The organism is Massilia sp. Root335, from assembly GCF_001425685.1.
GTDB lineage: Bacteria > Pseudomonadota > Gammaproteobacteria > Burkholderiales > Burkholderiaceae_D > Telluria > Telluria luteola.
In genome coordinates, this window is record NZ_LMCY01000012.1 from 102,457 (window position 1) to 198,222 (window position 95,766).

74 protein-coding genes and 3 pseudogenes are annotated in these 95,766 nt (G+C 65.4%); 23 read left to right on the top strand and 54 right to left on the bottom strand.

The window, feature by feature from the left end; translation table 11 throughout:
* The 4 genes from ASC93_RS09425 to ASC93_RS09440 form a co-directional block, all read right to left on the bottom strand.
* The coding region (locus ASC93_RS09425; protein ID WP_157201833.1) for a filamentous hemagglutinin N-terminal domain-containing protein at positions 1-1,194 on the bottom strand (1,194 nt) is incomplete at its 3' end.
* Between the two features lie 10 nt (positions 1,195-1,204).
* A complete protein-coding gene (locus ASC93_RS09430) occupies positions 1,205-2,779 on the bottom strand; it encodes a ShlB/FhaC/HecB family hemolysin secretion/activation protein (RefSeq protein ID WP_056440568.1) in 1,575 nt (524 codons plus the stop codon).
* Between the two features lie 208 nt (positions 2,780-2,987).
* Complete coding sequence (locus ASC93_RS09435) at positions 2,988-5,216, bottom strand: CHASE2 domain-containing protein (protein ID WP_229412662.1); 2,229 nt, start codon at positions 5,214-5,216, stop codon at positions 2,988-2,990.
* The gene (locus ASC93_RS09440) at positions 5,213-6,844 is read right to left on the bottom strand and encodes an HD family phosphohydrolase (RefSeq protein WP_056440427.1); all 1,632 of its coding nucleotides are present in this window, start codon (positions 6,842-6,844) and stop codon (positions 5,213-5,215) included. The genes ASC93_RS09435 and ASC93_RS09440 overlap by 4 nt, the downstream gene beginning before the upstream one ends.
* Positions 6,845-7,081: 237 nt before the next feature.
* On the opposite strand from ASC93_RS09440, the gene ASC93_RS09445 reads away from it, so the two are divergent.
* From ASC93_RS09445 to ASC93_RS09455, 3 genes are read left to right on the top strand one after another with little or no spacing between them, the layout of a single operon-like run.
* Positions 7,082-7,987, top strand: coding sequence for an MBL fold metallo-hydrolase (locus ASC93_RS09445; RefSeq protein WP_056440429.1), 906 nt, complete (start codon positions 7,082-7,084; stop codon positions 7,985-7,987).
* On the top strand, positions 7,984-10,365 hold the full coding sequence (locus ASC93_RS09450) for a GspE/PulE family protein (RefSeq protein ID WP_056440431.1): 2,382 nt from the start codon (positions 7,984-7,986) through the stop codon (positions 10,363-10,365). The genes ASC93_RS09445 and ASC93_RS09450 overlap by 4 nt, the downstream gene beginning before the upstream one ends.
* Before the next feature lie 35 nt (positions 10,366-10,400).
* Positions 10,401-10,643, top strand: coding sequence for a hypothetical protein (locus tag ASC93_RS09455; RefSeq protein WP_056440433.1), 243 nt, complete (start codon positions 10,401-10,403; stop codon positions 10,641-10,643).
* 171 nt (positions 10,644-10,814) lie between these two features.
* Here the strand turns inward: ASC93_RS09455 and pulA are convergent, their stop codons facing one another.
* From pulA to rpsF, 8 genes are all read right to left on the bottom strand, one after another.
* Positions 10,815-13,922 carry a pullulanase-type alpha-1,6-glucosidase gene (gene pulA / locus ASC93_RS09460; protein WP_229412663.1) on the bottom strand — a complete coding sequence of 1,036 codons (3,108 nt, stop codon included), beginning with the start codon at positions 13,920-13,922 and terminating at the stop codon, positions 10,815-10,817.
* A 269-nt stretch (positions 13,923-14,191) separates the two neighbouring features.
* The gene (locus ASC93_RS09465; RefSeq protein WP_056440439.1) at positions 14,192-15,202 is read right to left on the bottom strand and encodes an inorganic phosphate transporter; all 1,011 of its coding nucleotides are present in this window, start codon (positions 15,200-15,202) and stop codon (positions 14,192-14,194) included.
* A gap of 22 nt (positions 15,203-15,224) precedes the next feature.
* The gene (locus ASC93_RS09470; protein ID WP_056440441.1) at positions 15,225-15,851 is read right to left on the bottom strand and encodes a DUF47 domain-containing protein; all 627 of its coding nucleotides are present in this window, start codon (positions 15,849-15,851) and stop codon (positions 15,225-15,227) included.
* A 211-nt stretch (positions 15,852-16,062) separates the two neighbouring features.
* A complete protein-coding gene (locus ASC93_RS09475; protein ID WP_056440572.1) occupies positions 16,063-17,448 on the bottom strand; it encodes a replicative DNA helicase in 1,386 nt (461 codons plus the stop codon).
* 108 nt (positions 17,449-17,556) lie between these two features.
* Positions 17,557-18,009, bottom strand: a complete 453-nt coding sequence (gene rplI, locus ASC93_RS09480) for a 50S ribosomal protein L9 (protein ID WP_056136742.1) — start codon at positions 18,007-18,009, stop codon at positions 17,557-17,559.
* 46 nt (positions 18,010-18,055) lie between these two features.
* Positions 18,056-18,346, bottom strand: coding sequence for a 30S ribosomal protein S18 (gene rpsR / locus ASC93_RS09485; protein ID WP_020656854.1), 291 nt, complete (start codon positions 18,344-18,346; stop codon positions 18,056-18,058).
* 44 nt (positions 18,347-18,390) lie between these two features.
* Positions 18,391-18,684 carry a primosomal replication protein N gene (gene priB / locus ASC93_RS09490; RefSeq protein WP_056440443.1) on the bottom strand — a complete coding sequence of 98 codons (294 nt, stop codon included), beginning with the start codon at positions 18,682-18,684 and terminating at the stop codon, positions 18,391-18,393.
* A 26-nt stretch (positions 18,685-18,710) separates the two neighbouring features.
* Entirely contained in the window at positions 18,711-19,097 is a 387-nt protein-coding gene (gene rpsF, locus ASC93_RS09495) for a 30S ribosomal protein S6 (RefSeq protein ID WP_056440445.1), read from the bottom strand.
* A gap of 311 nt (positions 19,098-19,408) precedes the next feature.
* Between rpsF and lexA the strand changes: the two genes are divergently transcribed.
* Together lexA and ASC93_RS09505 are read left to right on the top strand one after the other, a co-directional pair.
* Positions 19,409-20,065: a transcriptional repressor LexA gene (gene lexA / locus ASC93_RS09500; protein ID WP_056440446.1), complete on the top strand. Its 657-nt coding sequence runs from the start codon at positions 19,409-19,411 to the stop codon at positions 20,063-20,065.
* Positions 20,066-20,210: 145 nt separating this feature from the next.
* Complete coding sequence (locus ASC93_RS09505; RefSeq protein WP_056440449.1) at positions 20,211-22,274, top strand: M13 family metallopeptidase; 2,064 nt, start codon at positions 20,211-20,213, stop codon at positions 22,272-22,274.
* 42 nt (positions 22,275-22,316) lie between these two features.
* Here ASC93_RS09505 and ASC93_RS09510 read toward each other — a convergent pair whose 3' ends face one another.
* From ASC93_RS09510 to ASC93_RS09540, 7 genes are all read right to left on the bottom strand, one after another.
* On the bottom strand, positions 22,317-23,126 hold the full coding sequence (locus ASC93_RS09510) for a tetratricopeptide repeat protein (RefSeq protein WP_082547893.1): 810 nt from the start codon (positions 23,124-23,126) through the stop codon (positions 22,317-22,319).
* A 118-nt stretch (positions 23,127-23,244) separates the two neighbouring features.
* Positions 23,245-24,486 (bottom strand): cystathionine gamma-synthase family protein, encoded by a 1,242-nt coding sequence (locus ASC93_RS09515; protein WP_056440451.1) that lies wholly within the window; start codon positions 24,484-24,486, stop codon positions 23,245-23,247.
* A 53-nt stretch (positions 24,487-24,539) separates the two neighbouring features.
* Positions 24,540-26,063: an amidophosphoribosyltransferase gene (gene purF / locus ASC93_RS09520; protein ID WP_056440453.1), complete on the bottom strand. Its 1,524-nt coding sequence runs from the start codon at positions 26,061-26,063 to the stop codon at positions 24,540-24,542.
* 29 nt (positions 26,064-26,092) lie between these two features.
* Positions 26,093-26,581: a CvpA family protein gene (locus tag ASC93_RS09525; protein WP_056440455.1), complete on the bottom strand. Its 489-nt coding sequence runs from the start codon at positions 26,579-26,581 to the stop codon at positions 26,093-26,095.
* A 44-nt stretch (positions 26,582-26,625) separates the two neighbouring features.
* A complete protein-coding gene (locus ASC93_RS09530) occupies positions 26,626-27,618 on the bottom strand; it encodes an SPOR domain-containing protein (RefSeq protein ID WP_056440457.1) in 993 nt (330 codons plus the stop codon).
* A gap of 11 nt (positions 27,619-27,629) precedes the next feature.
* Positions 27,630-28,928, bottom strand: a complete 1,299-nt coding sequence (gene folC, locus ASC93_RS09535) for a bifunctional tetrahydrofolate synthase/dihydrofolate synthase (protein WP_056440459.1) — start codon at positions 28,926-28,928, stop codon at positions 27,630-27,632.
* 192 nt (positions 28,929-29,120) lie between these two features.
* Positions 29,121-29,402: a hypothetical protein gene (locus ASC93_RS09540; RefSeq protein WP_056440461.1), complete on the bottom strand. Its 282-nt coding sequence runs from the start codon at positions 29,400-29,402 to the stop codon at positions 29,121-29,123.
* Positions 29,403-29,414: 12 nt separating this feature from the next.
* Here ASC93_RS09540 and ASC93_RS30570 point away from each other — a divergent pair, with 12 nt between their 5' ends.
* The 3 genes from ASC93_RS30570 to ASC93_RS09550 are packed head-to-tail and all read left to right on the top strand — an operon-like array spanning position 29,415 to position 30,555.
* Positions 29,415-29,648, top strand: coding sequence for a hypothetical protein (locus ASC93_RS30570; protein ID WP_157201822.1), 234 nt, complete (start codon positions 29,415-29,417; stop codon positions 29,646-29,648).
* Positions 29,649-29,662: 14 nt separating this feature from the next.
* Positions 29,663-30,124 carry a BPSL0067 family protein gene (locus ASC93_RS09545; RefSeq protein WP_157201823.1) on the top strand — a complete coding sequence of 154 codons (462 nt, stop codon included), beginning with the start codon at positions 29,663-29,665 and terminating at the stop codon, positions 30,122-30,124.
* Entirely contained in the window at positions 30,121-30,555 is a 435-nt protein-coding gene (locus ASC93_RS09550; protein ID WP_056440466.1) for an STY0301 family protein, read from the top strand. Before ASC93_RS09545 ends, ASC93_RS09550 begins: the two co-directional genes overlap by 4 nt.
* Before the next feature lie 99 nt (positions 30,556-30,654).
* On the opposite strand, the gene trpA is transcribed toward ASC93_RS09550, so the two are convergent.
* The 12 genes from trpA to ASC93_RS09605 all read right to left on the bottom strand — a co-directional run bounded on the left by trpA (position 30,655) and on the right by ASC93_RS09605 (position 45,357).
* Entirely contained in the window at positions 30,655-31,455 is an 801-nt protein-coding gene (gene trpA, locus ASC93_RS09555; protein ID WP_056440468.1) for a tryptophan synthase subunit alpha, read from the bottom strand.
* A gap of 41 nt (positions 31,456-31,496) precedes the next feature.
* The gene (gene trpB / locus ASC93_RS09560; RefSeq protein ID WP_056440469.1) at positions 31,497-32,753 is read right to left on the bottom strand and encodes a tryptophan synthase subunit beta; all 1,257 of its coding nucleotides are present in this window, start codon (positions 32,751-32,753) and stop codon (positions 31,497-31,499) included.
* Positions 32,734-33,429: a phosphoribosylanthranilate isomerase gene (locus tag ASC93_RS09565; RefSeq protein ID WP_056440471.1), complete on the bottom strand. Its 696-nt coding sequence runs from the start codon at positions 33,427-33,429 to the stop codon at positions 32,734-32,736. The genes trpB and ASC93_RS09565 overlap by 20 nt, the downstream gene beginning before the upstream one ends.
* A 157-nt stretch (positions 33,430-33,586) precedes the next feature.
* Positions 33,587-34,387: a tRNA pseudouridine(38-40) synthase TruA gene (gene truA, locus ASC93_RS09570; protein ID WP_056440473.1), complete on the bottom strand. Its 801-nt coding sequence runs from the start codon at positions 34,385-34,387 to the stop codon at positions 33,587-33,589.
* An 11-nt stretch (positions 34,388-34,398) separates the two neighbouring features.
* Positions 34,399-37,470 carry a FimV/HubP family polar landmark protein gene (locus tag ASC93_RS09575; protein ID WP_082547894.1) on the bottom strand — a complete coding sequence of 1,024 codons (3,072 nt, stop codon included), beginning with the start codon at positions 37,468-37,470 and terminating at the stop codon, positions 34,399-34,401.
* A gap of 347 nt (positions 37,471-37,817) precedes the next feature.
* Entirely contained in the window at positions 37,818-38,942 is a 1,125-nt protein-coding gene (gene asd / locus ASC93_RS09580) for an aspartate-semialdehyde dehydrogenase (protein WP_056440475.1), read from the bottom strand.
* A gap of 47 nt (positions 38,943-38,989) precedes the next feature.
* Positions 38,990-40,060, bottom strand: coding sequence for a 3-isopropylmalate dehydrogenase (gene leuB, locus ASC93_RS09585; protein ID WP_056440477.1), 1,071 nt, complete (start codon positions 40,058-40,060; stop codon positions 38,990-38,992).
* 15 nt (positions 40,061-40,075) lie between these two features.
* Positions 40,076-40,723 (bottom strand): 3-isopropylmalate dehydratase small subunit, encoded by a 648-nt coding sequence (gene leuD, locus ASC93_RS09590; RefSeq protein ID WP_056440480.1) that lies wholly within the window; start codon positions 40,721-40,723, stop codon positions 40,076-40,078.
* Between the two features lie 11 nt (positions 40,724-40,734).
* A complete protein-coding gene (locus tag ASC93_RS29600) occupies positions 40,735-40,857 on the bottom strand; it encodes a lipoprotein (protein WP_082547895.1) in 123 nt (40 codons plus the stop codon).
* A gap of 90 nt (positions 40,858-40,947) precedes the next feature.
* Positions 40,948-42,348: a 3-isopropylmalate dehydratase large subunit gene (leuC, locus tag ASC93_RS09595; protein WP_056440483.1), complete on the bottom strand. Its 1,401-nt coding sequence runs from the start codon at positions 42,346-42,348 to the stop codon at positions 40,948-40,950.
* A 238-nt stretch (positions 42,349-42,586) separates the two neighbouring features.
* Positions 42,587-44,488, bottom strand: a complete 1,902-nt coding sequence (locus ASC93_RS09600; protein WP_056440485.1) for a chemotaxis protein CheA — start codon at positions 44,486-44,488, stop codon at positions 42,587-42,589.
* On the bottom strand, positions 44,488-45,357 hold the full coding sequence (locus tag ASC93_RS09605) for a protein phosphatase CheZ (RefSeq protein ID WP_056440487.1): 870 nt from the start codon (positions 45,355-45,357) through the stop codon (positions 44,488-44,490). Before ASC93_RS09605 ends, ASC93_RS09600 begins: the two co-directional genes overlap by 1 nt.
* Positions 45,358-45,726: 369 nt before the next feature.
* On the opposite strand from ASC93_RS09605, the gene ASC93_RS09610 reads away from it, so the two are divergent.
* The 3 genes from ASC93_RS09610 (at position 45,727) to ASC93_RS09620 (ending at position 48,180) form a co-directional block, all read left to right on the top strand.
* Entirely contained in the window at positions 45,727-46,191 is a 465-nt protein-coding gene (locus ASC93_RS09610; RefSeq protein ID WP_056440489.1) for a universal stress protein, read from the top strand.
* A 128-nt stretch (positions 46,192-46,319) separates the two neighbouring features.
* The gene (locus ASC93_RS09615) at positions 46,320-46,964 is read left to right on the top strand and encodes a response regulator transcription factor (RefSeq protein ID WP_036232923.1); all 645 of its coding nucleotides are present in this window, start codon (positions 46,320-46,322) and stop codon (positions 46,962-46,964) included.
* Between the two features lie 421 nt (positions 46,965-47,385).
* Complete coding sequence (locus tag ASC93_RS09620) at positions 47,386-48,180, top strand: Crp/Fnr family transcriptional regulator (protein WP_056440490.1); 795 nt, start codon at positions 47,386-47,388, stop codon at positions 48,178-48,180.
* Positions 48,181-48,276: 96 nt separating this feature from the next.
* On the opposite strand, the gene ASC93_RS09625 is transcribed toward ASC93_RS09620, so the two are convergent.
* The 6 genes from ASC93_RS09625 to ASC93_RS09650 form a co-directional block, all read right to left on the bottom strand.
* Positions 48,277-49,380, bottom strand: a complete 1,104-nt coding sequence (locus ASC93_RS09625) for a glycine zipper 2TM domain-containing protein (RefSeq protein WP_082547896.1) — start codon at positions 49,378-49,380, stop codon at positions 48,277-48,279.
* Between the two features lie 68 nt (positions 49,381-49,448).
* Complete coding sequence (pdeM, locus tag ASC93_RS09630) at positions 49,449-50,108, bottom strand: ligase-associated DNA damage response endonuclease PdeM (RefSeq protein ID WP_056440494.1); 660 nt, start codon at positions 50,106-50,108, stop codon at positions 49,449-49,451.
* Positions 50,105-52,627 carry a ligase-associated DNA damage response DEXH box helicase gene (locus ASC93_RS09635; protein ID WP_056440496.1) on the bottom strand — a complete coding sequence of 841 codons (2,523 nt, stop codon included), beginning with the start codon at positions 52,625-52,627 and terminating at the stop codon, positions 50,105-50,107. The genes pdeM and ASC93_RS09635 overlap by 4 nt, the downstream gene beginning before the upstream one ends.
* Positions 52,624-54,255, bottom strand: a complete 1,632-nt coding sequence (locus tag ASC93_RS09640; RefSeq protein ID WP_056440499.1) for an ATP-dependent DNA ligase — start codon at positions 54,253-54,255, stop codon at positions 52,624-52,626. Before ASC93_RS09640 ends, ASC93_RS09635 begins: the two co-directional genes overlap by 4 nt.
* Positions 54,248-55,297 carry a ligase-associated DNA damage response exonuclease gene (locus ASC93_RS09645; RefSeq protein WP_056440501.1) on the bottom strand — a complete coding sequence of 350 codons (1,050 nt, stop codon included), beginning with the start codon at positions 55,295-55,297 and terminating at the stop codon, positions 54,248-54,250. Before ASC93_RS09645 ends, ASC93_RS09640 begins: the two co-directional genes overlap by 8 nt.
* Positions 55,298-55,316: 19 nt before the next feature.
* Positions 55,317-57,029, bottom strand: coding sequence for an ATP-dependent DNA helicase RecQ (locus ASC93_RS09650; RefSeq protein WP_056440503.1), 1,713 nt, complete (start codon positions 57,027-57,029; stop codon positions 55,317-55,319).
* Between the two features lie 556 nt (positions 57,030-57,585).
* On the opposite strand from ASC93_RS09650, the gene ASC93_RS09655 reads away from it, so the two are divergent.
* Positions 57,586-57,987, top strand: coding sequence for a response regulator (locus ASC93_RS09655; RefSeq protein ID WP_056440505.1), 402 nt, complete (start codon positions 57,586-57,588; stop codon positions 57,985-57,987).
* A 614-nt stretch (positions 57,988-58,601) separates the two neighbouring features.
* The gene (locus tag ASC93_RS09660) at positions 58,602-59,840 is read left to right on the top strand and encodes a glycoside hydrolase family 30 beta sandwich domain-containing protein (protein ID WP_056440576.1); all 1,239 of its coding nucleotides are present in this window, start codon (positions 58,602-58,604) and stop codon (positions 59,838-59,840) included.
* Positions 59,841-60,143: 303 nt separating this feature from the next.
* On the opposite strand, the gene ASC93_RS09665 is transcribed toward ASC93_RS09660, so the two are convergent.
* From ASC93_RS09665 to ASC93_RS29605, 11 genes and pseudogenes are all read right to left on the bottom strand, one after another.
* Positions 60,144-60,992, bottom strand: coding sequence for an alpha/beta fold hydrolase (locus ASC93_RS09665; protein ID WP_056440507.1), 849 nt, complete (start codon positions 60,990-60,992; stop codon positions 60,144-60,146).
* 60 nt (positions 60,993-61,052) lie between these two features.
* Positions 61,053-62,630 (bottom strand): alkyl hydroperoxide reductase subunit F, encoded by a 1,578-nt coding sequence (gene ahpF, locus ASC93_RS09670; RefSeq protein WP_056440509.1) that lies wholly within the window; start codon positions 62,628-62,630, stop codon positions 61,053-61,055.
* A gap of 247 nt (positions 62,631-62,877) precedes the next feature.
* Positions 62,878-63,441 (bottom strand): alkyl hydroperoxide reductase subunit C, encoded by a 564-nt coding sequence (gene ahpC, locus ASC93_RS09675; protein ID WP_056440511.1) that lies wholly within the window; start codon positions 63,439-63,441, stop codon positions 62,878-62,880.
* Between the two features lie 146 nt (positions 63,442-63,587).
* Positions 63,588-64,808 (bottom strand): hybrid sensor histidine kinase/response regulator, encoded by a 1,221-nt coding sequence (locus ASC93_RS09680; protein ID WP_056440513.1) that lies wholly within the window; start codon positions 64,806-64,808, stop codon positions 63,588-63,590.
* Positions 64,805-65,419, bottom strand: coding sequence for a chemotaxis protein CheB (locus tag ASC93_RS09685; protein WP_056440514.1), 615 nt, complete (start codon positions 65,417-65,419; stop codon positions 64,805-64,807). The genes ASC93_RS09680 and ASC93_RS09685 overlap by 4 nt, the downstream gene beginning before the upstream one ends.
* Positions 65,416-66,246: a protein-glutamate O-methyltransferase CheR gene (locus ASC93_RS09690; protein WP_056440578.1), complete on the bottom strand. Its 831-nt coding sequence runs from the start codon at positions 66,244-66,246 to the stop codon at positions 65,416-65,418. Before ASC93_RS09690 ends, ASC93_RS09685 begins: the two co-directional genes overlap by 4 nt.
* A gap of 8 nt (positions 66,247-66,254) precedes the next feature.
* Positions 66,255-69,716 carry a response regulator gene (locus ASC93_RS09695; protein ID WP_056440516.1) on the bottom strand — a complete coding sequence of 1,154 codons (3,462 nt, stop codon included), beginning with the start codon at positions 69,714-69,716 and terminating at the stop codon, positions 66,255-66,257.
* 160 nt (positions 69,717-69,876) lie between these two features.
* Positions 69,877-72,435, bottom strand: coding sequence for an excinuclease ABC subunit UvrA (locus ASC93_RS09700; RefSeq protein WP_056440518.1), 2,559 nt, complete (start codon positions 72,433-72,435; stop codon positions 69,877-69,879).
* Between the two features lie 75 nt (positions 72,436-72,510).
* Positions 72,511-73,590, bottom strand: a complete 1,080-nt coding sequence (locus tag ASC93_RS09705; RefSeq protein ID WP_056440521.1) for an SDR family oxidoreductase — start codon at positions 73,588-73,590, stop codon at positions 72,511-72,513.
* A 42-nt stretch (positions 73,591-73,632) separates the two neighbouring features.
* On the bottom strand, positions 73,633-74,910 hold the full coding sequence (locus ASC93_RS09710; protein WP_082547897.1) for a nucleotide disphospho-sugar-binding domain-containing protein: 1,278 nt from the start codon (positions 74,908-74,910) through the stop codon (positions 73,633-73,635).
* 381 nt (positions 74,911-75,291) lie between these two features.
* Positions 75,292-75,964, bottom strand: a pseudogene (locus ASC93_RS29605) (integrase core domain-containing protein); the annotation flags it as partial.
* A gap of 328 nt (positions 75,965-76,292) precedes the next feature.
* On the opposite strand from ASC93_RS29605, the gene ASC93_RS29610 reads away from it, so the two are divergent.
* Positions 76,293-77,042: a CPBP family intramembrane glutamic endopeptidase gene (locus ASC93_RS29610; RefSeq protein WP_082547898.1), complete on the top strand. Its 750-nt coding sequence runs from the start codon at positions 76,293-76,295 to the stop codon at positions 77,040-77,042.
* Positions 77,043-77,196: 154 nt separating this feature from the next.
* Here ASC93_RS29610 and ASC93_RS32505 read toward each other — a convergent pair whose 3' ends face one another.
* The 3 genes from ASC93_RS32505 to ASC93_RS09735 form a co-directional block, all read right to left on the bottom strand.
* Complete coding sequence (locus ASC93_RS32505; protein WP_056440527.1) at positions 77,197-77,517, bottom strand: IS5 family transposase; 321 nt, start codon at positions 77,515-77,517, stop codon at positions 77,197-77,199.
* Positions 77,518-77,664: 147 nt separating this feature from the next.
* The gene (locus tag ASC93_RS09730; RefSeq protein WP_056440530.1) at positions 77,665-78,129 is read right to left on the bottom strand and encodes a DUF1854 domain-containing protein; all 465 of its coding nucleotides are present in this window, start codon (positions 78,127-78,129) and stop codon (positions 77,665-77,667) included.
* A 3-nt stretch (positions 78,130-78,132) separates the two neighbouring features.
* On the bottom strand, positions 78,133-80,418 hold the full coding sequence (locus ASC93_RS09735) for an ABC transporter ATP-binding protein (protein ID WP_082547899.1): 2,286 nt from the start codon (positions 80,416-80,418) through the stop codon (positions 78,133-78,135).
* Between the two features lie 339 nt (positions 80,419-80,757).
* Here ASC93_RS09735 and cphA (ASC93_RS09740) point away from each other — a divergent pair, with 339 nt between their 5' ends.
* From cphA (ASC93_RS09740) to ASC93_RS32515, 9 genes and pseudogenes are all read left to right on the top strand, one after another.
* Positions 80,758-82,941 (top strand): cyanophycin synthetase, encoded by a 2,184-nt coding sequence (cphA, locus tag ASC93_RS09740; RefSeq protein ID WP_056440532.1) that lies wholly within the window; start codon positions 80,758-80,760, stop codon positions 82,939-82,941.
* Positions 82,942-83,022: 81 nt separating this feature from the next.
* Positions 83,023-85,593 carry a cyanophycin synthetase gene (gene cphA, locus ASC93_RS09745; protein ID WP_056440535.1) on the top strand — a complete coding sequence of 857 codons (2,571 nt, stop codon included), beginning with the start codon at positions 83,023-83,025 and terminating at the stop codon, positions 85,591-85,593.
* Positions 85,594-85,781: 188 nt separating this feature from the next.
* Positions 85,782-86,144 (top strand): hypothetical protein, encoded by a 363-nt coding sequence (locus ASC93_RS09750; protein ID WP_157201824.1) that lies wholly within the window; start codon positions 85,782-85,784, stop codon positions 86,142-86,144.
* Between the two features lie 73 nt (positions 86,145-86,217).
* Complete coding sequence (locus tag ASC93_RS09755; protein WP_157201825.1) at positions 86,218-86,430, top strand: hypothetical protein; 213 nt, start codon at positions 86,218-86,220, stop codon at positions 86,428-86,430.
* A gap of 8 nt (positions 86,431-86,438) precedes the next feature.
* Entirely contained in the window at positions 86,439-86,591 is a 153-nt protein-coding gene (locus tag ASC93_RS30575; protein ID WP_157201826.1) for a hypothetical protein, read from the top strand.
* 639 nt (positions 86,592-87,230) lie between these two features.
* Positions 87,231-88,787 (top strand): glycoside hydrolase 43 family protein, encoded by a 1,557-nt coding sequence (locus ASC93_RS09760; protein ID WP_056440541.1) that lies wholly within the window; start codon positions 87,231-87,233, stop codon positions 88,785-88,787.
* Positions 88,788-88,895: 108 nt separating this feature from the next.
* The gene (locus ASC93_RS32775; protein ID WP_200958293.1) at positions 88,896-89,057 is read left to right on the top strand and encodes a beta-L-arabinofuranosidase domain-containing protein; all 162 of its coding nucleotides are present in this window, start codon (positions 88,896-88,898) and stop codon (positions 89,055-89,057) included.
* Positions 89,058-89,203: 146 nt separating this feature from the next.
* Positions 89,204-89,383: pseudogene (locus tag ASC93_RS32780) on the top strand (beta-L-arabinofuranosidase domain-containing protein); the annotation flags it as partial.
* Positions 89,384-89,477: 94 nt separating this feature from the next.
* Positions 89,478-89,873: pseudogene (locus ASC93_RS32515) on the top strand (beta-L-arabinofuranosidase domain-containing protein); the annotation flags it as partial.
* A gap of 330 nt (positions 89,874-90,203) precedes the next feature.
* On the opposite strand, the gene ASC93_RS09775 reads toward ASC93_RS32515, so the two are convergent.
* From ASC93_RS09775 to ASC93_RS31985, 3 genes are all read right to left on the bottom strand, one after another.
* Positions 90,204-93,353 (bottom strand): TonB-dependent receptor, encoded by a 3,150-nt coding sequence (locus ASC93_RS09775; RefSeq protein WP_082547900.1) that lies wholly within the window; start codon positions 93,351-93,353, stop codon positions 90,204-90,206.
* 60 nt (positions 93,354-93,413) lie between these two features.
* The gene (locus tag ASC93_RS09780) at positions 93,414-94,673 is read right to left on the bottom strand and encodes a hypothetical protein (RefSeq protein WP_056440549.1); all 1,260 of its coding nucleotides are present in this window, start codon (positions 94,671-94,673) and stop codon (positions 93,414-93,416) included.
* A gap of 760 nt (positions 94,674-95,433) precedes the next feature.
* On the bottom strand, positions 95,434-95,766 hold a 333-nt coding region (locus ASC93_RS31985), incomplete at its 5' end, for a helix-turn-helix transcriptional regulator (RefSeq protein WP_229412664.1).

Consider the following 95,766-nt stretch of genomic DNA (forward strand, 5'->3'; position numbering starts at 1 on the left):
GTCCAGCAGCCAGGTGCCATTCTTGCCGTTCGCGCCGGATGCATTCACCGCGATGCCGTCGACGTCCAGCAGGTGGCCCGACGTTTCGACCGCGCCACCGGCCGCGCTGCCCCGTGCGGAGACGGTGCCGTGCGCGTTCGTCGCGCCGTCGGACCACAGCACGACCTTGCCGCCGTTGCCGGCACTGCCGTCGGCGCGGATGACGGCGCCCGCCGCGACGCTGGTCCGCTGCGCGCGCATGATGCCGCCGCCGCCCTGCCAGTCGCCGCCGACGAGCACCGTGCCGCCGTTGCGGCCGCTGGTGTCGACGGTGGCGCCGGACCCGATGTCCACCTGCTCGCCCAGCACCTGGACGGTGCCGCCGTCCACGTTCGCGCTGCCGGCGGCGCGCGTGACGCTGCCCGCCTCCAGCGCGACGGCGCGGCTGGCCTTCAGCACGACGCGGCCGTTCGCGCCCATCACGGCGCTGTCCGCGTTGACGACGCCGCGCTGGTTGACGAGGGCGCCGTAGATGCCGATGCGGCCGCCCCGGGCGATCACCTGGCCCAGGTTGACGGCTTGGCCGCCGGGTGCGGAGAGCTCGACGCGCAGGTCCGGATCGCTCGAATCCACCAGTTGCACGCTGTGGCCGGCCGCGAGGATCACGTCGCCGTTGGGCGCGCTGACGATGCCCGTGTTCTCGACGTCCGGCGCGATCAGGAACACCTGGCCGCCGGACGGCGTCGCGATGGTGCCCTCGTTGCGCACCGCGCCCGCCGCCGGTCCGGCCGCAAAGCGCTTGCGCCCGGCCAGGAAGTCGGCGTCGCTGATGTTCAGTGTGGACGCCACGAGGCCGTTCACGTCCACGCGCGCCCCCTGCCCGAACAGGATGCCGTTCGGGTTGATCAGGAAGACCTTGCCGTTGGATTGCAGCGCGCCGAGGATCTTCGTCGGGTCCTGGCCCAGCACGCGGTTCAGCACCGCGCTGTCGCCGTTCTGCTGGATGAAACGCGTGATCTCGCCCGCCTGAACGTTGAAACTCTGCCAGTTGATGATGGTGCCGGGCGTGTTCGTGATCGAGAACACGTTGCCCTGCTGGTTGAAGCTGGCCTGGCCCGCCGCCACTTGCGGCAGCGTCGGCGCGGCGGACGCGCCCCCGCAGTAGGCCGCCGCCAGCAGCAGCGCGCCGAACCGTCGTTTGAACGATGAAGTCATAAGGAAGTCCTCAATACGCCAGCGCCACGCGGACGTGGAGCTTGTTCCTGCTGGTCGCGGCCACCTGGCCGACGTGCATGCCGTGGCCATAGTCGAGCTGCACGCTGGCCGCGTTCCCCGCCGAGAAGCGCAGGCCGATGCCCGTGCTGGAAATCGCGGCGCGGTGCAGTTCGCCCGCCAGCGCGTGGTTGCGCTCGCCCCAGGCCGTGTCGTAGAAGCCCAGCACGCGGCACTGCCAGCCCGCGCGGCCGCACAGGTCCGGCGTGTACAGTTCGACATTGGAGACGATGCCCGTGTCCGTGGCGAGGTCGCGTTCGCCGAAGCCGCGCACGGTCGTCGCGCCGCCGGCGCCGAACTGCTCGCCCGGCACGAGCGCGTCGTTCGTCCACTGGCCGTTCAGCAGCACGCGCGTCTGCCAGTCGCCCTGGATGATGTTGGTAAACGCGGCCGCGAAGCGCACCATGCGGTAGCCGGCCTTGGCGCCGCTGCGCACGGCCGCGAAGTCGGCGGCGCTCCCGCGCGGGCCGCCCGCCACGTTCTGCAGCAGCGCCACCGAAAAGTCGGTCTGGCCGGCCGGCGCCGCGCGGCTGCCGGCATAGGCGATGCTCAAGGGGCGCACGGTGACGTCGTTGCCGAAGTCCTGGGTGCCGAAGACGACGTTGTTCCGGTACGCCTTGACGTCGATGCCGTACACGATCCGGCTTTCCAGCTCGCCGCGCTTGGCCAGCACGTGGTTGTAGCGGGCGCCGTAGATCGAGCCCTTGCCGCTCACCGCGAGGTCGAACAGCCCGGCGTTGACGGCGCCCGAGTCGACGTTCGAATAGCTCGCGTACAGGTCGACGGCATCGCCCAGCGCGTACAGCGGCACGTGGTAGCCGGCGGCCCACACGGCCACGCGGTCCGGGCGCTCGGCCGTCGTCGTGTACTGCAGGGTGCCCACGTGGTCGCGGCCCCACAGGTCGGCATGCTGCAGCAGCACGCCCGCATGGGTCTTGCCGGTGGATGCCGTGCCCGTGTTGTCGGCGTTGAACACGACCTTCCACGGGCGCTCGTCCGCGACGTCGACCCTGGCGTCGACCGCATCCTCGGCGCCGGCGGCCGCGTCGGCGAGGGTCAGCTTGACCTTCTTGGCCGGGTTCTCGTTGATGAGCCGGAGGTTGCGCGACACGTCCGTGAGGTTGGGCGTCGCGCCCGGCACCAGGGTGGGCAGGCTCGCGCGCACGTTCGCTTCCGAAAACCAGCGGTTGCCCGTCACCTCGACCTGGCGCACCGTCGTCTGGATGACGTTCAGGCGCACGACGCCGCCATTCAGTTCCTGTTCCGGCAGCTGGACGGTGACGACGTTGTAGCCGTGCGCGTGGTACACGGCCTCCAGCGCTTCCAGCGCGCGCTGGACGTCGCCGAAATCGCGTCCCTTGCCCGTGTACGGCGCCACCGCGGCCTGCACGTCGGCGGCCGGCAGCAGCGTGTTGCCGCTTACCTCGAAGCGGCTGATCTCGAACCGGATCGGGTCAATCGCCCAGGCCGCGCCGACGGCGGCGGCCAGCAGCGAGCCCGCGACCATGCGTGCCAAGCGTAGTTTCATGTTCTGGATGACCATATCGTTGTTGTTCTGGCCCATGCATCCCCGGGCCTGCGCCTGCGCGCGAATGAAGGGAACCCGATGGTGCTCCCCGGTTCCTTGGGAGTGTAATCAGGTTTCCCTTGCTTGAGAGAAAAATTGTTAAGGATTCGGGATCTTCCCCTCGGCATGGGGGGAATCGCGGACGCGGCGTTGTGCCGCCGATACACCGTCACTTCGTATCGAATGTCGTCACCCCGTCCCACCCGTCGCCCGGCGGCGCCGCGCGCCAGCGCGCGATGCGCTCGAGGTACAGGGCATACAGCGCCCGTCCGCGATGCGCCGCATGCAGCGCCGCGATGGCCGCTTCGGCCGCATCCCAGTCCTGCGCACGCACGCGGGCCAACGCCGCGTCCCATGCGGCCAGCTCGTCCAGCACGGCGGGACCGACGTCGGCCGGCTTGCCGAGCGGTTCGAAGATCGCCACCGGCTCGTTCTTGCCCTTCACGCGCACGAGGTCCAGTTCGCGGTAGACGAATTCCGGCGCGCCCAGGCGCGTCGCCGCACCCACGGCGATGCCGACGCCGTAGACCTTCGTGATGCCTTCCAGGCGCGAGCCGAGATTCACGGCATCGCCCATCACCGTGTAGGCGCGGCGGATCGCGGACCCCATGTCGCCCACGTGCATCAGGCCGGAATTGATGCCGATGCCGATTGCAAGCCGCGGCCAGCCGCGCCGCTGGAACTCGTCGTTCAGGCGCGCCGCGCTGGCCTGCATCAGCAGCGAGGTGGCGACGGCGCGGCTGGCGTGGTCGGCGAAGGCGACGGGCGCGCCCCAGAAGGCCATCACGGCGTCGCCGATGTATTTGTCGAGCGTGCCCTGGTGGCTGCCGCGGATGTCCTCGGACATCGCCGTCAGGTAGAGGTTGATGTATTCGCGCAGCGCCTTGGGCGACAGGCCTTCCGAGATCGTCGTGAAGCCGCGCACGTCGACGAACATGACGGACAGCTCGCGGCTCTCGCCTTCCATCGTATAGGCTTCCGGGTTCTCCGCCATCTGCGCGACGAGTTCCGGCGCCACGTATTCGCCGAAGCGCGAGACGAGCGCGCGGCCCTTGCGGAACTCGAAGAACCAGCCCCAGGCCAGGTTCAGCACGAACAGCAGCGCGATCAGGAGCAGGCAGATGAACATGTCCGTCGTCCAGTCGAGCGCACGGTAGGCATACCAGTTGAGGCCCACGACGGCCGCGAAGGCGCTGCCGGACGCCAGCACGGCGGCCAGCGGCGCGAGGGCCGGCAGCAGCAGCGACAAGACCAGGCCGGCGACGATCACCTGCGCCAGCTCGATGCCCGTCGCGTAATCGGGATGCGTCTTGTACTGCTGGTCGAGGATCGACTTGATGACGTTGGCGTGCACTTCGACGCCCGGGAATTCCTTGTTGACGGGCGTGGCGCGCAAGTCCTGCAGGCCGGGCGCCGTCGTCCCGACCAGCACGATCGCGCCCTTCAATACGCCGGGGGCCACGCGTCCCGCCAGTACGTCGGCCGCCGACACGTAGCGGTACGCCCCGCCCTGCGGGCCGCCCGCGCCGCGGAACTGCACGGACGTGAGCAGACCTTCGCCGACGGGGATGCGGCGTTCGCCGTCCGGCACGGCCAGGCGAATCGCGTCGGCGCCGCCGCTGTCCGCGTCGTACGCGCCGAAATCCGGCGCGATCGCACCGGCATGCAGGTACACGGCGGCCGTGGCCAGCGCCAGCGACGGGTAGTAGCCGTCGCCGATGCGCTGCAGCAGCGAACTGGAACGCACCATGCCGTCGTCGTCCGGGATCACCGTGAAGCTGCCGGCGCCGCGCGCCGCCGCCTGCAGGCGCGCCAGGTTGGCCTCGTAGCCGTCGGCGCTGTAGGCGACCAGTTCGCGCCCGTTCAGGCCCGCCACCGTGAACGCCGGCGGCGGGAGCGCGCCGCGCTTCACGGCCGCCAGGTTATAACCGAGCACCACGGGCCGCCCGCGCAGCGCCTGGGCGAACAGGCCGTCGTAATCGAGCGCCGGCTGCAACTGCGCCAGTTGCGCGCGCAGGGCGGAATCGTCCTTCAGCTCATGCGCCGCCAGCCGTTCCAGCACGCCGTAGCCGGAACTGGTGTCCGGCTCGGGAAAGGACACGTCGAAGCCGATCGCGGCGGCGCCGTAGTGCCCGGCCAGCTGGTCGACCAGTTTCGCCAGCACGTTGCGGCTCCAGGGAAAACGCCCGACTTCGCCCAGGCTCCTGGTGTCGATGTCGACGATCACGATGCGCGGATCGAGCACGGGCGCCTCCAGGCGCATGCGCAGGTCGCTGACGATGGTGTCCTGGCGCGCGATCGCATGGCTGCTCCACACGCCCATCACATAGGCCAGCGCGGCCAGCGTCAGCGTCAGTCCCAGTGCCCAGCGCGCGCCATACCTGCGCAGCAGCTTCACGGCGTGTAGCCCGGGATCGCCGCCTCGTCGACCGCGTCGAGCTGCGACGGGTCGAGGTTCTTGCGGCCGAACTTGAGGTAGACCTTCTCGCGCACGAAGATGTCGAACAGGTCCGGGTCGATGTGGCCGTTGAGGGCGAACTTGCCGAGGATGTGGAGCGACTCGGACAGCGTCTTGCCTTTCTTGTACGGGCGGTCGCGCGCCGTCAGGGCCTCGAAGATGTCGGCGATGGCCATCACGCGCGCCTGCACCGACATCTGCTCGCGCACGAGGCCGCGCGGATAGCCCTTGCCGTCCATGCGCTCGTGGTGGCCGCCGGCGTATTCCGGCACGTTCTTGAGGTGCTTGGGCCACGGCAGCGATTCGAGCATGCGGATCGTGACGACGATGTGGTTGTTGATGATCTTGCGCTCGTCGTCGTTGAGCGTGCCGAAGCGCACGGTCAGGTTGCGCACCTCGTCCTCGTCGAGGAAGTCGCGGAGGGTGCCGTCCGGCCCCGTCCAGCGGTACGCGGCGATGCGGCGCACGCGCTCCTGGTCGTCCGGCGACATGCCTTCGCTGCCGACGTTGGCGACGCGCAGGAAATCGCGGTCCGCGCGCAGGCGCGCCTGCTCCGCGTGCATGGCGGCGGCGATCGCCGCGCGATCCGCGTCCGCATCGCCGCTCACCGCGCATTGCGCCCGCAGCGCGCGGATCTCGGCGTCGCGCAGCAGCACCTCGAAGCGCGTGTCGATCATGTGGATGCGGTCGAAGATCGTTTCCAGCTTGGTCGCCTTGTCGACGACGTGCACCGGCGTCGTGATCTTGCCGCAGTCGTGCAGCAGGCCGGCCAGCCACAGTTCGCGGCGGTCGGCGTCGCTCATGCGGAACGACGCCATCGGGCCGAGGTTCGTGTCGTGCACGGCCTCGGCCAGCATCATCGTCAGCTCCGGCACGAACTGGCAGTGGCGGCCCGTGTACGGCGATTTTTCGTCGATGCCGATGTTGATCAGGTTGACGAGGGACTCCAGCAGTTGTTCCATCTGCACGACGAGCTGCTGGTTCGTGAGCGCCACGGCCGCCTGCGCCGCCAGCGCCTCGATGAAGCGCTGGTCGGTGTCGGAAAACGAACGGATCTCGCCCGTCTCGCGGTCGATCGCGTTGATCAGCTGGAGCACGCCGACCAGTTCGCCCTCGTGGTCGGTCATCGGCACCGTCAGGATCGATTTCGACCGGTAGCCGAACGCCTGGTCGAACGAGCGCATGCCGGAGAAGCTGAAGACGTCGGCCCGGTACACGTCGGCGATGTTCACGGACTGGTGGAAGTTGGCCGCATAGGCCGCCACCGACGCGAGGTTCTTGTTGCCGTTTTGATCATACAGCGGGATCGGCGTCAGGTCGATGGACTTGCCGCTGGTCCCGCCCTGGTACAGCTCCAGCGAGTCGTTCAGCGAAATGTGGAAGCACAGGCTGCGCTCGTCCGGGCTGGGGCGGTACAGCGTGCCGCCGTCGGCGTTCGTCATGCTCTTCGCGACCTTGAGGATGCGGTCGAGGAACGTGTCGATGTCATGGCCGTCGCCGAGGGCGACGCTGACCTCCGTGAGCAGGTCGAGGCGCTCTACGATATTGGTCGGGGTGAGGTCTTGCATGTTCGTGTCTGTCTCGCTGAAATCCGACGTGCAATGATCGCCATAAAAATTGCCGTACCGAAATTAACACACAGTGTAACTTTGTTGGTCGCCTCTGTACACACATCGGTGCGAAATTGCAAATTTCAGATAATCGCTTTCAGAATCCCGCTATCATCTCCCATAAATTGCAACGGCGCTGGCCCGCCGCGATGAAAAACACAAGCAGGCGACGAGACTGCACAGCAAGGGACTTCTATGAAATTCAGATTCTGGGGCGTGCGCGGTTCCATCCCGTCCCCCGGGCCGCGTACCGTGCGCTACGGCGGCAACACCACCTGCATCGAAGTGCGCGGCGACGACGGCACGCTGGTCGTGCTCGACGCCGGCACGGGGATCCATGTGCTCGCCCAGGACCTGATGCGCCGGCGCGCGGAGGATGGCGCCCCCGTGCGCGCCAACATCTTCATCACGCACAGCCACTGGGACCACATCCACGGCCTGCCCTTCTTCACGCCGCTGTTCGTGAAGGGCACGCGCGTGTGCCTGCACGGCGCCCACGACCACGTCACGGGCCGCGGCATCGAACACGTGATGGCCGTGCAGCTGCAGAACAGCTACTTCCCCGTCAGCGAAGAACGCATGGACGCCGCCATCGATTACCGGACGCTGGACGTCGGCGTGCCGCACGCGGTGGGCGACATGGTCGTGCACAACGTCGTGATGAACCACCCCGTCATCAACCTCGGCTACCGCGTCGAATGCAACGGCCGCGCCGTGTTCTTCACGGGCGACCACGAACCGTTCTTCAACCCGCACGCCCCCGGCAGCACCGAGTACGACGCGGCGCAACGCGACATCGAACGGCGCGAACGGGAGATCGAGCACGCGATGGAGGGCATCGACGCGCTCATCGCCGACTGCTCGTACACGCTGGAGGAATACCCGGCCAAGCAGGGCTGGGGCCACGGCACGTTCGACGCCGCCATCGCGCTGGCGCTGCGGGTCGGCGCGCGCAGCCTGTACTGCACCCACCACGAGCCGACCCGCTCCGACGACGAGCTGGAAGCCGTGTTCGCGGAAGCGCTGGCGCGCTGGGCGGGCCGCCTGGACGGCCTTGCCGTGAACCTGGCCTACGAAGGGCTGGAGGTCGAACTCCGATGAGCGCGGACTTCGTGGAACAGCGCAAGGGCGACCGGCGCGCACACAGCGACACCGAGCGCCGCCTCGATTTCCAGCGCCGCCTGCAGGCCATCTCCACGCGCATCCACGCCACCGCCAACCTGGACCAGATCATGCTCGACCTGGGCCTGGATTTCTGCGACCTGTTCGACAGCGACCGCTTCACCCTGTACGCCGTGACGCCGGAGCAGGATGCCCTCCTCGCCAAGGTCAAGACCGGGCTGTCGTCGTTCCGCGACCTGAAGCTGCCGATCGGGCCGGGGTCCGTCGCCGGCTTCGTCGCCCGCACGCGCCAGACCGTCAACATCGCCGACGTCTACGACGAGGCCGAGCTGCAGCGCCTGTCGCCCAACCTGCGCTTCCAGCGCGGCGTCGACCAGAAAACCGGCTACCGCACGCGCGAGATGCTGGTCGCGCCGCTCGTCGACGCCGGCGGTACGCTGCTGGGCGTCGTCCAGTTCATCAACCATCGCGCCGGCGGCCCGTTCCCGCAACTGTGCCTGGACGGCGTGAAGCAGTTGTGCGAAACGCTGGCCGTCGCGCTCAGCCAGCGCCTGCGCACGTCGCTGCCGCGCGGCCGCTACGACGGCCTCGTCACACGCTCGCTCGTGAGCCCGCAGGAACTGGAGCAGGCCACGCGCCTCGCGCGCGAGCGCGACGCCGACATCGAGGACGTCCTGCTGGCCGACTTCCATCTCAAGCCCGCCCACCTCGGCCAGGCGCTGGCCGATTATGCCGGCGTGCCCTACGAACCGTTCCGCGCCGACCGCGTGAAACCCGTCGAACTGCTGCGCAACCTGAAGCAGCAGTACGCGCTCGAACACGGCTGGCTGCCGCTGGAGGACGGCCCCGACGGGCTGGTGCTGATGGCGCTCGACCCGGAACGCGTGGCCGCCAGCCACATCGCCGCCCAGGTGTTCGGCCGCGCGCGCATCGCCTGGCGCGTGACGACCCGCCACGACCTGCGTTTGACCATCGCCCAGTTCTTCGGCGGCCCCGTCGCCGACGACACCAGCGTGGGCGAACTGCTGTCGCACCTGGACGAGGACGTCGATGCGGACGAGGACGCGGACGGCGGCGGCGCCGAAGTCTCGGCCGCGGTCGAGAACGAACTGGTCAAGCTGCTCAACCGGATCATCGTCGACGCCTACCGCCAGGGCGCGTCCGACATCCACATCGAACCGCAGCCGGGGCGCGGCAAGACCGGCGTCCGGTTCCGCAAGGACGGCGTGCTGGTGCCGTACATCGAGATCCCGGCCAGCTACCGCAGCGCCCTCATCGCGCGTGTAAAAATCATGTGCGACCTCGACATCTCGGAACGGCGCAAGCCGCAGGACGGCAAGATCCGCTTCCGCAAGTACGGCCCGCTCGACATCGAGCTGCGCGTGGCGACGATTCCGTCCAGCGGCGGCGTCGAGGACATCGTGATGCGCATCCTGCAGGCCGGCGAACCGATCCCGCTCGACAAGCTGGGCGTCCTGCCGCACAACCTGGATCGCCTGAAAGCCGCCGTCGGTAAACCCTATGGCCTGTTCTTCGTGTGCGGGCCGACCGGCTCCGGCAAGACCACGACCCTGCACTCGATCCTGGCGTACCTGAACACGCCGGAGACGAAGATCTGGACGGCCGAGGACCCGGTCGAGATCACCCAGAAGGGCCTGCGCCAGGTGCAGGTCAACCGCAAGGCCGGCCTCGACTTCGCGACCGTCATGCGCGCCTTCCTGCGCGCCGACCCGGACGTGATCATGGTCGGCGAGATGCGCGACCGCGAGACCGTCAGCACCGGCATCGAAGCGTCGCTGACCGGCCACCTCGTGTTCTCCACGCTGCACACGAACAGCGCGCCGGAATCGGTCGTGCGCCTGCTCGACATGGGCATGGACCCGTTCAATTTTGCCGACGCCCTGCTCGGCATCCTGGCGCAGCGCCTGGCGCGCCGCCTGTGCGCCACGTGCCGCCAGGCCTACCACCCCGACGACGCCGAGGTGGACGCGCTGCTCGACGAATATTGCGAGGAATTGCGCGGCCAGGCTGCCTACCAGGCGGATGCGCAGGCCGCGCGCGCGGCCGTGCTGGCCGGCTGGCGCGAGCGCCACGGCGACGGCGACGGCCGCTTCACGCTGTACCGGGCCGTCGGCTGCGCCGAGTGCACCAAGGGTTACCGCGGGCGTGTCGGCCTGCACGAACTGATGCTGGGCAGCGACCGCATCAAGCGCCTGCTGACCGAGCACGCGCGCGTGACCGACCTGCTCGCGGCCGCGCTGGAGGACGGCATGCTGACCCTGAAAATGGACGGCATCGAGAAGATCCTGGACGGCGTCACCGACATCAAGATGGTGCGCGCCGTCTGCATCAAATGACCCGACAACCCTTCACACGCTGAGGAGAGAATCGTATGCGCCGTTTCAATTCGTCCGCCCTGGCGGCGGCCGTCGTCCTGCTGTCCGGCTGCGCTGCCCAGGAAGCCCGGCAACCGGGCGACAAGTACCTCGATGCGAGCTATACGCCGACCGGCACGCTCATCCCGCGCAAGGCGCCGAGCCGTACCGACAACGTCATGATCATCGACAAGCGGGCGCTCGAGAACGACCGCACGAATATGAACGGCACCAACAACTGGGCGGCGGCCAAGAACTGACGCACGTCCGTGCCAGGCGTAGGGTGGGCGGCCCTCCGCCCACGCGGACGCGGACGCGGGCATCATGCAAACGTCACGCGTGGACGCCGGCGGTTTGCGAACGTCACGCGTGGAGGCCGGCGGTTTGCGAAGGTCACGCGTGGGCACGGGGTGCCCACCCTACCCGCGGGGTCAGTCGTTCGCGTTCTGCACGAACACGGCCGCCGTGCGCGCCGGGATCGCGAACGTGCCGCTGCCCGCGTCGAAGCTGGACGCCTTCACGACGTCGTCGCTGCCGTTGCGCTGGATGCGGTGCAGCTGCAGCTTGCGGCCCTTGAGTTCCGGGATCGCGATCGACTTCGCCACCTTGTCCACGTTGAACACGACGACGACTGCCTTGTATCTGGCGCCCGGATAGGGCGCGCCCGGCTGCGTGCCGGCGATGCTCATCGCGACGATGCCCGGCACCTGGTCCGGCCCGACGTTGTAGAACTTCAGGCGGTCGATCACGTCCTGCGCGGTGCGCAGGCGGAACAGGGTGCTGTCCGACCGGATCGCGAGGAAGTCTTCGAACGCATTCTTCGCCGCCAGGATCGCGCGGGTGTCCGGCTTGATCAGCGGGTTGGCGAGGATCGGCGACATCAGCGGCCAGTTGTCCTGGTTCGAACCCGCCATCGGCAGGCCGACGCCGAAGTTGTTGGACGCGTAGCTGTAATCGAGCCTGTTGAACCAGTCGCCCGCGTTGTAGCTGTCGCGGTCGAGCGATTTCGAACGGAGGATTTCCTGGCCGGCGTGGAAGAACGGGATGCCCTGCGCCAGCAGGTTGACCGCGGCACCCAGCGTTTGCACGCGCACGCGGTCGGACAGCGGCGTCGATTGCGGCAGCTTGTACGCGTCGATGTCGAACAGGGTTTGATTGTCGTGCGCCTCGACGTAGTTGATCGTCTCGGCCGGATTCGCCGCGAAGCCGGCCGGCTGGCCGAAGTAATCGATCTGGGCGTTCGTGCGCACGCTGCCGAAGCGGTCCGTGAAGCGATAGTCGCGCAGCGTGCCGGACAGCGCGACGCGCGCGAGGTCGGCGAGGCGCAGCGCGTCGTCGCGGGTCTGCGTCGACAACGCGTTCGGGTCCGTGTAGACGCCGTTGATGAAGCCCTGCTGGCTGATCAGGGACTGGCCGCTGTCGCAGCAGCCGCCGCCGCGCACGGTATCGCGCATGCGGTCGTTGAACGAACCGATGCCGGTGCCCGCCATGTTCGCCTGGCGCGCCTGCACGAAGCGCGCGTCGTTGGCGACGCTGCCGAAGTTCCACGCTTCGCCGTACAGGTAGATGGCGCGGCCCGCGGCCTGGTCGACGCTCGCCTGCAGGCGTTTCAGCAGGTCGAGCGGCGTGAAGCCCATGATGTCGAAGCGGAAGCTGTCGACCTTGTACTGGCGCGCCCACAGCGACACGGAGTCGATCATCAGCTTGCCCATCATGGCGTTTTCCTGCGCGGTGTCGGCGCAGCAGCTGTCGTTCAGGATGTGGCCGTCGTTGCCGAGGCGGTAGTAATACGTCGGCACGATGCGGTCGAGGACCGACAGCGGGCCTTGCTGCGACTGGCTCGTGTGGTTGTAGACGACGTCCATCGTCACGCGCAGGCCGGTGTCATGCAGCGCCTGCACCATCGCGCGGAACTCGCGCACGCGCACGGCGCCATCGTCGGCATCGGTCGCATAACTGCCTTCCGGCGCGTCGTAGTGGACCGGGTCGTAGCCCCAGTTGAAGCAATCGGTGTCCGCCACGGCCGCCACGGCCGCCTGCTGCGCCGTCGAGTCCGCGCCCGCGTTCGGGATGGCCGGCGTCACGCAGCCCTTCTCGTTGACGCTGGCGAAGTCGAAGCTGGGCAGCAGGTGCACGTGCGTCATGCCCGCCTTCTGCAGCGATTTCAGGTGGCGCATGCCGTCCGAGTTCGCGTCCGTGAAGGCCAGGTATTTGCCGCGGTGGGCGGCGGGCACGGTCGCGTCGGACGCGGAGAAGTCGCGGATGTGCAGCTCATACAGCGCGATGTCGGTCGGCGCGTCGAGCTTCGGAATGCGCTGGTCGTCCCAGCCGGCCGGTTTCAGCTGCGGGCTGTCGAGGTTCGCGGCGAAGCTGCGCGCGCTGTTGGCCGAGAGGCTCAGCGAATACGGGTCGGTCACGGTATTCGTCACGATCTTGTTGTCGGCCCAGCGCGACAGCACCTGCACGGTGTACGTGTAGTAGGCGCGGTTCGCCAGTTGCGGATCGGTGGACGCGTAGCTCCACACGCCGCTGGCCGCGTCGCGCGTCATCGGGACCGTCGCCGGCGTCGCCGCGTCGGCGCGCGCGTACAGGTTCAGCGCGACGGATTTCGCCGTCGGCGCCCACACGCGGAACGTCGCCAGGCCGCGCCGGTCGAACGACACGCCCAACTGCGCCTGCGCCGCCCTGGCCGCATACAGGTCGTCCAGCAGGCCGGCCGTCTGCAGCGACGTCACCTGCACGAGGTTGCCGCCACCGTCGTACTGGGCGAGCGCGAACTGGCCGCTGACCAGCGCCGCGACCCTGGCCGCGTCGGCATCGGCCAGGCGCAGGCCGGTGGCGCCGGCGAGGTGCGGGTACTTCTGGCGCAGGGCGTCCGGCAGCGCGGCCGCGGTCAGGTCGAAGACGCCGTCCGCGCCCGTGAGCCCGACGGTGCCGCCGGCGCTGGGCGCCAGGCCGCCGTTCGCGGCGTAGAACAGTTTATAGGTGCCGCTCGTCGGGGCGCCCGGCCACGCCAGCGTGGTCGCCGACAGCCAGTGCGCGTTGGCCAGCGCCAGGTTGCCGTAGCTGAGCGCGGGCTGGCTCGTGTAGACGGTGCAGTCGCCCTCGAGCATCCAGATTTCCTGGCCGTTCGTCGCGACGTCGGCGTTCAGGTCGGCGTGCTGGTCGGCGCCGCAATTCTTGGTGCCGTTGCCGTCGGTGACGAGATACCAGATCGCGCTCTTGCCGGCCGCCAGCGGAATGTCGACGTAGCCGCCGAAGCCGTCGCTGTTCGTCATCATGAAGCGGTCGGTGATCCAGGCCGAGCTGGGATGCAGCGGACCGTCCCAGGAATACACGCCCCACTGGGCCGCATCGTTCTGGACGCGGTGGAAGTGCATGCGGATGCTGCCCGGCGCGACGGGCGTGGCGGCGGCGACGCTGGCCGCCAGCAGCCGGGTGCCGGATTGGGTGGCCTGCCGGGCCGTATCGCCGGCGCCGCAACCAGCCAGCAGCAAGCTGGCGCTGACGGCCACGGCGAGTCCGAACCGTGAAGTCAAACTACTTCCGAATAACATAATGTCCCCTCTTCATTCTTATTCTGACCGACGGGCGTGGCCCGGACGGCAACGCTGGCCGACGATCGTATGTAATATTACTACGTCGTTAGTAAAAATGAAAAAGGAACACGCAACTGTGGCAAAAAACAAACCGGGGTCAGAGCCCGATTTCGGGCAATTTCCCAGAACCGGGCTCTGACCCCGGTTTCAGGAAATAAAAAAGCAGCCCGAAGGCTGCTTTCGCTGGTTGCGCTGTTTGTGCGCCGCGCTTACAGGATGTGCGTCCCGACCCACCACGCAATCGCGGCCATGAACGCCGATGCGGGGATCGTGAAGATCCAGGCCCAGACGATGTTGCCGGCCACGCCCCAGCGCACGGCCGAGGCCTTTTGCGCCGAGCCGACGCCGACGATGGCGCCCGTGATGGTGTGCGTCGTCGACACCGGTACGCCGATCGCGCTGGCGAGGAACAGCGTGATGGCGCCGCCCGATTCCGCGCAGAAGCCGCCGACCGGCTTGAGCTTGGTGATCTTCTGGCCCATCGTGCGCACGATGCGCCAGCCGCCGAACAGCGTGCCCATCGAGATGGCCGTGTAGCAGGCGATGATCACCCACAGCGGCGGCGCCGAAGCGCTGGCGTTGGAGACGCCGGCCACGATCAGCAGCATCCAGATGATGCCGATGGTTTTCTGTGCGTCGTTGCCGCCGTGGCCCAGGCTGTAGGCCGCGGCCGAGAACAGCTGCAGGCGGCGGAACCAGGTGTCGACCTTGCGCGGCGGCGTGCGCACGAAGATCCACGACACGGCCAGCATCACGAGCGAACCGAGGATGAAGCCCAGCAGCGGCGACAGGATGATCCATTCGACGGTCTTGAGCAGGCCGCCGCCGACCAGCGCGCCGGTGCCGCTCTTGGCCACCGCGGCGCCCACCAGGCCGCCGATCAGGGCATGCGACGACGACGACGGGATGCCGTAATACCAGGTGATCACGTTCCAGATGATGGCGCCGACGAGCGCGCCGAACACGACGTACTGGTCGACGATGTGCGGGTCGACGGTCCCCTTGCCCACCGTCGACGCCACGTGCAGGCCGACGGTGAAGATGGCGACGAAGTTGAACATCGCGGACATCGCAACGGCGGTCTGCGGACGCAGCACCCCGGTCGACACCACCGTCGCGATCGCGTTGGCGGCATCGTGGAAGCCGTTCATGAAGTCGAAGACGAGCGCCAGCAGGACGAGCAGGACCAGCACATACATGCTGATATGAAGAGTGTTCATATTGTTTTTGTTGTTCCGGTCGTTACGCGTTTTCGACGATGATGCCTTCGATGATGTTGGCAACGTCTTCGCAGCGGTCCGTCACGGTCTCGAGGATTTCGTAGATGGCCTTCATCTTGATCAGGTTGCGCACGTCCGGCTCGTCGCGGAACAGCTTGGACATGGCGGCGCGCATCACGTGGTCGGCGTCCGATTCCAGGCGGTCGATCTCTTCGCAGATGGCGACCATCTTCTGGGCATTGTCCATGTTGTGCAGCATGCCGACGGCCTGCTGGACCTTTTCGCAGCAGGCCAGGCACAGTTCGGCCAGGCGCTTGGCTTCCGGCGTCACGGCGTGCAGGTCGTACAGCGAGATGGTCTGGGCGGCGTCCTCCATCATGTCGAGGATGTCGTCCATGCGGGTGATCAGCTTGTGGATGTCGTCGCGGTCGAGCGGCGTGATGAACGTCTTGTGCAGCAGGTCGACGCACGCGTAGGTGACCTTGTCCGCCTGTTTTTCGATGCTCTCCACGGCGTGCGTACGGTTTTCCAGGTCGTCGAAGTTGGTCATCAGGCCGACCATCTCTTGTGCACCCTTCACGCACAAGGCCGCGTGCTGGTTGAACAGGTCAAAAAATTTGCCCTCCGTGGGCATCAGGCGTCCAAACATAGGTTCTCCGTTGGGTAATTCTCTTGGGACTTCTTAAAGATTGCGGCACCGGGCCGCAACATCATCTTGTTATTCACTACTGAGCAACAGGGGCCTCGAAAACCGTCGCGAGCGGCGGCAGTTTCGTTCGAGAAGCGCAACCGTACTTAAGGTACGGTGAGCATCACAGAACGAAAATGCAACGCGCAGCAGGTTTGCGAGACCCCCACTACTAGTCGCCCTGGTAGATACCGAGGCTGCCGCTGTAATTGCCGAACTTGGTGTACATGCCCATCCAGGTCAGGCGAATGGCGCCGATCGGGCCGTTACGCTGCTTGCCGATAATGATCTCGGCGGTACCTTTGTCGGGCGAATCCGGGTTGTAAACTTCGTCACGATACAGGAAGATGATGACGTCCGCATCCTGTTCGATAGCGCCCGATTCGCGCAGGTCGGACATCACGGGGCGCTTGTTCGGGCGTTGTTCCAGCGAGCGGTTCAACTGGGACAGCGCGATCACGGGGCACCCCAGTTCCTTCGCCAGGCCCTTCAGGCTGCGCGAGATTTCCGAGATCTCGGAGGCGCGGTTGTCGCCCGGCTTGGAACCCTGCATCAGCTGCAGGTAGTCGACGATGATCAGACCCAGCTTGCCGCACTGGCGCGCCAGGCGGCGCGCGCGCGCGCGCATCTCGATCGGGTTCAGCGCCGGCGTCTCGTCGATGAAGATCTGGGCGTCGTTCATCTTCTGGATCGCATGCGTCAGGCGCGGCCAGTCTTCGTCCAGCAGCTTGCCGGTACGCAGGCGGTGCTGGTCGAGCTGGCCGATGGAGCCGAGCATACGCATCGCCAGCTGCACGCCGCCCATCTCCATCGAGAAGATCGCGACCGGCAGGCCGGCGTCGACGGCGACGCTCTCGCCGATGTTGACGGAAAACGCGGTCTTGCCCATCGACGGACGGCCCGCGACGATGACGAGGTCGCCCGGCTGCAGGCCGGACGTCATCTTGTCGAGGTCGGCAAAGCCGGTCGGCACGCCGGTGATCTCGCCCTGGTTTTCGCGGCTGTACAGCTCGTCGACCCGCTCGACCACCTGGGTCAGCAGCGGCTGCACGGGCAGCCAGCCCTGCGCGCCGCGGGCGCCCTGCTCGGCGATCGCGAAGATGCGCGATTCGGCCTCGTCGAGGATCTGCTTGACCTCGGCGCCTTGCGGATTGAAGGCCTTGCCCGACACTTCGTCGGCGACGGTGATGAGCTGGCGCAGCACGCCGCGATCGCGGACGATCTCGGCATAACGGCGAATGTTGGCGGCGGATGGCGTATTCTGCGCCATCGCGTTGAGGTACTGCAGGCCCCCGACGTCCTCGGCCTTGCCGAGCTGGACGAGCGCCTCGTACACGGTGATCACGTCGGCAGGCTTGCCAGCATTGATCAGGCGAACCATCTGTTCGAAGATGATCCGGTGGTCGTAGCGGTAAAAATCCTCCGCATGCATGAAGTCGGCGATGCGGTCCCATGCCGCGTTATCGCGCAGCAGGCCGCCGATGACGGACTGTTCTGCTTCGATGGAATGCGGGGGGATGCGGAGCGACTCGATCTGCGGGTCTGCTGGGGTGTTCATGGCCGGCATTATACCCGTTCCCGATCAGGCGCTGAAATCATTGGTGAGTTTCCAAAAACAAAAAAGCCGGGGAATCCCCGGCTTTTCTCATTCTGACAACAGAATGGCTTAGGCAGCTTCGCCCACGACAGCGATGGTGATTTCCACCACGACGTCGGTGTGCAGAGCGACCGACACCGGATGCTCGCCGGTGGTCTTCAGCGGACCGGTCGGCATGCGCACTTGTGCCTTTTCGACGGCGAAACCTTGCTTCGTCAGGGCTTCAGCGATGTCGAAGTTGGTCACGGAACCGAACAGACGGCCGTCGACGCCGGCTTTCTGTGCGATGGTGACCGTCATGCCGTTCAGCTTGTCGCCCTGGCCTTGAGCGGCGGCCAGTTTCTCGGCAGCTGCTTTTTCCAGTTCGGCGCGCTTGACTTCGAACTCGGCCACGGCAGCCTGCGTTGCGCGGCGGGCCATTTTTTGCGGGATCAGGAAGTTACGAGCGTAACCATCCTTGACCTTGACGACGTCGCCCAGGTTGCCGACGTTGACGACTTTTTCCAGCAGGATAACTTGCATTTTATTCTCCAGTAATCTGACTATGCTTTGATGTCGCGACCGACGATTAAGCGTTGTGCAGGTCGGTGTACGGCAGCAGAGCCAGGTAACGGGCGCGCTTGATGGCGGTGTCAACTTGACGCTGGTAGTGCGCCTTGGTGCCGGTCAGGCGTGCCGGCATGATCTTGCCGTTTTCCTGGACGAAATCCTTCAGGGTGTCGACGTCTTTGTAGTCAACCTGTTCCACACCTGCAGCGGTGAAGCGGCAGAATTTCTTGCGCTTGAACAGCGGGTTCTGCTGTTTACGCTTCTCTTTGAGCTTAGCTTTGTTTTTGTCGAACTTTTTACCGAATGCCATTTTGAGGCTCCTGTATCTATCTAAAAACGTGCCCGCACAATTCTTTATGCGGCGGCACTGAAATCAATGATGTGAAACACCAAGGCTTTGCTGTGACGACTTTTCCTGGCCAAAAATCCCGTGAAGCGGTACATGGCGCCCAACTCGGCATTGGCAAATCGCCCCGAAATCTCGCCCGCGGCAACCGCGGGAATCTCGAATTCGACCTGCCTGTCCATCCTTGCCTCCGTCTGCGTCGACCCGTGTTGCAGGACGCCGCCCACGATGGGGATGCCGGCCGGGGTGTAGCGCAGGGTGTCGCGTTCCAGAATGCTCGCGACCAAGGACAGCTCGTTCACTTACAACCTTGATGCTCCCGCGCGATTTAGGCGGCAGCGGCGGCCGGAGCGGCGGCCTGCTCGGCGCGGTGGCTCTTGGCTGCGTCTTCACGCTGGACCGATTTCATCATCGGCGACGGCGCGGTTTCAGCCTTCTTCATCTTCACGGTCAGATGACGCAGCACGGCATCATTGAATTTGAATGCGGTTTCCAGCTCGACCAGGGTCTCGTTGTCGCACTCGATGTTCAAGCAGATGTAGTGTGCCTTCGGCAGCTTCTGGATCTGGTAAGCCATTTGACGACGGCCCCAATCTTCGACGCGGTGGATATTGCCGCCGCGCGAGGTGACCGTGGTCTTGTAGCGTTCGATCATCGCCGGGACTTGCTCGCTCTGGTCCGGGTGGACGATAAACACGATTTCATAATGACGCATGAAACACTCCTTAAGGACGTTTAAACAAATGCCCACCTCGGCGTCAAGACGAGTGTGGGAAGGGAAAGCCCAACATTATAACAGCAAAAACGTCAAGCGCACCATCCATGACGCAGTGCGATCGATCGGGCACGCACGCCGGCGCTGCGTGCCGCACCGTGACAGGTTCGGGAAGCGCGCTGCGTGCCGCACCGCGACAGGTTCGGGACGCGCGCCGCGTGCCGCACCGCGAAAAAAAATGTTGAATCCCCTTGCGCGCGGCGCAATACTGTACAAAAATACAGTCTCATTCCGCACCAACCAAAACGAACATGCTAAAGCTCACCGCACGGCAAGAACAGATCCTCAACCTGATCAAGGAAGCCATCGAGAACACGGGCTTCCCGCCGACCCGCGCCGAAATCGCCCAGGAGCTTGGCTTCCGCTCGGCCAACGCGGCCGAGGAACACCTGCAGGCCCTGGCCCGCAAAGGCGCGATCGAAATCTCGCCAGGCACCTCGCGCGGTATCCGCCTCGTCGGCCAGGCCGCAACCGAATCCAAGGCCGCCCTGCCCTCGTTCGTGCCGCCGATCCCGCCGAACCTGATGTCGCTGCCGCTCGTCGGCCGCGTCGCCGCCGGCTCGCCCATCCTGGCCCAGGAACACGTCGAAGCGACCTATTCCGTCGATCCGGCGATGTTCTCCAGCAAGCCGGACTTCCTGCTGAAGGTCCGCGGCTGGTCGATGCGCGACGCGGGCATCTGCGACGGCGATTTCCTCGCCGTCAAGAAAGTCGACAGCGCCAAGAACGGCCAGATCGTCGTCGCCCGCATCGGCGACGAAGTGACGGTCAAGCGCTACCGCAAGACGGGCGCCACGATCGAGCTGCTGCCGGAGAATCCGGACTTTTCCGTGATCACCGTCGATCCGAGCTCGGACGAGTTCGCGCTGGAAGGGCTGGCCGTCGGCCTGCTGCGGTCCTGGCACTGAGCACGGCATCGTAGTTACGTCCCGCAACATCGAAAGGCCGCATCTTGCGGCCTTTTTTGTATATAAAATATACAAAAAGAAATATATTTCCGACACAGAATGAATAGAATATAAACTTTTGATCCAAGCGGACAGAAGGAGTTTCATGCAACGTCATGTATTGAGCATCGCAAGCCTGGCATTGTTCGCCGGCCTGGGTCACGCGGCTGAGGGCAACGTCACATCCGCACCGGCTTCCATCCGTTCGGCGCTCGCCAGCGGCGTCGACACCCGGTACATCGAACGCTCGATACGGCCGCAGGACGATTTTTTCGAATATCTGAACGGCAAGTGGCTCAAGACGGTCGACATCCCGTCGGACAAGCCATACCTCGATCCGTTCGTCGACCGGTACGAGGATTCACTGCGCCAACTGCGCGAGATCATTGAGAAAGCCGGTGCCGGCACCGATGCAGTCCACGAACGCGATGCCCGCCGCATCGGCGACTTCTACGCCAGCTTCATGGACGAGGCGAAGCTGGAACAACTGGGTATCGCACCGTTGCGGCGCGAACTGGATCGGATCGCCGCGATCCAGGACAAGGCTGAATTGTCCGGTGTACTGGCCCATCTGGGCAGGCTCGGCATGGGTGTGCCGCTCGACTTCACCATTCACCTGGACAACAAGGATTCAACCCGCTATGTCGCCGACATCAGCCAGGGCGGACTGGGCCTGCCCGACCCCGACTATTTTCTGAAGGCGGACGACCAGAAGCTGGCCGACATGAAGGCCAGATATCTGGCCCACTGCCAAAAGGTCCTGTCCATGGCGGGCGACCGGGATGCCGCCGCCCACGCGCAGGCCATCGTCGCTTTCGAGACCGAACTGGCCAAGGCGCAATGGACCAAGGTCGAACTGCGCGATCCGAACAAGGCATACAACAAGTTCGACCTGAGCGATCTTCCACGGCTCGCACCGGGTTTCGACTGGAACGGCTGGCTGGACGGCATCGGCCTGTCCGGCAAGAGCACATACGTGATTGTTGGCCAGCCAAGTTATCTGAAGGCGTTTGCCGGGATCGCGAATGTCACGCCGCTCGATACCTGGAAAGCTTACCTGACACTACACCTGGTCAAATCCTATAGCCGTTTCCTGTCGAAGTCCTTTGTCGACGCCGATTTCGAATTTTTCGACAAGACGCTGTTCGGCATCGAAGCGAACGAGCCGCGCTGGAAACGCGGCGTCGGCGTGATCGAAAGCACGCAGGGTGATGCGCTGGGCAGGTTGTATGTGGCTCGGTATTTCCCACAAGAACGCAAGGTACGTATCGAACGTCTGATGCGGAACCTGCTGGCCACCTACAAGCTGAGCATCGACAAGCTCGACTGGATGAGCCCGGCCACCAAGAGGGAAGCCCAGGCCAAGCTGGCCAAGATGAAGACGAAAATCGGGTATCCGGACAAGTGGAAGGATTATTCGACCCTCATCGTCAAACGCGACGACCTGGTCGGCAACGTGATGCGGTCGCGCGAACTCGAGTTCGACCGCGACCTCGCGAAACTGGGCAAGCCCATCGATCGCGACGAGTGGACCATGACGCCGCAGACGGTCAATGCCTACTACAACCCGGAAAAGAATGAAATCGTGGTGCCGGCCGCCGTGCTGCAACCGCCGTTCTTCGATGGCGATGCGGACGATGCCGTCAATTACGGCGGCATCGGCACCATACTCGGCCACGAGATCAGTCACGGCTTCGACGACCAGGGCTCCCAGTACGACGGCGACGGCAACCTGCGCGACTGGTGGACCGCGGCCGACCATGAGCGGTTCAGGGACAAGAGCAGGATGCTGGTCAGCCAGTACAACGCCTTCGAAGCGGTCCCTGGCTACCATGTGAACGGCGAACTGACCCTGGGCGAGAATATCGCCGACATTTCGGGTCTGGCGATCGCATACAAGGCCTACCACATGTCGTTGAAGGGAACGACACCGCCCGTGATCGGCGGCCTGACCGGCGACCAGCGTCTATACATGGGTTTCGGCCAGATCTGGCGCCAGAAGATGCGCGACAACATGCTGATCATGGTGCTCAAGACCGACCCGCACTCGCCGGGCCGATTCCGCACCAACGGCCCCCTGCGCAACAACCCGGGCTTCTACGATACGTTCGGCGTCAAGCCGGGCGACAAGATGTACCTGGCACCCAGGGATCGGGTAAGTATCTGGTGACCGCTCGCGCCGGCGGCCGCCCGTGGCGGCGGCCGGCATCGCTCACTTGCCGTCATCCGGCGGCGGCGCGTTCTTGACCATCTCGTTGTGTTCCTTGACGTACGCCTCGGTGCCCGCGCGCCAGGCGTCGAAGTCCGCGATGACCATCCGGCCGGCCACTTTCGTATCTTCCGCCAGGCGGTCGCTCACCTCCTTCAGGTGCGCCGTCGCCTTGTCCGTCTCGTCCTTCGTCATGATCTTGGCGAGGTCGTCCGGGATGCGCTTGGTCAGCGGCAGTGCAGCGTTCAGGTGTTTTACCCAGTTGTTGTGGCACGCCTCCCAGTCCTTCATCTTGCCGCCGTAATAGTCGATTTCCTCGTTGACCTTGGACATGGTCGGAAAACGGGGCGCCGGGCAGCGGTATTCGCTCGTGCGCAGGTCGGAACCGTCGTATTTGGCGATCCAGTAATCGAGGTCGGCGCGGCGCGCCTCGCGCTGCTTCATCAGCGCGAGCGAGGCGATGGCGACAGCATTGCCCTTGGCGGCGGCCTTCTGGAACCATTGCGCGGCCTGGTCCATGTCGATGGCGCCCGCCTCGCCATAGAAATACATTTCGCCCACGTGTTGCTGGGCCATGACATTGCCGGCGTTCGCCAGCTTGGTGTATTTCTGCAGGGCTTCCGGATAGGCTTTCTTGGCGAACAGCGCATCCGCTTCCGCGAGCTCGGCGGCGGCGTTGGCGGACGATGCGGCGGCGGCCGGCTTCGCAGCGCCGCCCTTGGCGGACGATTTGGCGCTGGATTTGGCGACGGGCTCCGCGCCGAACGCGACACCGCCACACAGCAGTGCGGCGCAAAACAGGACAGTCTTCATGGGGTGTGCAATTCTACGAGTAGAGGGATGGCAACACGACGATCATAACCGCAGCGTCGTCCGCGCTCAACCGGGAAGGCAATCCGCCCGCCCGGCTTTACGCAGCTTTACGACACGCTCAGCCGTTCAGCGCGCCGCCGAAATCGGCCAGCAGGTCGTCCGTGTCCTCGATGCCCACCGATACGCGGATCAGCGATTCCGCGATGCCCATGCTGGCGCGCCGCGCCGCGCCCATCTCGAAGAAGATCGTGTGCGCAACGGGGATGACGAGCGTGCGCGTGTCGCCCAGGTTGCTGGCGGGGATGCCGACCTTGAGGCGGTTCAGGTAGTCGAAACAGTCGATCCCGTCCTTCAGCTCGAAGCTGAACAGCGAGCCGTAGGCGCGGAACTGTTCGGACGCCAGCTTGTGCTGCGGATGCGATGCCAGGCCCGGATAGTGGACGGCCGCCACGCGTTCGTCCGCTTCCAGCATCGTCGCCAGTGCCAGCGCGTTCGCGCAGGTGCGGTCCATGCGCAGGGCGAGCGTCTCGGCGCCGACCGCGATGTGGTGCGCCGCTTCCGGTGCGAGCGAGGCGCCGAAGTCGCGCAGCGCCTTCGCGCGCAGCTGGGCCATGCCCTGCGCGGCCGGCGGCTGGCGGCGGAAGTTGTCGGCGATGTTCGGATAGGCGCTCCAGTCGAACACGCCGGTGTCCGTCAGCGCGCCGCCCAGCGCCATGCCATGGCCGCCGATCGACTTGGTCAGCGCGTTCACGACGAGGCCCGCGCCGACGGCTTTCGGACGGAACAGGTAGGGCGTCGTCATCGTGTTGTCGACGACGTACAGGATGCCGCGCGCGCGGCACAGTTCACCGATGCGGGCGAGATCCGCGATCTGCGTGCGCGGATTGGCGATGGTCTCGACGAACACGATGCGCGTATTCGGCTTCAGTGCCGCTTCGACGTTCGCGACGTCGGTCGCATCGACGAACGACACGTCCGTCCCCTGCGCCGCCACCGTGTTCCACAGGCTGTTGGTATTCCCGAACAGGAACGACGACGACACGACGTGGTCGCCCGCGCGCAGCAGCGCCTGCGCGAGCGCGCCGATGGCAGCCATGCCGGTGGCGAAGCACAGGGTGGCGGTGCCGCCTTCCATCTTGCTGATCTTGTCTTCCAGCGCGGCGACGGTCGGGTTGCCCTGGCGGCCGTAGCGGAAGCCCGGTTCCTTGCCCTGGAAGACCGAGGCCAGCTGGCGCGCATCGGTGTAGCCGAAGGCGACCGACGTGTGGATCGGCTTATGGAGCGAGTTGTGTTCGATCGGCTTGCTGCGATCGTTGTGCAGGATGGTGGTGGTGAAGCCGTAGTTTGGTTTGTCGCTCATGGTCTTGTTCTGCGCGGTGGTAAATGATGAGGCCCATCAACAACAAACCCGGATTATTCGGCTGCGACGGGCGGATTCAGGTTCAGCTGCGTGCGCACCATGTCGTCCGACGATTTGCCGGACGACTTGTGGCGCACGCTCTCGAGCTGGTCGAGATAGGCCGGCGTCACGTCGCCCGTCACATACACGCCGTCGAAGCACGACGCTTCCACGTTCGTCAGGGCCGGGTTGACGTCCGAGATCGACTTGCGCAGCGCGTCCAGGTCCTGGTACACGAGGCGGTCGGCCGTGATCTCGCGGCACACTTCCTCGACGGTGCGGCCGTGGGCGATCAGCTCGTCGCGCGTCGGCATGTCGATGCCGTACACGTTCGGGTACAGCACCGGCGGCGCGGCCGACGCGAAGAAGACCTTGCGGGCGCCCGACTCGCGCGCCATCTGCACGATCTCGCGGCTCGTCGTGCCGCGCACGATGGAGTCGTCGACGAGCAGCACGTTCTTGTCCTTGAACTCGGACGCGATCGCGTTCAGCTTCTGGCGCACGGACTTCCGGCGCATCGTCTGGCCCGGCATGATGAACGTGCGGCCGATGTAGCGGTTCTTGATGAAGCCTTCGCGGTATTCGACGCCCAGCTTCAGCGCGAGCTGGATGGCGGCCGGGCGCGACGAATCCGGGATCGGCATCACGACGTCGATCTCTTCGACCGGGATCTCCTTGCGGATCTTCTCGGCCAGGTATTCGCCCATGCGCAGGCGGGTCGCGTACACGGACGCGCCGTCGATCACGGAGTCGGGACGGGCCAGGTACACGTATTCGAACGCGCACGGGTTCAGCGACGGATTCTCGGCGCACTGGCGCGTGTGCAGCTGGCTGTCGGCGTCGACCCAGACGGCTTCGCCCGGCGCGATGTCGCGCACGAAGCGGAAGCCCAGGCCTTCGAGGGCGACGGATTCGCTGGCGAGCAGGTATTCGGGACCGTTCTCGGTCTCGTTGATGCCGAGGCACAGCGGACGGATGCCGAACGGATCGCGGAACGCGAGCAGGCCGTGGCCGGCGATCTGCGCGATGACGGCATACGCGCCGCGCACGCGGCGGTGCACGTGCGCGACGGCCTTGAACACGGCGTCCGGCGCGAGCGTGAAGCCGTCGGCGGCCTGGGCGATTTCGTGGGCGAGCACGTTCAGCAGGACTTCCGAATCGGAGTTCGTGTTGACGTGGCGGCGGTCGTTGCGGAACAGCTCTTCCTTCAGTTGCTCCTGGTTGGTCAGGTTACCGTTGTGCGCCAGGGTGATGCCGAACGGGGCATTCACGTAGAACGGCTGCGCTTCCTCTTCGCTGGACGAGCCGGCCGTCGGATAGCGGCAGTGGCCGATGCCGGAATTGCCCTGCAGCGAACGCATGTTGCGTGTGCGGAAAACGTCACGCACGAGGCCGTTGGCCTTGTACATCGAGAACATGCTGCTGTGATTGGTTGCAATCCCCGCCGCATCCTGGCCGCGATGCTGCAGCAGCAGCAATGCGTCATACAACAGCTGGTTGACGGGGGCTTGCGAGACGACGCCGACGATGCCACACATGGTGTGCTCCTAATACCGTGAAGAAGTGTTCAAAACTGTACGTGCTGCGCGAAGGCAGCGGGCAAGAAAGGCTTGACCGTGCGCGCTCCGGTTTCCGCCATGGGCGAGAGCAGCGCGTCTTTCCAGAAAGCCTGTTGGGGAATGGAAGTCATCCCGCACAATATGACGCCGGCCAGCACGATTACAATGCCCCGGCCCAACCCGAACAGGCCGCCGAGGCCGCGGTCGGCCAGGCTCAGGCCGGAGGCCTCGATCAATGCGCCGATCGCGAGGGCCAACAGGCCCATCAGCACGCGCACGCCGAGGAACAATGCAATGAAGGCGACGATCAGCCGCAAGGCTTCGCCCGGAATCACGGATGGTAGCATGGGCGCCAGCTTCGCGCCGAAGGCGTTGGCGACGATGAAGGCCGCCACCCAGCCGAGCAGCGACAGGATTTCCTTGACCAGGCCGCGCATGGTGCTGATGACGACCGACGACGCCAGGATGAACAAGACCACGTAGTCGAAGATCGTCACGGCGCGGCTTTTGCAGTCATCATCGGTTTCGGACAGGTTCGGCGTCAGACCGGGCTCATGGTGCCGGACATGCCCAGGCGGCCCAGTTTGGCGCGGACTTTCTCGGCGTCGTCCTTGTTCAGGGGGCCGACCCGTACACGGATCAGTTCGCCGGCCGGCGTGTTCGTCTTTTGCGTGTACGACGAGATGCCCGCTTCGCGCAGCCGGGCCTGCACTTCGGCCGCTTTTTCCTGGCTCGACAGTGCCGCGACCTGCAGCACGAATTTCTGCGATCCGGACTCGGCCGGCTTGTCCTTCACGGCGGCCTTCTCGGCCTGCTTGCCTTCCAGGATCGCCATCGCGCGGGCCGCGTCGTCATGCGGCTTGGCCGGCTTTTCCTTGTCGGCGCGGGCGTCGCGCGCGAGGCGCTCGGCCCTGTCACGTTCCGCCTTGTCGTGCTCGGCCTTGTCGTGCTCCGCCTTGTCCTTCTCGGCGAGGCGCGCCTCGGCTTTCGCGTCCTTGTGCTCGGGCTTCGCGGGCTCGGGCCTGGGTTCCGGCTTGTGCTCGACCTTGGGCTCCGGCTTCGGTGCGGTCACGGCGGCGACGCTCTCCGGCTTCGCGCCGGCGACGGTGGCCGGTGGCTTCGGTGCCGGCGCGGGCGGCGGTGCATCGACGATCTCCTCGCCCTTGTCGACGCTGTCCGCGGCGGACACGGCCTTGTCGGCGGCAGGCACGGGCAGCGGCGCCGCCTTGTCCTTCGCGGGGATCTGGATCGCGATGTCGCCGGCGAGCGGCTTCGGTTCGGAATCGAGCAGCATCGGCAGGCCGACGGCGGCGGCCAGCGCCAGCGCAACGGCGCCCACGAGGCGGCGCCGGGCGCGCTTCTTTTCGGGCAGCATGGGGTCGTTGCCGGGACGGCGCGACGCACCGCCGCCGGCATTGCTCGCACGCTTGGCGCGGGCGCGCTCGCCGATCGCGGCGTCGTCATCCTTGCTGTAGAAGCGGCCACTGTCCTCGGTGAGGCGGTCCTGCTTGCTTTTAGGGGAGAACAAGCCCATGCGGTGTCACGTCAATGAAGAGAGGATTTACGGGCCGCCATCACGCCAGCCACGGTGTAGAACGAACCAAAGACCACTATTCTATCATCCTGTCCGGCCCGGCTCGTTGCATCTGCGAATGCCTCGGCCGGATTCGCGAACGTTTTGACGGAGAATTCGCCGTCCTTGGCATCGGTCGGCCGCAACGCTTCGATCTTCGCGGCCAGCACGGCCGGGTCGGCCGAACGGGGCGACGGCAGCGCCGCCACGCACCAGTGGTCGACGTACGGCGCCATGTGGGCGACGACGGCGTCGATGTCCTTGTCCTGCATGATGCCGAGCACGCCGTAGGTAAACCGGTGGAACCCCATGTTGCTCAGGTTCTGCGCCAGCGTCGCCGCCGCGTGCGGGTTGTGGGCGACGTCGAGGATCGTCGTCGGACGGCCCGCCAGCACCTGGAAGCGGCCCGGCAGCTCGACCAGCGCGAGGCCCGTGCGCACCTCCTGCGCGCCCACCGGCAGCACGTTGCGCAGCGCCTCCAGCGCCGCCAGCGCGGCCGCGGCGTTCAGCAGCTGGTTGGCCCCGCGCAGCGCCGGATACGCGAGCGAATTGCGGCGCTGGTTGCGGCCGCCGTAGGCCCATTGCTGCTTGTCGCCCTGGTAGTTGAAGTCGCGGCCCAGCAGCCACAGATCGGCGCCGATGGCTTCCGCGTGGTCGATCAGCGATTGCGGCGGCAGCGGATCGCTGCAGATCGCCGGCCTGCCGGGGCGGAAGATGCCGGCCTTCTCGAAGCCGATCTCCTCGCGCGTGTCGCCGAGATAATCCTTGTGGTCGATGTCGATGCTCGTGACGATGGACACGTCCGCGTCGATCACGTTCACGGCATCCAGGCGCCCGCCCAGGCCCACCTCGAGGATCGCCACGTCGACGCCGGACGTCGCCAGCAGATGCATGATCGCGAGCGTCGTGAATTCGAAATACGTGAGGTCGATGTCGCCGCGACGCGCTTCCACTTCAGCGAACGCCGCGACGAGAACGGCGTCGCTGGCCATCTCGCCGTTGATGCGGGCGCGCTCGTTGAAATCGAGGAAGTGCGGCTTGATGTACAGGCCGACCTTGTAGCCGCTCTGCAGCAGCATCGCTTCCAGCATGGCGCAGGTCGAACCCTTGCCGTTGGTGCCGGCGACCATGATCACGGGGCAGGAAAAGGCCAGTCCCATGCGCTCCTTGACGGTGCGCACGCGGTCCAGCCCCATGTCGATGTGGGTCTCGGCATGGCGTGACTCGAGCAGTGCCAGCCAGTCGGGCAAGGTGGTCGGGAGGTTGTGCATGGGATGTCGTCCGGATGAAGCCTGGAAGGAAAATACGCGCGCGGCCGGTTGCTTGTCGGGAGCAGCCGGCCGCGCATTTGGGCGTAGTGTAGCCGTTCGTATCAGGCTTGTCGAATTCTTGCCGTCAATTACTTATCTTCTCGACAAGCTCCAGAGTCCGTGTGCCCGAACGAATCCATACCCCGACGCGAATCAATGCGTGACGGCGCCGACTTCGGCCGTGGTGAATTCGAAACCGCCGATGCGGGCCGCCACCTGGTTGTAGATCCAGGCACCGATCGCGGCGCCGATGAACGCGCCGACCGCATACGCCACCGGCATGACGACCAACATGGCGATGCCGACGCCCGCCGGCATCACCGCCGACATGAACAATGCCGCCAGTACGACGACCGGAATGGCGGTGACGAGATACACAGCGGCCATGACCTTGGCCGACTGCACGACGGATACCTGCACGATTTGTTTTTTCATGATGGATGCCGGGTGGAGTGGAAGAAAACAGCCCGTCCACTCTATCCCGACATTTCCACCAAGAAAATCGAACGCGTCAAGGAACGTGCTTCAGCGGCGTCGGCAAGAAGATCGAAAGCGATCAGAGCCGGTCTTGAGATCGCGCTGACGCACGAATTTGACGGCCAGCAACTCCCTCGCGTGGATCAGTGCTATTTCAGAGAAGCATCAACTATGCTGAAACGCAGTGTCCATAACGATGTGTAGTCGAAGGAGGGGGTATGGCAGTGATAGGTCTTGACGGAAAAATTCTTTCCATTCCAAACAAACGATTCGTCTACAGCAACCCGCAAGCACTGGTAGGTATGCCCTTGGTCGGCCTGGGGGAATGTGTGGCCATGATTCAGCGCTACTTCCCTTCCATCGGTAATACCAGAACCTGGAAAGCGGGGCAACGGGTTGTGGAGTCCAAGGATATCAAGATTGGAACTGTTATCGGTACAATGGTCGATGGGAAGTGGCCTGGACTATCCCACGGCAACCACGTCGGGATCTTTGGAGGCGTAGAAAGTCGCAGCATCCAAACAGGATTCATGACTTCGTTTGTGATTGTGGAGCAATTTATACATTCCAATGTCAAGGCAATACAAGCCCGAGTGCTCCACGCAAAAGGAATAGGCCCGAACGGCCGCTACAGCGATCCGTCCAACAATGCCAGTGCATTCTTCATCATCGAAAAATGAAGATTATTTTCTGCGCCATATTTTTTCTTGCGAGCTGTGCGGCACATGCGGAAGTGACGATAGCTTGCCCCACCGACTACCCCTCGGACCTACTGATTGCAAAGGGGGTCCCGGCAGGATGGACGGGAATTGCGCATGTCGCCGGATCACGACTGATCCTGCAATCGGCGGGCGTCATTGCCGGCCCGCCTGCCGGGAAAATCCAAGGTATTCAGATGGGGACCGAAACCAGGACCAAAAAAGGGTTCACCTTGACATTCGTCGATTTGGACAAGTTTACCGAGCCCTTGGAAAAATGGATGTATTGCGCGTACGGCATGGGGGGCGACGTTCAGCTCTTGCGGCGACTACCCGACACGACCAGGGAATGCGTGTCGGAATACACGAAGACGCCATACGGCAATTACGATATACGTACCATCTGCCGTTAGACGACACAATGCGATGCATTGCGCGAAGATGCGCCGTCCGGCAAACGGCGATTGTTCGAACAACCGGGACGCATTGCCCGGTTGTTCGGCGAATGCCGCTTATTTGGCGTCCAGCGCTTCCCTGATGCCCGCGACAAACGCCCGCACGGCCGCCGGCCCCTGCTCCTTCGGCGTATTTTCCAGCTCCTGGATGATGCGGCTGCCGATCACGACGGCGTCGGCCACCGCCGCCACCGACCTGGCCGTCTGCGCGTCGCGGATGCCGAAGCCGACGCCGATCGGCAACTTGACGTGCTCGCGGATCGCGGCCACGCGCTGCGCCACGTCGGCCGTGTCGATGCCGCCCGCGCCCGTCACGCCTTTCAGCGAGACGTAGTAGGAAAAGCCGCTGCCGTGGCGCGCCACCTGCTTCACGCGCTCGACGGTCGACGTCGGCGCCAGCAGGAAGATCAGGTCGAGGCCGTTGGCCTTCATCTCGGCCGCGAACGCTTCGCACTCCTCCGGCGGATAGTCGACGACGATGGCACCGTCGGCACCGGCGGCCTTGGCGCGGCGGACGAATTCGCTCTGGCCCATGCGCTCGATCGGGTTCGCGTAACCCATCAGCACGACGGGCGTGTGCTGGTTGGTCTTGCGGAACTCGGCGACCTGGGCGAACACGTCGGTCATGCTGATGCCGAACGTGAGCGCGCGTTCGCAGGCGCGCTGGATGACGGGGCCTTCCGCCATCGGGTCGGAGAACGGGACGCCGAGTTCGAGGACGTCGGCGCCACCCTCGACGAGGGCGTGCAGCAGCGGGACGGTCAGTTCCGGAGCCGGGTCGCCGGCGGTGATGAAGGTGACGAGACCGGTCTTGCCCTGCTCTTTGAGGGCGTCGAAAGTTTGTGCGATACGGGACATGCTGTTTTCCTTGAATGTGGTTGGCAATGGGAGGATGGGGCTCAGCCGAAGTTGAGTCCCGCCCGTTGCGCCACGGTGTGCATGTCCTTGTCGCCGCGGCCCGACAGGTTCACCAGGATGATCTGGTCGGCCGGGAGCGTCGGCGCCAGCTTGGCCGCGTAGGCGATCGCGTGCGACGATTCCAGCGCCGGGATGATGCCCTCGATACGGCAGCAGTCGTGGAACGCGGCCAGCGCTTCGTCGTCCGTGATCGACACGTACTGGGCCCGCTGGCTGTCCTTCAGCCACGCGTGTTCCGGACCGACGCCCGGATAGTCCAGGCCCGCCGACACGGAATGCGTCTCGATGATCTGGCCGTGCTCGTCCTGCAGCAGGTAAGTGCGGTTGCCGTGCAGGACGCCCGGGAAGCCGGCCGTGAGCGACGCCGCGTGCTTGCCGGAGTCCAGGCCCTCGCCCGCCGCCTCGACGCCCACCAGCTTCACGCCCGGCTCGTCGATGTACGGATAAAAGATGCCCATCGCGTTCGAGCCGCCGCCGATGCAGGCGACGACGTAGTCCGGCTGGCGGCCCGTCATCTGCGGCATCTGCACGCGGCATTCCTCGCCGATCACGGACTGGAAATCGCGCACCATCATCGGATACGGGTGCGGACCGGCGACCGTGCCGATGATGTAGAACGTGTTCTCGATGTTGGTGACCCAGTCGCGCATCGCTTCGTTCAGCGCGTCCTTCAGCGTCTTCGATCCCGATTCGACCGGGACGACGGTCGCGCCCAGCAGCTTCATGCGGTAGACGTTCTGCGCCTGGCGCTTGACGTCCTCGCTCCCCATGTAGATCACGCATTCGAGGCCGAAGCGCGCGCAGATGGTGGCCGTCGCGACGCCGTGCTGGCCGGCGCCCGTCTCGGCGATGATGCGCGGCTTGCCCATGCGGCGGGCCAGCAGCGCTTGCCCGATCACGTTGTTGATCTTGTGGGCGCCGGTGTGGTTCAGGTCTTCGCGCTTGAAGAAGATCTGCGCACCCAGGCCGTGATGCGCCCCCTGCTGCGACCAGCGCTTGGCGTGGTACACGGGCGACGGGCGGCCGACGAAGTGCGCCAGCTCGTAGCGGAATTCTTCGAGGAATTCGGGGTCCTGGCTGTAGCGCGCGTAGGCGTCGTTCAGTTCGGCCAGCGCGTGGCTGAGCGTCTCGGCGACGAACGAGCCGCCGTACGGGCCGAAGTGGCCGGTGGTGTCCGGCAGCTGGTAGTCGGGGGTCTTGAACAGCGCTTGTGCGCCGTTAACTTGGTTGGCTTTCATGGTGTGTCAGGCTTTCAGTGGTGGCATCGCCGGCCCGCACCGCGTCGACGAACGCGGCGATCTTGCGGGCATCCTTGATCCCCTTGCTCGCCTCGACACCGCTACTGATGTCGACCGCGAAGGGGCGTACTTGCGCCACCGCGCCAGTCACGTTGTGTACGCTCAAGCCACCACTCAAAACGACCCGAGGCGCGAGCTCTTTTGGAATAAGAGACCAATCGAAAACCTTTCCTGCACCGCCATAGGCATCCACGTAGGTGTCGAGCAGAAGACCCGAGAACCACGTACTGGCGGCGCGGTATTGAGCTTCCGATTCTAGCAAATCGGCGGACGTCGTGTCGGGTTTTACGCGATACGCCCGCACGAACGGCCGTTGCACGGCGCTTGCCAGCCGAGCGCACTGCCCGACCGTTTCGTCGCCGTGGAATTGCAGCAGCGCGACCGGGCCGGCCGCGACGACCGCGCGGACCTCGTCCTCCGTCGCGTTGACGAACAGCGCGACGGTGTTCAGGAACGGCGGCAGTGCGCGTGCCAGTTCGGCGTAGCGCACGGGCGTGACGTAGCGCGGGCTCTTCGGGTAAAACACGAAGCCGAGGGCGTCGGCGCCGGCATCGACGGCGGCATGCAGGTCTTCAGTGCGGGTGATGCCGCAGATCTTGATACGGGTGCGGGGCATGATGGCTCGACGATGAAACGTGCAATATCGGCCGCAGCAGGGTGGGCTCCCCTGAGCCCACGCGGAAGCCGGCACAACGCAAACTTAGGCGTGGGTACGTGTGTGATGCCACCGGCATCACACCCCCCACCCTACGGCAGGTGGTCAATTCAACATTCTACAACCACGGCAGGGCCGCCGCCGGCTCCTGCGGCAAGCCCCACTTGGGATCGTAATCGATTGTAGCAAGGTACAGCCCATCCGGCATGAAGGTCGGCGCCGCGGCGTCGCGCGAGCGCGCGTCGAGCACCTCGGCCATCCAGCCCGGCTCGTTGCGTCCCGTCCCCACATAGATCAGCGAACCGACGATGTTGCGCACCATGTGATGCAGGAACGCCGAGGCGCGCACCGTGAACACGACGATGTCGCCGCTGCGCTCGATGCGGACCTCGTGCATCTGCTTGACGGGCGAATTCGCCTGGCAGCCGGACGCGCGGAAACTGGAAAAGTCGTGCGTGCCGATCAGGTGCGCGGCCGCCGCGCGCATGCGCTCGACGTCGAGCGGCCGGAACACCCAGCCGGCGCGTCCGGCCAGCAGCGCGGACGGGTTGGCGTGGTTGTACAGCACGTAGTGATAGGTGCGCGAGCGGGCCGAGAAGCGCGCGTGGAAATCCTGTCCTTCGATGTCCGGCGCGACCACGTGGGCCCAGCGCACGACGATCGACTCGGGCAGGAAGGCGTTCGTGCCGCGCACCCACGATTGCGGCGCGCGGTCGAGGTCCGTGTCGAAATGGACGACCTGCTCGATCGCGTGCACGCCGGCGTCCGTGCGGCCGGCGCACGTCGTCGCGAGCCGCGTGCAGGCGAATTTCTCGAGTGCGATCTCCAGCTGGTCCTGCACCGTGTCGCGCGATGGCTGTTTCTGATACCCGTTCCAGGCGGTGCCCACGTACTGGACACCCAAAGCGATTCGTGTCAAAGCGCGTTACCTTACGCCAGGGATGCGCGCATCGAGGTGGCACGCGCCGCCTGCTCGGTACTGCCGCCGCGGATGACTTCATCGAGCAGCTCGCGCGCCCCTTCCTTGTCGCCGATTTCCTGGTAGGCGATGGCGAGATCCAGCTTCGTCTCCATCTCCATGTGGGCGGCGGACAGCGCGGCCGAATCGGCCGGCGCGGCCGGCATGTCGAAAGCCGGCTCGGACAACGTCTGCACTTCCGGCAGCGGCAGGGCACCGTCGGCCGGCAGGTCGAGGTCGAAGCCGCCCATGTCGAATTGCGCTTCCGCGCGCTCCGGCACGACGCGATCCGGTTCGGCGAACAGCGCGTCGGCCGGTGCCGGCGTGGCCGGGATGTCGAACATGTGCTCGTCCAGCGCGGCCGCCGGGATCGAGGCCGGGCTTTCCGCGCGCGGCGTCTCGGCCACGTCGAAATCCATGGCGTCGAGGTCGAACAGCGGATCGCGCTCCGCGGCCGCGGCGTGCGGTTCCGGCTCGGGCGGCAGGCTGGCCTGCAGCTCCGTCGGCAGGTCGGGCAGGTCGAATTCGCGCGCCAGGTTGGCCATCTCGATCTCGGCGGCGGCAGCGGTCGCGGCGGCCGGGGCCAGCAGATCGTGTTCCGTGTGCGCTTCCAGTTGCGGCACCGGATTCGCGGCCGGGGCGGCGAAGTCCATGTCGAACGAGAAGTCGAGCGGGTCGTGTTCCGCCTTGTCCAGGGCGACCGCCGGTTCGGCCGGCAGCGCCGGTGCGGCCGGCGCGGCGGTCGGCTGGTCGAATGCGCTCATGTCGAATTCGAGGTCGGGCACGTCGCCCACGTCGGCCAGCGGCTGCGCGGCCTGCGGCGCGCTCGCCTGCTCGACCGGCTCGAACGCGAGGCCGCCCAGGTCGAAGTCGAGCGTGTGGTCGTCTTCCACCGGCGCCGATTCGGTCGACGGCGCGTTGGTCACGGGGGCCGGTGCCGGCTGGGCCGTCGCCATCGCGTCGGCGAAGTGCTGGCTGAAATCCATCGGCTCGTCGAGCGGCGCGGCGAACGGATCGTCCACGTGCGCGTTGGCGACATGCGCGTCCGCGACATGCGCGTCGGTCGCCGGCACCGCGGTGGGTGCGCCGAAGACGTCGTCCAGCTCCTTCGACAGCAATGCCTGCTGGCCCAGTTCCTCGGTGCTGGGCGCCGGGGCCGCAGGCGTGGCGCTGTGGGCATACAGCGGGTTGAGCGGGTCGATGGACAGGCCCAGCGCGGCGGCCTGCGCCCATTCGTCGCCCTGGCCGCGCGTCATGCCGTACAACTCGGCGGCCTGCGTCTCGAACGCGCGCTGGTCCTTGCGGGCGGCGTAGATCTCGAGCAGCTTGAGGCGCACCGGATAGCGCTCCGGATGCGTGCGCAGGGCTTCCTTGAGGATCTCCTCGGCCTGGGCGTCGCGGCCGTAGGCGATGTAGACGTCGGCTTCCGCGACCGGATCGACTTCGTTCGTGTCGAGCTGGCTGGCGGACGGCGCGAAGCTCGAGTTGAAGACGCTGTTGTTCGTGTCGACGCTCTGGCCGCCCGTCTCGGCGAACATCGAGTGCGCCGGCTCGGCCGGCACGCCGAGGATCGACGGCTCGGCCACCGGCTTGGCGACCTTCTGCTTGCGGCGCTGGGAGACGAGCAGGCCGCCGAGCAGCAGCGCGACCGCGCCGCCGCCGACCAGCGGCAGGTTGTTCATGATGAAGTCCATCAGGCCCGGTTCCGGCGGGGCGGCCGGCCTGGCCGGTTTGATGGCCGGCAGCTTCTTCGGCACGGTCGCAGTCGGAGCCGGCGCCGGCGTCTTCGCCAGCGTCGCGGATGGCTGCGCGGGCGCGGCCGGGGTCGACGCGTTCTTCTCGGCTTCGGCGCCCGTCTTGCTCTTGACCGTGGCCAGCTTCTCGAGGTCGTTCACATTGCGTTCGAGCTCGCGCACGCGCTGCTGCGCATCGGCCAGGGCCTTTTCCTTGGCGATGCGGTCCTCGGCGCTCATCGTCGCGCCCTTGCCGGCAGGCGTGTCCGGAGCGGCCTTGGACAGGCGCAGCTTGTCCTGGGATGCGTTGGCGGCCGTCGGGCGTTCCTCGACCTTGGCCGTGATCTTGCCGGCCGCGCTCTGGCCCGCCTCCGGGGTCCTGGCGGGCTCGGACGCGCCGACCTGGCCCGCCAGCTTGTTGCGGTAGGCGTTGAAGTCGGCCGCATGGGCGACGACGACGCCATGCGCCTCGGTGTCGTCCGTGGCGCGCACGGCGTCGGCCGACGGCACGGCCAGGATGCGGCCCGACTTGAGGCGGTTCATGTTGTTGCCGATGAAGGCGTCGGGATTGGCGCGGTACAGCGCGACGAGCATCATGTCGAGCGACACGTCGACCGGCTTGAGCTGGCTGGCGATGCGGCCCAGGCTGTCGCCCGGCCTGACGCGGTACTTCGACGGCGCGGCCGCGGCCTGGGCGCCCTCGCCTTCCGTGGCCGGGCGCGCGCGGTTGCGCTGGGCGGCGGCGCTTGCGCCGCGGTCCGTCTCGACGGGGCGTGCCTGCGCGGGCGCGGGCGCGGGCGCGGGCGCGGGCGCCGCCGCCTGCGGGCGCGGGGCCGGCGCGGCGCGCGTCTCGCTCGGTGCCACCTGGGCCGACTGCGTCGCGCGCAGCTCGGCCGGGTCGAGCAGGAACGTGTATTCGCGCACGAGGCGGCCGTTATTCCACGACAGCTCCAGCAGCATGTCGACGAACGGCTCGTTCAGCGGCTGGGTGGAGCTGACGCGGATGAACTGGCGGCCGCCGCGCTGCTCGACGTTGAAGCGCAGCGACAGCAGGGCCGGATTGAAATCGATGTTGGCCGCCTTGAACGCGTCCGGCGACGCCAGCTTGGCCGCGAGGCCCGACGCCTCATCCCCGGACACTGCCGTCAATTCGATTTCGGCGCGCAGCGGCTGGCCGAGCGCGGACAACACCGTGAGCTTGCCGAGACCGGCAGCATGCGCCGCGGACGTCAGGACCAGCGCACTTGCGACCGCCGCGGTGAGCTTCTTCAGCGCGGACGACTTCAGCGGGAGGCGGTGAGTGACATGCATAGATTCGAAAGCGGAGTGGGTTGACGGGGGCGCGCGACCTTGCCCGGAGGTCTCAGCAACATATCATCATGCACTGTGGCATGCAAGTTCTGCGGGGAGAAACATTCAGCAAGTCTGCGTTATGTAGACGGTATATTCAAAGTTATGATGTTTTTTGGATGATTCGGTGTCAATTCATCACGAAACCCGTCCTCGTCGTTCCCACGCAGGCGGGAGCCCGGGTTGCGCATGGCGGCCGCTCGACATTGGGCCCCCGCCTGCGCGGGGGCGACGCGATCGAAATAAAAAGCAAATAAAAAAGGCGGCCCTGCGGCCGCCTCTCTCGCGCCCGCAGGCGACAGATTACATCACTTGTCCAGGACGATGCGCAGCATGCGGCGCAGCGGCTCGGCGGCGCCCCACAGCAGCTGGTCGCCGACGGTGAAGGCCGAGATGTATTCCGGGCCCATCGACATCTTGCGCACGCGGCCGACCGGGATCGTCAGGCTGCCCGTGACGGCGGCCGGGGTCAGGTCGCGCACCGACGCTTCGCGCGTGTTCGGCACGAACTTCACCCACTGGTTGTCGTTCGCGATGATGTCGTTGATCTCGTCCAGCGGCACGTCCTTGTTGAGCTTGATGGTCAGCGCCTGCGAGTGGCAGCGCATCGCGCCGATGCGGACGCACAGGCCGTCGACCGGAATGACGTTGCCGCCGGCGCCGTTGCGGCCCAGGATCTTGTTGGTCTCGGCGCCGCCCTTCCACTCTTCCTTCGACTGGCCGTTGCCCAGGTCCTTGTCGATCCACGGGATCAGGTTGCCGGCCAGCGGCACGCCGAACTGCTTGGTTTCCTCGGCCGACAGGCCGTGCTGGGTGGCCAGCACGCCACGGTCGATTTCGAGGATGGCCGACGCCGGATTGTCCAGCAGCGGCTTGACGGCCGCGTTGATGGTGCCGAATTGCGTGAGCAGTTCGCGCATGTGCTGGGCGCCGCCGCCCGATGCGGCCTGATAGGTCATCGACGTCATCCAGTCGACCAGGTCGTGCTTGAACAGGCCGCCCAGGCCCATCAGCATGCACGACACGGTGCAGTTACCGCCGATGAAGTTCTTGACGCCGCGCGTCATGGCGTCCTTGATGACGTTCAGGTTCACGGGGTCGAGCACGATCACGGCGTCGTCGCTCATGCGCAGGGTCGACGCGGCGTCGATCCAGTAGCCGTTCCAGCCGGCCGCGCGCAGTTTCGGGAACACTTCGGTCGTGTAGTCGCCGCCCTGGCACGAGATGATGATCTCGCATTTGGACAGTTCGGCGATGTCGGTCGCGCTTTTCAGCCTGGTCTCGTTTTTCGCCATCTTCGGGGCGTCGCCGCCCGGATTCGACGTCGTGAAGAACACCGGCTCGATATGGGCGAAATCGCCCTCGTCCTGCATGCGCTGCATGAGGACCGAACCGACCATGCCGCGCCAACCAACCAGACCTACTAATTTCATGATATCCCTCGTTTAAAAATGTTCCGCCCGAGCGGGCGTATTCCTTGTCAACCCAATGCTTTGACGACCGCGTCGCCCATCTGTTCCGTGCCGACGCGCGTCGTGCCTTCTTCGTGGATGTCCGCCGTGCGCAGGCCCTGGGACAGCACCTTCTTGACGGCGTTGTCGATGCGGTCGGCCTGCTCGGGCTTGCCCAGCGTGAAACGCAGCATCATCGCGGCGGACAGGATCGTCGCCAGCGGATTGGCGATGCCCTTGCCCGCGATGTCCGGCGCCGAACCGTGCGACGGCTCGTACAGGCCCTTGTTGTTGACGTCCAGCGAGGCCGACGGCAGCATGCCGATCGAACCGGTCAGCATCGCCGCTTCGTCCGACAGGATGTCGCCGAACATGTTGCCGGTGACGAGCACGTCGAACTTCTTCGGCGCGCGCACGAGCTGCATCGCGGCGTTGTCGATGTACATGTGTTCGAGCTCGACGTCCTGGTATTCCTTGTGCACGTCGGTGACGATGTCGCGCCAGAACTGGAACGTCTCCAGCACGTTGGCCTTGTCGATGCTCGTCAGGCGGCGGTTGCGCTTGCGCGCGGCCTGGAACGCGACGTGGGCGATGCGGCGGATCTCGCCTTCCGCGTAGCGCATCGTGTCGAAGCCTTCGCGCTGGCCGGCGAACGGACCGTCCGGGCATTCGCGCACGCCGCGCGGCTTGCCGAAATAGACGTCGCCCGTCAGCTCGCGGATGATCAGGATGTCGAGGCCCGACACCACTTCCGGCTTGAGCGTGGACGCGCCGGCCAGTTCCGGATACAGGATCGCGGGACGCAGGTTGGCGAACAGGCCCAGCTCCTTGCGCAGGCCGAGGATGGCCTGTTCCGGACGCAGCGCGCGCTCCAGCGAGTCGTACTTGAAGTCGCCGACGGCGCCCAGCAGCACGGCATCGGCGGCTTTCGCCAGCGCCAGCGTGCCCTGCGGCAGCGGATGGCCGTGCGCCGCATAGCCGGCGCCGCCGACTTCCGCGCTTTCCAGTTCGAACGATTCGCCCAGCGCGTTCAGCACCTTGACGGCTTGCGCGGTGATTTCGGGACCGATGCCGTCGCCCGGCAGGATTGCAATCTTCATGTTCTTGTTCTCAGTTCAGATGGTGTTGGCGAGCCACGGCTGCGCTGCTAGACGCCGTTCCTCGTAGGCGCGGATGTCGTCGGCGTGGCGCAGCGTGAGGCCGATGTCGTCCAGGCCGTTCAGCAGGCAGTACTTGCGGAAGTCGTCGACGGCGAATTCGAACGCGAGGCGGCCGTCCGGCGTGCCCACGGTCTGCTTCTCGAGGTCGACGACCAGCTTGTAGCCGGGGAAGGCCTTGACTTCATTCATCAGCTGGTCGACCTGGGCTTCGCCGAGGACGATCGGCAGCAGGCCGCCCTTGAAGCAGTTGTTGAAGAAGATGTCGGCGAAGCTCGGCGCGATGACGGCGCGGAAGCCGTACTGCTGCAGGGCCCACGGCGCGTGCTCGCGCGACGAGCCGCAGCCGAAGTTCTTGCGGGTCAGCAGGATCGACGCGCCGGCGTAGCGCGGCTGGTTCAGCACGAAGTCCGGATTGACCGGACGCGTGCTGTTGTCCATGCCCGGCTCGCCGTGGTCGAGATAGCGCCACTCGTCGAACAGGTTGGGGCCGAAGCCGGTGCGGCGGATCGACTTGAGGAACTGCTTCGGAATGATGGCGTCGGTGTCGACGTTGGCCCGGTCCAGCGGGACCACCAGTCCTTCGTGTACGTTGAATTTATCCATGATCGACCCGATTATTTCCCGCCGGCGCCCGTGATGACCTGGCCGACCTTCTGCACGTCCTTGCCGACGCCGGAGATGGTGTTGCAGCCGGTGACGGCGAGTGCGATGAGTGCGAGAGCAAAAATTTTCTTCATTGATTTCTCGTAGGGTGGGCACCCCGTGCCCACCGATATATGCGATTACGGAAACGCATGGTGGGCACGGGGTGCCCACCCTACTGCTTCTCAGATTTTACGAACGTCGACGAAATGGCCCGCGATACCGGCCGCCGCGGCCATCGCCGGCGACACCAGGTGCGTGCGTCCGCCCTGGCCCTGGCGGCCTTCGAAGTTGCGGTTCGACGTCGACGCGCAGCGCTCGCCCGGTTCCAGGCGGTCGGCGTTCATCGCCAGGCACATCGAGCAGCCCGGCTCGCGCCATTCGAAGCCGGCGGCCTTGAAGATCGCGTCCAGGCCTTCGCGTTCCGCCTGTTCCTTCACGAGGCCGGAGCCCGGCACCACCATCGCCAGCTTCACGTTCGAGGCGCGCTGGCGGCCGCGCACGACGGCGGCGGCGGCGCGCAGGTCTTCGATGCGCGAGTTGGTGCAGGAGCCGATGAACACCTTGTCGATGCGGATGTCTTCCATCGCGGTGTTCGGCTTCAGGTCCATGTAGACCAGCGCCTTTTCCATCGCGTCGCGCTTGACCGGGTCTTTTTCCTTGTCCGGATCGGGCACGCGGCCGTCGATCGTCGTGACCTGCTCGGGCGACGTGCCCCAGGTCACCTGCGGGCGGATCTCCGCGGCGTTCAACTGCACGACCAGGTCGAACTTCGCGCCCGGGTCCGTGTGCAGCGTGCGCCAGTACGCGACGGCCTGTTCCCACTGCGGGCCGGCGGGCGCGAACGGGCGGCCCTTGACGTAGTCGATCGTCGTGTCGTCGACGGCCACCATGCCGGCGCGCGCGCCCGCTTCGATCGCCATGTTACAGACGGTCATGCGGCCTTCCATCGACAGCGCGCGGATGGTCGAGCCGCCGAATTCGATGGCGTAGCCGGTGCCGCCGGCCGTGCCGATCTTGCCGATCACGGCCAGCACGATGTCCTTGGCGGTCACGCCGGCCGGCAGTTCGCCGTCGACCTGCACGAGCATCGCTTTCGATTTTTTCGCCAGCAGCGTCTGCGTGGCCAGCACGTGCTCGACTTCCGAGGTGCCGATGCCGTGCGCCAGCGCGCCGAACGCGCCGTGGGTCGACGTGTGCGAATCGCCGCAGACGACGGTCATGCCCGGCAGCGTGGCGCCCTGCTCCGGGCCGATCACGTGCACGATGCCCTGGCGCTTGTCGTTCATGTTGAAGTACGTGAGGCCGAAGGACTTGGCGTTGCTGTCCAGCGTTTCGACCTGCAGGCGCGACGTCGGGTCAGCGATGCCGTGCGAGCGGTCGGTGGTCGGCACGTTGTGGTCGGCTACGGCAAGATTGGCCGAAGTGCGCCATAGCGGGCGGCCGGCTTCGCGCAGGCCTTCGAACGCCTGCGGGCTGGTGACTTCGTGGACCAGGTGACGGTCGATATACAGCACGGTGGTGCCATCCGCATCGGCACGCACGACATGCGAATCCCAAAGTTTGTCGTAGAGCGTTTTTAACATAATGAGTTGCGAAGTCCAGAGAAACGACCGCTTCATGCGGGCATGGTCTTTGATTATGCCATATTTGTGCAATGCGGAAGCAAGGGCCTTCAAGCACGATTATTCCAATGAACTCATCCATATAAAAATTTTGTTCGGATGTGTTTTCAGAAACACAAATAAAAAAAGCCTGCGCATTTCCTGCGCAGGCTTTTCGTAGCTTTGTAGCAAAAATGTTGTACGCAGCCCGCGGCGTGGTTTATGCGGCCAGCCTCACCGTCGACCGGCAACCGTCCATGAGGAACGACAGGCCGACGACCAGCACCAGCGATCCTTCGGCCGAACGCGCCGTGCCGGTGATGCCTTCGACGGTCAGCGCCGTCATCGGCTTGATCACCAGGTCGGCCGTACCGTCGACGGCTTCCACCGCGATGATGTACGGCTGCGGGGCGTTGATGACGATGCCCACGCGTTCCACGCACGCTTCGTAGCCGAGCGACAGCGCCAGCGAACGCACCGGCAGCGGACGACCCTGGTCCTTCAGCACCGGGGCGCCGCCGACCTGCATGAAGGTCTCCGGCAGCTCGACGACGCGCTCGACGACGGCCATCGGCAGGGCCAGCTGCGCGCCCGACGTCGACACCAGCATCGTCGGCACGATCGACAATTCGATCGGCAGGCGGATCGAGAACTTCGTGCCCGTGCCCAGGTTCGAGTCGATGCGGATCGCGCCGCGGTTCTTCTCGACGGCCGTCTTGACCACGTCCATGCCCACGCCGCGGCCCGAGACCGACGACGCCACTTCCTTGGTCGAGAAGCCCGGCAGGAACACGAGCTGGTACGCTTCGTCGTCGCTGGTGGCCTGGTTCTCGCTGATCAGGCCCTTTTCCATCGCCTTCTTGCGCAGCTTGGCCGGGTCCATGCCGCGCCCGTCGTCCTGCAGCACGATCATGACGCTGTTCGCTTCCTGCCAGGCTTTCAGCAGGATGAACGCCTTGGCCGGCTTGCCGTTGGCGACGCGGTCGTCCGGACCCTCGACGCCGTGGTCGAGCGCGTTGCGCAGCATGTGCACGAGCGGGTCGTACAGGCTGTCCACGACGACGCGGTCGACTTCCGTCTCGGCGCCTTCGATGGTCAGCTCGACGTCCTTGCCCAGGTCCTTCGCGAGCTCGCGCACGAGGCGCGGGAATTTCTGGAACAGGCGGCCGACCGGCTGCATGCGGGTCGCCAGCGTGGCGCGCTGCAGCTCGGCCGAGTAGCGCGAGGCGCGTTCCAGCGTCTCGGTCAGGGTCGCCATCAGCGTGGCGGCCTGGCCCTCGAACTTGAACTGCGACAGGCGCTCGAGCAGCACGGCGGCCTGGTTCGCGGCCTGCACGGATTCGCCGGCCACTTCCAGCAGCGCGTCCAGCTTGACCGCGTCGATACGGATGCTCTCGTCCTTGGCGGGACCGGTGCTGGCCGGCTTGGCCTCGTTGCGGCGCTCGACGCCGTCCCAGCCCGGCTTGCCCGGTGCGGCGGCGTCGGGCGCGGCGTGCACCGGCGCGACGGCCGGCGCGGCTGCCTCGGATGCTGCGGGCGCCGCGGCTGCCGTGGCTGCGTTCGGCGTATAGGTGCCCGCCGGGACGACCGCCATGAACATCGCTTCCCAGTCGAGACCGTCGGCGCCCGGCACGGCCGCAGCAGCAGGTGCCGCGGCAGGCGCCGCTGCCGGCGCTGCGACAGGTGCCGGCGCAGCCGCTGCCGGCGCGGGCGCGGCCTTGGGCGCGGGCGCGGCGTCGTTGCCGGCGATGGCCTCCTTGAGCATGCGCTCGAGGTCCGGCGGCATCGACGGCAGCTGGTCCGGCGTGGCGCCGTTGTTCAGGTCACCCAGCTGGTCGGCCACGAAACCGGACGCCTGCAGCGACGCTTCGATCGCGGCCGGCGTGACGGGAGCGGCGCCGGTACGCAGCGCGTCGAACAGGTTTTCCGTCAGGTGGCACGCGGCGACGAGCGCCGGCAGCCCCATGAAACCCGCGCCACCCTTGATGGTGTGGAACGAGCGGAACACCGCGTTCAGCGTTTCCTTGTTATTGGGATCGCGTTCGAGGTGCAGCAGATGCTCTTCGACATTCGCTGCAAGATCCATCGCCTCGACGACGAAATCCTTGAGCATTTCATCCATTAGAATCCCAGATCGGCAAGAAGGTCATCGACACTGTCCTGGTCGAGCGCCGCGGACGGCACCGACGGACCCTGCATCAGCGTTACGGGCTGCTCCTGCTCCTGCGCGGCCTGCTTCTGCGCCAGCTTTTCCTTGACGTCCGGCGGCGCGCTGTCCTTGAGCAGCTGGGTCAGCTCGTTCTCGACCGTCTTGGTGATGACCACGACTTTCTTGATCAGCTGGCCGGTGATGTCCTGGAAGTCCTGGGCCATCATGATCTCGAGCAGGCGCGCCTTCTCGGCTTCCGTCGCTTCCGACACCAGCTGGGCGAACTGCTTCGAATCGCCGGCCAGGGCCTTGAACTGCTCGATCGAGAGCTTGCCCGCGAACAGGTCGTCCCAGCGGTTTTCCATGTCCTTGGCCTGCTTGGACAGCAGGTCCTGGGCCGGCATGCCGTCGTCCAGGGTGTTCAGCACCTTGTTGGCGGCCTGTTCGGTCAGGGTGGCCACGTATTCCAGACGGTCCTGCGCGTCCATGATCTGGGACGACGCCTCGGTCAGCGCCTTGTCGTAGCCCAGCTCGCGCAGCGAGTCGTGCAGCAGGCGCACGATGCCGCCCAGGCGCTCGTACATGCCTTTTTCGTGGTCTTCCTCGCCCGTCTCGGCCGGTGCGGCGGCGGCGGCGACCGGCGCGGCCGGAGCCGGCACCACGGCCGGCGCCGGGGCGCTGGTGGCCGCGACCTGGTCGAACAGGGCCTCCAGGTCGTCGCTGTCGTCGCTGGCGGCGGGTGCGGGTGCCGGCACGGGCGCCGGAGCGGCTGCGGGCGCGCTGGCACGCTGCGCTGCCACTTCCTCGAATAGTGCGTCGAAATCGTCAGCGGCGTCGGTCATAGTCCCTGCTTCTCCATAAATTAAATGTCGCAATCATCTTTGCTGTGTGCGGTACGGCTGCCGTCATTACGCTGACGGTACGAATTTCCGACGAGTGTATCAGTGTGGTTGCCGTAGGTAAATCTTCGAAAATGCCCGCGCAGTCGAATCCGGGGTAATCTTGGCCTGCCGACAATCTTTTACAGGCGTTTCTGAATAATTTCGCAAAGTATCTGTTGTATTTTTTTATCGCTGGGTAATTTGTGACATCCGGTATTTGCCTGCGGACAGCCGAGCACATCACTGAGCAAGATCAAGCATTTACGTTCTGCCAAGAGGTCAAACGCGAACTACAATGAGAATGTAGCGTGACGTGAGGGAGGACTCACCATGTACCAGAAAATTCTGATCACCACCGACGGCTCCACGGTATCGCAGCACACCGCCTGTGCCGGCGTCAAATTCGCCCAACAGATGGGAGCCGAAGTGCTGGCCCTGTTCGTCGCGCCCGAGTACCAGTACCCGGTCTATGTCGAGATCGTTCCGCCCGCCTACCCCAGCGAGGAGGAATACGTCGACCAGATGCAGCGGCTGGGCCAGGAATACATGGGCTCGATCGTGCGCTCGGCGGAAGGCTGCAGTCTCAAGCATGCCTGCATGACGGCGTTTTCCGATGCGCCGGCGCTCAAGATCGTCGACGTGGCGGAACAGCAACACTGCGACCTGATTTTCATGGGCTCGCACGGCCGCAGTGGCTGGGGGCAATTACTGCTAGGTAGCGTGACCAACAAGGTGCTGTCGCACACGAGCAAGCCCGTGCTGGTGCACCGGCTGATCCGCGAACCCGGCACCTGAGCGACTGACTTCAAGTTGCCGCACTGTCATCGGACAGTAGGCATTGTCCAAAAAAAGGCAACGTCAGTGTTGCTGACGTGATATCTTTTTACCTTCTATTTTACAATTGACCCCTTGGGGGACACTTTATGATTCGCATTGTCATCGCCGACGACCACACGATCATGCGCGAAGGTCTCAAGCGTATCCTCGACGGCGCGCTCGACATCGAGATCGTCGGGGAGGCCATCAACGGCTTCGAAGTGCTGTCGCTGGTGCGCCAGGGCGGCTTCGACCTGTTGCTGCTCGACCTGTCCATGCCGGGCCGCAGCGGCGTCGACCTGATCCGCCAGGTGCGCAGCGAGGCGCCCAAGCTCGCCATCCTGATCCTGACGATGCACGAGGAAGAGCAGTACGCCGTGCGCGCCATCCGCGCCGGGGCGCAGGGCTATCTCACCAAGGAAAGCGCGGGCACGCAGCTCGTCGGCGCGATCCGCAAGGTGGCGTCCGGCCGGCCGTACATCAGCACGGAAGTGGCCGAGCAGCTGGCGCTGAACATCATGGCGCCGAACGAACAGCTGCTGCACAAGCAACTCTCGGATCGTGAATTCGAGGTATTTTCCCTGCTCGTGGGCGGCAAATCGATCACCGAGATCGCCAACAACCTGCACCTGTCCGTGAAGACGGTCAGCACCCACAAGACCCGCATCATGCAGAAAATGGGCATGACCTCGCTGTCGGAAATGGTCCAGTATGCGGTCGCGCACCGTCTGCTGGCGCCGATGAAAGCCTGACAGGGCGCCGCCCGAAACAAATTTGACATTCTGACGACACTTTTTGTGCCCTGCTCCGGAGATTTTCCTGAACGCGCAGGGCCCAGCCCTCACTCGTAGTCCTACCCACGTTTCATTCGTATTCCCCTCTGGGCGACCGGTTGGCAGTAAGAAAATTCCTACAGCTTGACGCTCCCTCCTACTACACATTCAGCCGTTGCTGATATTAATGCCGGACTCGTGTTGGCATACTGACTTCAGCGTTTCGACTTGCCTGCGGTCATACCCGTATCCAGTCAGTCCGCTCTGTGCTCCGACACCGCGCTGGCATCACCGGATCGCAGCTTGCTTCTTTGAAATCCTAAACCTGGAGATGAGTATGCAGTCCCAGCTAACTTCAGAACAACGCAACGCCTCCCCGTCGACCCTGCACTCGTCACAGATGGAAGCCGGACGTCAGCGCCAGGGTCGTCTCTGGTCGAACCTGAAAGAGGTCTGCGACCTGCTTCACATCCCGGCCGCCGTATCGATGAATACGGAGGAACTGTTGTTCCAGCACGTGCAGTTCAAGACCGGGCAGCGCGTGCACACGATCGGCCAGGCCTTCGACACCTTGTACATCGTCAACTCCGGCTTCCTGAAAACCGTGCTGATCGACGAATTCGGCAACGAACAGGTGCTCAGCTTCCCGATGAAGGGCGACATGCTCGGCGTCGACGGCATCCATACGCGCCATTACGCCTCGGAAGCCGTCGCCCTGTCCGATTGCGACCTGATCCTGGTGCCGTTCAAGAAATTGACCGCCCTCGGGCGCGTGCACGCCGAACTCGAGAACCTGATGTATGGCGTAATGAGCCGCGAACTGGTGCGCGAACAGGCCATGATCGGCATGCTCGGCGCCCTGTCGGCCGAAGCCCGCGTGGCGCGCTTCCTGATTTCGCTGGCGGACCGCTTTGCCGCGATGGGGTATTCGAGCAAGTTGTTCAACCTGCGCATGACCCGCCATGAGATCGGCAGCTATCTCGGCCTGACGCTCGAGACAGTGAGCCGTACCTTGTCCGCATTCAACGAAATCGGCCTGATCACGGTCGACCAGCGCACCATCGGCATCAAGGACCCGGAAGCCCTCAAGACGCTGCGCCGCCTGCCGCCATCGCGCGCGCGCGCCAAGCAGAACGCCAAGCACAAGGCCGAAGCGGACACCTCGGGCGATGGCCAGGTGCTGGCCACGGTCTGACGCAGCCACGCGCGGCCCGGCGCCACGCCAGTCTCACTGTCGACGATAAAAGCCGGTTCCGCGCGGAAGCCGGCTTTCTGCTTTTTGCGCCGCCGCTCAATCGCGGATCAGCACGCCATCGTTGACCTTCACCCGATCGCCGACGCGGAAGCCGGGATTGTTTTCGTATGGGATGGTCTGCGTGGCACCGTTCGGATAGCGTACGACGACTTCGTAGCGCTGGCCCGCATGGGCATTGCGCTCGATCTCGCGGCCCGCGAGCGCACCGCCCACGGCGCCGGCGACGGTGGCCGCCGTGCGTCCGCTGCCGCTGCCGACCTGGTTGCCCAGCAGCCCGCCCACGACGGCGCCTGCACCCGTGCCCAGGTAGCTGCCGTCGCCGCTGACCTGCACGACGTTGACGGCTTCCACCGTCGCGCAATTCGTGCAGTAGCGCGCCACGCGCGGCTGGCTGTTCGGGTTGATGCCCTGGCCATTGCCGCCCGCCATCAGCGGTTGGCCGAGCGTGGCGACCGAGTACCGGCCGTTGGCGCGGATCGTGGCCGTGACCGGGGCGTCCGGCGCGATATGGTCGTTGCGGCGGATCGTGTACAGGCCGCTGTATTCGCCCGGCCGCACTTCCGGCAGGAAGAAAATGCCGCGCGTGCCGGCGATCTGCACCTCGACCTTGGCGCCCGGCGTGCCGCGCACGGTGAATTTCAGCTCGTTGCCCGGCCCCAGGTCGTCGCTGCCGCGCACGTCGAAGCGGTCGACGTGCGGCATGTTGGACGCGGTACGGTCATTCCGGTCGTCATCGCGCCCCGGACCGCGCACGATCGATTCCGCCAGCAGCCGGGTCGTGACCATATTGTTCACGCGCAGATTGGCGGTGACGGCGCTGCCGGGATTGATGCGGTCGTGCGTGCCGATCGTGTACGTGCCCTGGTAGGTGCCGGGGGACGTTTCCGTCATCGTCAGGTTGCGCGTGGCGCCGTCGATGCGCAAGGTGGCGTAGCCGCCCGGCGTACCGTACAGGTCGAAGTTCAATTCGGTGCCCGGTTCCAGGCGCCGCACTTCGTCCACGTTGAAACCCTCGATGCGCGGGGCCAGGCGCTGCGCGCGCGGGTGCTCCTGCGCCTGTGCGGGCGTCGTAACGGTCATCGTGAGCAGGGGCAGTGCGGCCACGACGGCCGCGGCCAGTGTCTGACGGGTTGTTGCCATGGAATCCTCCGACGCGTCTTGTTGTCGATACGGCCAGCTTACGCCGCGGCCCCGTCGGGCTCGGTGCGTTAGCGTACGCTGTGCACGGCTTCCCCGGAGGTAACGAAGATGCGGTCGCCCTCGTCCGGACGCACGGTGTGTCCGCCGGTAAAAGATCCGAATGAAGGCAGGATCATCCGACGCGCCCCCACGACGAAACACGGCAGGCGCAGCGCGTCGAAACGTGTCGCCAAGACATAAACTGGGTGCACGTGGCCGGCCAGCACATACCCGGGCGCCTCCACGTCCGGGTGGTGGCAAAAGGAAAACGGCCCAACCGTGTACGGTTCGTCGACGAGGTCGATGCCGAGCACGGCGGCCGGATCGCCCGCATGCCTGTCGTGGTTGCCCCGCACGAGCGTCAGGATGAGGTCGCAGCGCCGCCGGCGCCAGGCGAGCATCGCGGCCTGCGTGCCGGCCGCGTGGGCCGCGCGCGCGTGCAGGAAGTCGCCCAGGAACAGCACGTGATTCGCGCCGGTCGCATCGATCACGGCGTCCAGGGCATCGAGGTTTTCGCTCGTCGTCCCGCGCGGCACGGGGATGCCGAACGAGCGGAACGCGGCCGCCTTGCCGAAGTGGATGTCGGCAATGGCCAGCAGCGATTCGCGCGCCCAGTACACGGCCTTTTGCGGCAGCAGCACCAGCCGCTCGCCGCCCACGGCGATGGTCGCGCTGCCGGCGACGGTCATGCCTCGGCCGCCTTTTCCAGCTCGCGCACCATGCGCGCGACGCGGTCCGCCAGCTTTTCCGTGCTGACCTTTTCGCGGAAGCGCTCGACCATCAGCGGAAAGCCGAACGGCGTGGCGCGCTTGACTTCGCGGAAGGCGACGCGGCGCGCGTGCAGTTCGACGAGCGTGTCGCGCAGGCGCGTGAGTTCCAGTTCCTGCTCCAGCACTTCGCGCTCGGCCTGCGTGAGCAGCAGGTTGCCGCTGTCGTGCTTGCGGAAGACCTCGAAGAACAGCGACGACGACGCCTGCACCTGGCGCAGCGATTTCGGCTGGCCCGGATAACCCTGGAACACCAGCCCCGCGATGCGCGCCACTTCGCGGAAGCGCTGCTGCGACAGCTGCGTCGCGTTCAGGCTGTCCAGCACATCCTCGAGCAGGTGCGACGTGTCGAACAGGCCCACGTCGGCGCCCCGCATTTCCTCATCCCTGGCGGCGAACACGGTCGCCCAGTCGACCGCCTCGGGCGCCAGCAGCTCGAACCCGTAGTCGTTGATGGCGATGGAAAACGTGCTGGGCATGACGCGCCCCACGCGGAACGCGAACAGCGATGCGAGCCCGGTGTGCACGGCGCGGCCGGCGAACGGATAGACGAACAGGTGATAGCCCTCGCGGCTCTTCATGCTTTCCACGACCAGCACGTCGCTGCCGGGCAGCGCCGACCAGCGCGCCTGGATCTCCAGCAGCGGCTGCAACGCCCGCATCTCCGGCCCGTCGAACACGCCCGCACTGGCCAGCTTCAACTCGTCCAGCGCCGCGTGCGCGAGCTCGGACGACAGCGGCATCTTGGTGCCCTGCCAGCGGCTGACGGCGCCGCGCGTCGAATCCGAGCGCTTCACGAATGCCGTCATCTCGTGCACGCGCACGAGTTCCAGGATGCGGCCCGAGAACAGGAAGCGGTCGCCCGGCTTCATGCGCCCGATGAACGATTCCTCCACGCTGCCGATGCGGCCGCCGCTCACGTACTTCACCTGCATCTGCGCGTCGGAGACGATGGTGCCGATGCCCATGCGGTGGCGCCGGCCGATCTTCGCGTCGGGCACGCGGTAGACGCCCTCCTCGTCCGGCAGCACGCGCTGGTATTCCGGATACACCGTCAGGCTCTGGCCGCCGCGCGCGACGAAATCGAGCGCCCACTGCCATTCTTCCGGCGTCAGGTGCCGGTACGACCACGCGCTTTTGACTTCCTCGTACAGGTCGTCGGCGCGGAAGCCGCCGCCCAGCGCGACGGTGACGAGGTGCTGCACGAGCACGTCGAACGGCTTGTTCGGCACCTGCCGCGCCTCGATGCGGCGCGTGGCGACGGCCCGCTTGGCGCCGGCCGCCTCCAGCAATTCCAGGCTGTTGGTGGGCACGAGCGTCACGCGCGAGATGCGTCCCGGCGCGTGGCCGCTGCGGCCCGCCCGCTGCAGCAGGCGCGCGATGCCCTTGGCGCTGCCGACCTGCAGCACGCGCTCGACGGGCAGGAAATCCACGCCGAGGTCCAGGCTCGCCGTGCACACGACGGCCTTCAGGTCGCCGCGCTTGAGACCCGTCTCGACCCATTCGCGCACCTCGCGGTCGAGCGAGCCGTGATGCAGCGCGACGAGGCCGGCCCAGTCGGGACGCGCCTCGATCAGGTTCTGGTACCACAGCTCCGACTGCGAGCGCGTGTTCGTGAACACCAGCGTCGCCGCGTGGCTGTCGATCTCCCTGACGACCTGCGGCAGCATCTGCAGGCCGAGGTGGCCTGCCCACGGAAAGCGCGCGACGCTATCCGGCACGAGGCAATCGACGACGATCTGCTTTTTCAGGTCGCCCTCGACGAGCACCCCGCCGTCCGGATCGCCCAGCAGCACGGCGCGCGCATCAAGCAGGTTGCCCATCGTGGCCGACAGGCCCCACACGACGAGTCCCGGATTCCAGCGCCGCAGCCGCGCCAGCGCAAGCTGCACCTGCACGCCGCGCTTGCTGCCCATCAGCTCATGCCACTCGTCGATGACGATCATGTCGAGGTGCTTGAACTGGTCGCGCGCGGCCGCGTGCGACAGCAGCAGCGACAGGCTTTCCGGCGTCGTGATCAACACGCCGGGCAGCGCTTTCGACTGGCGCGCGCGTTCGGCCGCGCCGGTGTCGCCCGTGCGTGCGCCGATGCTCCACGTGCCGATGACGTCCGGGCTCGCGGCGCCCAGTTCGGCCGCCGACACTTCCAGCGAGCGCTGCGTGTCCGCCGCGAGCGCGCGCATCGGCGTGATCCACAGCACGCGCAGGCCTGTGCGTTGGATCGTGCCGGCGCGGCGGGTGCCGCTTTTTCCCAGTTTTGCGCCGCGCAGCAGCGCCGCGAACCACACGGCATAGGTCTTGCCCGCGCCCGTGTTCGCGTGCAGCAGCCCCGACTCGCCGGCCAGCGCGGCCTTCCACACGGCGCGCTGGAACGGAAAGATTTTCCAGCCGCGCGCGGCGAACCACGCGTCGACGGCCGCTTCCGCCTGCGTCTTGCTCATGGCGTGACGGCTCCCAGCAAACCCTTCAAGGTATCGAGCGTATCGGCCTGCTCGACCGTCTTGTCGTCGCGCCGCCGCAGGATGCGCGGGAAGCGCACGGCGATGCCGGCCTTGTGGCGCGTGGACAGCGCGATGCCCTCGAAGCCGATCTCGAACACCAGCGTCGGCCGCACCGAGCGCACGGGTCCGAATTTTTCCACCGTCGTCTTGCGGATGATGTTGTCGACCTGCGCGATCTCCGCATCCGTCAGGCCGGAATACGCCTTCGCGAACGGGACGAGCCTGCGCGCGTCGCCCTCGCCGTCCCACACGGCGAACGTGTAATCCGTGTACAGCGACGCGCGCCGGCCGCTGCCGGCCTGCGCATAGATCAGCACCGCGTCGATGGCGTACGGGTCGATCTTCCATTTCCACCACGTACCCACGTCCTTCGTGCGGCCCACGCCGTACTGCGCATCCTTCGCCTTGAGCATCATGCCCTCGACGCCGCGCGCCCGCGATTCCGCGCGCAGCTTGCCCAGGTCGTCCCAGCTGTCGGCCGTCACCAGCGGCGAGATGCGCAGCTGCGCCTGCGCGGCGCCGGTGACGAGCGTCTCCAGCAGCGCGCGCCGTTCGTGCTGGGGCAGCGCGCGCGTGTCGACGCCGTCCAGTTCCAGCACGTCGTACGCGAGCAGCACGGCCGGCAGCTCGGCCAGCAGTTTGGCGGACGAGGTCTTGCGGCCGATGCGCTTCTGCAGGTCGGCGAACGGCGCGGGCGCGTCGCCCCGGGTCCAGATCAGCACCTCGCCGTCGACGACCGTCCCTTCCGGCAGGATGAGGCCCGCCAGTTCGGGAAAGCGGTCGGTGATGAGGTCCTCGCCGCGCGACCACAGGTAGTTCTGGCCGCCGCGCCGCACGAGCTGGGCGCGGATGCCGTCGTACTTCCATTCGACCTGCCAATCCCCCATGTCGCCGAGTGCCGCAGGGTCGCCCTGCAACTGGTGCGCGAGAAAAAAGGGATACGGCTGGCCGCCGCGCAGCTTGTGCTCGTCGTCGCTCTGCGCCGCGATCAGTTGCAGGAAGCCGGCCGCCGTCGGCTTCACGCGGCCGTCCGTCCAGCCCATCAGGCGCTGCGCGATCAGTTTCGAATCGACCGCGGCGATCGACGCCAGCGCGCGCGTGACGAGCAGTTTCGATACGCCGACGCGAAAGCCGCCGCCGATCAGCTTCACGAACAGGAAGCGTTCGCGCCACGTCAATTCGTCCCAGTACGAGAACAGCGCCGCGCGGATCGTGCCCGGGTCGGCGCCGCGCAAGGGGCCGATGCGCTCTTCCATCCAGACGGCGAGTCCGATGTCGCTGTGCCGCGTCGGCGGCGGCAGGATGTGGGCGATGGTCTCGGCCGTGTCGCCCACGGCGGCGTACGATTCGTCGAACAGCCAGTCGTCCAGGCCCGCATACTCGATCGCGTACTGGCGCAGGAGCTTGCTCGGCACGGCCTGGCGCGGCTTGCCGCCGGCGAGGAAGTACACGGCCCACGCGGCATTTTCCGGCGCGGCGCTGGCGAAGTAATTCTGCATTGCCTCCAGCTTGCGGTTGGTGGCCGTGGTTTCGTCGAGGTCGGCGTACAGGCGGGCGAATTCACGCATCCTTCGCCTCCTCCGCCGGCGCCTGCGGCTCCCCGGGCGTGGCGCCGACGGCTTCGTCGTCTTCCTCGCCGTACTCCGTGTCGAACGCTTTCGCATCGAGCCCGATCTGGCACAGCCAGCGCACCATCACGGGAATCGACCCGTGCGTGACGATGACCTGCTGCGCGCCGGTGGCGTGGATCGCGTCCAGCAGGCCGGGCCAGTCGGCGTGGTCGGACAGCACGAAGCCGCGGTCGACGCCGCGCCGCCGGCGTGCGCCGCGCAGCAGCATCCAGCCGCTGGCGAAGGCGTCGCCGTAGTCGCCGAAGCGGCGGGTCCACGGCGAGCCGGACGCCGACGGCGGCGCCAGCACGAGCGCGTTCTTCAGGTCCGCCTTGTCCGTCTCGCTGACGAGCTGCGTGTGCGGCAGCGCCACGCCGCCCTCGCGGTAGATCCGGTTCAGCGGCTCGACGGCGCCGTGGCAGACGATCGGACCGATCGAGGGATCGAGGCCGCAGAGCAGGCGCTGCGCCTTGCCGAACGCATAGGCGTACAGGATGCTCGTGCGGCCCTCGCCCGCATTGCGGCGCCACCAGCGGTTGATCTCGTCGAACACGTCCTGCTGCGGGTCCCAGCGGTAGATCGGCAGGCCGAACGTGGATTCCGTGATGAAGGTATGGCAGCGCACGGCTTCGAACGGCGCGCAGGTGGCGTCCGGCTCGACCTTGTAGTCGCCCGACGCCACCCAGATCTCGCCTTCGTACTCCATCCGGACCTGGGCGGAGCCGAGGACGTGGCCGGCCGGATGCAGCGAGATCGTCACGCCGTTGTGAACGACGCGCTCGCCGTAGCCGATGCCGTCGATGTTGATGTCCTGGCCGAGCCGCGACCTGAGGATGCCGATACTTTGCACCGACGCCAGGTAGTGCTTGTGGCCCCAGCGCGCATGGTCGCCGTGCGCATGGGTGATGACGGCCCGGTCGACCGGCCGCCACGGGTCGATGTAGAACTGGCCCGGCACACAGTACAGCCCTTCCTTGCGTACGACGACCATGTCTCCCATGCGGTTGGCGTCCTCCCCGTCAGGCCGGGCTGACGAAACCGGCGACGAAGGCGCGCTGCTCGCCGTCCGGGAATGCGATGTTGACCTGGTCCCCGGCCACGGACAGCACGATGCCGTCGCCATATTTGGGCACCGTCACGCGCGCGCCCGCGTCGAACGCGGGCGCGGGCGGCGCGTCGCTGTCCGGCTCGCGGTCGAATTCGTCGTCGCGGATGTCGATGTCGTCGAGCAGCACGGCGGCCGGCGGATTCAGGCAGTTGTCGCAGCGGCAGCACTTCTCGAAGCCTTCGACCTCGTCGCCGAAATAGTCGAGCAGCAGCTTCCAGCGGCAGAAGCCGCTGACGGCATACGACACCATCTGCTCCAGCGCTTCCTTGTCGCGCTCCTGCTTCTGGCGGTAGATCTCGGCCAGCGCCGCGAACACCTTGTCGGCCGGTTCCGCGCTGCCGAGGGCATACGCGAGCTTGCGGTTCTGGCGCAGCAGCTTCGCATCCTTCAACAGCTTCAGGCAGACTTTCACGTGCGGCCCGGCGAGGTCGCCCGTGACGTCGCCGACCCGGTCCGGCGTGGCCGCCTCGTTCTCGGCCAGTACGCGCACGGCCTCGTACACGGTGCGGATTTCGTCAGCCGTCGGGTAGTGCTTGACGAGGAAGAACTGCTGCACGCGCTTGTCGTCCTGCAGGAACAGCAGGGTGCAGCTGGCGTCCTGGCCGTCGCGGCCCGCGCGGCCGGATTCCTGGTAATAGGCTTCCAGGTTGGCCGGAATCTGCAGGTGGACGACGAAGCGCGTGTCCGGCTTGTCGATGCCCATGCCGAACGCGTTCGTCGCCACCATCACGCGCCGCTCGCCGCTCATGAACAGGTCCTGGTTCGCGCGCCGCTCGCTGGCTGCCAGCTTGCCGTGGTAGAGCGTGACGGATTCGCCGGCGTCCAGCAGCACCTGGTGCATCTCCTCGGCCGCCTTGACGGTGGCCGCGTAGACGATGCCCGTCCCTGCCGTCGCGCGCACGAGGCGCAGCGCCTCCTCCAGCTTTTCGGCGGGGTTCGTCACCTGCACGACGCCGTAGTGCAGGTTCGGCCGGTAGATGCCCGTGTTGATGACCTTCATGCGCGGGCGGTTCAGTTGCCGGCCGATGTCGTCGACGACGTCCTCCGTGGCCGTCGCCGTCAGCGCCAGCACGGGCGGGCTTCCCAGCGCGTCGATCGCGCCGGCCATCTCGAGGTAGGCCGGCCGGAAGTCGTGGCCCCATTGCGAGATGCAATGGGCTTCGTCGACGACGACGAGGGCGATGCACACCGGCTTGAGCACGTCGACGAAGTCCGGCATGGCGAGCCGCTCGGGCGTGCAGAACACGATCTCGCAGCGCCCCTCGGCGATCGCGGCCAGCGCCGTCCGCTCCTCCTCGGCCGACAGGCTGCTGTTGACCTGCGCGGCGCGGATGCCGAGTTCACCGAGCTTTTCCAGCTGGTCCTTCATCAGCGAGATCAGCGGCGAGACGACGACCGTCATGCCGCCCATGATGCGGGCGGGGATCTGGTAGCACAGCGATTTGCCGCTGCCGGTGGGCATGATCGCCAGCGTGTCCTTGCCGTCGAGGACGCTGTCGATGACGCGCTGCTGGCCGTCGCGCAGGTGTTCGATGCCGAACACGTCATGCAGCAGGCGCCGGATGGTGTTGCGGCGGACCGCGAGCACGCCGTTGTGGAGGAGTTTGGGGTCGTGGGTCGTCATGATGAACCCACTCTAAGCCTGAGCACGGCGACACGCCATAGGACGCAACCTACAGCCACCGTAGGAGCGCTACGACGAGCTACCACAACCGCTCATACAGTGTCACGAGGCTTATTCCTACAGCACGACGGATTGCCAGCCGATAGTTTCCATGAAGCATACGACCTACCATGATATCAACACGACAGCATTCCGCACTCCCGGAGGTTCATCATGACCCGCATGTTCCCGACAGCCTGGACCGCAGCCTTCATCGCCCTCACGAGCACGGCGACGTGGCTGCTGTGCGCAACCGACGCACTGGGCGGCGTGCCGCCGCTGTTCTTTCACTGACGATGCAGCACCGTACCGCTGTGCCGGCCATGTGCCGGCGTACCCGCGTTTCGCTCTCCGCCTGAACCGCGTGCGGCCCGCTGGGGCTGCCCGCGCGCGTCCGCTGCACCGTCCACCGCATGACCCGCCGCAGCGCACCCGCCGCGGCTTGACATATTTGTTACAAATTAGCAGTTGAACAACACGAAGAAGGCCGCCATACCTGTGGCAGGAGGACTCATCCATGAAGTACGCTCTGTTATACGACGATGACGCGGCCGCGCGCCGCCACAGCGCCACCCTGCTCAAGTCGCTCGGCTACGCGGTTGCCGAGGCGGCGACGGCCCAGGCGGCGCTGAACGCCACACGGGCGCTGCACTTCGATGTGATCCTCACTGCGAGCGCGCACGCCGACGGCGAGCGGCGCGCGCTGCCGGGCGAGCTGTCGCGCCTGGCGCCCGACACGCCCACGATCCTCCTGCTGGACGACGACGAACCGTTCCCCCCGCTGTACGCCGCGTTCAGCGCCACCGTCACCAAACCGGTCACGGTGCGTGCCCTGCGCCATGCGCTGGAGTTCGGGCTGGACGGCCTGGGCGCCCGGCCCGTGCCGCCCGCAGTCCGGTACGAGCGGCGCGTGGGCTAGGCGCCCGTCCGCCACCGCCCGCCCATCCCGCATAAATACATTAAGTGAATTGTAGACAACACTCTTTGGTTTGATCGGCGGCTTGCGCCGGCATAAGATATTTGCAACAAAAACTGTTATCGCAAACATTAAGTATTAAAATAACAGTTAAAAACATGACGCCGCTTTCCCTGTCGTCCGCATGCTTCTTTTCTTCATCGTCGAGCCTGATGTTCCCGATAACATCCGGGCCTCGCGCGCACGCCGGATCGCGCAGCAAAACAAGACAAATAATCGGAGGAGATATGCTGCAGGTATATTCGAAGACCGTTATCCCACGACGTCGACAGGGCCCGATCCGCATCGCGCGCGGCCCGCAACGCTGATCCGGCAACAACGCAATCGCACAATTTGATGGTCGTGCCTGGCCTCCCGGCCAGGTGCCGCCTTCGCTCGCCCGTGCGATCGCCAGAACTCTCCTGAACCCGCAATCGGGCTTTCCCGCCCGGTGCCCCGGTACGGCCGGACAGCGCATTGCTGCCGGCATGCAGTCACGCGGTTTGCAGCAAGCAGCAGTGGACTCCGGGGCCGCCTGTGCGCGCCTCGGGCATTCAACCCGAACCATGGAGATGTTCATGACCAACGCTTTATCGCGCGCCACCCGGCGCGCCGCATCGGCTTCCCTCCTCGCTGGCGCACTCGCCGCCCTGGCGACCTGCGCATCGGCGCAGACCGTCGCCATCAACCCGGGCACGACCTACCAGACCGTGCGTGGATTCGGCGGCTTCAGCGGGGCCGGCTGGGCGGCCGAACTGACCAGCGCCCAGGTCGACGCCGCGTTCGGCACCGCCACGGGCCAGATCGGCCTGTCCATCATGCGCATCCGAATCGATCCCGATTCCAGCAAGTGGTCGACCCAGCTCGCGTCAGCGCAACTGGCCAAGGCCAAAGGCGCGCTCCTGTTCGCCACGCCATGGTCGCCGCCGGCGAGCATGAAGACCAACAACAGCGTCATCTCGGGGCGCCTGGCGTCGAGCCACTATGCGGATTACGCGACCCACCTGCTGAATTTCGCGAGCACCATGCAGGCGGGCGGCGCCGCCCTCTACGGCTTTTCGATCCAGAACGAACCGGATTACGATCCGGGCACCTACGAAAGCTGCCTGTGGAATTCGACCGAATTCATCAACTTCCTGGCCGGCCAGGGATCGCGTTTCGGCAGCTACAAGGTGATGGCGCCCGAGTCCTTCAACTTCAGCAAGACGCTGACGGACCCGATCCTCAACAGCGCGACGGCCGCACCGCAGTTCGACATCGTTGCCGGCCATCTGTACGGCGTCAGTCCGAGCGATTATCCGCTGGCGCGTTCCAAGGGCAAGGAGTTGTGGATGACCGAGCACTACACGGACAGCACGTCCGACGCCAACGACTGGTCGAAGGCGCTGCCGGTGGCGCTGGAACTGCACAACAGCATGGTGTCGAACTACAGCGCCTACGTGTGGTGGTACATCCGCCGCAGTTACGGCCTGCTGACGGAGGACGGCAAGGTGAGCAAGCGCGGCTACATCATGTCGCAGTTCGCGAAATACGTCCGCCCCGGCGCCACGCGCATCGCCGCGACGGAAAAGCCGTACAGCGACGTCTACGTCACGGCGTTCAAGACCAGCGCCGGAAAACTGGTCGTCGTGGCGATCAACAACGGCACGTCCCAGCGCCAGTTGCAGCTGCAGGCGGGCAGCGCGGCCACGAGCTTCACGAAGTACCGCACCACCTCGGCCGACAACGACGGCTACGCGGGCCAGTACACGGTCACGGGCGGCGTGGCGACCGCGTACATCGATCCCGGCAGCGTCAACACATTCGTCGGCCAGTGACCGCCCCGACGACAATTCATGACGAGAAGAGAACGGCATGTTGAAAAGCTGTCCGGCACGATCGGGAGGGTCCCTGCTGGGCGCGGCGCTCACGGTGCTCACGGTGCTCGCGGTGCCCGGGCCATGGCCCGGACGGTCGCCATTGACCCGGGCACGACCTACCGGGTGATCCGCGGGTTCGCGGGCATAACGGGGCCGGCTGGATTGCCGACCTGACGGCCATGCTGGCGAAGGCGAAAGGCGTCACGCTGTTCGCCGCTGGCCTGATGCTGGTGGCGCTGGGCCTGCGGCGGCGGCGCGGCGTCAGGCGGCGATGAACCGGCGCAGCCGCGCGAACGCCGCATCGGGCGCGTCGCGCCACACCCCGTGGCCGCAGCCGTCGAAGCGGGCGAACTCGACGAGATGCGGCGGCAGCGCGGCGACCGTATCGAGCGCGTCGTCGAGCGTGCAGACCGGATCGAGCTCGCCCGCCAGCACGAGCACCGGGCACCGCGCGTGCGCCAGGCCCGGCAGCAGGTCGAACGTCTGCTGCTCGCCGCCGGCCCAGGTGAACAGGATCTCGGGATTGAAAATGGCGCGCCGCGCGGCGTCCTTGCTCGTGGCCGGCGTCGCCGAATACAGCGGCTTGCATGCCTCGAGGTAGGGAGCGTACGTTGCCGCGCCGGGCGCCGTCCAGAACCGCTCGGCGGCGGCGCGCGCGGCCGGGCCGCCGAGGCGCTCGAACATCGCGAGCTTGCGCGCCAGCCCGAGCCGGGACGACGTGCTCGACAGGACGACCTTGGCCGGATGGTGCGGATGCCGCGCCAGGTAGCGCTGCGCGACGAAGCCGCCGAACGACTGGCCGAGCACGATCGGCTTCTCGACGCCGAGCGCATCGCACAGGCGCACCACGTCGTCGGCGAAGGTGTCGAGCGTCCACTCCTCGCGCGGACGCGCGTCGCTCCGGCCATGGCCGCGATGGTCGTAATACACGATCTGGGCGACGTCGGCCAGGCGCGAGAACGCGGGCTTGAAGCTCGCGTGATCGTAGCCCGGCCCGCCATGCAGCAGCACCAGCGTCGGCTTGGCGCGCATCGCCGGCCCGTCCGGCACCAGGCCGGCGCCTTCGATGTCGACGAACAGTCGCACACCGGGTTCGATAAGAATATTCACAAGGCAATATTCTACGCGGGCCTGGCACGATAGCCAAACCCGCCGGACCGCGGGCCCGCGTTACGCCGCTTCCACCGCCACCGGCATCCGGATCAGGTAATCGAACGCCGACAACGCCGCCTTCGCGCCATCGCCCGCCGCGATCACGATCTGCTTGAACGGCGTCGTGGTCGCATCGCCCGCCGCGAACACGCCCGGCACATTGGTGCGGCCGTGCGCATCCACGACGATCTCGCCGAAGCGCGACAGTTCCACCGTGCCCTTGAGGAACTCGGTGTTCGGCACGAGGCCGATCTGGACGAACACGCCGGCCAGCGGCACGAGGTGCTCCTCGCCGGAGAGGCGGTCCTTGAACTTGATTCCGTTCACTTTGCTGCCGTCGCCGGTGATTTCCGTCGTCTGCGCGTTCACGTGGATCGTCACGTTCTTCAGGCTCTCGACCTTGTTGACGAGCACCGCATCCGCCTTCAGCTGCGGCGCGAATTCGACCAGGGTCACGTGCTCGACGATGCCCGCGAGGTCGATCGCCGCTTCCACGCCCGAGTTGCCGCCGCCGATGACCGCGACGCGCTTGCCCTTGTACAGCGGGCCGTCGCAGTGCGGGCAATAGTTCACGCCGGCGTTCTTGTATTCCTGCTCGCCCGGCACGTTCACGTTCCTCCAGCGCGCACCCGTCGACAGGATCACGGTGCTCGACTTCAGCGAGCCGCCGTTCGCGAACTGCACTTCGACCAGTTCGCCCGGCGCGGCCGGCGGGATGATCTTCGCGGCCGCCTGCTGCGTCATGATGTCGACGCCGTAGTGGCGCACCTGGGCTTCCAGCGCGGCGGCGAATTTCGGGCCGTCCGTTTCCAGCACGGAGATGTAGTTCTCGATCGACATCGTGTCGTTCACCTGGCCGCCCATGCGTTCCGTCGCGATGCCGGTGCGGATGCCCTTGCGGGCCGCATACACGGCGGCCGCGGCGCCCGACGGGCCGCCGCCGACGATCAAGACGTCGTACGGGTCCTTCGCGTTCAGCTTCGCGGCGTCGCGGGCGCCGGCACCCTTGTCCAGCCTGGCGACGATCTCTTCGATCATCATGCGGCCCGAGCCGAACATCTCGCCGTTCAGGAACACCATCGGCACGGCCATCACCTTGCGCGCCTCGACTTCGGCCTGGAACGCGCCGCCTTCGATCACGGTCGTCTTCACGCGCGGGTTCAGGATCGCCATCAACGAGAGGGCCTGCACGACGTCCGGGCAGTTATGGCAGCTCAGCGACATGTACATCTCGAAGTCGTAGTCGCCGTCGAGCGCCTCGATGGCGGCGATCGTCTCGGCCTCGACTTTCGGCGGATGGCCGCCCGTCCACAGCAGCGCCAGCACCAGCGACGTGAATTCGTGGCCCAGCGGCAGGCCGGCGAAGCGCAGGCGCGTGTCGGTGCCGGCGCGCCGCAGGGTGAACGACGGCTTGCGCGCATCGTTGCCGTCGGTGCGCAGCGTGATCTTGTCGGCGCGCAGGCCCTGGATCGTCTGCAACAGGTCGAGTGTCTGTTTCGACGTATCGCTATCGTCGAGCGAGGCGACGATCTCGAACGGTTGCTGGACGCGTTGCAGGTAGCCGGCGAGTTGGTTTTTCAGGTCTTGTTCGAGCATGATCGTATCCTTTCGTTCAGTCGTGTTCAGGCCGATGCATCGCACACATGCGGACGCATCCATCCAATCTAAATAGTGAATCTGGAAGGCAGATCGACTAGCGAGATCGCCTGTCTTGCTGTGGCGGGCCCATTCCGGTTGGGCTCGTGGGGAGGGGGGCGGACACGAACCGCCCCTCGCGGTCCGTGCCTGGTACTACGGTGCTGCAGTATCGTAGGGTGGGCACCCTGTGCCCACCGCGCGTTACTTAGATCTTGCCGACCAGGTCCAGCGACGGCTTCAGCGTTTCGGCGCCTTCGGTCCACTTGGCCGGGCAGACTTCGCCCGGGTGCGACGCGACGTACTGGGCGGCCTTCACTTTGCGCATCAGTTCGGAAGCGTCGCGGCCGATGCCGTTGTCGTGCACTTCCATGACCTTGATCTGGCCTTCCGGATTGATCACGAAGGTGCCGCGCAGGGCCAGGCCTTCTTCTTCGATCATGACTTCGAAATTGCGCGACAGCAGGCCGGTCGGGTCGCCGATCAGCGGGTAGTTGACCTTCTTGATCGCTTCCGAGGTGTCATGCCATGCCTTGTGGGCGAAGTGGGTGTCGGTCGACACGCCGTAGACTTTCACGCCCATCTTGGCGAACTCCGGCTGGAAAGCAGCCAGGTCTTCCAGTTCGGTCGGGCAGACGAAAGTGAAGTCCGCCGGGTAGAACATCAGGACCGACCAGGTGCCCTTGAAGTCGGCTTCGGTCAGGTCGATGAACTTGCCTGCGTGGTAAGCGGTTGCTTTGAACGGCTTGATTTCGGTGTTGATGATGGACATGCAGTACTCCTCTTTCGGGGTTAAAAAAATGCTCAGGTGCGTACTATACCTTGCGCACCCGTTCATGTGAAATTGATTGAACAGATTCTATCAATTGATTTTAGCTATCGCCGGGTGGGCACAATGGTGCCCACCCAACGGAGATATCAGGCCGACGCCGCTGCCGCCGCCAGCTGGGCCATTTCCGTGCACGGCAAGGTGAGGCTGAAGCAAGCGCCCTGCCCCGGCACGCTCTCGACCGTCAGCTGGCCGCCATGCGACGCGGCCAGCTGGCGCGAGATGTACAGGCCGAGGCCGAGGCCCTTGGGCTCGCCGCTCTTGGCGCCGCGCTCGTAGGGCTCGAAGATGCGGTCGATGAAATCGGGCGCGATGCCCTTGCCGTGGTCGCGCACGGCGATGCGCACGTTGCAGCCTTCGTCGTGGACGCTGACCTCGACCGCACCGCCGCCGCCGTAGCGCAGCGCATTGGTCAGCAGGTTCACGACGACCTGCTCGATGCGGAATTCGTCCCAATAGCCTTCGACGGGATGATGCGGCGCGAGCACGACGTTGGCGCCGGCCGCCGCGGCCTGCAGCGACAGATCGTTGACGACGCGCTCCAGCAACGCGAGCAGCTCGACCTTGCCGGGCCGGATCGAGAGCGTGCCGCTCTTCATGCGCGAGACGTCCAGCATGTCGTCGATGAGGCGGATCATCGCCTTGATCTGGCGCTCGTCGCGCTTGATCATATTGCCCATCTGCTCGGGATTGAACGCCGGCAGGTTGCCGCGCTTGAGCTGCAGGCTGCGCATCTGCGTTTCCAGGAACAGCGTGTTGAGCGGCGTGCGCAGCTCGTGCGCGACGAGGGACATGAATTCGTCACGCATGCGCAGCGAGCGCTGCAGTTCGGCCTGCGTCGCGTTCAGTTCGCGCAGCAGCACTTCCTGGTCGCGCCGCGCCGCTTCCAGCGCCTCCATCTGGCGCTGCATCTCGCGCCGCTGCTGGTCGAGCGTGACGAAGACCTTGACCTTGCTGCGCACGGCGTCCGGGTCGAGCGGCTTGTACAGGAAGTCGACGGCGCCCGTCTCGTAGCCCTTGAATGCATAGTTCAGCTCGCGGCCGGCGGCGGACACGAACACGATCGGGATGTTGCGCGTGCGCGAGGTCGAACGCATCAGCTCGGCCAATTCGAAGCCGTCCATGCCCGGCATCTGCACGTCCAGGATGGCCAGCGCGAACTCGTGTTCGAGCATCAGCGACAGGGCTTCCTCGCCGGACTGGGCCTGGAACACCTGGCGCTGCTCGTCGCGGATCAGGGCGTCGAGGGCGCGCAGGTTTTCCGGCAGGTCGTCGACGATCAGCAGTTTGCTAGGGTCGTGTGCGCTCATGGTTCATTCGTCTCCAACATGGGCAACAGGGCGTGGATGCGCGCCAGCGGCAGGATCAGGTTCGGTGCGCAGCGGTGGATGGCGCTCACGGGCATCGTGGGAACGTGCGCGTCCGCCGGGTCCTGCACGACGGTGAAGCCGCCGCGGGCGCGGATGCGCGCCATGCCGTCGGCGCCGTCGTGGTTCGCGCCCGTGAGCAGGATGCCGGCCAGGGCGGGGCCGTAGACGTCCGCGCTGGATTCCATCAGCACGTCGATGGCCGGCCGCGCGAAGTGCACGGGCGGCTCGCAGCTGAGCGAGAAGGTGCGGTCGCGCTCGACGGACAGGTGGTAGCCGGCACCGGCAAAATACACGGTGCCGGGCGCGATCTCTTCCTTGTCGGCCGCTTCCTTCACGGGCATGGGCAGGCGTTCGTCGAACAGCTCGGCCAGCCGGCTGTCGCGGTTGCCCGGCACATGCAGGATACAGAACACGGACAGCGCAAAGCCGGCCGGCAATGCCGGCAGCAAGGCCACGAGGGCATCGACGCCGCCGGCCGAGCCGCCGATCACGACGGCCTCGAAGCGCCGGCCGCGCAGGCTGGCACGCAGCGCGTCGTCGGCAGGCGTCATGGCGCCACCTTGCGGAAGAGGCGCTCGCGCTTCGCGAGCGGCTCGAAACGCTGGGCATAGGTGGAAAAGTCGATGCTTTCCTTGCTGCCGAGGCCGAGGAAGCCGCGGTGGCACAGCGATTCGTGGAACAGGCCCAGCACCCGGTTCTGCAGGCGCCGGTTAAAGTAGATCATCACGTTGCGGCAGCTGATGAAATGCGTCTCGGCAAACACGCTGTCGGTCGCCAGGCTGTGATCCGCGAACGTGACGTTGTCGACCAGCGCGCGGTCGAACAGCGCGCCGCCATACGCCGCCGTGTAATAGTCGGAAAACGCGCGCGTGCCGCCCGCCTTCTGGTAATTCTCGGTGTACACGCGCATCTTATCCAGCGGCATCACGCCGCGCCGCGCCGCTTCCAGCGAATCCGGATTGATGTCGGTCGCGTACATTTGCGTGCGCTCCAGCAAGCCCTCCTCATGCAGCACGATCGCGAGCGAAACCACTTCCTCGCCCGTGCTGCAGCCGGCCACCCACACGTTCAGCGACGGGTACGTCTTCAGGAACGGCACGACCAGCCGGCGTATGGCCAGATAATAATCCGGGTCGCGGAACATTTCCGTTACAGGGATGGTCAAAAACTGCAGCAGCTGCGTGAACGCGGCCGGGTCGTGCATGACGCGCGCCTGCAAGGCCGAGATCGTATCGCACTCCATCGCACGCAGGGCGGCGAGGACGCGGCGTTTTTGCGACGCCCCCGTGTAATCGCGGAAATCGTAGTTGTACTTGAGGTAGACAGCTTCGATCAGCATCTGCAGCTCGATGTCGACGTCGCTCGCAGGATTGTGCATCGGTTTCTTCAAATGCGCTCCAGCGTCGGCATCCACACGCGCAGCAGCGAGTACAGCCGGGTCAGGTCGATCGGCTTGGCCAGGTAATCGTTGGCGCCCGCAGCCAGGCATTGTTCCTGGTCGTCCTTCATCGCCTTCGCCGTGATGGCGATGATGGGCAGGCGCGCGAAGCGCTTGTCCTGGCGGATGCGGCGGGTCGCTTCCAGCCCGTCCATGCCGGGCATCATGACGTCCATGAGGACCAGATCGATCGCTTCGTTATCGTCGAGCTTGGCAATGGCTTCGAAGCCGTTGCGGCCCACTTCCACCCTGGCGCCGCGTTGTTCCAGCGCACTGGTCAGCGCGAACACATTGCGCACGTCGTCGTCCACGAGGAGGATCGTGCGGCCTTCGAACACACGATCGCGCCCGCGCACCGTCTTGAGCATCGACTGGCGTTCCGACGACAGCTGCGATTCCACCTTGTGCAGGAACAGCGTGACCTCGTCCAGCAGGCGCTCCGGCGAACGCGCGCCCTTGATGATGATCGAGCGCGAATATTTCAGCAGTTCCGCTTCCTCGTCGCGGGTGAGGTTGCGGCCCGTGTACACGATGACGGGCGGGAACGAACACAGTTCTTCCAGAGACATCCGCTTGAGCAATTCATTGCCCTGCATATCGGGCAGCTTCAAGTCGATGATCATGCAGTCGAAAATCTGCGTGCGCAACAAATCCAGGGCTTCCGCGCCCGATCCGACGGCCGCGATCTCGACGTCGGCATCGGCGATCAGCTGCACGACGCTGTCGCGCTGGCGTTCGTCGTCCTCGACGAGCAGCACGCGCTTGATGGTCTGCGACGACTTGTCCTTGAGCTTGCGGAACACCTCCTCCAGCTGCTCGCGCGACGTCGGTTTCAGCGCGTAGCCGATCGCGCCCAGGTGCAGCGCCTCGCCGCCATTGTCCTGGCTGGACACGACGTGGACGGGGATGTGCCGCGTGGCCGGATTGTCCTTGAGCTGTTGCAGCACGGACAAGCCGGAGCGGTCGGGCAGGCGGATGTCGAGCAGGATCGCATCCGGGCCGTCGTTCACGGCCAGTTCCAGGCCTTCCTGCGCGGTCAGTGCGACGAGGCAGCGGAATTCCATGTCGTGCGCGAGGCCGTAAAGGATGCGCGCGAATTCCGGCTCGTCCTCGATCACGAGCACCGTGCGCACGCCGGCGGCGGGCTCGCGGCGGTCGTCGGCGAACGTCGGCGGCGTCTCCTGCGGCAGCGCGGCGTCCGGCGCGGGAACCGGTTCGGGCGCGGCCGCCTTCGGCTGGGCCGGCGCCGGCACGGGCGGCGTGGCCGCGACGGTGCCGTTACGCGGCAGGCACAGCGTGAACGTGCTGCCCTCGCCCGGCGCGCTCGTCAACGTCAGCGTGCCGCCCAGTAATGCCGTCAGGTCGCGCGAGATGGACAGCCCCAGCCCCGTGCCGCCATACTTGCGCGCGGTGGAACCGTCGGCCTGGTGGAAGGCGTCGAAGATCTTGTCCTGCTGCTCGGCTGCGATGCCGATGCCGGAATCCTGCACGGCGAACTGGATCCAGCCGTCCGTGCTCGCGCTCACGTGCAGGGTGACCTTGCCGGCATCCGTGAACTTGACGGCGTTCGACAGCAGGTTCTTGAGGATCTGCTCCAGCCGCTGGCGGTCCGTGTGGATGCTCATCGGCACGTCCGGCTCGACGCTCAGGTCGAACGTCAGGTGCTTCTGGCGCGCCAGCGGTTCGAACACGCGCGCCAGACCCTCGATGACGCGGCGCAGCGGCAAGTCTTCCGGCACGAGCTCAAGCTTGCCGGCCTCGACCTTGGAAATATCGAGGATGTCGTTGATCAGGTTGAGCAGATCGTTGCCGGCCGAATAGATCGTCTGGGCGAAACGCACCTGTTCTTCGTTCAGGTTGCCGTTGCCATTGTCCGCGAGCAGCTTGGCGAGGATCAGCGAACTGTTCAGCGGTGTGCGCAGTTCGTGCGACATGTTCGCGAGGAATTCGGACTTGTAGCGGCTGGCCCGTTCCAACTCCAGCGCCCGCTCGCGCAATTGCTCCTGGGCTTGCACCAGCGCCGTGTTCTTGTTGTCGAGGTTGGTGGCCTGCTCGGCCAGCTGTTCGTTCGTCTGCTCCAGCTCGGCCTGCTGGTTTTCCAGCGCCGACTGCGATTCTTCCAGCGCGCGCGACTGTTCTTCCAGTTCCTCGTTCGCCGTGCGCAGCTCTTCCTGCTGCACCTGCAATTCCTCGTTCAGCGCCTGCTGCTCTTCCAGCGCCGCCTGCAGGCGCTGGCGGTGCAGCACATTGGCGACGGCCGCGCCGATCGATGCCCCGACCGTTTCCATGAACTGGATGTCGCGCTCGCGCACGCCGTGCAGGAAGCCGATTTCGATGACGCCCTTGATCTTGCCGAAGTTCGACACCGGCGCGATCAAGAGTTCGCGCGGCGCCGTTTCGCCCAGCGCCGAGCCCACCTTGATGTAGTCCGGCGGCAGCTCGCGCAGCAGGACGACGCGGTTCTCGTTGGCGGCCTGGGCGGCCAGCGACTCGTTCGGCTGCAGGACGCGGGCTTGCTCCGTGTCCGCATGGGCGAAACCGTAGGCGCCGATGCGGGTCAGCGTGCCGTCCTCGCCGCGCACATACATCGCCGCCACGACGCCGTTCAGGTAGCGCGCCAGGTAGCCCAGCACGGCCTCGGCCAGCGGTTCCAGCGCGATGATGCCGGTCGTCTTCGCGCTCAGTTCGGTCAGGCCGATGCGCTGCCAGGCCTGCTGGCGCAGCTGGTCGTTATGGTCAGCCTCGTGTTGCAGGACATCGCGGTACGACGTGGACAGCGCCATCAGCTCGCGCCGGCCGAACAGCGCCAGCAGCCCGGCGACGACGAGGCTGAACGCGAGAAACGCGGCGACGGACCAGGCGATCACGGAGCGCGAGGACGCGTTGCGTTCCTGCAGCAGACGCTGTTCGACCAGGATGAAATCGAGGAACTCCTGCCTGACCTGGTCCGTCAGCACCTTGCCGCGGCCGCTCTTGATCGTGTCGATGAAGTCATTGTTCTTGCCGCGCCGCGCGATCATCTCTTCGGCAAAGGCCTGCCAATCCTTTTGCGCGGCGCGCACCCGTTCGATGCGCTCGGATTGCACGGGATTGTCGTCGACGAGACGCGCCAGATTCTTGAGTTCGCCTTCCATGCGCGGCTTGGCCGCGAGATAAGGCGTCAGGAAATCATCGTCGCCCGACAGCAAATAGCCGCGCATGCTCGCTTCCATGTCGGCGGACAGACGGCTGACGTCGTTGGCGCGGCCGATCACACGCTCGGAATGCTCGACCCAGCTCAGGACGTTGATGAGGTAGGCGATGAGACCGACGAACACCAGCGCGCTGAGGACGCCCATGCCGAGCGGCATGGCGACGTTGCGCGACAGGATGCGGCGGAATTGGTCACTATCGATGCTTGAACCGGCCATGCTGTCGTTATTGTTAAGAAAAAAATATCCCTAGTGTAACGCAAGCAAACAAACCGGCGCGTTCGTTTGAACGTGTTTTTTCGCAAAGTCGGCGGCGTTACGTGGCGTTGCTGAGTATTTACAGCAAAAATAGACGACGTTAGAACGCAGTCGCCGACGTTCACGTCGCGCGCCCGGGCAGGAACGCGGCGAGGTACGGCGCCGTGCGACTCGCGCGCGCCTTGGCGATCTCGGCCGGCGGCCCCGCCGCCACAACCTTGCCGCCGGCCTCGCCCGCGCCGGGGCCGATGTCGATCACCCAGTCGCACGCCGCGACGACGCGCATCGTGTGTTCGACCATGATGACGGTGCTACCGGCGTCGACGAGGCGGTCGAGCTGGGCCAGCAGGCGGTCGGCGTCGAGCGGATGCAGGCCCGTCGTCGGTTCGTCCAGCACGTACAGGGTGCCGCCCCGTCCCGTCCGCTGCAATTCCGTCGCCAGCTTGATGCGCTGGGCTTCGCCGCCGGACAGCTCGGTCGCGCTCTGCCCCAGCCGCAGGTAGCCGAGCCCCACCTCGCGCAGCACCTGCAGCGGCCGCGCGACCGGCTCCTCGGAGGCGAAGAAGGCATGGGCTTCGTCGACCGTCATGCCGAGCACCTCGGCGACGTTGCGGCCGTTGTAGCGCACGGCGAGCGTGTCGGCGTTGTAGCGCGCGCCGCCGCAGGTGGGGCAAGGCGCGTACACGCTCGGCAGGAACAGCAGCTCGACCATCACGAAGCCCTCGCCCGCGCAATGCTCGCAGCGGCCCTTGGCCACATTGAACGAAAACCGGCCGGCGTCGTAGCGGCGTTTCTTCGCGGCCGGGGTCGCGGCGAACAGCTTGCGCACCTGGTCGAACAGGCCCGTGTACGTGGCGAGGTTCGAGCGCGGCGTGCGGCCGATGGGCTTCTGGTCCACGCGCACGAGGCGGCGGATGCCGTGCAGCGCACCGGCGATGTGGCCGACGGTCGGGATGTCGGCCTCCCGTTCGAGGTCCATGCCCTCCCCGGTGTCGTCGTCGGCGCCGCCCTGCCCGAGCGCGGCGCCGACGAGGTCGACGAGCACCTGGCTCACCAGCGTCGACTTGCCCGAGCCGGACACGCCCGTCACGCCCGTCATCACGCCCAGCGGGAACGCGACGGCCAGGTCGTGCAGGTTGTTGCGCGTGACGCCCTCCAGCCGCAGCCAGCCCGTCGCCGCGCGCGGCGTGCGCGCCGGCGGGCGGATCGCATCGGCCGCGTCGGGAAACAGGTAGCGCCGCGTGTGCGAGCCGGCCACGTCGCGCAGGCCGGCGGGGAGCCCGCTGTAGAGGATCTGCCCGCCCTGCTCGCCCGCCTGCGGGCCGACGTCGACGATCCAGTCGGCGTGGCGGATCACGTCCAGCGCATGCTCGACGACGAACAGCGAATTGCCCGCCGCCTTCAGGCGCGCGAGCGCGTCGAGCAGCGCTTCGGTATCGGCCGGGTGCAGGCCGGCCGACGGCTCGTCCAGCACGTACACGACGCCGAACAGGTTCGAACGCACCTGCGTGGCCAGGCGCAGGCGCTGCAGCTCGCCCGGCGACAGCGTCGGCGTGCTGCGCTCCAGCGCCAGGTAGCCGAGGCCCAGCGCCAGCATCGTGTCGAGCCGCGCGCACAGGTCCGCGGCGATGCGCTGCGTGACGATCAGCTGCTCGGGATGCTTGCTGCTGCGCGCCCTGCCCCTGGGTTCCGTCCCGTCCACGTAAGGGCGCAGCAGCTGCGCCAGCCGTTCGAGCGGCACGCGCGACAGGGTCATGATGTCCATGCCGGCGAACGTCACGGACAGCGCTTCCCGGCGCAGCCGGCGGCCCTGGCACAGCGGGCATTCGGTGCTCACCATGTAGCGCGCCACGCGCTTCTTCATCGATGCGCTTTCCGTGTTCGCGAAGGTCTGCAGCACATAGCGGCGCGCCCCGCTGAACGTGCCCTGGTAGCTCGGGGTGTCCTTGCGCTTCAGGGCGCGCCGCGTTTCCTCGGGCGTCAGGCCGGCGTACACGGGGACGGTCGGGGTCTCGTCCGTGAACAGGATCCAGTCGCGCACCTTCTTCGGCAGGTCGCGCCACGGCGTGTCGACGTCGTAGCCCAGCGTGACGAGGATGTCGCGCAGGTTCTGGCCGTGCCACGCGGGCGGCCACGCGGCGACGGCGCGCTCGCGGATCGTCAGGCTGTCGTCCGGCACCATCGATTGTTCCGTCGCGTCGTACACGCGGCCGAGGCCCGAGCACTGCGGGCAGGCGCCTTCCGCCGTGTTGGGCGAAAACGATTCGGCATACAGCAGCTCCTGGCCGGGCGGATAGTCGCCGGCGCGCGAATACAGCATGCGCAGCGAATTCGACAAGGTGGAGACGCTGCCGACGGACGAACGCGTCGTCGGCGTGCCGCGCTGCTGCTGCAGGGCGACGGCGGGCGGCAGGCCGTCGACGTCGTCCACTTCCGGCACGGGCATCTGGTGGAACAGGCGGCGCGCGTACGGCGACACCGACTCCAGATAGCGCCGCTGCGCTTCCGCGTACAGCGTCCCGAACGCGAGCGACGACTTGCCCGAGCCGGAGACGCCGGTGAACACGACGAGGGCGTCGCGCGGGATGTCGAGGTCGACGTTTTTCAGGTTGTGCTCGCGCGCGCCGCGCACGCGCACGTAGCCGGTCTTCGGCGGCGGTTTGCTGGATGGGTCGGGCATGCCTGCGGCTCCGGATGCGTCACGATGCCCTATTTCAGCACGCGCGCACCCGGCCGTCCGTGCGCTCGGCCACCGTCAGGGAATCAGCGCGCGGGCCCGCAATTCGGAAAACAGGTCGAAAAACGAGTCCTCGGTCGACTGCCACGCCGCGAAGCCGAGGCGGCGGCTGTTCGCCATGTCCGTCATCACTTCGATGGGCCGGCCGAGGTCGAGGTCCGTGTGCCAGGGCGACACGAGGCGGTTCAAGTCGGCCTCGTGGAGCTTGTGGCGCGTCGCGATCGCGCGCCACACGGCGTGATCGTTCGCCATCTCCGCCTCGAGCGGTTGCGTTGCGCCCTCGAAACCGGCCGCCTGGACGCCGAACCACGCGGCCAGCCGGCGCCACAACCAGCTCCAGCGGAACACATCGCCGTTCGCGACGTTGAAGGCCTGGTTGCGCGCCGCATCCGTGTCGGCGGCCCAGCGCAACTGCCTGGCCAGCATGCGCGCGTCCGTCACGTCGGACAGCCCTTCCCACTGCGCCTGCGAGCCGGGAAACCGGAACGGGCGCCCGGTTTCCTTGCAAATCGACGCGTACACGGCCAGCGTCGTGCCGAGGTTCATCGCATTGCCGACGGCCATGCCGATGACCGTGTGCGGCCGGTGCACGGTCCACGTCAGCCTGTCGCGGGCGGCCGCGGCGTAGACCTCGTCCTCCTGCGCATAATAAAAATTGTCGAGCGGGAGGCGCGGCTGGGATTCGCGCAGCGGCGTGTCGGGCAACGTGCCGGCGCTGGCATAGGCGTCGAACGGGCCGAGGTAGTGCTTCAGGCCCGTGACGAGCGCCACGTGGCGCACGGTCTTGCGATGGCTGAGCGCATCCATCAGGTTGCGCACGAGGGCGGCGTTGACGCGGATGTTCTCGGCCTCGCTGTCCTGGCGCATCCACGTCGTGATGAAGACGTGGGTCGGTCCGGCGCTGCCGAACGCCGTCGCCAGCGCCGCGCCGAGGCGTTCCGGGTCCAGCAGGTCGGCCGGCACGGGGATCAGTCCCGGCAGATCGGCGGGCGGCCGGCGCGCCAGGCCGTACACGGTCCAGCCGTGGGCCAGCAGTTCCCGTGCCGTGGCATGGCCGCCGATGCCGCTGGCACCCACGACGAGTGCGCTTCTTTGCATGTCCGCCTCTCCGTTGACGATCGCCCCATATTCTTGCTTGCTTCAGGAATGGACGTCGCCCTGTTGCCGGGTCGCCGCGAGGTCGTCGAGCGCGGCGCACATCCTGTCGACGCCGGCGCGTGGCTGGCATCGCTGCGCCACGGCGCGCGTGCGCTCCGCCAGGCCGGGGGCCGCCAGCAACGCGTCCAGCCTGCGCGCGAGCCGTGCATCGTTCAGCCGCCCTGCCGGCAGGCTCGCGCCGACGCCGAGCGCCGCCACGCGCGCGCCATTGTCGAACTGGTCGTGCGCCAGCGGCACGACGAGCTGCGGCGTGCCCGCGCGCAGCGCCTCCGCCGTCGTGCCGATGCCGCCGTGGTGGACCAGCGCGGCCGCATGCGGCAGCAGGAGTCGCAGCGGCACATAGTCCTGCCACAGCATCGTCGGCGGGAGGTCCGGCGGCACCTGGTCGCGATGCGGCGTGAGGAAGATCGCGCGCCGGGCCAGGCGCGCGGCCGCCGCACAGGCAGCGCGGAAGTACGCCGCCGCCTGCGTGTTGCCGGTGCCGTGCGTGAACACGAGCGGCGCCGCGCCGGCCTGCAGGAACGCTTGCAGACCGGCGGCCAGCGGCGCATCGGCATTCGGATCGAACAGGGGAAAATCGCCGCGGACCAGCGGCTGCGGCCAATCCGGCTGCGTGGGCGCGAACCAGTCGGGAAACAAGGTCAGCGACAGGTCGGGCACGGCCGCGATCCAGTCGACCAGCGTCGCCACGGGCGCGCACCCGCGCGCGACGCGCGCCGCGTTCACGTCCACCAGCGCGACGGGATCGACGAAGCGCTTGCCCACCCAGCGCCAGAAGCGGCGCCGCGCGGCCAGCGGCACCCACGCGGGCACGCGCCATGGGCCGACCAGCAAGGGATCGTGCACCGTCACCAGGTTCGCCGGCGCCAGGTAGGTGGCCGCGATCCTGACGCCGGGATGCACCGCGCGGCACAGGTCCGCCTCGGGCAGCGCGAGCGGGTGCGCGAGCAGCACGCAGCGCTCGCCCGCCGGCAGCGCCTCGACGAACGGCACGATGCGCGCCATCGCCGGCCGCGTCGCGCGCCAGACGACGCCGAAGCCGCGCGTCGGGTGCCACAGGTCCGGGTCGCGCAGCACGGCTTCATCGGCCGGCAGGCCGGTGAACGGCAACCCGGTCGGCCGCACCCACGGACCGTGCTGCTCCGGCGCGAGGAAACTCACGCGGTGGCCGCGCGCGCGCAGCGCGAGGGCAAGCGCCAGGAAGGGGAACAGGTCGCCGGCCGAGCCGATCGTGACGACGACGAAGTGGACGGGTTCGATGCGGGCTCCTTGTTGCGTTGCCGCTACTGTACCCGAAGCATGCGGCCAGCTTGCGTAGCAAACGCTGAGGCTCGGACAGCGGTCCAGAATTGTCCACTTGCCACGCCACGGACACGCAAGGGAAAAATTAGCGCTTATCCACCTGCCTCGCTGCCAACCGGAAGGACGAGCGATCCATCAAGTTTAAAGATTCCGGGAGAAAAATTCACCGATGCCTTTGCCAGTGACAAGCATGACACGGTGACGAAGCGAATGCCGCAGCCGTGCAATTGAGCATTTGTTGTTGCAAATCAGGAAGGTCGTCCTTGCGTGGTCTTTAAATGTCGAGACCGGCTGGTTATACACGCGTTTCCTGAACAATTCAGGGCGTTTTTCGTGTCAGTCCTTGAGTGCCTGAACAGGTGTTTTATGGTTGAGCGCCCGCTGCGGAATGCTGTGGTTATGAATCTTGACGTAATTGCGCAGCGTCGATTCCAGGTCGGCGGCTGAACGGAAACGTGTCTGGTTGACGATGTCGCTGACGCGGCCATTGAACCGCTCGACCAATACCATTGGTCTGCGGGTGGCGAGGCGGAATGAGGCGATGCTCGATGCCGAACTGCTTGCACAGCCGGTCGAACACGTGTGTGCCGCCGAATTCCTTTTTCTTGCCGCCGGCCGTGAAGCGATCAGTGAACTGGCTGCCGTTGTCGGTCAGCAGCTTAACGATCTTGACGGGGCAGGCCTGCCGCACCTTCGCCAGGAAATCGACGCTGCGGCTGTCGGTCTGGTCGGCATTCAGTTCGATGTAGACCCAACGCGTGGCGCGGTCGATGGCGACGAACAGGTAGTGGCGCGACGTCTCGTCGGGCATCTGCGGCAGGTACTTGATATCGATGTGCACGAAGCCCGGCTCGTAATCCTTGAAAGCCTTTTCGTGACCAGCGTGGCGCCCTCGGTCTGGCAAGTGACGTTGTTCAGTCTGGCCAGTTCGGCTTGTGGGAGCGTCGAGTTCCTGATTTTCCTCGCGGATCAGGTGGGTCGTACGGGCTTGGCTGTGGAGCGCTTGGATCATTGAATTGCCAGTGAAAGCTCGAATTGGAACAGTGTACGCAAAACGTTTCTGGCCTTGAAGAGCGGCCAGCTACGGATGGGTACACGATCCCACGAGTCTAAACACTTGGAGACACCGTTGAGACAGTGGACTGGAGTGGCTGGATGGGGGCTGTTGGCAATACGCAATCGGCGCAATCCGATGCATTGTCTCACGCTGCGCAAAAGCAAAACGGCAGATGAGTCCGCATCGGATGGCGGATTTAACAATATCTATCGCCAGATGATATTTAACTAACCAATCGACGCCCTAACTTAATAGGTTGGGGCGCAAATGAAATCCAGAGAAGATGGAACATATAAAAAAAATCAACATTTGGCTTTTTTTGCCTGTTTTGTTCGTGGCAAAATTATGGGCTGCGATAGATAAAGGCAATGCGGGACCGTGGAACCTAGCAATAATGGTCACTTGCTCAGTGCTGTTGTTGCTGTACGTCGAAAGAAATACCGCTATGCGAAGTATAGCTTGGCAGGGCGTGCTATGTATTTCATATATAGCTCTTGTGCTATTCATTCTCTTCGCCTTGGGGCTCAGAGAAAAGGAATTATCTTTCGTAAAATCTTTAATTCCTTACAGCCGTTGGCCAATGTTTCTAATTGATGCGTTTGGCGCAGCTGTTTCGGAAGAAATAATTTTCAGAAAGTTTCTTCTGTGCTCGCTTCTAAAAAGGATGAGACCGATATATGCCATAGTTTTATCCTCGCTAATCTTTTATCTTTGCCATTTCTCAATAATGGCAACAATCATAATCAGCGGGATATTTTATGCAAGCGTCGCTCTTAGATGGAATTCGCTTTTGCTGGCAATAGGAATGCATACTATATATGATTTCCTTGGAAACATGGCATTATCTGTTGGCCAAGTATCTGTCACTATCATAGGAGACCTTAATGCGTACCAAGTGTTGCATGGAGCAGCTGCCCTTTCTGACTTTATATTCATTGCCGCATACTTCACGATGATCTTTGCTTTTGATATTATCTCCGCCTGCGCAGTCAAAATAAAAACAAGGAGAAAAATAGAGGAGATTGCGTCATAAGTTAAGGCCACGTCGAATAACCCGGCTTTCGGCATGAGCCAGGCAATGTAGTGCTTGATTCGGCGTTGCTACGCGGCTCCATCAACGTGATTTCGATAGCCGCTCGTATCTGGATGAGGTCAGTTTGGCAAGCGCAGGGTGCCAAACTGCTGGTTTAGAACGGTGCCACCCGATGTTCTTTCAGGAAGACCAATCGCTTGAGGTTATAGCTGCGACGGTCCAGCAACTGGTACTCCAGCGCGTCGTCGGCAAGGTTATATAACTGTTGAAGCACCAGGGTCTTGATCATCAAGACTGTCGGGTACGGCGGCCGACCACCATTGGCGCGCGAAGGCCGCGGTGTCGCTGCATCGATGCACGCGGCCAGCGCCTCAAAATCGACGTGCTCGGCCAGACCGACCAAAGGATCGCCTGTTTTTGCTCGCCGGTCTTCGCGCTCCTGCTCGGCAAAAAGGCTGAGCCGGGGTTTCATCATGACGACACTCGCCGGCTGCGTCGATGTCAGGATGTTACTCAGCCATCGTCAGCCTGGCCGAGGTTTTTCGAGGTGGCCTTAACAGGATCCAGATCCCGCCAGCCGTGAATTCCTGGCCACGATAGCGCCCGCATCAGCCAGGAACGCTTATAGGAACCGGTCCAGAATCTTCCTGCTCCCCTTGTCGATCGCGAACATGTCCCGGATGAGGAAGTGGATGCCGTGGCTGTCCGCGATGAGCAGCGAATAGGCGCCCAGGCGGCGGATGTCTTCCTCGCCTTTCAGCACGAACTCCGTGTCGCCGCGGTCCGTTTTGACGGTCCACGTGCACGGCGTGGCGAAGCTGGAGACGGCCTTGATCGACTCGATCGCGGGCATGAATTCGCGGCCGTCCAGTTCATCGGTGACGAGCGCGCGGAGGTCGGCCGGCAGGGTCTCGAGGTCGTCGATCCACGCGACTTCCTTGCCGCCGTCGCGCACGAGCGAGATGCCCTTCGTCGGCGCCTGCACGGGGAACGAGCGCACCGGCGCCACGCCGACGAATTCCTCGCCGTCGCCGTTCGTCAGTACCAGCTTGCCGAACGCATCCCGGCGTAAAGTAAAAGTGGTCATCGTTCAGTCTTCCTTGTTGCCGTCGTCCGGGTCCTGGTCGACGTTGCGCGCCTGCGCCTCGTACAGCCGGAAGTAGGCGCCCTGGCGCGCCATCAGGTCGTCGTGGTTGCCCTCTTCCACGACCTGGCCGCGGTCCAGCACGACGAGGCGGTCGGCGCGGTGCAGGGTGGACAGTCGGTGCGCGATGGCGATCGTCGTGCGGCCCTGCACGAGGTTGTCGAGCGCCTTCTGGATCTCTTTTTCGGTTTCCGAGTCGACCGAGGACGTGGCCTCGTCGAGGATCAGGATCGGCGGATCGATCAGCAGCGCGCGCGCGATCGAGATGCGCTGGCGCTCGCCGCCGGACAGGCCCTGGCCGCGCTCGCCGACCATCGAATCGTAGCCCTGCGGCAGGCGCAGGATGAATTCGTGGGCGTGCGCGGCGCGGGCGGCGGCGATGATCTCCTCGCGCGTCGCGTCCGGCTTGCCGTAGGCGATATTTTCCGCGATGGTGCCGAAGAACAGGAACGGCTCCTGCAGCACGAGGCCGATGTGGCGGCGATAATCGGCCACCGCGAAGCTGCGGATGTCGCGGCCGTCCAGCAGGATCGCGCCTTCGGCCACATCGTAGAAGCGGCAGATCAGGTTGACCAGCGTGCTCTTGCCGGAACCCGAGTGCCCGACGAGGCCGACCATCTCGCCCGCCCTGATGTTCAGCGAGATGCCGCGGTTGACGGCGCGGTTGCCGTAGCGGAAGCCCACCTCGCGCAGCGCGATATTGCCTTCGACCTTGTCCAGCTTGACCGGGTTGACGGGGTCCGGAACGCTCGACACGTGGTCGAGGATGTCGAAGATGCGCTTGGCGGCCGACGCGGACTTCTGCGTGACCGACACGATGCGGCTCATCGAATCGAGGCGGACGTAGAAGCGGCCGCTGTACGCGATGAATGCCGAGAGCACGCCGACGGTGATCTCCTGCTGGCTCACCTGCCAGATGCCGAAGCACCAGATGATGAGCAGGCCAAGTTCCGTCAGCAGCGAGACGGTCGGTGAAAACAGCGACCACACCTTGTTCAATTTGTCGTTGACGGCCAGGTTGTGCTTGTTCGCTTCGCGGAACCGCGACGCTTCGCGGTGTTCCTGGGCGAAGGCCTTCACGACGCGGATGCCGGGGATGGTGTCGGCCAGCACGTTCGTGACCTCGCCCCACACGCGGTCGATCTTTTCGAACCCGGTGCGCAGCTTGTCGCGCACGACGTGGATCATCCACGCGATGAACGGCAGCGGCACGAGCGTGATCAGCGCCAGCTTGGCGTTAATGCTGAACAAAATCACGCCCGTCATGATGATCATGAGGACGTCTGACAAAAAGTCGAGCAGGTGCAGCGACAGGAACACGCAGATCCGGTCGGAGCCGCTGCCGATGCGCGACATGAGGTCGCCCGTGCGCTTGCCGCCGAAGAATTCCAGCGACAACCGCAGCAGGTGTTCATAGGTTTCCGAACGCATGTCGGCACCCATGCGCTCCGACACGAGGGCCAGGATGTACGTGCGGCCCCAGCCCAGCGCCCAGGCCAGGATCGACGACGCGAACAGGCCGCCCATGTACTGGTAGACGAGGCGCGTGTCGATGTGCTTGCCGTTCTGGTACGGGATCAGCACGTTGTCCATCAGCGGCATCGTCAGGTATGGCGGAATCATGTGTGCGCCAGTACTTGCCAACATGAGCAAGAATCCGACGAGCAACTGACCGCGATACGGCCTGGCGAAGCGCCACAAACGGAACAGCGTCCAGGTCGACGGCGGCGTATGGAGGACCTTCGTGCAGATCGGGCAGTCTTCCTGGTCCGGTTCGAGCGGCGCCTTGCAACTTGGACAAGTGTGCTGCTCCGGCGGCTGCACGGCGACGCCGCTGACGTGGCTGTCGACCTGGTCGTGGAACTGGTCGACGACGCGGATGGCCTGCAGGTTCTGGCCCAGGGTGAAGCGCCAGGCCGCCAGCAAGCCGTTCTGGTCGGTCAGTTCGAGGTGGCCGACGCCGCCGTGGTCGTAATGGCGCATTGTCAAACCGGCACGATACGGCCAGTCGCGCCACATCGTGTCGCCGGGCGCGCGCGTGAGCAGGCGATAATTGGTGACGACGAGAATACCTTTGGTGAAACGTAATTTCGCATCGAGGTCAACCTCGACGCTGTTTAAAACGTTTTCCCCGGGCGCAAGCTTTTTCGCGACGTCCGCCTGCCAGTGCTCAGGCAGGAAACCGGCGGTCAACGCCGGCGGAACGGAGGGAACGAGTTGTTGAGTTGTCATGTGATGCCGCCGGTAAAGGCAAAGTTTCCGGTTCTATTTCGGGATTGGAGCAGCCAAAGGCTGGCAGATCTGTACGATGGAACGTTGTGGGCGGTGTTGCCGTTGACACGCACGCCGACTGAAAGGCGGCGCGTGGGCGTGTACGGTATTCTATCGGAGGGGCCAGACTGGCAGAAATCGGTTCGGCACGGTAAGCTTCGTTCCGGCAAGTATACAACATGTGCATTGTGGAAAGAGAGGAAGACGGGCCGTGATCCGGCGCCGTCTTTGACCAACGATGTGCAAACTTAGGCAACGCCACGCGATGAGAGAGCGGTCGTCGCGTGGCTGGATATTTTCATGACAAACAAGAAAGACATTGCAATTCTTCGTGTAAACCACCTGCGTGGACCGAACATCTGGACCTATCGCCCTGTCATCGAAGCATGGCTCGACATCGGCGAACTCGAAGAATGTCCTTCGAACAAACTTCCCGGCCTCTACGAACGCCTGACCGCCTGGCTGCCGGGCCTGATCGAACACCGCTGCGGCGTCGGCGAGCGCGGCGGTTTCCTGGAGCGCCTGCGCGACGGCACGTGGGCCGGCCACATCCTCGAACACATCGTCCTCGAACTGCAAAACCTGGCCGGCATGAAGACCGGCTTCGGCAAGACCCGCTCCACGGCCGACCAGGGCATCTATAAAATGGCATTCCGCACGCGCGACGACACCGTCGGCCGCGCCGCCCTGCAGGCCGGCCACGCCCTCTTGATGGCCGCCATCAACGATACCCCGTTCGACCTGCAGGGCAAGGTGGACGAGCTGACGGAACTGGTCGACCGCTACTGCCTGGGCCCGTCCACGGGCCACATCGTCGACGCCGCCACCGACCGCCGCATCCCGTCGATCCGCCTGACCGACGGCAATCTCGTGCAGCTGGGTCACGGCGCCGCACAGCGCCGCATCTGGACGGCCGAGACCGACCGCACGAGCGCCATCGGCGAATCCATCGCCAGCGACAAGGACCTCACCAAGACCCTGCTCGGGTCCTGCGGCGTGCCGGTACCGGAAGGCACCGTCGTGCGCAGCCGCGAAGCCGCGTGGGAAGAAGCGCAGGACATCGGCCTGCCCGTCGCCGTCAAACCGGTCGACGGCAACCATGGCCGCGGCGTATCGTTGAACCTGATGTCGGAAACGGACGTGCACGCCGCGTACGCCATCGCGTCCGAGGAAGGCGATTCCAGCGCCGTCCTCGTCGAGCGCTTCATTCCGGGCAACGAACACCGCCTGCTCGTCGTCGGCTCGAAAGTCGTCGCGGCGGCAAAGGGCGAATCGCTGTGGGTCGTCGGCGACGGCGCATCCACCGTGACCCAGCTGTGCGACAGCCAGATCAACATCGACCCGCGCCGCGGCAACTCGGAAGAATTCCCGCTCAGCCCCGTGGTGCCGGCCGAGAGCGACGAAGTGAAACTCGATCTCAAGCGCCAGGGCCTGAACCCGGATTCGATCCCGCAGGCCGGCCAGAAGGTGCTGATCCAGCTGAACGGCAACGTGGCCGACGACGTCACGGACGAGGTGCACCCGGATGTCGCCCACGTGGCCGCGCTGGCCGCGCGCGTCGTGGGCCTGGACATCGCCGGCATCGACCTCGTGTGCGAAGACATCGCGCGTCCGCTGGAAGAACAGCGCGGCGCCATCATCGAAGTCAATTCCAGCCCGGGCCTGCTCGCCCACATCAAGCCCGCGCAGGGCGAGCCGCGCAACGTCGGCCGTGCGATCGTCGAGCACCTGTTCGCCGATGGCGAGACGGGACGCATCCCGCTCGTGGGCGTCACCGGCACCACGGACGCCGCGCTGGCCGCGCGCCTCGTCGGCACCGTGCTGAACCTGTCCGGCAAGCACGTGGGCGTGGCGAACCGCGACGGCCTGTTCCTCGACAGCCGCCAGGTCACGACCCAGGACGGCACCGGCTTCGACGCCGGCCAGCGCCTGCTGATCAACCGCACCGTGCAGGCGGCCGTGTTCGAATCGAACGCGCGCACGATCCTGTCCGAAGGCCTGCCCTACGACCGCTGCCAGGTCGGCATCGTGACCGACATGGGGAACGTGGCCGACGTGGCCGACCTGTACGTGCGCGACGACGATGCACTCTACAACGTCGTGCGCAGCCAGGTGGACGTCGTGCTGGCCGACGGCGCGGCCGTGCTGAACGCGCATGACCCGCGCGTGGCCGCGCTGGCCGAACTCTGCGACGGCGCCGTGCTGTTCTACGCGCAGGACGAAGCCAACGACGTGCTGCGCGCGCACCGCGCCGCCGGCGGCCGCGTCGCCTTCGTGCGCGACGGCCACATCGTCCTGGCGCAGGGCAGCGAAGACATGCCGCTGCTGGGCATCGACAAGGTCAAGCCCGCCACCGCCGCGCAGCCGGACGCCCTGCTGGCCGCCGCGCTGGCCGGCTGGGCGCTGGACGTGCCGACCGACTTGATCTGCGCCGGCCTGCGCACCTTCGACGCAGCCGGCAAAAAGAAGGGCAAAGCCTCATAAAGATACGTGCCCGGCATGACCGGGCCGGTGCGCGCCAGCTACCAGGAGCTCTGGCGCCGCAAGACCCTAAAGGAAAGACCCATGGAAGTAACACGCGTACGGGCCCTGCGCGGCCCGAACCTCTGGAGCCATCACACGTCGATCGAGGCGATCGTCACCTGCGCACCCGAGGAAGAATCGATCGGCGCCCTGTCCGGTTTCGAGGCGCGCCTGCGCGCCCTGTTCCCCGACATCGGCGCGCTGCAGCCGACCGGCCATGACGACAAGATCCCGCTGGCCCACGTGCTGGAAGTCGCCGCGCTCGCCCTGCAGGCGCAGGCCGGCTGCCCCGTCACATTCAGCCGCACGACCGCCACGCTGGAGCGCGGGGTCTACCAGGTCGTCGTCGAATACAGCGAGGAAGACGTCGGCCGCCTGGCCATGCAACTGGCCGAGCAGCTGTGCGCCGCGGCCCGCAACGACCAGCCGTTCGACCTCGACGGCGCGCTCAAGCAGCTCCGCGACCTCGACGAGGACGTGCGCCTCGGCCCGTCGACGGGTTCGATCGTGCACGCCGCCGTCGCGCGCGGCATCCCGTTCCGCCGCCTGACCGAGGGCAGCCTCGTGCAGTTCGGCTGGGGCAGCCGCCAGCGCCGCATACAGGCCGCCGAGATCGACGCCACCGGCGCCATCGCGGAATCGATCGCCCAGGACAAGGAACTGACCAAGACCCTGCTGAACGCCGCCGGCGTGCCCGTGCCGCTGGGCCGCAGCGTCGCCGACCCCGAGGACGCGTGGGCCGCCGCGCAGGAGATCGGCGTGCCGGTCGTGATCAAGCCCAAGGACGGCAACCAGGGCAAGGGCGTGACCGTGAACGTCACGACGCGCGAACAGCTGGACGCGGGCTTTGCCGCCGCGTCCGAGTTCCGCGCCGAGATCATGGTCGAGAAATACCTGCCGGGCCACGACTACCGACTGCTCGTCGTCGGCAACCAGCTCGTCGCCGCCGCCCGCCGCGACCCGCCGCATGTCGTGGGCGACGGCGCGCACACCGTGCGCCAGCTCGTCGACATCGTCAACAAGGACCCGCGCCGCGGCGACGGCCACGCGACGTCGCTCACCAAGATCCGCTTCGACGACATCGCCCTGGCCTCGCTGGCCAAGCAGGGCTACGACGCCGACTCCGTGCCGCCGAAAGGCCAGCGGGTCACTCTGCGCAACAACGCGAACCTGTCGACGGGCGGCTCCGCCACCGATGTGACGGACGACGTCCACCCCGAAGTGGCGGCCCGCGCGATCGCGGCCGCGCACATGGTCGGCCTGGACATCTGCGGCGTCGACCTCGTGTGCGACAGCGTCCTGAAACCCATCGAGGAGCAAGGCGGCGGCATCGTCGAAGTGAACGCCGCGCCGGGCCTGCGCATGCACATCTCGCCGTCGTTCGGCAAGGGCCGCGCCGTCGGCGAAGCCATCATGGACACGCTGTACGCCCCGGGCGACGACGGCCGCATCCCGGTGGTCGCGGTGACGGGCACGAACGGCAAGACCACCACCGTGCGCCTGATCGCGCACCTGCTCGCGAGCTCGGGCCTGCGCACCGGCATGACGAACACGGACGGCGTGTACATCCAGGGCCGCCGCATCGACAGCGGCGACTGCAGCGGCCCGCGCAGCGCGCGCAACGTGCTGCTGCACCCGGACGTCGACGCGGCCGTGTTCGAGACGGCGCGCGGCGGCATGCTGCGCGAGGGTCTGGCATTCGATCGCTGCCAGGTCGGCGTCGTCACCAACATCGGTGCCGGCGACCACCTGGGCCTGAACTACATCACCACGCTGGAAGACCTCGCGGTACTCAAGCGCGTGATCATCCAGAACGTGGCCCCCGGCGGCATGGCCGTGCTGAACGCGGCCGACCCGATCGTCGCGAGCATGGCCGAAAACACGAAAGGCGACGTCACCTATTTCGCGCAGGACCCGTCGCTGCCGACCATGCAGAAGCACCGCGCGCAGGGCCGCCGCATCGTCTACGTCAAGGACGGCCACCTCGTCGCGGCGCAGGGCAAGAAGGAAGAGCGCATCCCGCTGGTCGAGGTGCCCATCACCCGCGGCGGCGCGGTCGGCTTCCAGGTCGAGAACGTGATGGCCTCCGTGGCCGCCGCGTGGGCCGTCGGCATCACATGGGACGCGATCCGCCTGGGTCTGAAAACCTTCGTCGGCGAAAGCGACAACGCGCCGGGCCGCTTCAATGTGTTCGACTACCGCGGCGCGACGGTCATCGCCGACTACGGCCACAATCCGGACGCGATCCAGGCCCTGGTGAACGCCGTCGAATCGATGCCGGCCAAGCGCCGCTCGGTCGTGATCTCCGGCGCCGGCGACCGCCGCGACGAGGACATCCGCGACCAGACCCGCATCCTCGGCAAAGCCTTCGACGACGTGCTGCTGTACGAAGACCAGTGCCAGCGCGGCCGCTCGGAGGGCGAAGTCGTCGCCCTGCTGCGCGAGGGTCTCGCCGGCGCCACCCGCACGACGCACGTCGACGAGATCAAGGGCGAATTCGTCGCCATCGACCAGGCGCTGGCGCGGTTGCAGCCGGGCGACCTGTCCCTGATCCTGATCGACCAGGTCGACGAGGCGCTGGCGCATATCACCAAGCGGGTGAAGGAAGGCTGACGTAGGCTTCGCGCTGTTCCGGAACGGGCGCCGCGTGCGCCCGTTTTGCTTTTTGTTGGTGCCGCTCAGAAACGTGGAGGGCCGCGCACGCTACGTTAGTCAGCGAACGTGCTCTGAGCAACATCTGGCATACCATGGGTGATCGTGGCCAGGTGTGATTACCTGCCATTCAAGCGAGCGGTGCAACCATGACGATCGACAAGGACACGCAACATCAGCCCGTACCGGCCCCCGAGATGCCGTTCCGGCGCCTGCTCTACCGGTTCCTGTTCTTCGACTGGCTGTTCCACGACGTCAGCGCCGCGCGCGACCGCTTCGAACGGCACGCCGCGCACCAGCACAACCGCAGGATGAGCCGCTACCTGCCCGTGTACCTGCGGCGCTGGTCGTTCCTGACCGCGTTCGATTTCGCGCTGGGCATCCTGTTCGAGAAAGTCCTGCAGGCGGGGTTGCTGTCGGCCTGGTTTTTTACCTGGTCGTGCGTGACCTTTACCGGCATGGTCGTCATCACGGTGGCGTGGCTCATCCTGAATCATGCGCGGTTCTCCTGAATTTGATGTTCGGTAAGTTGCCGCTGTGCAATTGCGCGACGATAGAGTCCGCAACCACCATGAGGAGGACGACATGACTTACCGATGGATCGACGACCAGGGCTTGCTGAAGAAAATGCTGGGTGAACGGCGGATCGACCGCTGGACGGCCGATAACGTGCAGGACGCCTTGCGCGCGCGCGGGGTGCACGCGGCGGCGCGGGCGATGGAGTACCGGCGGGTGCGGATGGAAACGGCGCTCAGGGTGCTGGCAATGGCTAAAAGCCGGCGATCCACCTCCACCTGACGGCGCGGATGGTTCCCGCGCCCGGCAGTACGCTCAAGATCACGTCGCTCGGCTCGCGCGAGAACCTGCTCGGCAAACCGGTCACCGCGGTGCCCCTGGTCGGCCACGAGGGCGCTCCGATGCCGATGCCGTGGCGGCTTGGCACCGCTTGGCTGGTGTAGATCAGTCATCGAGCCTCAAGCGTTCGCCGATCGCGCGGGCGTTCTCATTGCCGCTCACTGCGAACGGCAGGTCGTCATGCACCCGGGCGTTGCCGCGGTCGCCGGGTGCACCCGCTCCCCTGGCCTCGGCCACCGCGTCGCATTCCCGAAAACGAGCAATTCCAAAACAAGAATTGGCTGCCTCCCCCTGTCAAAAGAAAAATGGCTACGCGCATTGGCGATTTTGAAAATTGCGGCGTACACGGGGAGCGCGCAGAATGTAGCGCATCCTCTGGTGACCATTCGTGCGACATCGCGCCATGCCAGGCGCACTCTTGCCGGCACCGGCCTTGGCCGGCAGCGGCTCGCCACCCGTGCCCGGGCCCCTAAGGCAACGCCGACGCCGCCAATCGTCATCCCGGATCCCGCCGTTCCGCCAGCCCCGACGCAGGCGTCCGGCCTCTACAACCACGGCCAGGACTTTGCCGCCGACAGACGCCTGGTGCCGCCGCCGCGGAGAAGCGATGCTGCAGGACCTTTTGCAGTCGTTTGTCAGGCGTCCTCGGACCGCCACGCACGATGGCAGCCGTGTTACACGTCGACTGAACGGGCGCCACGCGGCCTCGATCTCGCCGAACTCTCAATTTATTCTTTTATCCCATGAAAAATAAGCTTAGCCTCATTTTAGCGTTGCTGGTCTTGCCAGTTCAGGGCGTGGCTTTGGCGCAAGCGCAAAACCCCTTGATTTTTGCCGATGTGCCAGATATGTCCATGATCAGGGTTGGCAATAATTATTATATGAGCAGCACGACCATGCACATGAATCCGGGTGTGCCCATCATGAAATCAACCGATCTCGTCAATTGGAAGATGATCAATTATGCCGATGAGAAGTTGGCAGACATGCCGGAGCTGAATTTAACAGAAGGCAAAAACGCATACAGCAGGGGCACCTGGGCCAGCAGTCTGCGCTTCCATAAGGGCATGTATTACGTCACCACGTTTTCATACACCACGGGTAAGACCTATATTTTCAGGACCCGGGACATTGAAAAAGGAAACTGGAAGCGGACATCCTTCGAGCCAGCGTATCATGACAATTCGCTGGTTTTCGACAATGGCAAAGCCTACTTGATTCATGGCGCCGAAAATCTGAAGATTGTTGAATTGAAGGATGACCTGACGGGAGTGAAGCCGGGCGTTCCCGAGAAAGTTCTCATCGAAAATGCCAGTGCCCCGACAGGAAAGGAAATAGGCCTTAACGCGGAAGGATCCCAGCTATTTAAAATAAACGGGAAGTATTATTTGTTTAACATATGCGCGCCACGCGGGGGAATGCGGACTGTCCTGATACATCGGGCAGACAGTCTCGACGGCCCGTGGGAAGGACGAGTTGCTTTCCAGGACAGAGGAATTGCCCAAGGCGGACTGATCGACACTCCTGATGGGCGCTGGTTCGCTTATCTTTTCCGCGATTATGGGTCAGTCGGTCGCATTCCTTATCTGGTGCCGGTCAAGTGGGAAGACGGATGGCCTGTATTGGGAGAAAACGGGAAGGCCCCGGACAAGCTGGACCTGCCGGCCAGCACGGGTTTGATTCCGAATCTGGTTGCCTCCGATGAATTCGATCGCAAGGCAGGACAGGCAGCATTGCCTTTGGTCTGGCAATGGAACCATAATCCGGATAATAAACTCTGGTCGGTACGGGAAAGAAAGGGATATCTCCGGCTGAAGACAGCCCGGATCGACACCTCATTTGTACAGGCAAGGAATACGCTTACCCAGCGCACGATCGGCCCGGCGAGCACCGGCTCCACCCTGGTGGATGTTTCCAGAATCAAGGAAGGCGATTTCGCGGGACTCAGCGCCTTCCAGAAGAATTTCGGACAGGTTGGCGTCAAGCTCGAAAACGGGCAAAAATGGATCGTCATGGTCAACGCCGCCTCCGATAAACCGGTGGAGGTACAGCGGATTCCTCTGACACAAAATCAAGTCTATCTAAAGGTCGATTGCGATTTTACCGATCTGAAAGACCAGGCCACCTTTGCGTACAGCCTGGATGGAAAGGCGTGGAATCGGATCGGCGACACGTTGAAAATGACCTACGCCATCCCGCATTTTATGGGCTATCGCTTTGCATTATTCAACTATTCAACGAAAAATCCTGGCGGATATGCAGATTTTGATTGGTTTCGAATCAAATACAAAGATAAATGATGAGCCTCCTGCAAAACCTCATTGTTCTTTAGGATTTACTCGCGGGAGCGGCAATGAACATGAAATTTCAACGCGCGCTACCTCGAGTCACTGAACTGCGACCGCCTGTTGCACAAGTTCCGGAAAAATGCGGGACTGGAACCGAAGGCGCCGGTGTACGGCGGATGGGAGGCGGAGCGGCTTTGCCCAGGACACACCCTGGGTCATTTTTTGAGCGCCTGCTCGATGTCTTGGGCGTCCACCGGACGGGAGGGCTGCGCGCCAGGATAGACTACGTCGTCAGCGAGCCCCACGCCTGACAGGAAGCGGCGCATGGCGGCCTGGTATGCGGCTTCCCCGATGGCGATACGCAACTGCGCAATTGTCTGGCCGGCCGGCCCGTCGTTGGCGTGCCCTGGTACACGCTGCACAAGTTGATGGCCGGGCTGCGCGACGCATTCCTGCTCCGGCAGAATGCCCAGGCGCTCGCGGTCCTGGTGCGGATCGCCGACTGGGTCGACGAGGCCGCGCGGCCAGTCGACGAGCCGCGCTTCCAGAAGATGCTCGAGCCGGAGCACGGCGGCATGAGCGAAGTGCTGGCGGACCTGCACGCGCTGACCGGGGAGACGCGCTACCTGCGCCTGGCCGAGCGCTTCAGCCACCAGGCACTGCTGGCGCCGCTTGCCGAAGCGGCGCGACACGCTCGACGGCTTGCACGCCAACACGCAGATTCCGAAAGTAATCGGATTCGCCCGGCTGCACAGCCTCACGGGACAGGCGCACTACCGGCAGGCCGCGCGCTACTTCTGGCGCACCGTGGTCGAGCAGCGCTCATTTGCGACGGGGGGACATGGCGACGGCGAGCATTTCTTTCCGCCCGCCGAGGTCGAAAAGCATCTGGCCTCGGCCCAGACCATGGAAACCTGTTGCACCTACAATATGCTGCGCCTGACGCAAGCCTTGTTCGCCGAGCAACCATCGGCCGCCTACGCCGACTATTACGAACGTGCATTGTTCAACGGCATCCTCGCGTCCCAGGATCCGGACAGTGGCATGTTGACCTACTTCCAGGCCACCCGGCGCACCTTTCCGAAGCTCTACTGCGCACATGAGCATTCGCTCTTCTGCTGTACCGGCACGGGTATGGAAAATCACGCCAAGCACGGCGATTCCATCTATTTCCACGATCGGGATGTATTGGATGTGAGCGGGCCGGGCCTGGGCGATGGGTACGAACTGCTGCCGCTCCATAAAATCGCGCACGGCTACTACGACTTGTATTGGCGGTCGGCTGACGCGTCCTGCGGCGTCCTTCAGATTCCGCCTTGCGGAGCGCTTCACGCCATGCCTGGCGCAACGAAAAAAGCCAGTCCGAACCGGACTGGCTTGTCGACGAAGAGGCCGGGGCGGCCCCGCGAGCGGGACCGCCTTTGCGCTTTAGTACGTGTAGCGCAGGCTCAGGCGGTAGCTGCGGCCTGGCTCGAACCAGGCGCGGGCCATGGTGCCGATGCCTTGTTGCTGCGTCTGGCGCACGACCATGTCCGTCAGGTTGCTCGCCGAGAAGTTGCCTGAGATGCGCTCGTTGAACCTGTAATCCAGGCCAAAGTCCAGCTGGCCCGTCGCTTCCTGCCAGGTCGGCAGGCCGAAGCCCACGTCCGTCGGTGCCACGCCTCCGTTCGCGGCGGCGCGGGCCGGATCGGCGCTCGTGGCGTTATCGCCGCCCGTGCCGTTCGCACCCACGCCCTGCAGGAAGCGGCTGCGCCAGCTATAGGCCAGGCGTGCCGACAGCGGGCCGCGGTCATACAGGAACATCAGGTTGTACGCGTTCTTCGACAGGTACTGGATCGGCATCGACGTGAACGGCAGACCGTTGGTGTCGCAACCATACAAGCTCAGCGAGGCGTTGTTGAACGATCCGTTCGCCGGGCAATACTTCTGGGTGAACGGATGGTACAGGTCCTGCTTGCTGTCGATGTACGTGTAGTTCGCCGAGATGCCGAAGCCCTTGGCCCAGTCCGGCAGCATATGGGCCAGCGCCGGCACATTGTTGAGATAGGTCTGGCCCGCCAGTTCCAGGCCCGTCACCGAACCCTTGGCGACGTTGTCCGGCCCCGTGATCAGGAACGTCTGATCGTTGCCGGCCAGGTCCTTGTAGCTCCGGGTGAACGCCGTGTTCAGGATGATGTCACGCACGTTCTTGCGGAACAGGGCCAGGGTCAGCGACGAACCGCTGCCCGGATACCATTCGAGCGTCCAGTCGAAGTTGTTGGAGCGGATCGGCTTCAGGTTGGCGTTACCCCTGTCGTTGCCCGTGTAGTTGATGCTCTTGATGACGTTACTGTCTGCGCCGGTGCCCATCGTGATGTTCTGGTTCAGCGTGATGTACTCGTTCAGGTTGTTGAACGGCGGACGGTACATCGACTTGGCGAACGCGAAGCGGGTTTGCAGCTTGTCGGTCAGGTCGGCCTTCAGGTTCAGGCTGGGCAGCACATCGACGTACTGCTGCGACGCATTCACCGGATCCTTGATCTTGCCGAAGCGCGGGATCACTTCCGACGTGTTCGAGCCATACGACGGATCGAAGATCGTGAAGCCGTGGGCCTCGCTACGCGTGTGGATCACGCGCACGCCGAGATTGCCCTCGACGGGGAAGCGCAAGTTGTCGAAGCCGAAGCGCAGTTGCCCGTAGCCGGCCTCGGTACGTTCCTGCTGGCGGCTGGTCTGGGCCGGATCGTCATTGTAGGCCAGCGGTTTCCAGCTGCCATCCGCGTTCGAGCAATCGTTGTTGGTGCCATAGTATGCGTTGGCGTCCTGGCACTGCATCAACATGTACGGTTTGATCAGCGCATTATTGGCCAGGTTGCGGACAAAGGCCGGGTCCGGCACTACCATCGTCGGCACTTGGGGAACCTTGCCGTTGAAGAAGGTCGGGAAGTTGTACTGGGTCGTCTTGACCAGGTCGCCGTAGCGCGGGTCGCTGAAGTAACTGTTGTTGGGGCGTGATTGCCAACCCTTGTCCCCAACGAGGGGCAGCGTGCCCGGAACCTTCGTCTGGTTGATGGCCCATGGCTCGGAAATGCTCTTCCAGCCGCCGTTGCCGGAGCTGGCGTCGACGCGGACCGCCGTACGCTTGGTCAGGCGCACGCCGAAGCGCAGGTCGCGCAGCACCTCGTCGTCGAAGCGGAAACGTGCGTCAGTCTTCCAGGCATACAGGTCGCCCTTCGCCTTGGTCGTCGACGGCATCACGAAGCCCATGTAGTAGTTGTCGCGATTCGCCAGGAAGGCGCGGGAGTTGTCGTCGAACGTCACCTTCGGCAGATTGCCCGACAAGTCGATGCCCAAGCTCGGCACGAACGTGCCCAGGGTCATGACGTTGCCTTCGGCGCTGTTCGTCGCATGCACCCACTGCATGTCGTTCTGGACCGCCCAGCGGTCGTTGATGGTCCACTTGAAGTTCCAGGCGATTTCGCGCGTCTGCGACCTGTTGGTGTCGAAGCCGCTGTCCGACTGGTAGCCCAGGCCGCCGGCCGCGAAGTTGTTCGCGCCCAGGCCGCCGGTCGGGTAGGTGTAGGTCGCCTTTTGCAGCACGCCGTTCTGGTTGAACTCCGGATCGAGTGGCTTGACCAGGTACGGCGACTCGACGGCCGTGAACGTGGCGTTCTCGGTGTTGGCCGACTTGTAACCGGAGTGGAAGTACGTCAGGGCCGATTCCATGCCGTTGTTCTTCCACTGCAACGCGCCATAGACACCGGCACGGTCGTTCTGGCTCGTGTTGGTGCGGAAAGACGCGGACTTCGGTATCCAGACGGTCTGGCCGGCCACGAGGTCGGTGCGCGGGAAATACGCATCCACCTGGACCGTATCGTTGTGGGAATTCGTGCGGTTGGCCGACAGGTCGATCAGCGCGCCCCATTGCCCGGTGCGGGTATGCCAGCGCTTCGACACCAGAGCCGACACGCCCGGCGACTTCTTGCTGCCCAGGGCGTTGTAGTTGCCGTTCGCCGACAGGGCGACCTTGCTGTCCTTGTAGTCGAACGGCAGCGCGGTACGCAGATCCACCTGGCCGCTGACGCCGCCTTCGACCAGCTCGGCGGGCGGATTCTTGTGCACGACCACGGCGGACATGAGTTCCGGCGGTATGTCGCCCCAGCTCAGTTCACGGCCCGGATAGCCGGCCGAGAAGGATTCGCGGCCGTTCAGCGTGGACGAACCCCAGGTCAGGCCACGCACCGAGATGCCCGACCCTTCGACCGAGAAGTGTTCCGGGTCGCCGCGCGAACGGTTGCGGTCGATCGTGACACCCGCGACGCGCTGCAGCACCTCGGTGATCGACTTGTCCGGCAGCTTGCCCGCTTCTTCCGCAACGACGGCGTCGATGACTTCGTCGGCGTACTGCTTGAGTTTCTGCGCCGACTGCATGGCGGCGCGCTGGCCGCTCACGACCACCGTCGGCGTGACCGAGTCGCCGGCCGGCGTGGACTGCGCGTGCGCCGCGCCACCCCAGACAAGTGCAGCCTGCGCCACCGCGAACGACAGCGCGGTCATCTTGATCGGCTTACGCACGATCTTCGTCTCAATTCTTGTCATTATCTATGTCCTCTTGTAGATGCCTTGGTTGCCACCGCACCCGGCGGTGGCTTTATGCTGTCACTGGAAAATGACGGGGCCGGTCAGCGTGAGTTGGGTCGAGTAGGTCAGGTTGGCCGCGCCGGCGGTCGCCATCGAGGTGTTCGCGCTCACGGCGGAGAATTCGACCTGCGAGATCGGGTAGTCCTGCAACTCGTTCCAGAGGTCGAGTCCCGTCAGGCCGCACGACTCGGCAATCGTGAACTTGTCCTTGAGACCGACGCTGTAGCTCGTGGCGGCTGCCGCGGTCGGCGTCACCACCGCGTGCAGCTTCACGTTGCAGGCCTCGCCTTTCGCGTTGAGAGCGAAGTGGCCGAGGTACAGGTTGACATCGACCGCGTTGTTACCGGTGCCGAACCATTCGGGGTTCTCCGCGAGAGTGAACTTCAGCGCTCCCTGGGCATCGATCCGTACGCCGGTGGTCGTGTTGCCGTTGTTGACGAGCTGCGAAAGGCCGGGAGCGAGTAGCTTGAGGCCGTAGTAGGCACCCAGTCCAACGCCGGACTTCGGCTGGATGTTGTAGTACCAGGTGAAACTGCTGCCGTCCGGGGGCACGGTACGACCGCACCAATTCGTGGCACACCACCAACCATCCTCGCTGCTGCCGGCGTACGTGTCGACATGGCCCTGCTCGTTGGTCGTGGAAGCGTCCTTGTAGCCGCTCAGGAACGTCAGCTGATCCGCCTGTGCGGTGCCGATCGGGATGCTCCGGACGACCGTGCCGGCGGCATAGGTATCATCGACTACCTCCGCCTTGATGGTGCACAGTCCATTGCCAACCTTGGTCATCGTATTGCCACTGACCGTGCACACCGTGGGCGTACTGGACGTAAAGGTAACGGTTTCGCCTGCAACGTTGGACGTCGCGACCAGCGGTACCGGCGTCGTATCCAGCGGCAGCGCGCCCGGATTGCGGAAGGTTACCGTCTGCGGCTGTTTGGGAATGCCGAAAAGCTGTCGTTCCGAAGCTGGAGCGTAGCCGTTGCCGCCCGCCTGGCTGGCGGTCACCGAGCACTCGCCCGCTTTGATCAGCGACAGCGTAGCGCCGTTGACGGTGCAGGTCGTCGGCGTATTCGACGTGTAGGTCACCTCGCCACCGCCGCTCGCCGTCGCCGTCAGCTGGACGGTCGCGACGTTGGGGGGGACGGCGAGCGTCTGTCCGCCCACGAATGGGAACGAAATGGATTGCGCCATCGCGCCTTCGCTCGAACCGCCACCACCGCCGCAGCCGGCCAGCAACGTGGCACAGGCCAGTCCGACTGCCGTCAGCTGGAATCTCATGGTATGTCTCCTCATTGGAATATTCCTTCTTTTGTGTTTGCTGAAATTGCTCGGCACCGGCTGCGCCGATGACAAGAAAAATTGGTCCCTGCCCCGCTTCGCGGCAAGGACAATGGTCCTGGTCAAGGATGTATGGACTGGCACTGCCTCGCTGTCGTTATGAAATCGTTTTCAAAAACGCAGGAAAAAATAGCGCGCGAGTATGTGCGCAAGGCCGGCGATGGAAAGGTCTGTGGGCCGCTTGCTGCTGTATTCAATGAGCCTGATGTGCACGTCTTGTCTCCCTGCTTTTATTATCGATACCGTCAATCGGCTGTTTCCACGGCGCCGTATTGACATTTTCCGATTTTTATATATTTAAAACATCCATCGTCGGCACTATGCTTTCATTGCCGATCCAAGGTGTCCTGCTGCAATCCCATATGTGCAACAGGACAATCGGCCGAGTCGCTATTTTTCAAGTGGCTCGAGGATCACCACCGCGCCCCCGCGGACGCCGGGTGCAGTTCAGGACCATCGCTGGCGCCGACTTCCGAGGCCGTGGCGCTGTACTCGCCTGGCCTCGGGAAGTGCAGCGGCATGCGCGGATGCCACCCTGTGCTTTGCGCGCCTTCATTGGTTTACATCTCGACATCCGCATTACTCCCTGGGAGGAAGCAGTACGATGGTTGCGACATCTCATCTTTCGGTTGGGTGAGCTTCATCAATGATGTGCCGCTCACATAAAACTCGTCGGCTTGCGCTGAAACGTCCTCAGGTTCTAAGCGGGCGACATCTGTCCACGCTCGCCAAGCACGCGGTCGCGATAGGCGCGCGGCGTGCAGCCGAGTTCGCGCTTGAACACCCGATGCATTTGCTGGATGGACGTAAGGCCGCTGCCCAGCGCCACGTCCTCGATGCTGCAGTCCCCGCTTTCCAGGCCGGCCTTGGCGGCATTGAGCTTGAAGCTCAGGATCACGTCGTGCACGCTGCATCCCAGTTCCCGGCGAAAGCTGGCGTCGAGCGACGAGCGCGACACGCCCACGTGTTCGGCCACCTGTTCGGTCTTGATGCCCTGGCAGGCATACTGGCGGATGAAGTGGCGCGCCCGCAT

Coding starts and splice junctions, on each gene's coding strand:
- ASC93_RS09430 (WP_056440568.1), bottom strand. CDS start 2,779: ATGAAACTACGCTTGGCACGCATGGTCGCGGGCTCGCTGCTGGCCGCC.
- ASC93_RS09440 (WP_056440427.1), bottom strand. CDS start 6,844: ATGCAAGACCTCACCCCGACCAATATCGTAGAGCGCCTCGACCTGCTC.
- ASC93_RS09445 (WP_056440429.1), top strand. CDS start 7,082: ATGAAATTCAGATTCTGGGGCGTGCGCGGTTCCATCCCGTCCCCCGGG.
- ASC93_RS09450 (WP_056440431.1), top strand. CDS start 7,984: ATGAGCGCGGACTTCGTGGAACAGCGCAAGGGCGACCGGCGCGCACAC.
- ASC93_RS09455 (WP_056440433.1), top strand. CDS start 10,401: ATGCGCCGTTTCAATTCGTCCGCCCTGGCGGCGGCCGTCGTCCTGCTG.
- ASC93_RS09465 (WP_056440439.1), bottom strand. CDS start 15,202: ATGAACACTCTTCATATCAGCATGTATGTGCTGGTCCTGCTCGTCCTG.
- ASC93_RS09470 (WP_056440441.1), bottom strand. CDS start 15,851: ATGTTTGGACGCCTGATGCCCACGGAGGGCAAATTTTTTGACCTGTTC.
- ASC93_RS09475 (WP_056440572.1), bottom strand. CDS start 17,448: ATGAACACCCCAGCAGACCCGCAGATCGAGTCGCTCCGCATCCCCCCG.
- rplI (WP_056136742.1), bottom strand. CDS start 18,009: ATGCAAGTTATCCTGCTGGAAAAAGTCGTCAACGTCGGCAACCTGGGC.
- rpsR (WP_020656854.1), bottom strand. CDS start 18,346: ATGGCATTCGGTAAAAAGTTCGACAAAAACAAAGCTAAGCTCAAAGAG.
- rpsF (WP_056440445.1), bottom strand. CDS start 19,097: ATGCGTCATTATGAAATCGTGTTTATCGTCCACCCGGACCAGAGCGAG.
- lexA (WP_056440446.1), top strand. CDS start 19,409: ATGCTAAAGCTCACCGCACGGCAAGAACAGATCCTCAACCTGATCAAG.
- ASC93_RS09505 (WP_056440449.1), top strand. CDS start 20,211: ATGCAACGTCATGTATTGAGCATCGCAAGCCTGGCATTGTTCGCCGGC.
- ASC93_RS09510 (WP_082547893.1), bottom strand. CDS start 23,126: ATGAAGACTGTCCTGTTTTGCGCCGCACTGCTGTGTGGCGGTGTCGCG.
- ASC93_RS09515 (WP_056440451.1), bottom strand. CDS start 24,486: ATGAGCGACAAACCAAACTACGGCTTCACCACCACCATCCTGCACAAC.
- purF (WP_056440453.1), bottom strand. CDS start 26,063: ATGTGTGGCATCGTCGGCGTCGTCTCGCAAGCCCCCGTCAACCAGCTG.
- ASC93_RS09530 (WP_056440457.1), bottom strand. CDS start 27,618: ATGGGCTTGTTCTCCCCTAAAAGCAAGCAGGACCGCCTCACCGAGGAC.
- folC (WP_056440459.1), bottom strand. CDS start 28,928: ATGCACAACCTCCCGACCACCTTGCCCGACTGGCTGGCACTGCTCGAG.
- ASC93_RS09540 (WP_056440461.1), bottom strand. CDS start 29,402: ATGAAAAAACAAATCGTGCAGGTATCCGTCGTGCAGTCGGCCAAGGTC.
- ASC93_RS09545 (WP_157201823.1), top strand. CDS start 29,663: ATGGCAGTGATAGGTCTTGACGGAAAAATTCTTTCCATTCCAAACAAA.
- ASC93_RS09550 (WP_056440466.1), top strand. CDS start 30,121: ATGAAGATTATTTTCTGCGCCATATTTTTTCTTGCGAGCTGTGCGGCA.
- trpA (WP_056440468.1), bottom strand. CDS start 31,455: ATGTCCCGTATCGCACAAACTTTCGACGCCCTCAAAGAGCAGGGCAAG.
- trpB (WP_056440469.1), bottom strand. CDS start 32,753: ATGAAAGCCAACCAAGTTAACGGCGCACAAGCGCTGTTCAAGACCCCC.
- ASC93_RS09565 (WP_056440471.1), bottom strand. CDS start 33,429: ATGCCCCGCACCCGTATCAAGATCTGCGGCATCACCCGCACTGAAGAC.
- ASC93_RS09575 (WP_082547894.1), bottom strand. CDS start 37,470: ATGCATGTCACTCACCGCCTCCCGCTGAAGTCGTCCGCGCTGAAGAAG.
- asd (WP_056440475.1), bottom strand. CDS start 38,942: ATGAAATTAGTAGGTCTGGTTGGTTGGCGCGGCATGGTCGGTTCGGTC.
- leuB (WP_056440477.1), bottom strand. CDS start 40,060: ATGAAGATTGCAATCCTGCCGGGCGACGGCATCGGTCCCGAAATCACC.
- leuD (WP_056440480.1), bottom strand. CDS start 40,723: ATGGATAAATTCAACGTACACGAAGGACTGGTGGTCCCGCTGGACCGG.
- ASC93_RS29600 (WP_082547895.1), bottom strand. CDS start 40,857: ATGAAGAAAATTTTTGCTCTCGCACTCATCGCACTCGCCGTCACCGGC.
- leuC (WP_056440483.1), bottom strand. CDS start 42,348: ATGTTAAAAACGCTCTACGACAAACTTTGGGATTCGCATGTCGTGCGT.
- ASC93_RS09600 (WP_056440485.1), bottom strand. CDS start 44,488: ATGGATGAAATGCTCAAGGATTTCGTCGTCGAGGCGATGGATCTTGCA.
- ASC93_RS09605 (WP_056440487.1), bottom strand. CDS start 45,357: ATGACCGACGCCGCTGACGATTTCGACGCACTATTCGAGGAAGTGGCA.
- ASC93_RS09610 (WP_056440489.1), top strand. CDS start 45,727: ATGTACCAGAAAATTCTGATCACCACCGACGGCTCCACGGTATCGCAG.
- ASC93_RS09615 (WP_036232923.1), top strand. CDS start 46,320: ATGATTCGCATTGTCATCGCCGACGACCACACGATCATGCGCGAAGGT.
- ASC93_RS09620 (WP_056440490.1), top strand. CDS start 47,386: ATGGAAGCCGGACGTCAGCGCCAGGGTCGTCTCTGGTCGAACCTGAAA.
- ASC93_RS09625 (WP_082547896.1), bottom strand. CDS start 49,380: ATGGCAACAACCCGTCAGACACTGGCCGCGGCCGTCGTGGCCGCACTG.
- pdeM (WP_056440494.1), bottom strand. CDS start 50,108: ATGACCGTCGCCGGCAGCGCGACCATCGCCGTGGGCGGCGAGCGGCTG.
- ASC93_RS09635 (WP_056440496.1), bottom strand. CDS start 52,627: ATGAGCAAGACGCAGGCGGAAGCGGCCGTCGACGCGTGGTTCGCCGCG.
- ASC93_RS09640 (WP_056440499.1), bottom strand. CDS start 54,255: ATGCGTGAATTCGCCCGCCTGTACGCCGACCTCGACGAAACCACGGCC.
- ASC93_RS09645 (WP_056440501.1), bottom strand. CDS start 55,297: ATGGGAGACATGGTCGTCGTACGCAAGGAAGGGCTGTACTGTGTGCCG.
- ASC93_RS09650 (WP_056440503.1), bottom strand. CDS start 57,029: ATGACGACCCACGACCCCAAACTCCTCCACAACGGCGTGCTCGCGGTC.
- ASC93_RS09655 (WP_056440505.1), top strand. CDS start 57,586: ATGAAGTACGCTCTGTTATACGACGATGACGCGGCCGCGCGCCGCCAC.
- ASC93_RS09660 (WP_056440576.1), top strand. CDS start 58,602: ATGACCAACGCTTTATCGCGCGCCACCCGGCGCGCCGCATCGGCTTCC.
- ahpF (WP_056440509.1), bottom strand. CDS start 62,630: ATGCTCGAACAAGACCTGAAAAACCAACTCGCCGGCTACCTGCAACGC.
- ahpC (WP_056440511.1), bottom strand. CDS start 63,441: ATGTCCATCATCAACACCGAAATCAAGCCGTTCAAAGCAACCGCTTAC.
- ASC93_RS09680 (WP_056440513.1), bottom strand. CDS start 64,808: ATGAGCGCACACGACCCTAGCAAACTGCTGATCGTCGACGACCTGCCG.
- ASC93_RS09685 (WP_056440514.1), bottom strand. CDS start 65,419: ATGACGCCTGCCGACGACGCGCTGCGTGCCAGCCTGCGCGGCCGGCGC.
- ASC93_RS09690 (WP_056440578.1), bottom strand. CDS start 66,246: ATGCACAATCCTGCGAGCGACGTCGACATCGAGCTGCAGATGCTGATC.
- ASC93_RS09695 (WP_056440516.1), bottom strand. CDS start 69,716: ATGGCCGGTTCAAGCATCGATAGTGACCAATTCCGCCGCATCCTGTCG.
- ASC93_RS09700 (WP_056440518.1), bottom strand. CDS start 72,435: ATGCCCGACCCATCCAGCAAACCGCCGCCGAAGACCGGCTACGTGCGC.
- ASC93_RS09705 (WP_056440521.1), bottom strand. CDS start 73,590: ATGCAAAGAAGCGCACTCGTCGTGGGTGCCAGCGGCATCGGCGGCCAT.
- ASC93_RS29610 (WP_082547898.1), top strand. CDS start 76,293: ATGGAACATATAAAAAAAATCAACATTTGGCTTTTTTTGCCTGTTTTG.
- ASC93_RS32505 (WP_056440527.1), bottom strand. CDS start 77,517: ATGATGAAACCCCGGCTCAGCCTTTTTGCCGAGCAGGAGCGCGAAGAC.
- ASC93_RS09730 (WP_056440530.1), bottom strand. CDS start 78,129: ATGACCACTTTTACTTTACGCCGGGATGCGTTCGGCAAGCTGGTACTG.
- ASC93_RS09735 (WP_082547899.1), bottom strand. CDS start 80,418: ATGACAACTCAACAACTCGTTCCCTCCGTTCCGCCGGCGTTGACCGCC.
- cphA (WP_056440532.1), top strand. CDS start 80,758: ATGACAAACAAGAAAGACATTGCAATTCTTCGTGTAAACCACCTGCGT.
- cphA (WP_056440535.1), top strand. CDS start 83,023: ATGGAAGTAACACGCGTACGGGCCCTGCGCGGCCCGAACCTCTGGAGC.
- ASC93_RS09750 (WP_157201824.1), top strand. CDS start 85,782: ATGACGATCGACAAGGACACGCAACATCAGCCCGTACCGGCCCCCGAG.
- ASC93_RS09755 (WP_157201825.1), top strand. CDS start 86,218: ATGACTTACCGATGGATCGACGACCAGGGCTTGCTGAAGAAAATGCTG.
- ASC93_RS30575 (WP_157201826.1), top strand. CDS start 86,439: ATGGTTCCCGCGCCCGGCAGTACGCTCAAGATCACGTCGCTCGGCTCG.
- ASC93_RS09760 (WP_056440541.1), top strand. CDS start 87,231: ATGAAAAATAAGCTTAGCCTCATTTTAGCGTTGCTGGTCTTGCCAGTT.
- ASC93_RS09775 (WP_082547900.1), bottom strand. CDS start 93,353: ATGACAAGAATTGAGACGAAGATCGTGCGTAAGCCGATCAAGATGACC.
- ASC93_RS09780 (WP_056440549.1), bottom strand. CDS start 94,673: ATGAGATTCCAGCTGACGGCAGTCGGACTGGCCTGTGCCACGTTGCTG.